This window comes from Rhodococcus sp. MS16, assembly GCF_013277795.1.
In the GTDB taxonomy this organism is placed as follows: Bacteria; Actinomycetota; Actinomycetes; order Mycobacteriales; family Mycobacteriaceae; genus Rhodococcus_F; species Rhodococcus_F globerula.
Genome location: NZ_VBTM01000005.1, coordinates 918380 through 1033722, shown reverse-complemented (window position 1 = coordinate 1033722; position 115343 = coordinate 918380). Strand labels below are relative to the sequence as shown.

General features: G+C 62.8%; 85 protein-coding genes and 1 pseudogene (1 of these 86 cut by a window edge). 36 read left to right on the top strand and 50 right to left on the bottom strand.

The genetic code is table 11. The annotated features are described in order from the left end of the window. The 3 genes from FEZ60_RS17385 to FEZ60_RS17375 form a co-directional block, all read right to left on the bottom strand. Nucleotides 1-658, bottom strand: the 5' portion of a protein-coding gene (locus tag FEZ60_RS17385) for an alpha/beta hydrolase (RefSeq protein ID WP_172936591.1). 134 nt of this gene lie to the left of the window's left edge; the window shows 658 of its 792 coding nt (coding positions 1-658); its start codon is at nucleotides 656-658; its stop codon lies beyond the left edge, outside the window. Between the two features lie 30 nt (nucleotides 659-688). Next, nucleotides 689-2296: an ABC-F family ATP-binding cassette domain-containing protein gene (locus FEZ60_RS17380; RefSeq protein WP_172936590.1), complete on the bottom strand. Its 1608-nt coding sequence runs from the start codon at nucleotides 2294-2296 to the stop codon at nucleotides 689-691. A gap of 181 nt (nucleotides 2297-2477) precedes the next feature. After that, complete coding sequence (locus FEZ60_RS17375; RefSeq protein ID WP_033231734.1) at nucleotides 2478-3032, bottom strand: hypothetical protein; 555 nt, start codon at nucleotides 3030-3032, stop codon at nucleotides 2478-2480. Between the two features lie 86 nt (nucleotides 3033-3118). Between FEZ60_RS17375 and FEZ60_RS17370 the strand changes: the two genes are divergently transcribed. From FEZ60_RS17370 to FEZ60_RS17350, 5 genes are all read left to right on the top strand, one after another. Then, the gene (locus tag FEZ60_RS17370; RefSeq protein ID WP_172936589.1) at nucleotides 3119-4924 is read left to right on the top strand and encodes a penicillin-binding transpeptidase domain-containing protein; all 1806 of its coding nucleotides are present in this window, start codon (nucleotides 3119-3121) and stop codon (nucleotides 4922-4924) included. Between the two features lie 107 nt (nucleotides 4925-5031). Then, nucleotides 5032-6711, top strand: a complete 1680-nt coding sequence (locus FEZ60_RS17365; protein WP_095887022.1) for an NTF2-like N-terminal transpeptidase domain-containing protein — start codon at nucleotides 5032-5034, stop codon at nucleotides 6709-6711. Nucleotides 6712-6792: 81 nt separating this feature from the next. Next, nucleotides 6793-7695 (top strand): LLM class F420-dependent oxidoreductase, encoded by a 903-nt coding sequence (locus tag FEZ60_RS17360; protein ID WP_172936662.1) that lies wholly within the window; start codon nucleotides 6793-6795, stop codon nucleotides 7693-7695. Beyond that, nucleotides 7692-8552, top strand: a complete 861-nt coding sequence (locus FEZ60_RS17355) for an SDR family oxidoreductase (RefSeq protein ID WP_172936588.1) — start codon at nucleotides 7692-7694, stop codon at nucleotides 8550-8552. Before FEZ60_RS17360 ends, FEZ60_RS17355 begins: the two co-directional genes overlap by 4 nt. A 45-nt stretch (nucleotides 8553-8597) precedes the next feature. Next, on the top strand, nucleotides 8598-9335 hold the full coding sequence (locus FEZ60_RS17350; RefSeq protein WP_033231729.1) for a sulfite exporter TauE/SafE family protein: 738 nt from the start codon (nucleotides 8598-8600) through the stop codon (nucleotides 9333-9335). 20 nt (nucleotides 9336-9355) lie between these two features. Here the strand turns inward: FEZ60_RS17350 and FEZ60_RS17345 are convergent, their stop codons facing one another. The 4 genes from FEZ60_RS17345 to FEZ60_RS17330 form a co-directional block, all read right to left on the bottom strand. Then, nucleotides 9356-10828, bottom strand: coding sequence for a peptide MFS transporter (locus FEZ60_RS17345; RefSeq protein WP_033231728.1), 1473 nt, complete (start codon nucleotides 10826-10828; stop codon nucleotides 9356-9358). Between the two features lie 57 nt (nucleotides 10829-10885). Next, the gene (locus FEZ60_RS17340; RefSeq protein WP_033231727.1) at nucleotides 10886-11263 is read right to left on the bottom strand and encodes a DUF3054 domain-containing protein; all 378 of its coding nucleotides are present in this window, start codon (nucleotides 11261-11263) and stop codon (nucleotides 10886-10888) included. A gap of 71 nt (nucleotides 11264-11334) precedes the next feature. Then, nucleotides 11335-11889 (bottom strand): YceI family protein, encoded by a 555-nt coding sequence (locus tag FEZ60_RS17335; RefSeq protein WP_033231726.1) that lies wholly within the window; start codon nucleotides 11887-11889, stop codon nucleotides 11335-11337. 28 nt (nucleotides 11890-11917) lie between these two features. After that, nucleotides 11918-13714 carry a 2-isopropylmalate synthase gene (locus FEZ60_RS17330; RefSeq protein WP_242484622.1) on the bottom strand — a complete coding sequence of 599 codons (1797 nt, stop codon included), beginning with the start codon at nucleotides 13712-13714 and terminating at the stop codon, nucleotides 11918-11920. A gap of 165 nt (nucleotides 13715-13879) precedes the next feature. On the opposite strand from FEZ60_RS17330, the gene FEZ60_RS17325 reads away from it, so the two are divergent. Beyond that, complete coding sequence (locus FEZ60_RS17325) at nucleotides 13880-14560, top strand: FadR/GntR family transcriptional regulator (protein WP_172936586.1); 681 nt, start codon at nucleotides 13880-13882, stop codon at nucleotides 14558-14560. Here FEZ60_RS17325 and FEZ60_RS17320 read toward each other — a convergent pair. Beyond that, nucleotides 14557-15663 carry a YbhN family protein gene (locus tag FEZ60_RS17320; protein ID WP_172936585.1) on the bottom strand — a complete coding sequence of 369 codons (1107 nt, stop codon included), beginning with the start codon at nucleotides 15661-15663 and terminating at the stop codon, nucleotides 14557-14559. The two genes, FEZ60_RS17325 and FEZ60_RS17320, sit on opposite strands and share 4 nt — an antisense overlap. Nucleotides 15664-15672: 9 nt before the next feature. Further along, nucleotides 15673-17151: an adenylate/guanylate cyclase domain-containing protein gene (locus FEZ60_RS17315; protein WP_033231724.1), complete on the bottom strand. Its 1479-nt coding sequence runs from the start codon at nucleotides 17149-17151 to the stop codon at nucleotides 15673-15675. A gap of 224 nt (nucleotides 17152-17375) precedes the next feature. Here FEZ60_RS17315 and FEZ60_RS17310 point away from each other — a divergent pair, with 224 nt between their 5' ends. The 5 genes from FEZ60_RS17310 (at nucleotide 17376) to FEZ60_RS17290 (ending at nucleotide 23158) form a co-directional block, all read left to right on the top strand. After that, nucleotides 17376-18569 (top strand): AI-2E family transporter, encoded by a 1194-nt coding sequence (locus tag FEZ60_RS17310; RefSeq protein ID WP_033231723.1) that lies wholly within the window; start codon nucleotides 17376-17378, stop codon nucleotides 18567-18569. Beyond that, entirely contained in the window at nucleotides 18562-19767 is a 1206-nt protein-coding gene (locus FEZ60_RS17305) for a DUF5931 domain-containing protein (protein WP_172936584.1), read from the top strand. The genes FEZ60_RS17310 and FEZ60_RS17305 overlap by 8 nt, the downstream gene beginning before the upstream one ends. Before the next feature lie 28 nt (nucleotides 19768-19795). Continuing rightward, nucleotides 19796-20428 carry a response regulator transcription factor gene (locus FEZ60_RS17300; RefSeq protein ID WP_051730303.1) on the top strand — a complete coding sequence of 211 codons (633 nt, stop codon included), beginning with the start codon at nucleotides 19796-19798 and terminating at the stop codon, nucleotides 20426-20428. A 39-nt stretch (nucleotides 20429-20467) separates the two neighbouring features. Beyond that, nucleotides 20468-21193: a DUF1707 domain-containing protein gene (locus tag FEZ60_RS17295; RefSeq protein WP_045064658.1), complete on the top strand. Its 726-nt coding sequence runs from the start codon at nucleotides 20468-20470 to the stop codon at nucleotides 21191-21193. A gap of 87 nt (nucleotides 21194-21280) precedes the next feature. Next, the gene (locus FEZ60_RS17290; RefSeq protein ID WP_172936583.1) at nucleotides 21281-23158 is read left to right on the top strand and encodes a DUF2339 domain-containing protein; all 1878 of its coding nucleotides are present in this window, start codon (nucleotides 21281-21283) and stop codon (nucleotides 23156-23158) included. Here FEZ60_RS17290 and FEZ60_RS17285 read toward each other — a convergent pair. The 3 genes from FEZ60_RS17285 to trmB are packed head-to-tail and all read right to left on the bottom strand — an operon-like array spanning nucleotide 23133 to nucleotide 27515. After that, nucleotides 23133-26024: an MMPL family transporter gene (locus FEZ60_RS17285; protein ID WP_172936582.1), complete on the bottom strand. Its 2892-nt coding sequence runs from the start codon at nucleotides 26022-26024 to the stop codon at nucleotides 23133-23135. The genes FEZ60_RS17290 and FEZ60_RS17285 overlap by 26 nt on opposite strands. A gap of 10 nt (nucleotides 26025-26034) precedes the next feature. Beyond that, complete coding sequence (locus FEZ60_RS17280) at nucleotides 26035-26742, bottom strand: NYN domain-containing protein (protein ID WP_033231717.1); 708 nt, start codon at nucleotides 26740-26742, stop codon at nucleotides 26035-26037. After that, nucleotides 26739-27515: a tRNA (guanosine(46)-N7)-methyltransferase TrmB gene (gene trmB / locus FEZ60_RS17275; RefSeq protein WP_172936661.1), complete on the bottom strand. Its 777-nt coding sequence runs from the start codon at nucleotides 27513-27515 to the stop codon at nucleotides 26739-26741. Before trmB ends, FEZ60_RS17280 begins: the two co-directional genes overlap by 4 nt. Before the next feature lie 154 nt (nucleotides 27516-27669). On the opposite strand from trmB, the gene FEZ60_RS17270 reads away from it, so the two are divergent. The 6 genes from FEZ60_RS17270 to epsC all read left to right on the top strand — a co-directional run bounded on the left by FEZ60_RS17270 (nucleotide 27670) and on the right by epsC (nucleotide 34353). Continuing rightward, the gene (locus FEZ60_RS17270; protein WP_202026126.1) at nucleotides 27670-28614 is read left to right on the top strand and encodes a hypothetical protein; all 945 of its coding nucleotides are present in this window, start codon (nucleotides 27670-27672) and stop codon (nucleotides 28612-28614) included. A 176-nt stretch (nucleotides 28615-28790) separates the two neighbouring features. After that, a complete protein-coding gene (locus FEZ60_RS17265) occupies nucleotides 28791-29966 on the top strand; it encodes a hypothetical protein (RefSeq protein WP_172936581.1) in 1176 nt (391 codons plus the stop codon). Between the two features lie 122 nt (nucleotides 29967-30088). Continuing rightward, entirely contained in the window at nucleotides 30089-30454 is a 366-nt protein-coding gene (locus tag FEZ60_RS17260) for a DUF6802 family protein (protein WP_172936580.1), read from the top strand. A 352-nt stretch (nucleotides 30455-30806) separates the two neighbouring features. Then, a complete protein-coding gene (locus FEZ60_RS17255) occupies nucleotides 30807-32636 on the top strand; it encodes a phosphoenolpyruvate carboxykinase (GTP) (protein ID WP_033231714.1) in 1830 nt (609 codons plus the stop codon). A 197-nt stretch (nucleotides 32637-32833) separates the two neighbouring features. Beyond that, nucleotides 32834-33769, top strand: a complete 936-nt coding sequence (cysK, locus tag FEZ60_RS17250; RefSeq protein WP_033231713.1) for a cysteine synthase A — start codon at nucleotides 32834-32836, stop codon at nucleotides 33767-33769. A 5-nt stretch (nucleotides 33770-33774) separates the two neighbouring features. Further along, nucleotides 33775-34353: a serine O-acetyltransferase EpsC gene (epsC, locus tag FEZ60_RS17245; protein WP_095887015.1), complete on the top strand. Its 579-nt coding sequence runs from the start codon at nucleotides 33775-33777 to the stop codon at nucleotides 34351-34353. Between the two features lie 58 nt (nucleotides 34354-34411). Here the strand turns inward: epsC and FEZ60_RS17240 are convergent, their stop codons facing one another. From FEZ60_RS17240 to FEZ60_RS17210, 7 genes are all read right to left on the bottom strand, one after another. Continuing rightward, nucleotides 34412-34720: a hypothetical protein gene (locus FEZ60_RS17240; protein ID WP_172936579.1), complete on the bottom strand. Its 309-nt coding sequence runs from the start codon at nucleotides 34718-34720 to the stop codon at nucleotides 34412-34414. 16 nt (nucleotides 34721-34736) lie between these two features. After that, nucleotides 34737-35684, bottom strand: a complete 948-nt coding sequence (locus tag FEZ60_RS17235) for a cation diffusion facilitator family transporter (RefSeq protein ID WP_033231710.1) — start codon at nucleotides 35682-35684, stop codon at nucleotides 34737-34739. Between the two features lie 119 nt (nucleotides 35685-35803). Continuing rightward, a complete protein-coding gene (locus FEZ60_RS17230; RefSeq protein WP_033231709.1) occupies nucleotides 35804-37252 on the bottom strand; it encodes an aldehyde dehydrogenase in 1449 nt (482 codons plus the stop codon). Further along, entirely contained in the window at nucleotides 37252-38409 is a 1158-nt protein-coding gene (locus tag FEZ60_RS17225; protein WP_172936578.1) for a hypothetical protein, read from the bottom strand. The genes FEZ60_RS17230 and FEZ60_RS17225 overlap by 1 nt, the downstream gene beginning before the upstream one ends. 2 nt (nucleotides 38410-38411) lie before the next feature. Further along, a complete protein-coding gene (locus FEZ60_RS17220; RefSeq protein ID WP_045064638.1) occupies nucleotides 38412-39575 on the bottom strand; it encodes a phosphotransferase family protein in 1164 nt (387 codons plus the stop codon). Between the two features lie 133 nt (nucleotides 39576-39708). Next, on the bottom strand, nucleotides 39709-40599 hold the full coding sequence (locus FEZ60_RS17215) for an ROK family protein (RefSeq protein ID WP_172936577.1): 891 nt from the start codon (nucleotides 40597-40599) through the stop codon (nucleotides 39709-39711). Next, entirely contained in the window at nucleotides 40596-41426 is an 831-nt protein-coding gene (locus FEZ60_RS17210) for a class I SAM-dependent methyltransferase (protein WP_172936659.1), read from the bottom strand. The genes FEZ60_RS17215 and FEZ60_RS17210 overlap by 4 nt, the downstream gene beginning before the upstream one ends. A 153-nt stretch (nucleotides 41427-41579) precedes the next feature. On the opposite strand from FEZ60_RS17210, the gene FEZ60_RS17205 reads away from it, so the two are divergent. Then, a complete protein-coding gene (locus FEZ60_RS17205) occupies nucleotides 41580-42800 on the top strand; it encodes a glycosyltransferase family 4 protein (RefSeq protein WP_045064630.1) in 1221 nt (406 codons plus the stop codon). Here FEZ60_RS17205 and FEZ60_RS17200 read toward each other — a convergent pair. Next, nucleotides 42741-44474 carry a hypothetical protein gene (locus FEZ60_RS17200; RefSeq protein ID WP_172936576.1) on the bottom strand — a complete coding sequence of 578 codons (1734 nt, stop codon included), beginning with the start codon at nucleotides 44472-44474 and terminating at the stop codon, nucleotides 42741-42743. The two genes, FEZ60_RS17205 and FEZ60_RS17200, sit on opposite strands and share 60 nt — an antisense overlap. Before the next feature lie 33 nt (nucleotides 44475-44507). Here FEZ60_RS17200 and FEZ60_RS17195 point away from each other — a divergent pair, with 33 nt between their 5' ends. Next, nucleotides 44508-45704: a polysaccharide biosynthesis protein gene (locus FEZ60_RS17195; RefSeq protein ID WP_033231704.1), complete on the top strand. Its 1197-nt coding sequence runs from the start codon at nucleotides 44508-44510 to the stop codon at nucleotides 45702-45704. Nucleotides 45705-45783: 79 nt separating this feature from the next. Here FEZ60_RS17195 and FEZ60_RS17190 read toward each other — a convergent pair whose 3' ends face one another. Continuing rightward, nucleotides 45784-46908: a DUF3068 domain-containing protein gene (locus FEZ60_RS17190; RefSeq protein WP_172936575.1), complete on the bottom strand. Its 1125-nt coding sequence runs from the start codon at nucleotides 46906-46908 to the stop codon at nucleotides 45784-45786. Between the two features lie 219 nt (nucleotides 46909-47127). Here FEZ60_RS17190 and FEZ60_RS17185 point away from each other — a divergent pair. Further along, nucleotides 47128-48252: pseudogene (locus FEZ60_RS17185) on the top strand (acyltransferase); the annotation flags it as partial. On the opposite strand, the gene FEZ60_RS33135 reads toward FEZ60_RS17185, so the two are convergent. The 4 genes from FEZ60_RS33135 to FEZ60_RS17165 all read right to left on the bottom strand — a co-directional run bounded on the left by FEZ60_RS33135 (nucleotide 48198) and on the right by FEZ60_RS17165 (nucleotide 54425). Continuing rightward, entirely contained in the window at nucleotides 48198-52496 is a 4299-nt protein-coding gene (locus tag FEZ60_RS33135) for an alpha-(1->3)-arabinofuranosyltransferase family protein (RefSeq protein ID WP_346343374.1), read from the bottom strand. The pseudogene FEZ60_RS17185 and the gene FEZ60_RS33135 sit on opposite strands and share 55 nt — an antisense overlap. A gap of 46 nt (nucleotides 52497-52542) precedes the next feature. Next, nucleotides 52543-52716 (bottom strand): DUF2613 domain-containing protein, encoded by a 174-nt coding sequence (locus tag FEZ60_RS17175; RefSeq protein WP_072782243.1) that lies wholly within the window; start codon nucleotides 52714-52716, stop codon nucleotides 52543-52545. Between the two features lie 118 nt (nucleotides 52717-52834). Beyond that, nucleotides 52835-53923 (bottom strand): isochorismate synthase, encoded by a 1089-nt coding sequence (locus FEZ60_RS17170; protein WP_172936573.1) that lies wholly within the window; start codon nucleotides 53921-53923, stop codon nucleotides 52835-52837. A 34-nt stretch (nucleotides 53924-53957) separates the two neighbouring features. Continuing rightward, a complete protein-coding gene (locus tag FEZ60_RS17165) occupies nucleotides 53958-54425 on the bottom strand; it encodes a universal stress protein (protein WP_033231847.1) in 468 nt (155 codons plus the stop codon). 102 nt (nucleotides 54426-54527) lie between these two features. Here FEZ60_RS17165 and FEZ60_RS17160 point away from each other — a divergent pair, with 102 nt between their 5' ends. Continuing rightward, nucleotides 54528-55709, top strand: a complete 1182-nt coding sequence (locus FEZ60_RS17160) for a glycoside hydrolase family 3 N-terminal domain-containing protein (RefSeq protein WP_172936572.1) — start codon at nucleotides 54528-54530, stop codon at nucleotides 55707-55709. 71 nt (nucleotides 55710-55780) lie between these two features. Beyond that, nucleotides 55781-56380: a TetR/AcrR family transcriptional regulator gene (locus FEZ60_RS17155; RefSeq protein WP_033231699.1), complete on the top strand. Its 600-nt coding sequence runs from the start codon at nucleotides 55781-55783 to the stop codon at nucleotides 56378-56380. Between the two features lie 90 nt (nucleotides 56381-56470). Here the strand turns inward: FEZ60_RS17155 and FEZ60_RS17150 are convergent, their stop codons facing one another. After that, nucleotides 56471-57334 carry a MaoC/PaaZ C-terminal domain-containing protein gene (locus tag FEZ60_RS17150; protein ID WP_172936571.1) on the bottom strand — a complete coding sequence of 288 codons (864 nt, stop codon included), beginning with the start codon at nucleotides 57332-57334 and terminating at the stop codon, nucleotides 56471-56473. Beyond that, on the bottom strand, nucleotides 57334-58680 hold the full coding sequence (locus FEZ60_RS17145) for a 3-oxoacyl-ACP reductase (RefSeq protein WP_172936570.1): 1347 nt from the start codon (nucleotides 58678-58680) through the stop codon (nucleotides 57334-57336). Before FEZ60_RS17145 ends, FEZ60_RS17150 begins: the two co-directional genes overlap by 1 nt. Nucleotides 58681-58811: 131 nt before the next feature. Between FEZ60_RS17145 and FEZ60_RS17140 the strand changes: the two genes are divergently transcribed. Both FEZ60_RS17140 and FEZ60_RS17135 read left to right on the top strand, forming a co-directional pair. After that, the gene (locus FEZ60_RS17140) at nucleotides 58812-60155 is read left to right on the top strand and encodes an acetyl-CoA C-acetyltransferase (protein WP_095887004.1); all 1344 of its coding nucleotides are present in this window, start codon (nucleotides 58812-58814) and stop codon (nucleotides 60153-60155) included. Nucleotides 60156-60439: 284 nt separating this feature from the next. Further along, nucleotides 60440-62527 (top strand): VanW family protein, encoded by a 2088-nt coding sequence (locus FEZ60_RS17135; RefSeq protein ID WP_346343373.1) that lies wholly within the window; start codon nucleotides 60440-60442, stop codon nucleotides 62525-62527. 7 nt (nucleotides 62528-62534) lie between these two features. Here the strand turns inward: FEZ60_RS17135 and FEZ60_RS17130 are convergent, their stop codons facing one another. Next, on the bottom strand, nucleotides 62535-63518 hold the full coding sequence (locus tag FEZ60_RS17130; protein ID WP_033231695.1) for an LLM class F420-dependent oxidoreductase: 984 nt from the start codon (nucleotides 63516-63518) through the stop codon (nucleotides 62535-62537). A gap of 93 nt (nucleotides 63519-63611) precedes the next feature. Here FEZ60_RS17130 and FEZ60_RS17125 point away from each other — a divergent pair, with 93 nt between their 5' ends. Genes FEZ60_RS17125 through FEZ60_RS32535 form a run of 3 tightly spaced genes read left to right on the top strand, consistent with a single transcriptional unit; the run spans nucleotide 63612 to nucleotide 67989 of the window. After that, nucleotides 63612-66170: an alpha/beta fold hydrolase gene (locus FEZ60_RS17125; protein ID WP_106939708.1), complete on the top strand. Its 2559-nt coding sequence runs from the start codon at nucleotides 63612-63614 to the stop codon at nucleotides 66168-66170. Beyond that, nucleotides 66167-67099, top strand: a complete 933-nt coding sequence (locus FEZ60_RS32540) for a glycosyltransferase (protein ID WP_045064603.1) — start codon at nucleotides 66167-66169, stop codon at nucleotides 67097-67099. The genes FEZ60_RS17125 and FEZ60_RS32540 overlap by 4 nt, the downstream gene beginning before the upstream one ends. Continuing rightward, complete coding sequence (locus tag FEZ60_RS32535; protein WP_346343372.1) at nucleotides 67096-67989, top strand: glycosyltransferase; 894 nt, start codon at nucleotides 67096-67098, stop codon at nucleotides 67987-67989. Before FEZ60_RS32540 ends, FEZ60_RS32535 begins: the two co-directional genes overlap by 4 nt. Nucleotide 67990: 1 nt before the next feature. Here FEZ60_RS32535 and FEZ60_RS17115 read toward each other — a convergent pair whose 3' ends face one another. From FEZ60_RS17115 to FEZ60_RS17105, 3 genes are read right to left on the bottom strand one after another with little or no spacing between them, the layout of a single operon-like run. Next, on the bottom strand, nucleotides 67991-68866 hold the full coding sequence (locus tag FEZ60_RS17115) for an ABC transporter permease (RefSeq protein WP_045066674.1): 876 nt from the start codon (nucleotides 68864-68866) through the stop codon (nucleotides 67991-67993). Further along, nucleotides 68863-69660, bottom strand: coding sequence for an ABC transporter permease (locus FEZ60_RS17110; protein ID WP_233365137.1), 798 nt, complete (start codon nucleotides 69658-69660; stop codon nucleotides 68863-68865). The genes FEZ60_RS17115 and FEZ60_RS17110 overlap by 4 nt, the downstream gene beginning before the upstream one ends. A gap of 10 nt (nucleotides 69661-69670) precedes the next feature. Further along, nucleotides 69671-70636: a daunorubicin resistance protein DrrA family ABC transporter ATP-binding protein gene (locus tag FEZ60_RS17105; RefSeq protein ID WP_045064598.1), complete on the bottom strand. Its 966-nt coding sequence runs from the start codon at nucleotides 70634-70636 to the stop codon at nucleotides 69671-69673. A gap of 258 nt (nucleotides 70637-70894) precedes the next feature. On the opposite strand from FEZ60_RS17105, the gene FEZ60_RS17100 reads away from it, so the two are divergent. Both FEZ60_RS17100 and FEZ60_RS17095 read left to right on the top strand, forming a co-directional pair. Then, nucleotides 70895-88162 carry a non-ribosomal peptide synthetase gene (locus FEZ60_RS17100; protein WP_172936568.1) on the top strand — a complete coding sequence of 5756 codons (17268 nt, stop codon included), beginning with the start codon at nucleotides 70895-70897 and terminating at the stop codon, nucleotides 88160-88162. Further along, nucleotides 88159-89070 carry a glycosyltransferase gene (locus FEZ60_RS17095; protein WP_172936567.1) on the top strand — a complete coding sequence of 304 codons (912 nt, stop codon included), beginning with the start codon at nucleotides 88159-88161 and terminating at the stop codon, nucleotides 89068-89070. Before FEZ60_RS17100 ends, FEZ60_RS17095 begins: the two co-directional genes overlap by 4 nt. A gap of 3 nt (nucleotides 89071-89073) precedes the next feature. Here the strand turns inward: FEZ60_RS17095 and FEZ60_RS17090 are convergent, their stop codons facing one another. The 9 genes from FEZ60_RS17090 to FEZ60_RS17050 all read right to left on the bottom strand — a co-directional run bounded on the left by FEZ60_RS17090 (nucleotide 89074) and on the right by FEZ60_RS17050 (nucleotide 99609). Then, nucleotides 89074-89964 (bottom strand): glycosyltransferase, encoded by an 891-nt coding sequence (locus tag FEZ60_RS17090; RefSeq protein WP_172936566.1) that lies wholly within the window; start codon nucleotides 89962-89964, stop codon nucleotides 89074-89076. A gap of 116 nt (nucleotides 89965-90080) precedes the next feature. Next, nucleotides 90081-90569, bottom strand: a complete 489-nt coding sequence (locus tag FEZ60_RS17085) for a hypothetical protein (RefSeq protein ID WP_033231688.1) — start codon at nucleotides 90567-90569, stop codon at nucleotides 90081-90083. Beyond that, complete coding sequence (locus FEZ60_RS17080; protein ID WP_045064590.1) at nucleotides 90566-90793, bottom strand: helix-turn-helix transcriptional regulator; 228 nt, start codon at nucleotides 90791-90793, stop codon at nucleotides 90566-90568. The genes FEZ60_RS17085 and FEZ60_RS17080 overlap by 4 nt, the downstream gene beginning before the upstream one ends. 52 nt (nucleotides 90794-90845) lie before the next feature. After that, entirely contained in the window at nucleotides 90846-92858 is a 2013-nt protein-coding gene (locus tag FEZ60_RS17075; protein WP_172936565.1) for a YhgE/Pip domain-containing protein, read from the bottom strand. Nucleotides 92859-92863: 5 nt separating this feature from the next. After that, nucleotides 92864-93586 (bottom strand): ATP-binding cassette domain-containing protein, encoded by a 723-nt coding sequence (locus tag FEZ60_RS17070; protein WP_051730301.1) that lies wholly within the window; start codon nucleotides 93584-93586, stop codon nucleotides 92864-92866. 193 nt (nucleotides 93587-93779) lie between these two features. Beyond that, nucleotides 93780-95615: an acyl-CoA dehydrogenase gene (locus tag FEZ60_RS17065; protein WP_033231684.1), complete on the bottom strand. Its 1836-nt coding sequence runs from the start codon at nucleotides 95613-95615 to the stop codon at nucleotides 93780-93782. 98 nt (nucleotides 95616-95713) lie between these two features. Further along, nucleotides 95714-96322 (bottom strand): class I SAM-dependent methyltransferase, encoded by a 609-nt coding sequence (locus tag FEZ60_RS17060; RefSeq protein ID WP_033231683.1) that lies wholly within the window; start codon nucleotides 96320-96322, stop codon nucleotides 95714-95716. A 21-nt stretch (nucleotides 96323-96343) separates the two neighbouring features. Next, nucleotides 96344-98800 (bottom strand): ABC transporter permease, encoded by a 2457-nt coding sequence (locus FEZ60_RS17055; protein WP_230590006.1) that lies wholly within the window; start codon nucleotides 98798-98800, stop codon nucleotides 96344-96346. Nucleotides 98801-98802: 2 nt separating this feature from the next. Continuing rightward, a complete protein-coding gene (locus FEZ60_RS17050) occupies nucleotides 98803-99609 on the bottom strand; it encodes an ABC transporter ATP-binding protein (protein WP_172936564.1) in 807 nt (268 codons plus the stop codon). A gap of 109 nt (nucleotides 99610-99718) precedes the next feature. On the opposite strand from FEZ60_RS17050, the gene FEZ60_RS17045 reads away from it, so the two are divergent. The 3 genes from FEZ60_RS17045 to FEZ60_RS17035 all read left to right on the top strand — a co-directional run bounded on the left by FEZ60_RS17045 (nucleotide 99719) and on the right by FEZ60_RS17035 (nucleotide 102764). Then, the gene (locus FEZ60_RS17045) at nucleotides 99719-100945 is read left to right on the top strand and encodes a sensor histidine kinase (protein WP_080711609.1); all 1227 of its coding nucleotides are present in this window, start codon (nucleotides 99719-99721) and stop codon (nucleotides 100943-100945) included. Then, nucleotides 100933-101574: a response regulator transcription factor gene (locus FEZ60_RS17040; RefSeq protein WP_033231679.1), complete on the top strand. Its 642-nt coding sequence runs from the start codon at nucleotides 100933-100935 to the stop codon at nucleotides 101572-101574. Before FEZ60_RS17045 ends, FEZ60_RS17040 begins: the two co-directional genes overlap by 13 nt. 161 nt (nucleotides 101575-101735) lie before the next feature. Further along, nucleotides 101736-102764, top strand: coding sequence for a beta-ketoacyl-ACP synthase III (locus tag FEZ60_RS17035; RefSeq protein ID WP_033231678.1), 1029 nt, complete (start codon nucleotides 101736-101738; stop codon nucleotides 102762-102764). Between the two features lie 66 nt (nucleotides 102765-102830). On the opposite strand, the gene FEZ60_RS17030 is transcribed toward FEZ60_RS17035, so the two are convergent. The 3 genes from FEZ60_RS17030 to FEZ60_RS17020 all read right to left on the bottom strand — a co-directional run bounded on the left by FEZ60_RS17030 (nucleotide 102831) and on the right by FEZ60_RS17020 (nucleotide 106075). Beyond that, nucleotides 102831-103985 (bottom strand): nucleotide pyrophosphatase/phosphodiesterase family protein, encoded by a 1155-nt coding sequence (locus FEZ60_RS17030; RefSeq protein WP_033231677.1) that lies wholly within the window; start codon nucleotides 103983-103985, stop codon nucleotides 102831-102833. A 129-nt stretch (nucleotides 103986-104114) separates the two neighbouring features. Further along, nucleotides 104115-104873, bottom strand: coding sequence for a VOC family protein (locus FEZ60_RS17025; protein WP_033231841.1), 759 nt, complete (start codon nucleotides 104871-104873; stop codon nucleotides 104115-104117). 47 nt (nucleotides 104874-104920) lie between these two features. After that, the gene (locus tag FEZ60_RS17020; protein WP_033231676.1) at nucleotides 104921-106075 is read right to left on the bottom strand and encodes a M20 family metallopeptidase; all 1155 of its coding nucleotides are present in this window, start codon (nucleotides 106073-106075) and stop codon (nucleotides 104921-104923) included. 70 nt (nucleotides 106076-106145) lie between these two features. Between FEZ60_RS17020 and FEZ60_RS17015 the strand changes: the two genes are divergently transcribed. Beyond that, a complete protein-coding gene (locus tag FEZ60_RS17015; RefSeq protein WP_045064579.1) occupies nucleotides 106146-107156 on the top strand; it encodes an Lrp/AsnC family transcriptional regulator in 1011 nt (336 codons plus the stop codon). On the opposite strand, the gene FEZ60_RS17010 is transcribed toward FEZ60_RS17015, so the two are convergent. Then, nucleotides 107146-108090 carry an alpha/beta hydrolase gene (locus FEZ60_RS17010; RefSeq protein ID WP_172936563.1) on the bottom strand — a complete coding sequence of 315 codons (945 nt, stop codon included), beginning with the start codon at nucleotides 108088-108090 and terminating at the stop codon, nucleotides 107146-107148. The two genes, FEZ60_RS17015 and FEZ60_RS17010, sit on opposite strands and share 11 nt — an antisense overlap. A gap of 365 nt (nucleotides 108091-108455) precedes the next feature. Next, nucleotides 108456-109217 (bottom strand): SDR family oxidoreductase, encoded by a 762-nt coding sequence (locus tag FEZ60_RS17005; RefSeq protein WP_045064572.1) that lies wholly within the window; start codon nucleotides 109215-109217, stop codon nucleotides 108456-108458. A 205-nt stretch (nucleotides 109218-109422) separates the two neighbouring features. Between FEZ60_RS17005 and FEZ60_RS17000 the strand changes: the two genes are divergently transcribed. Further along, nucleotides 109423-109569, top strand: a complete 147-nt coding sequence (locus FEZ60_RS17000; protein WP_155276676.1) for a hypothetical protein — start codon at nucleotides 109423-109425, stop codon at nucleotides 109567-109569. A 96-nt stretch (nucleotides 109570-109665) separates the two neighbouring features. Here the strand turns inward: FEZ60_RS17000 and FEZ60_RS16995 are convergent, their stop codons facing one another. Next, complete coding sequence (locus FEZ60_RS16995; protein WP_172936562.1) at nucleotides 109666-110487, bottom strand: glycosyltransferase family 92 protein; 822 nt, start codon at nucleotides 110485-110487, stop codon at nucleotides 109666-109668. Nucleotides 110488-110580: 93 nt separating this feature from the next. On the opposite strand from FEZ60_RS16995, the gene FEZ60_RS16990 reads away from it, so the two are divergent. Next, nucleotides 110581-111813, top strand: coding sequence for a cytochrome P450 (locus FEZ60_RS16990; protein WP_172936561.1), 1233 nt, complete (start codon nucleotides 110581-110583; stop codon nucleotides 111811-111813). After that, the gene (locus FEZ60_RS16985; RefSeq protein ID WP_172936560.1) at nucleotides 111810-112358 is read left to right on the top strand and encodes a TetR family transcriptional regulator; all 549 of its coding nucleotides are present in this window, start codon (nucleotides 111810-111812) and stop codon (nucleotides 112356-112358) included. The genes FEZ60_RS16990 and FEZ60_RS16985 overlap by 4 nt, the downstream gene beginning before the upstream one ends. Nucleotides 112359-112368: 10 nt before the next feature. Here FEZ60_RS16985 and FEZ60_RS16980 read toward each other — a convergent pair whose 3' ends face one another. The 4 genes from FEZ60_RS16980 to FEZ60_RS16965 are packed head-to-tail and all read right to left on the bottom strand — an operon-like array spanning nucleotide 112369 to nucleotide 115315. Further along, on the bottom strand, nucleotides 112369-112749 hold the full coding sequence (locus FEZ60_RS16980) for an SdpI family protein (protein ID WP_172936559.1): 381 nt from the start codon (nucleotides 112747-112749) through the stop codon (nucleotides 112369-112371). A 13-nt stretch (nucleotides 112750-112762) separates the two neighbouring features. Continuing rightward, a complete protein-coding gene (locus FEZ60_RS16975; protein ID WP_033231670.1) occupies nucleotides 112763-113383 on the bottom strand; it encodes an L-threonylcarbamoyladenylate synthase in 621 nt (206 codons plus the stop codon). A gap of 14 nt (nucleotides 113384-113397) precedes the next feature. Then, complete coding sequence (locus FEZ60_RS16970; protein ID WP_106939706.1) at nucleotides 113398-113811, bottom strand: MerR family transcriptional regulator; 414 nt, start codon at nucleotides 113809-113811, stop codon at nucleotides 113398-113400. A gap of 1 nt (nucleotide 113812) precedes the next feature. Then, complete coding sequence (locus FEZ60_RS16965; RefSeq protein WP_172936558.1) at nucleotides 113813-115315, bottom strand: SulP family inorganic anion transporter; 1503 nt, start codon at nucleotides 115313-115315, stop codon at nucleotides 113813-113815. Nucleotides 115316-115343: the final 28 nt, after the last annotated feature.

Below are 115343 nucleotides of genomic sequence, written 5' to 3'. Positions count from 1 at the left end.
GCCGCCGCTCCCGGTCTTTGGACCCGACGAACATCAATGTCGGAGTGATCATCTCGCGAAGCACGCTGTCGTCGATACCCGGTTCGACGTCGGACCGTCGCATGTACGCGGCCAAGGCGAGCGGATCGTTCCGACGAAATGCTGCCGCGGTCTGCGGATCAACCGGCTTGCCGCGCCTAGCGCCCCAGCCGTCGAGAAAGCCCTCGATCCCACCCTGCTCGAGGGCGTCGACGCAGCCTGGGAAGAACAGTGCGTCGAACGCGCCGGTCATGGGCCGGCTGCTCCCACCGCCGACGGTCAACGACCGCACTCGTTCGGAGTGCTCGATTGCCAACGACAGTGTCGCGCGCCCGCCGAACGAATACCCCAGGACGTGGGCGGGTTCGAACGGCGACTCGGTGTCGAGGATCTCGAGGAGATCGCCGACCACCAGATCCATCGCGTACGAATCGGGCGTGTGCGGCTTCTCGCTGCGACCGTGCCCGCGCATGTCGACCAGGATCATCCGGTACCGATCCTGCAGGGCTTTGACATAACCGAAGCCGCGCCAGATCGAATGTGACAGAGCACTGCCGTGAACCATCAGCAGGGGGATGCCCGTCCCCACAACCTGGTACGCGATCCGGGTTCCGTCAACGGGGTTTCTCGCGTCCTGCATCACCGATCCATTATGGACGTGTGAATGGCGTCATTGCCATTCGGGATCGATTTCCTGAATTCCGTTCTCGTCCATCCTGATCCACCGGGTGATGTTGATTTCCCGCAGAAACGGCAGATCGTGACTGACAACAACGAGTGCACCCCGGAAATCGTGAAGCGCTTGCGTGAGATGGGCAAGGCTGGGGAGATCCAGATTGTTGGTCGGCTCGTCCAGGATCAGGAGTTTGGGTGCGGGCTGCGCGAGGAGGATGGTCGCCAGCGCTGCCCGGAGACGTTCGCCGCCGGACAGTGCGGAGGCTGTCACGTCGGAATCCGTTCCACGAAAAAGGAATCGAGCCAGTTGGCCACGAATTTCCTCGCTGGTTGCGTGTGGCGCCGCCGCTGCAACGTTGTCCGCCACCGACAGATTTTCGTCGAACACGTCCAACCGCTGACGCAGTGCGCGGCAGGGGACGAATGGCTTTTTCTCCACCAGGGCGTCGAGAAGGGTTGTCTTCCCAATTCCGTTGGGCCCCACAATCGCGATCCGTTCGGGACCGGTGACATGCAGCGACACAATCTGGCCGCTGCGCAGCACGACATCCTCGAGCGTCACTACCTGCTGGCCCGGATGTACCTGTGTATCAGGAAGATCCAATCGTATTTCGCGATCGTCGCGAAGCAGCTTCTCCGCATCGGCAAGAGCGGACTTCGCGTCGTCGACCTTGCCGATATGGTTGACCGACAGTTTTCCCGCTGAAACTTCGGCTTTTCGCTTGCGGGTCTGCGCCAGGATCGGCGGTAGCCGCTTCTCGTCTTGAATCTTCTGGCCGTATCGCTTGCGCCGATCCAGTTTGGTTCGCGCCTCGATCAATTCGCGGTTCTGCTTTGCCAGATCGGTTTTGGCGTCGCGAACCGCGGCCAAGGCGTTTTCCTGTTCCGCCGTTGTCGCCTCCTGGTACAGCGAGTAGTTGCCGCCGAATGTCCGAAGATTGCCGCGACGCAGTTCCACGGTGGATTCCATGCTGTTCAACAACTCCCGGTCGTGGCTCACCACCACGACGGTGCCGGGGAATTGTTGGACAGCGGCATGAACCCGGGCGCGTGCCATCCGGTCCAGATTGTTGGTCGGCTCGTCCAGTAGCAGTACCTGCGGATTTTTCAACAGGGTCGCGGTGAGGCCGAGTAGCACCGTCTCGCCACCGGACAGCGTGCCGACGGTGCGTCCCAAGGCTTCGATGTCGGGTACAACGCGTTCGAGCCCAAGGCGGTGCAGCGTCGAAATCGCACGTTCCTCGATGTCCCAGTTGCCTTCGGCCACAGCGAAGTCTTTCTCTGCGCCCTCGCCGGATTCTATGCGGTGCAAGGCAATACGCAGATCACCGATATCCAGGATATCGTCGACTCGAACATTCGGGTCGAGGGTGATGTCCTGGCGCAGATAGCCGATCTCGCCGGAAGCGTGGACTGAACCGGCATCGGGTGTCAATCGACCGGCGATCAGGCGCAACAGCGTGGACTTCCCGGATCCGTTCAATCCCACCAGACCGATTCGGCCGCTGGGGAACACAAAGCTCAGACCGGAGAAGACAGGCTCGCCGTCGGGCCAGGTGAACGTGAGGTCGGACAGAGACAGAGAGGAATGAGAGTGGGTCATGTGAACTCCAGAGGGTGCGGGGACCACCCGGCTCAGCCGCAACTGATGGGTGTGGATGCCTTCGCGTAATGAACCTCTAGATGAGCAACGGCCCGTTTCCTGTTCGTCGGGGATGATTCGACGTCGACGCTACTCGATGACCGTTGACGTAGGCAATCGAATTAACGTGTGATGTGCATCGTCAGATCTTCGGTCCCTCCGTCCGCAGATCGTCGACCTTCTTCATCGCGTCCCGCAGTTCCGCGAGCCACTGTTCGCTGTGCTGACCGGCCAGGCGGACAGTCCACTTGAGTGCGTCGGCCCGCGACCTGGCAACACCCGCATCCACCAACGTGTCGAGTACCTTGCGCTCGGGTTGACGCAATCGCGTCATCACCGGCACCGCGAGATGTGTGAACAGGACCGTCTTTTCGTCCAGTTTCACACCCCATGCCACCTTCCGGCCGTATCTGGCCTCGGCCTCGTCGGCGATGCGCATGCGATCGGCGCGCGTGGTTTCACGAAAGCGTGAGATACGACCTTCCGCTGCCGCAGACCCGCCCTCGACGGGTGGTAGTTCCCCGATGACAACGATCTCCTCGCGGTCCACCTGGACGTCGGCCGGGCCGGTGAACCAGGTGTCGGGGAGCCTGCCGGCAAACCAGTCGCCTGCATCACCCGCGTCGGGAACCGATGCTTGTTGCCAACCTCCGGGGCGTCCGAATCCGCGCTCGCCGGGGCCGTGTGAGTTCTTCATGACGTTCTCCTGAAAGTCGTCGGGAGCATTTATTGCTCTGATTACATGATTACACCGATATTCCGGCGTTCGCCACAATTTCGGGCATGATCGAGAAGGTGCGCCCATCGAGAGTTGATATTCGCCACCCGTTGATCCGAAAAATCACCGTGTTCACGGTGATCGGAGTAGCCGCCGCGAGCAGTATCGTCGCGTGCAGTAGTGGACCTGACCAGCCGCGATCAGTGGCTGAGCAGTTCGCAACTGCCCTCACCGACGACGATGTGTCGGCGGCGGCAACCCTGACTACCGATCCCGCGGCGGCTTCCACCGCGATCACCGCCATGATTGACGGACTGGGGAAGGACGAGGGAACGTTCACGGTTTCCGAAGCCGAACAATCCGGCGATGACGCCGGCACCTTCACTCTCGATGCGGCCTGGAACTTCGGAGAAGGCCAGGACTGGACGTACTCGACGCACGGGAACGCATCGGCCAGTGGTGATCAGTGGTTGATCGAGTGGGATCCGGCATTGCTCGCACCGGATCTGAGGGCGTCGACCACCCTGCGGTACACACCCACTGCCGGTGCGCCGCCTGCGGTTCTCGATACGGCCGGGCAGCCCGTCATGGAGCAGCAGGTGGTGACACTGGTCAATCTCGAGCCCACAGCTGATGCCGCTGCCGTGGCGGCGCTCATCTCCCCGGTTGCCCCGACAATTACGGCAGATTCGTTGCGCAGTGATCTCGCCGCGGCTGCCGGAAAGCCGATCACTGCCATCACGCTTCGTGCGGAAGACCTTGCGCCCATTGAAGATCGGTTGGCTTCCCTGCCCGGAGTGACGCTTGCGCCACAGGCCCGGTTGCTGTCCGTCGACAAGGCTTTGACGTCGCCGACCTTCACCGGACTGAGCGACCTGTGGCAGGAAGGGCAGGACAAATCCGCCGGATGGGCGGTGCAGATGGTGAAGGAGAACGGGTCGGCGACCACTATCGCCGGACAGGACGGCCCGGTTGCGCCGAATATCGCGACAACAATCGACCGCAACCTTCAACTGGGCGCGGAGAACGCACTCGCCGGGGTGACACAGCCTGCGGTGATCGTGGCGCTGCAACCGTCGTCCGGCGCTGTTCTGGCCGTGGCCCAGAACTCGGCCGCCGATGCTCAGGGGCCGATCGCGCTCACAGGTCTGTATCCGCCCGGTTCGACATTCAAAACCGTGACAACGTCGGCGGCGCTGCAAGCCGGGGTGGCGACCCCCGACACAATTCTGCCGTGTCCTGGCACCGAGAACGTCGAGGGACGACAGATCCCCAACGACGACGAATTCGATCTCGGCTCGGTGCCCCTGCACACCGCATTCGCGCATTCGTGCAACACGACGATGGCGCGCCTAGCCGTCGGTCTGCCTGCGGGCGCACTGCACAATGCGGGACTGCAATTCGGATTGGGCGTCGACTACGTCACTCCCGGCCTGACGACGGTGACCGGAAACGTACCGGACGCGAACACTCCGGCCGAACGCGTCGAATCGGCGATCGGGCAGGGAACTGTCACTGCCACGCCGTTCGGGATGGCGTTGGTCGCGGCGTCGATCGCACACGGTGAAACGCCGACCCCGATGCTCGTGAAAGGGCAGCCAGGGGTTGCCGATCAGACCGCGGCGCCCACTCCCGCGGTGGTGACCGAACAGTTGCGGACCATGATGCGTGAGACCGTCACCGGTGGTACTGCGACGACTCTCGCAGATATCGACGGACTGCTGGGCAAGACCGGAACAGCCGAAGTTGACGGCGGTCCAGCGCATGGATGGTTTGTCGGAATCAAGGGAGATCTGGCGTTTGCGGTTTTTATCGCCGGGGCAGACAGCTCCGCTCCTGCAGTGCAGGTCGCGGGCACTTTTCTGCGGTGAAACCTGTTTTCGATTGCAGTTCGATGACACCGCCGTGGCTCAACCGTGACACGTTCGTAGGCATCCCGTGCTTGTTACGGCTGTGACAGAAGTGAAGAGTTGCACCAATGGGGCCCGGAGCACAGAAAAGCAGCCGTGGAAAATACGTCATTGCTTCGATAGCTGCTGTTGTCATGACAGTGGCACTCGCGTCGTGCGTCGTCGGGGGAGAAGAGGAAACTGACGCCGCGACGGTCGTCGAAGACTTTGTCACCGCACTCAACAATCACGACGTGGACGCGGCCGCAAACCTCACGTCGTACCCCAATGCCGCACGCGCATCCATCTCGCAGATGTTCGACGGATTGGAAGCACGTTCCACCGACTTCGACGTCGCCCAGGTCATCGACCTCGGTAGTGACTCCGGATTCTTCACTCTCGACGCGGCCTGGAACTTCGGCGAAGGCAAGGACTGGACATACCAGTCACAAGGTGAGGTCCGAGACCTCTCCGTCGGTTGGCGAGTGTCCTGGGATCCGTCGGTCATCGTCCCCGGCCTCGGCAGCGGACGCACCGTCGACTACACCCGGACCGACGCCGCTCCGCCCAAGGTGGTCGATGCAGGCGGGACTCTGCTCATGAACGAGCAGACCATCAATGCCATCACTCTCGACCCGGCATCCATGCCCGATCCAGTCGACTCGACGCGCCGGCTCGCGAAAGTCATCGAACCCGTCGCTCCGCTGGTGACCAGCGAATCGATGCTCGCTGATCTCGCGGCGCACCCGGGGCAGTCGATTACAGCAGTTCTCCTGCGCGACCCCGACTATCTGTACCTCGAAAGCGACTTCGCCATCCCCGGAGTTGTTGTCGTGAAGACGCCCAAGCTCATTGCGTCGGATCGCCGGATCAATTCGCCGCTCCTGGACCCGTTGCGTACCGCGTGGCAGGCAAACCGCGACGCCACCGCAGGTTGGGCGGTCAATCTTGTCGACCAAAACGGAGCAGCAGTCAAACAAGCCGGTTTCCAGGGACCTTCAGGACCCGACGTTGCCGCGACCATGGACTCGCACACACAACTCGCGGCAATCGAAGCTGTGGTGAGCGCTGGAACGCCGGCGGCGATAGTCGCGATCCGACCCTCGGACGGCGCGATTCTTGCTGCTGCACAGAACAATCAGGCCATCGAGCAGGGGCCGATCGCCTTCACCGGGCTTCGTCCGGCAGGCGGCGCGCTGGACCTCGTGCGGTTGGCGTCGTCGATGCAGAACGGCGTCGAGCCGCGTGCCGTGTCCGGCGAACAGCTGGCCGACACGGCGCGGCAACTCGGTCTGGGCAACGGATTCCACATCCCCAGCCTCGAGCAGCAGACGGCCACGTTTGCGTCGGATGGTTCCGGCGGAAACGAGTCGGTGAACAATATCGTGGCTAATCGGACGTCCTCCGGTGCCGGTGAACCTCAGGTCACGCCATTCGGTATGGCTATGCTCGCGGCGTCCATTGCCCGCGGCAGTGCGCCGACGCCGATGATGGTGTTCGGTCAGCCCGCGACCGCCGATACCGCGGCGTCAGCGCTGCCGGAGGACGTGACCAACCGACTCCGTGATTCCATGCGCGGCGCGGGCGGCCTTGTCGGATACCCGGATCTGATCGCTGCCGGTGCGGCAAGTGGTGACGATCGCTGGTTCTTCGGATCACGTGGTGACCTGGCCTTTGCGGTCTTCGTCGCTGATGCCGACGGCAATGATCGGGCGCAGCAGATGACGGAGAAGTTGTTCCAGGAGCTGGCAAAGCCTGCCGACAAATAAATGAGAGCATGACTTTCAAATACGTAATCGCTATTCTCATCTCTGGAAGAGTATCTGCCAGAGAGGGCGCACTCGGTGACAATGCGATTCATCTACCACTACCCGGAAATAAGCGGTCTGGACGGAGACGTCCTCGATCCAGGGCCGTTGCGGGACGTGGCCGTTGCCGCTGAGCGGGCAGGATTCGACACGCTGTCTCTCAGCGAACACCCGATACCCGGCGCAAAATGGCTGGCCTCCGGCGGGCACCAGACGCTCGATCCATTTGTTGCCCTCGGCTACGTCGCAGCCGCAACCGAACGGTTGCGGTTGCTCACGTATCTGGCGGTGGCGCCGTACCGAAACCCCTTCCTGCTGGCAAAATCCGCGTCGACCCTCGACAAACTGTCGGGTGGCCGCCTCACGCTCGGGCTCGGAACGGGATATCAGAAGAGCGAGTTCCATGCTCTCGGAATCGATTTCGACGAGCGCAACGAACTCTTCGACGAGGCGCTCGATGTGCTTCCGCTGCATTGGAGCGGTGAACCGTTCACGTATCGCGGCAAGCACTTCAGTGCCCTCGACGTCATCGCCCGGCCGAGGCCGATCCAGAATCCGATCCCCATCTGGATTGGCGGCAACTCCAAGCTGACTCGTCGCCGAGTAGCCGAGCGCGCACAGGGATGGATGCCGATGTCCGGTGGGGCAGAGTTGAGCGCTACCGCGCGAACACCCACGCTCGGATCGGTTGATCAGATCGGCGGCCACATCACCGAACTGCGAAATGCGGCGCTCGCCGCCGGACGCGCCGAGCCCATCGACGTTGTGTACTCCTATCACGGCGACGGGATACACACCCCGACAGTCGAATCTGACCGGCACCGCGAAGTATTCTCCGACCTCGAAAAATCAGGCGTCACCGCAGTGGTGGTTTCCGGTCCCATCGACGGTTTGGCCGCCACCGTCGAATTCCTCGAAGCGTTCGGGTCCACGTACCTGTCATGAGCACAGGATGGTTCGAAGATCGGGCCGGGTTGGACGGATGCGTAGCCGTCATCACCGGCGGCGCCGGTGGGCTCGGCAGTGCGATTGCCGCTGATCTTGCCGCGAACGGAGTGCAGCTTGCCGTCGTCGACATCGATGCAGAGGCCGTCGAGCGTCTGCGTAGTGAGTTGGCGGAGGGCGGATGCGACGCCGTCGTACATCACGGTGACGCGCGTGATCCGGACGAGTTGAACTTGTTGTTCGAGGCTGCTCACGAGCGGTGGGGCAGGCTCGACATCCTGGTCAACGTTGTCGGTGGCACCTTCCGAACACCATTTGCGGAATCGACACCGAAAGGGTGGGACGCGCTTTTGCGCACGAACTTCCATCACGTCCTACACGCGTGCTCCCTCGCGGTGCCGATGATGAAAAGCGGTGGGCGAGGCGGCAGCATCATCAACGTGACAACCATCGAAGCGCACCGCGCGGCGCCCGGTTTTGCCGTCTACTCTGCGGCAAAGGCTGCCGTCGAGCAGTTTTCGCGGACACTGGCCGTCGAACTGGCCCCGGACCGGATTCGCGTGAACAACGTTGCACCGGACTTCGTCCCGACGCCAAATCTTGCCCGATTCGGCAGTGGGGACCATTCGATGGCAACCCCGGTGGGGGCTCGGGTGGCCATACCGATGGGACGAGTCGGGCATGTCTCCGATGTCTCGAACAGCGTCGTCTTTCTTGCTTCCGGACTATCCACCTTCATCACCGGGACAACACTTCATCCCGACGGTGGAACATTGGCGTCGTCCGGGTGGTTCAACTGGCCGGACACGGGTTGGGCGAACTACGCACCGACGCGGTTCTTGGAGGGGCACGCGTAGACGCGTGGCGCGGGTGAGAATCCGCGCCCGGTAGGTTCATGAGCTGTGAACCTGCTCGATTTCCTCTTTCTTGTCGTAGCGGGATTCTTCAGCGGTCTAGTCGGCTTTGTCACCGGACTGGCGTCCATCGTGTCGTACCCGGCGCTGCTCAGTGTCGGGTTGTCGCCAGTCAGCGCCAATATGACCAACACCGTGGCACTGGTGGCCGTCGGAGTCGGTGCATTGGCGAACTCATCGCGCGAAGTTGCCGATACGGGACCCAAACTTGTTCGCTGGTCTCTGTATTCGGCTGCGGGCGGCATCATCGGTGCGTTGATTCTGTGGCTCGCACCGGAGGGTTCGTTCGAATCGGTTGTGCCGGCGATGGTTGCGTTTGCGGCGCTGGCACTGCTGCTTCAACCGAAGATTCGTGAACTCTCCGGGGGCGGCGACCGTCCGGGAATCTACTCGGCCGCCCTGTTTGCCGTGGCCGTGTACGGCGGGTATTTCGGCGCGGGTGCCGGCGTCATCTTTCTGGCGGCAACCCTCATCCTCACATCCGAAACGGTGTGGCGGGCCACAATTCTGAAGAGCTTCTTCCTCGGCATTGCGAATCTGGTTGCCGCCCTCATCTTCGCTTTTTCCGGGCAAGTGCACTGGGTGGCCGCGCTGGCCATGGCTCTCGGCGCATTGGTGGGTGGCTGGTGCGGGCCACCCGTCGTGAAGAAAATCCCGCCATCGGTACTGCGGGTGGCAGTAGCGATAGCGGGATTCGCTTTGGCGCTGTGGCTGTGGGTCAAATAGCGGGCAGGGTCAAATAGCGTTTACTGCACGCCTTGCATCAGCTTCTTGATCCACGGCGACGCGGCAGCAAGCACTACGCCGATTCCGATCGACGAGAATCCGATGATCAGGAAGAACGGCTTGCTGTCGTCTATGTCGAAATGACCGGCAAGGGTTCCGGCCATCGAGGATCCCAACGCGACGGACAGGAAGAACAACGCGACCATCTGCGTGTGGAAACGCTCCGGCGCCAGTTTGGTTGCGAGCGACAATCCGACGGGGGAGAGGAACAGCTCCGCAAACGTGAACAGCAGAAGGACTCCGGCCAGCCCGAGGAGCGGTGCACTGTTCGGACCGCCGCCGGTGATCGGAATGAAGGCGAGGAAAGCCAAGCCCATGATCCCGGTGCCGATCGCGAACTTGATGGGCGACGACGGCTGCCGTGGGCCGAGTTTGGTCCACATCGCCGCGAACACGCCTGCGAAGACGATGATGAACACGGGGTTGATGGACTGAACCCAGCTCGGCGGGAAGTCCCAGCCGAAGAGGTTGCGGTCCAGAAGCTTGTCCGAGATCAGCGGAACCGTCGTGAATTGCTGCTGGAACAGCGACCAGAAGGCAGCGCTGGCAATGAACATCGGGATGAACGCAAACACACGGCTGCGTTCGACCTTTGTGATCTGCTTGCTGGTCAACATCAGAAGGAAATAGCCGACCGATGCAATGACAGTCAGACCGACCACAACGTCGGACATGTTGTCCGCGGTGATCAAACCGGTAATCGATGCGATGGCGACCACAACGATCGCAGCAACACCGATTCCGATGTAGAGGGTGCGCTTATCCGCGGGAAGCGGGTTGCCCGGTGCGGCGCCGATTCCGTGAAGGTGCTTGCGGCCCAACGTGTACTGGATAAGGCCGAGCGCCATGCCGACGGCCGCCAGAGCAAATCCGGCATGGAATCCCCAGGCATCCTGCACTGCGCCGGTCAGCAGCGGACCGACCAAACCGCCGATGTTGATGCCCATGTAGAAGATCGAGAAACCGGCGTCGCGGCGCTCGTCCGTCGGCGAATACAGATCGCCGACCAACGAGGTGGCGTTGGCCTTGAGGCCACCACTGCCGAAGGCCACCATGACAAGACCGATGCCAACGCCCCACAGACCGGGGAACACCGCCAACGCGATGTGGCCGGCCATGACCAGCGAAGCACTGTAGAAGAGCGTCCGCTCCGACCCGAGAAGGCGGTCGGCCACCCACGCACCGAGGATCGTGGACAGGTACACGGTGCCGCCGTACGCACCGACAATGCTTGTCGCGGCGGCCTGGCTGATACCGAGACCACCGTCGGCGACGGTGTAATACAGGTAATAGATCAGGATGCCTTGCATCCCGTAGAAGGAGAACCTCTCCCACATCTCCACGCCGAACAGATTGGCCAATGCAAACGGTTGGCCGAAGAAGCCCTTGTCTTCCTTCTCGGTCCGTTCGGCAGGCTCCGTAGTGTTACTCATCCGAAAAGTGTCCTACTTCGTAGCGCAATTCGGGTAGTTCCGGACCGCTCGACACGGTTACGACCTGGCACGGATTTTTGCGATGACCGGAACCAGTGCGCGCCACCCGAGTAGGAAAGCGCCGAGGACAAGCGTGGCGACCACGATGAAACTGAACTGCGTACCTTGACCGCTGAGCACTCGCAGGACCATGCCGATGACGACGGTGGAGAGCCATACGACTATGCCGGTGGGGAGTAGGAGAACGGCGTTGAACTTGTCGCGGTACAGCGCGAACGTGGCAGACCATCCGATTACCAGGCCGGTCAGGAACGGCCAGGATGTCTTCGCCAGTCCGGCGAGCGCATTGGCTTCTTCGTGTGTACGGCGCCCTATCGCGCAAAAGATAATGACAAGAACGGCGTCGATCAGCAGGAATGGTGCGTACTTCTTCACCTGGTCACCATACGACTGTGCGCCTTTCCGGTAGTTGGCACTACCGGAAAGGCGCACGTGGCCGAAGGCCCTTATGCCTGCAGACCAGCCTCGATCTCGAGGGTGATGGTGATCTTGTCGCCGACAACTGCTCCGCCGCCTTCGAGGGGCATCTCGATGGAGATGTCGAAGTCCTTGCGGTTGATGACGGTGGTGGCTTCGAATCCGGCAACCGGGCCGTTGCCCATACCGGGGTTGACGCCGTTGAACTCGAGGTTCAGCTCGACCTCGCGGGTGACACCGTGGAGGGTGAAGTCGCCTGCGAGTACGAAGTCGCTGCCCTTGGCGCGCACTGCGGTGGACTTGAAGGTAGCCGTCGGGTACTTCTCGACGTCGAAGAAGTCAGCGGACTTGATGTGGCCGTCACGCTGCTCGTTCTTGGTGTTGATGGAGGCGACCGAGATTTCGGCTTCGACGGCCGGGGTGCCGTCCTCGGCAACCGTGATGGCGCCCGAGAACTCGTCGAACGTGCCGCGAACCTTGGACACCATGAGGTGACGAACCGAGAAGCCGACGGTCGAGTGGACCGTGTCGATAACCCAGGTTCCGGCGGTCAATGCGGGCAATGTGGTGGTAGCGGCGGTCATCGAAGCTCCTTGATAAGTAGTTGAATGTTCAATTGCTTGTAGGTTCAACTATGAACCCTCGGGAATTCTTCCGCAAGTTCATGTGACTGTCATCACATGTGTGGGAGGAAGCCGCGTAGACGGCATGAAGCGCCGACGCCGTGACGGACTGATGAACAGCCACTCCCCAGTGTTGGACTCCGTTGACCAGGGCTTCTGTGATGGTGACTGCCGAAGTTGCACTGGCCGGAGAATCCGAGTGGCCGGGAAGTGAATGCTGAGTGAGTGACAGAACTTCGACGCCGGTGCCGTTCTCGGTCAGGATCCTGGCCAGCGCCTCGACAGGCCCGGACGCACTGGCCTCGGCGGTAATTTCCTTGCCGTCGCGATCCAGGACGACAAACAGACGATCACCATCTGAGCTGTGTTCCACCGAATATCGGCGCATTCCTCCGTTGTACCCGTACTCGCGCAGCAGGAGGTTCCACAGCTGGTCGGCGGTTATCTCGAGTCCGGAGCCATCGGTTTCACGTTGAACTCGTGCCGCAAAATCGATTTGCAGGCGTCGGGGGAGTTCGACGCCGTATTCCGATGCCAGCAAGTAGGCGATGCCTCCCTTGCCGGACTGGCTGTTTACCCGGATCACTGCCTGGTAGTCACGACCGACGTCAGCGGGATCGATCGGCAGGTACGGCACCTCCCACGGCGCCTGCGACGGATCGATGCCAAGGATTTCGGCGCGCTCGTAATGATGGGCAAAGCCCTTTTTGATTGCGTCCTGGTGGGTTCCCGAGAACGCGGTGTACACCAGATCGCCGCCGTACGGGTGGCGCTCGTGCACCGGAATTCTGTTGCAGTGCTCCACTGTTCGACGAATTTCGTCGATGTCGGTGAAGTCGATTCTCGGGTCGACGCCCTGCGCGTGGAGGTTGAGCCCGAGCGTCACCAGATCGACATTGCCGGTGCGCTCACCGTTACCGAACAGGCAGCCTTCGACCCGCTGAGCGCCGGCGAGTACTGCCAGTTCGGCGCACGCCACTCCGGTGCCACGATCGTTGTGCGGATGTACGGACAGGATTACCGAATCGCGTCGAGCGAGATTGTGGTGCATGTATTCGATCTGGTCCGCGTAGATGTTAGGAGTGGCGATTTCCACTGTGGCAGGCAGATTGTGGATGACCGGGCGATCGGGGCTCGCATCCCAGAGTTCGCTGAGGCTGTTGCAGATCTGCAGCACGTAGTCCAGTTCCGTCAGGTTGAAGACCTCGGGTGAGAACTCGAACCGCCACCCGTCGTGAGCGTCACCGCCGCGAGCGACATCCTCGGCGGCGCGAAAGATCATGCCGTGCAGTTCGTCTCGTTCCTTCCCCAGGACCACATCGCGCCATGTCGGTGCGGTAGCGGTGTACATGTGAACTACCGCGTTCGGCAGTCCGGCGATGGATTGGTAGGTTCGCTCGATCAAATCTGTTCGGGCTGCGGTGAATACAACGATCGTGACATCGTCGGGAACAAGGTCGAGGTGCACCAGGTCGCGAACGAAGTCGAAATCCGTCGCACTGGCGGACGGGTAGCCGACCTCGATTTCCTTGTAGCCGATCGCCACCATCAGTTCGAACATCCGGCGTTTGCGGGCCGGGTCCATCGGTTCGGCGAGGGCCTGGTTGCCGTCGCGCAGATCCACGGGAACCCACAGGGGCGCTTCGGTGGTGCGATTGGCCGGCCAGGTTCGATCGAATGCCGGAATGTCGACTCGATCCCACGCGGCGCGATAACGCGCGGACGGCATAGGGGAAGGTTTCTGGTTGTTCCAGGTGGTGCTCTGGGTGTTCCAGGTGATGCTCATCGGGGGTTCTCCTGCGGGTCTTGGTGAGAGACCGGCCATGGCGGAACCCCGCGGAGGGGTGCCGGTCTTTTCAGGCCCCGCCGCGGCAGTCGAGAAGGAGTCCTCGGAAAGCCATGAGGGCTACACTAGAACGAAATCACTTATCAGACAACCTGAGGAGTTTCCGTGCCGCCGATGGTCGAACGCCGTCTACTCACCGATCAAGCCGCTGAGCTTCTTCGTGCTCGTATCATCGGTGGCGAATGGGCAGTCGGTGACAAACTTCCAGGTGAAACCACTCTGGCGGCGGAATTGGGTATCGGTCGTTCCACGATCCGCGAAGCCGTTCGCACCCTCGCCGGACTCGGCATGCTGGAATCGCGTCAGGGCGCCGGAGTGTTCTTGCGCAGTACAACTCCACCCGACCAGTGGCCTCGGGTCCTCGAATCAGAAGCCATCCTGCATGTAGTCGAAGTGCGCAACGCCGTCGAGGTGGAGGCAGCTGGATTGGCAGCCAAACGACGCGACGACACCGATATCGCAGAACTCAGGCGTGCGCTCGACGGTAGGGCCGCGGCCGCGAATTCCGGTGATGCCGCCTTTGTCGACGCCGACATCGCGGTGCACCGCGCGGTGGTCGAGGCGGCGCACAATCCGGTTCTGTCTGAGTTGTTCGAAACGTTTGTCCCACGACTTCGGACTGCGTTGATCGAGCTGATCGGCGTCCTCGATCTCAATCCGCACAGCCAACCCGACGCCGACGAGCATCGAATGTTGGTGGACGCCATCGAAGCCGGTGACTCGGAGGCTGCCGTGCGAATCAGCCGTGCCCATCTGGATGACATGGCAGCAGCGTTGCGACGCTAAACGCCGGGTTGTTCGCCGCGTTCGAAGTCGATGGTCATGTCGGCGTCGTCGCGATGCGTCGCTCGGAACGAGATGAGGAAGACGACCCACCCCACGAGCGCCACGAGTACAAGACTCACCATTCGGTAGACGAAGACCGCCGCGAGAGCTTGTGCGCCGGTCGCTCCGGCGATGGTGAGCGCAGTGATCAGTGCTGTGTCCACGTATCCCAAACCACCGGGCATCAGAGGAATACTCCCGACGGCCTTGGCTGCGGTGAATGCGATCAGCAAACCGGCAAACGAGGGGTGCGCACCCACAGCCCAACAGGCAAACCCGAGACAGGCGACGTCGGCAACACGATGGATCGCCGACCAGCCGAAAGCGATGACGGTATCGGTGCGCCCGAGTTCCACGGAATCGAGTTGAGTGAGAATCTCGGACCAGCGTGACACTCCACGGTCTGGATGATTACCGCGAAAGCTGTTGTACCGAGCAAGGACCCAGTGTCCTAGGCGTTCGAGGCTACCGGGGTTCTGGGCGATATATCGCAGGCCGACGAATAGAAGCGCCACGCAGATAATCGAGATGGTCAGCGTAACTGGACTGACCTTGGTGCCGAAAGCCAAAGCGCCGGTTGCGCCGAGAAGTGCCAGCGTTGCTGCGGCGATCACACCGCACATAGCCAATTGCCACGACGCGACAATGGGCGTCGCACCCCACTTGCGGGTCTGCTTGTATGTGAACGCGGTGGAGAACACCTGCCCCGCAGGCAATGTGAGCGCCATCGCGGTACTTGCGTAGATCACGGAGAGATTTTTCAGGTGGCCGGCCACCACACCGGCAGCATTGAGAAGCCGCTGCTGAACCGACGCGTATCCGCTGAGTGAGACGGCCTGGGCGGCGATGCAGGCCGCAACCCAACCCCAGTGGATTTCCGTCAGTGCCTGCCATGACTCATTGAGCTTTGGCCAAAGCAGTGTCCCCTCGACAACCAGCAGAGTGATCAGCGCGAGCCCGAGAACATACTTCAGCCACCAGAATCGCCCACGAACCCGACCGGACTCGGCGACGGACGGCGGGGGCCGTCTGAGTCGCCACGGGGTCTTTCCAGGCAGTGCCATCGATTCAGACTAACCAATCTGTTCTGGATCTACCTCGGGATATTTCTGTGGCCAGGCTAGATGAGTGAGCCGTCTGCGCCCACGAAGTTGAACCTGCTCGCCCAGTTCCCACTCGGCCTGCTCCTCCTCGTCCGCAAAATACAGCGCACTCGTCGACGCCAGGACTCTGCTGGGACGGAACTTCGCGAGCTCCGTCAAACGCGAGGCCTCGTTGACCGGGTCGCCGATCACGGTGTACTCGAAACGTTCCGCCGCACCGATATTTCCCGCGACCGCCAAACCTGCGCTCACACCGATACCGATGTCGAGGCCGGTGATCGCGTCGAGCTTGAACCGCAACTCGCGCGCAGCAGCCAGCGCAGCCGTCGGTGCGTCGGGTCGATCGAGGGGAGCGCCAAAGATCGCGAGCGCCGCATCGCCCATGAACTTGTTGACAAAGCCGTGGTGACGGTCGATCACGTCCACGACGATGCGGAAGAATTCGTTGAGCAATTCGACGACCTCGCCAGGCGGACGTTCAGCCGCAGCGCCCGTCGACCCGACCATGTCCACGAACAGAACCGCGACAAAGCGTGTTTCACCGCCCAGTTCCGTACCGAACTGCAAAGCGCGTCGAGCGACGTCCTCGCCGACATGTTGGCCGAACAACTGGCGCAGCAGACGACGTTCGTCCGACTCCTTCATCATGCGGTTGAACCCGACCTGCAGACGCCCGATCTCACTGCCGTCGAACACCTCGACACGAACGTCCGTCGCACCGCGCTGGACCCGCTCGATGGCGCGTCGAAGTTGGCGGATGGGGTCGGAGATCTGGCTGGCCGTCAGCATCGACAGCGCAAATGCCTGCACGATCGCCATAATCGAGATCAACAAGATCGCCCACGCCAACGAGTTGGGTGAGAACTCGAGATCAGTGGTGAGTTGGGTGGCGCACAGCAAGATGATGCCGGCGACGGGCATGAGCGTGCCCAATCCCCACGTCATCGCCAAACGCGTGCCGACGCCTGGGGCCATGGTCCGATCGAACTCGCCCTCGCTCAATGCGAGTGCAGCGACGGGACGCAGGATTCGCTCGCCGAGCATGTACGTGAACCCGAACGTCGTGGTCGCGGCCATGCAGACGGTGACAATCACCGCGATAGCCAACCCGGGCATCTCGTTGATCGTCAGAATGACGAAGATGATGCCGCCGAGGAACCAGAGAACAAGGTGGACGATCGCTTGGCGCAGCGGCGCATGCAGCGCTGCCATCTGCTCACTGCGCGTCGGGGGACCGCCGCGCAATCTCCACCGGATGACCTTGCGGAGCATCATGGCTGCCGCCGTCAGACTGACAACACCGGCAAACGCGAGGTAGATGCCGAACACCGCGAAGTTCCGGACATGATCGGCAACGATCGCGTCGGATTCCTCGATGGGGACGCCGTACCGCACAAAGGCAAAGACCAGCACCGCGCCGATCAGGTTGGCTGCGAGCATCGAAACCATATAGATGGGCCATCGACTGCGGATCGTCACCGCTATCGCTCTGTATGAAGCCCGCACAGCGTTCAATTTAGCTGGCCAGGGTCGAAGTACTGGTATGCGCGTCCCATTTGCGTCTGCCCACGGTTGTCGGCTCCGGCGGTTAGGCTCCCGAAGGGAACGCAGGATAAGGGGAATGCGGAGGGGATTCGGCCCATGAATGAGTTCGAGAATGAGTTCGAGCGGGAATGAACAAGCCCATCACGTCCGACGCGAAGTCGGTTCATCCCGGCGTGCGGATCGCAGCCGAGTGGTCGTGGCGCCTGATCGTGATCTTTGCCGGCTTGGCGGTCCTCGGATACGTCGTGCTGCGGCTCGAGACGGTGCTGATTCCCGTCGGCTTGGCGCTCCTGGCGTCGGCGCTGCTCATTCCGTTCGTAGACCGGATGCAAACGTGGGGCGTGCCGCGATCAGCTGCCGTTGTAGTGGTGTTGCTCGGTGCCCTCGGCATCGTTGCCGGAATCATGACGTTTGTGGTCGAGCAGTTCATCGACGGTCTTCCAGAGCTCACCGATCAATTTGCTGCCAGCGTCACACAAATCCAGAACTGGTTGACCAGCGGTCCGTTCCATTTCAGTGAGGACCAGATTCGCCAAGCGGGCGATTCCGTCGTCAAATCGGTGCAGTCCAATCGCGAAGAACTGACCAGTGGCGCGCTGACCACCGCGGCGGTTGTCACCGAGATCTTCACCGGCGCGCTGTTGACCTTCTTCACCCTGATCTTCTTCCTGTACGGCGGAGACCAGATCTGGGAGTTCGTCACCCGGATCGTTCCGCGCGATTCGAGGCGTCGGATCCGGATCGCGGGCGCCGCCGGCTTCGGTTCACTCATCGGATACGTACGTGCAACGGTTGCCGTCGCCGCAGCGGACGCCATCGGTATCGGCGCTGGCCTCGCGATTCTGGGAGTCCCGCTGGCGTTGCCCCTGGCATCGCTGGTGTTCATCGGCGCGTTCATCCCGATCGTCGGTGCTTTTCTCACGGGTTTTCTTGCAGTCCTCGTCGCCCTGGTCACCAAGGGATTCCTGACCGCCCTGATCGTGCTCGGCATCATCATCGGCGTCATGCAGCTCGAAGCGCACGTCATGCAGCCCCTGCTGCTCGGCCGCGCAGTCAGGCTCCACCCGCTGGCCGTGGTTCTCGCGATCACCGCGGGCATCGTCCTGGCCGGAATAGTCGGCGGGCTCCTCGCCGTACCGATCGTCGCGGTCCTCAACACGGCTATCCGCTCACTGCTCGCCGACGATCCCGACGCCGTGTACGCCCAATTGCACGTCGAAGATCCGGAGACACCGCTCTATCCGGCGGAACCCGACGAACCACGAACCGAACCGCGCATCGAAAATCCGATCCCACCCGACCAGGCCACCCACGATGACTGACCCGACCCGCCGACGCCGATTGCACTACCGACCCACCGTCCGCGAAGCATGCGGAATAGACACCGACCCTGACGCACCGCTGTGGCGGGCCGCGCAGGCCTTTCGCTTGGTCACTCTGGTCTACGCGATCAGCTACCAGTTCGCTTCGGCGTCGGACTACACCAACGCACGTCTGAGTTGGTTCTTCGTCGCGCTCATGGCGGTGTGGTCCGGTGCCTCCGCAGTCATGTTGGCCGCTGAAACGGTCCCACGAAAATATGTCGTACTGGCAGATCAGCTGATCGTCATCGCGCTCATGGCGTCGACGAGGCTTGTGTCAGATCACGAGTGGTACCAAAATCACCAGACCCTACCGACGACGCTGTGGGCCACCAACGCCGTGATCTCGGCGGCGATCCTCGGCGGGCCGTGGCTCGGAATCGCATCAGGCGTTGTCATCTCCTCGGCCAGCGCGATCATTCGGGACCAGATCAATCTTGATCTCTGGCGCGACGCCACAGCCCCCGTCCTCGTATCAGTCGGCTTGGCGCTGGGCCTCGCCACCACCACCGCACGGCGCGCACATCGCCAACTCGAACAAGCCGTGCGCCTCGCCGCAGCCACCGAAGAACGCGAAAGACTCGCCCGTGAAGTCCACGACGGAGTACTCCAAGTTCTTGCGATGGTCCGAAGACGAGGCGCAGCGCTCGGCGGTGAAGCCGCAGAACTCGCAGAACTGGCCGGAGAGCAGGAAGTGGCACTGCGCATGCTCATCTCCGAACAGGGCTCAGGCGCAACCGCCGACACGGGAGGTCAGAGCGTCGACCTGTGCCCACTGCTCACCACTGGGGCGAGTGCGACGGTATCCGTCTCGACACCAGCCGACCCTGTCATCCTCGACCGAGACCGCGCCATCGAACTGGCCGCCATCGTCGACAACGCCCTGTCCAACGCAGCCCTCCACGCCGGCTCAGGCGCCAAGGTGTTCGTACTGCTCGAAGATCTACCGGGCGAGGTCATTGTCAGTATCCGCGACGACGGAGTCGGTATCCCCGACGGCCGGTTGGCCGAGGCCGAAGCCGAAGGCCGCATGGGAGTATCGAAGTCCATTCTCGGACGCGTCGCGGTGCTCGGCGGTACCGCGAGCCTGCACACCGGACCCGGAGAGGGCACAGAATGGGAAATCACGGTGCCGAAGGAAAGTAGTGGAAGTGACTGAGCAACAAGGTGTAACCGGGGTGTCCGTCATGGTGGTCGACGATCATCCGATGTGGCGAGACGGAGTGTCCCGCGACCTCGAAGCAGCCGGATTCATCGTCGCAGCCACCGCAGACGGCGTCGAGCGTGCCCGAAACCGCGCCGCTGCAGTGACACCGGACGTTGTTCTCATGGACATGCACCTCCCCGACGGAAACGGAGCCGACGCAACTACTGCGGTGCTCGAAGTTTCGCCCCACAGCAAGATCCTTGTGCTGTCGGCGTCGTCGGAACGCGACGACGTACTGGACGCGATCAAGGCGGGAGCGTCCGGTTACCTGGTCAAGAGTGCTTCCGTCGACGAACTCCTGGGAGCCGTACGCGCAACCTACGACGGGCAAGCTGTCTTCACCCCTGGCCTTGCCGGACTGGTACTCGGTGAATACCGACGCATGTCCACCGCCCCTGCCGACGACCGTGCACCCGAGGTCCCGAAACTCACCGAACGGGAGACCGAAGTGCTGCGACTGGTCGCGAAAGGGCTCAGCGCCAAGCAGATTGCGACCAGGCTCTCGCTGAGCCACCGAACCGTCGAAAACCACGTACAAGCCACGCTACGCAAACTTCAATTGGCCAACCGCGTCGAGTTGACGCGTTACGCAATCGAGCAGGGTCTTGATTGATATCGGGGAAAGTCTCGATTAACGCTTATCCTGGAAACCATGGAGGCCAGGAATCTACGCGTATCGGATGCAGAACGAGAGCACGTCGGCGAATTGCTGCAGAAAGCCGTCGGTCAGGGGATGCTCTCACTCGGTGAGTTCACCGAACGTATGGACACCGCGCTGGCTGCAAAGACCAGGGGCGAACTCAACGTCGTACTTGCCGATCTCCCGGGCATCACCTTGATCTCGGATTACGAGCCTCCCGCGTATCCCGCGTCGGCCGGCCAGTCCGGTTATCAGTATCCGGCCCCGGGTTACCAGCAGCCGCCGGTTCATCAGCAGGTTCAGTATCCGCAGCCGCAGCCCTATGCCGGACAGAGTGGGCCTCCGGCGGCCGGTGCCTACGGCGCAGCCAATGCCGCGATCATCCGCGGACGGATGTCGACAGTGACGCGTAACGGCGCGTGGATCGTCCCGCCGGCCGTTGTGATCGACACTCGAATGTCCAGTGTCACGGTAGATTTCACGCGTGCGGTCATGCAAACACAGATCGTGCATGTCTCGATCAACGACTATGCAAGCTCGATCTCGCTGATCGTCCCCGAAGAAGCCACGGTGGACATGAACGATGTCGAAGCCATCGGTGGCAGCGCTTCCAACAAGGTGCGGTCCGGGCCTCAGATGGGCCCGCTTCACGTAGTGGTGCACGGCAAGGTGCGCTTCGGTAGCGTCACTGCAAAGCATCCCTTCGGAACCACCTTTCGCAAGTTCCTTGGGTCCTAGATCGAAAGGTGTGCTCACCGAAAGCCCCTATGTCGGTCGAGTAGTACTACTCATTCAATCGAGGATTGACTGAAGCAAGCTCGGTGTATGACCACACCAAGTTCTCCTGCCGTCGATCCGCGACTGGTGACCGCTCTGTCGGACGAGTGCGAAAGCATCGGACGGCAGTTGCGCCACATGGGGCAGAACCTGTCGATTCTGCAGACGCAGCTGACCACGATGCGGCCTGCAGCGCCGGCTGCGGCGCCCGTTCAGATTCCCGCGTACGTTCCACAGCCGGCCCCGCAGCACGTGGCCTCGCAGCACGTTGCCCCACAATCGCAGTACCTGCGCCCGCCAAGTCCGCCAATGCAACCGAGTCCACCGAAGCAGCCCAGTGTGCCGTGGTGGCAACGTGACGGCGTGATCAGCCGACTCCTCGCGATTGCCGGGGTGGCAGTCACCTTGATCGGTGTTGTCATGCTGTTGGTTCTGGCAGCCCAGGCCGGTTTCTTCGGACCGCCTCTTCGAGTGATCGGCGGAGCAGCCCTGTCCGGTGCCCTGATCTTCGCAGGGTTCCGGGTGTACGGACGCCCGGGCGGCCGGGTGGGAGCAATCGCGCTGGCGGCCACCGGATTTGCCGGTCTCTACCTCGATGTGATGGCAGCGTCGGTCCTGTACGGCTGGATCGTCTCGCCGCTGTCGATGGTGATTGCCTTCGGTATCGCTGCTGCCGGAGTCTCGGTGGCGGTCAGGTGGAACTCCGAACCTCTTGCGCTGCTGATCGTGCTCGGCGCGGCATTGGCAGCCCCCGCCTTGGCCGGCGCACTGACGTTGTCGCTCATCGGTTTTCTTGTTGCTCTCCAAGTGGCAGGGTTCTCCGCTCAACTCGGTCGCGACTGGAAATATCTTGGCATGGCCCGGACGGTGCCGGTTGCGATCGTATTGATCGCAGCAATCGTCGGAGTGTCCCTCTTCGATGGAATGCAGGTTGATTCATCGGCATTGACGATCAGTGCGGTTGTTGTCTCCCTGATCGGACTGAGCGCCGCAGTTGCCTTGCAGTGGAAGGGATCCCCGTCGCGTGACGGTGTTGCCGGCGCCTGGTCGAGTGCGACGTTCATTGTCGCAACGCTCCCACTGCTGGGAGTCGACGTACTCCTCGGTGATCAGATGGCCTCCCTGCTCTACGGCGTCATGGCACTGGTGCTCCTGGTCGGTGCTGCAGCAGGCGCGGCATTGTCGACTCACCTGCGCATGGGTATCGCCGGTACCGGTGCAGTGGCTCTGCTGCTGTGCTGTGTTGCCGGGTCGCCGCAGTCGTTGACTGCTGCAGTTCTGCTTGCCGTCGCCACCGTCTTCATCGTGATCGCAGGTTCGACCGGATCACGTTTCGTCTGTGCGCTCGGATCCGTTTTTGCCGCAATCGGATTGATCGGATTCCTGGAATCCGCGTCGCCGTCCATGTTGATGACGTCCCGTGCCGCGTCTGCCCATCTCGATGCGCTGACGGCACTCACGAGCCTGACTGCGATCGGAGTGCTCGTGGCATTCGTGTGGGTCATGAGTCGATTGGCATTGGTCTCGGAGAACAACATTGCCGTCGCCTGGGCCATCAGCGGAATGGGTATCCTCTACGCCGCTACCTGCGCACTGGTTGCTTCGGGCATCGAGATATGGGGCGGCACAACAGGGTTTGTGTTCGGCCACAGTGCAGCAACGGTCGTATGGATGCTGGCCGCCACATCCGCACTCGTATTCGGACTGAACAATCGCGAGCACGCACACACGATGCTGGGAACCGGCCTGACGCTGACCTGCGCAGCGCTGGCAAAACTCTTCCTGTTCGATCTCGCCACCTTGAGCGGACTGGTTCGCGGTGTCGCGTTCCTGGTGGTCGGGCTACTGCTCCTGCTTGTCGGGACGCGCTATGCACGCGCCTTCGGCAAGGCGGACCAGATCAACTCCGCTTCTGCCGCGCGATGAGCTCGCTGACGCTCACGGCATTACCGTCGTCGGGGCGGTGGCGTCCGCTGACTGCGTTGCCGGACGACGGACCGTTGGGCGTGGATTCAGACGCCGCGCCGGTGGTGGCCGCTCCGTTACTGCCCGCTCCGTTACTGCCTGCGCCGTTGGTTCCAGCCCCGTTGGTTGAAGCACCATTGGTGCCGGCACCGTTTGTTGCTGCACCGTTTGTGGCTGCACCGTTGGTCGGTGCCGAAGTGCGGACGGCCGGCAATGGCCTCGATGCAGGTTGCGCCTCACCCGGGGTGCGCAGGTCCGACAACCAGCTTTCGATCGGTCGTTCAGTGGAAGCCGGTGTAGCGGGGGAGGTGCGGCGAGCGGTCGGAGCCGGTGTCGGTGTTGCCGTTTGTTCCGGCTTGGCCGCCTTGTACGTCGGGTTGGGGACCGGTGCTTCGATCAGGTCCTGCGGCGCACCGGCCGGTCGGTCGGTACTGCGGCGGCGGGGTGTCTCGCCGGGCGCGTATGTCCTGGGCGTTGGCGCCTTGACCGACATCTCGCTGAGGGGGATGGGCTCGGTGAGGGGATCGGGTTCGCGCTTGCCCCCGACCGTTGCTGGGGGCGGGAGTACCCGCGACGGCGTCGCAGCTTTTGCCTGCGCTGACTCGGTGATTTTTGCCTGGCCGGGACCGGCGATCGCGCCGACGGGCGTGAGTTGGGGGACATCGACGAGCGCAAGTTCGTTGTCGAGGATCGGCTCGCCCAGTCCGATCTTCTCCTGGATTCGTTTCATCCAGGCCGGGGCCCACCAGCAGTCGTCGCCGAGCAGTTTCATCGTGGCGGGCACGAGGAACATGCGGATGAGCGTGGCGTCGATGACCAGGGCCGCGATCATGCCGTACGAGATGTACTTCATCATCACCAGTTCGGACAGGCCGAACGCGCCGGTCACCACGATGAGGATCAACGCCGCCGCGGTGATGATGCGGCCGGTGTGCGCTGTTCCGATGCGGATGGATTCGGTGGTGCTCGCACCCTGCGCGCGCGCTTCCACCATTCGTGAGAGTAGGAAGACTTCGTAGTCGGTGGAAAGTCCGTAGACGATTGCGATGATCAACACCAGAACTGGCGACATGATCGGGCCGGGTGTGAAGTTGAGCAGTTCGCTGCCGTGGCCGTCGATGAAGATCCACGTCAAGATGCCCAGCGTCGAACCCAGTCCGAGAGCGCTCATCAGAGCTGCCTTGATCGGCAGGACCAACGATCCGAAGGTCAGGAACATGAGCAGTGTGGTCAGCAAAATGACCGTGACGACCATCAGCGGTAGACGGTCGAGTAGAGCGTCGACGCTGTCCTGCTCGATGGCGGGGGTGCCGCCGACAAGGACCGTCGTGCCTTCCGGCCAGTCCGCGGCGCGGAGGTAGTCGATGGTGGGGCGAGCTTCGTTGCGCTCGGTCAGGCCGGCTTTGAGGACGTTGACGCCGTCCTTGGTGGCCACTTCGGGGGTGAACTTCTCGACCAGGCCCGGTGCGTTGTTGGCGGTCTTCGCTATCTGGCCGAGCGCGGTGTTGTCTGCGCCCTGGATGACCAGACGGACAGGTTCGGTGCGGTTACCCGGGAAGAGCTCGTCGAACTCGGCTTGAGCTACGCGCGTGGGGCTGTCGGGCGGCAGGTACGTCTCGTTGATGCCACCGAACTTGATGCCGGTGAGCGGAATGATCATCAGGAGCAGTGCGGCCACGATCGGAACGGCAACCTTGAGCGGATGCCGCATCACGAACCTGGTGAGGTTGCCCCAGAAGCCGTTTTCGATTTCCTCGTTGGTCTTGGTCTGGCGAAGCCTCTTGAACGTCAACGCATCGATCCGCTTGCCGAGGATTCCGAGGATGGCAGGCAGGATCGTGACGGACGAAATGGCCGCAAGCATGACGGCCGCGATTGCGCCGTACGCAACGGATTTCAGGAAGCCCTGGGGGAACAGCAGAAGGCCGCCGAGGCTGACGGCAACCATGGTCGCCGAGAACATGACAGTGCGGCCGGCGGTCATGACCGTTCTGCGGACCGCCGTCGGCGTCTCGTGCCCTTCGGCGATTTCTTCACGGAAACGACTGACGATGAACAGCCCGTAGTCGATGGCCAGACCCAGCCCGACCAAGGACACCACGGGCGCGACAAACGCGTTGACCTCGGTGAAATTGGTGATCAGACGGATGATGCCGTTGGCACCGATGACGGTCAGGCCGCCCACGATCAGGGGCAGGGCAGCAGCGACGACGCCACCGAACACGAAGAAGAGCAGCACACCGACAGCAGGAATTGCGAGCATTTCCATGCGCTTGATGTCGTTGGCCATCGTGTCGTTCAACGAGTTCGCGACCGGTTGCAGACCGGCCAACTGCACGTTGACACCGTCGATGTAGAACTCGCTCTCGACATCGCGGAAGTTGTTGGACACCGCGGTGTCGTTGTCGCCGGCAATGGCCACGCTGGCAACGGCATGTTGCTTCGTCGGGTCTGCCAAGGCGGCGACGGAAAGTCCGTCACCGACCTTGAAGTACGAACCGTTGATCTTCATGATCTGATCCGGATGGTCCGAGACCAGTCGTTGCAGGCTGTCGATGACCTTCGCTTGGAACTCCGGGTCGTCGACGGTTTTTCCTTCGGGCGCTGTGTACAGCGCCAGAACGTCGCCGGCGGTGCTACGTCCGAACGTGCCGTCGGCGAGCTTTGCAGCCTCGACCGATTGTGACCCCGGATCGTCCCAGCCGCTCTGGCTGAGATGGTCCTGCAGGCTCATGCCGTACGCGGCAAGCCCGAGGAGTCCCGCCACCATGACAGCGATGACGGTGAAGCGGGCACGATAGACGATGCTTCCCCAGCTGGCGAACACTGATCAACTCCTACTCGGCAACACTTTTTCGCCCGATGAGCAGGGCGGAAAGCGGTCGGAACGGCTGCAACCAGGCGCCCTCGTCGGGCAAAGTATCCAGGCTTACCCGCGGCAGAGGCTCGCGGAAGACACCGGGAATGTCCTCGAGATCGACGAAGTCCAGGATGTCGGACGACACAGCCCAGCTGGCGTGCTCGCGGAATCCGAGTACCTGAACCGGAATGCCGGTCGCTGCGATGTCTTCCAACGGTTCGCGGAATGCTTGACCGTCGGCGGACGCGACCATGATTCCGGCCAGTCCCTCGCCGTACCGCAGAGCGATGTGCTCGAGCATGTCTGAATCGACATCGCTGTCCTCATCGACCTTCGGCTTGGCGAACACCGCAAAACCCACGTTACGCAACGCTTCGACCCATGGGCGCACAACGTCGGCGCTGCCCGTGGCGATGTTGGTGAAGACCGTTGCTTCGGGTTCGAGGTTGCCGGACTCACGCGCGGACAGTTCAGCGGTCCGTGACAGCAACCAACGTCCGAGTGCGTCGAATCGTGGCCGGTAGGCAGCGGTAGGTCGGCCGCCGAGGATGGCGCCGAGGCCCATGTCCAGGTTGGGGGCGTCCCACACCAGGAGAACCCGTTTGGGGTGGCGGGAGTCACGACCGAGGTCGAGGGGAGATCCTGACGACTCGAGGTCGTCGGATAACTGTTCGCTGACGCTCATGCTCTGATCTTCCCCCATATAAGCTCGGTAATTGCGCTTCCGACCTTATGGGCCTTGTCTTCGAACTTCGTGACTGGGCGCTCGTGGGTCATCGGTGATTCCCAGTCGAGAGCGCTCAAGAGCGGTTCGGCGTTTCCGGTTTCCTCGATCCACTCCGCGTATTCGGCGTGGTCGGTGGCAACGTGGAGGACTCCGCCTGGCTTGAGGCGATTGGCGATCAACGAGAACGTCGGGGCCTGCAACAGACGACGCTTGTGATGGCGAGCCTTGGGCCACGGATCCGGGAAGAACACCCGAACACCCGTCAGCGACTCCGGGGCAATCATGTTTTCCAGTACGTCCATCGCGTCACCGCGCAGGACGCGGATGTTCGGGATCTCTTCGCGTTCGACCTGCTGAAGGAGTTGCGCGAGCCCGGGGCGGTAGACCTCGATGGCAATGAGATTGACGTGCGGTTCGGCTTTGGCCATCGCAGCGGTCGCGGTTCCGGTGCCCGATCCGATCTCGATGATCAGTGGGGCATCGCGTCCGAACCAGGCGGTCGCGTCGAGGGGAGTGTCGGACACATCGGCGCCGATAAGGGGCCACTGGCGGTCCCAGGACTTCTGCTGTGCGTCGGTCAGCGCACCCCTGCGCGAACGGAAACTTGTCACGCGCGGATGGAGACGGGAACCCTTGGAGTCTTCCGTCTCGCCCGCGTTCGGGGTTGGCAGTGCGTGCTGATCGGCTTCGTTCACGCGTCCATTGTCACGCATGACTGCCGTATAGCGCAGACGGGTCTGAAGTTCGAGTTGAGACTTTCTGGGAAAATTCCGGAGAACTGCCCGCGAAATCGGACAGCTGAACGTGAGATGACCTGCCGGGAACAGCCGTGTCGTCGTAAACCTGACAGAATCTGCCCATCACGAAGGGGAACGTGGGGTGGGGATGAACACAGGGGAAAATGTGAAGGTGTGGGCTCGAATTGTGCCCGCAGTCTCACTCGACGACGCTTGTGCGCCGCCGATGGACGAGTTGCGACGGCTTGCCTACCGGTTGATGTCGATCGATCAGCACGCCGCGGAGGCGGTGCATTCGATAGTCGGGTCGTTGACAGCACCGCTGCAGGTACTGGTTGCCGGTCGTAGCGGAGTCGGCCGGTCCGCGGTGACCACGTTGCTCCAGAGTGATGTCTTCGCGAGCCATCGAGTGGGAGGCGCGCCGATCATTCCCACGGAGACGAGGGCGTTCGACGTGCCCGGTGCGATAGATCCGGATCTGAGTAGTCACTGCGTTGTGGTCGTCGTGGTCGACGCACTCCGAGACGCAGATCGACGCGCGGTCGGTCGCGCGTCCGATCACTGCCTTGCCGTTCTGAACAAAGCCGACCACATCGGTGACGGGTGGGAGGATGCGCTCACGCGTGCGGCCGAGATTTCCGGTGACCTCTCCGTTGCCACCGTTCCTCTGGTTGCGTTGACCGGACAAGGTCGAGAGGCGTTCTTCGGTGAGTTGTCGCTGCTACTCGAGACGTGGTGGTGGCGCAGAGTCGACGGAATTCGATCGGTACTGGATCGCGTTGCTGCCGGCGCCGAGGCGGCGGAGGTCGCCGGTGCCCGAGATGAGATCGAACAGTATCTACGGACCGATTCCGGTCTGATCTTTGCCGCGACGGGTGCGCTGGTGCGTCCGGAACTGCGTGGGTTTGTGGCAAGCGCACCGCCTGCGCCGACAACGGTCGAGGAAGCGCGCAGATGCGCTCAGTGGTGGGGCGGGCCGACGCAACGTGAACATCGCGCATGGGCCGACGCGATATCGCTGGTCCACCGGGCGTACGTCAGGCGGTGGGTGCTTCTCGGCGGCGAGCGAGAGCGGTCGGAGATGAGCGCGTGAGCGATGTAGCTTCCGTGCTGCCGGCGGCGGTCCATCCTGTGGTTCGGAGATGGAACCCAGCTGGGCTCTTTGGTGATGTCGATGTCGCTTGGGCTGATGAATCATCAAGTAATGCAAGTGTTTTCGTTCTCGGCTTGCCGCGATGTGGTCGCGAAGAGGTCGAAAGGCTCCTGAGCGTGGCGGGTCGATACACGAGCGTCGATCATGCAAGCGATGCCATCATCGTGCTGCTGGTGGTCGACGCGGCAAGTGTGATCGGGCGGGAAGAGTTGGAACTGCTCGACGAGTCCGGAGTGGGAGGCTTGCCGTTTGTGGTTGTGATGACCAAGACGGATGTGAACCCGGACTGGGAAGCGGTTCGTGACCGCGATCAGCGCATTCTTGCAGATCACAGTGATGTTTACGGTGGGGCGGCAATCATCGTCCTGTCCGAGCATGGCGGTGTCGCACCGTTGTTCCACGCCGTCGACGCAGTTCGTCGACGCGCCGTATCTCAGCCTGGCGGCGGTGTGATCGCGGAAACCCGACGGATGATCGACCTCGAGGTTCGAAACCTGCGCGAGAGCGATCCCGGCGGCGAACTGCGTGCGGAGCGCAGCGAATTACTCACCGACCGTGACGGTCGACGTAGTGAACGACTAGCTCAGATGAGGACCAGGCTCCAGCGCGCGCGAGCCGAACTTTCGCAGCAGATCGCGGACACCACTCGAACGACAGTGGCGTCGGCGCGCCTGTGGATCGACGAGTCCACCCGAAGCGAACTCGACAGTTTGCCGGCACGTCTGCAACACGAAGTCGAGAGCAACACAGTGGCTTTCGACGCTGCGATCGCCACAGCAGTCGGAATCGGCGAAACGGGTGTAAGCGTCGCACTCCCACATTTTCCCGACGACCCCGCGACACGGCCGCGTGGTAACGAAGAGCGCATCACCGTGTTGGTCGGTGCCTCGGCGGGGCTCGGTTTGGGGCGGATCGCGGTCATTCCGCTGGAGATGGTGCCGGCCCTGGACATCGCGAGCATTCCGGTAACTCTGGTGCTTGGCGCAACTGCGGCGTGGTGGTTGAGCCGCACGAGAGGCGTTGCGGCAGATCGGGCGCACGCTCGTGCGTGGCTGGCGGAAACGATGGCCACCGTCAGAGCGCAATGGGAGCAGCGCGTGCTGAACCGGCTCCTTGACGCGGAAGTGGATCTCGGCAGCGCGATCCTGGCCGAGAGCCGAGAGCTGGTTGCGTCGGCGCAAGCGCGAATTGCGGAGATCGATGTCGAGCTCCGAGCACTGGGACAGGCACGTTCCGGACAATTGGCCGCCTGTGAACGTGACCTGGCAATTCTGAACGGTGCCGGGGCCTGAACGAGTTGTCCACAGGCCCGGATTTTTGTCGGTGACTGTCGACGGAAATCTGGTAGTACTGATGCATCTCGGTAGGGGTTGCCGGGAGAAGACACCAGCAAGATCAAGCACAGGGGGAAGTAATGGACGGATTTCTGATCACCGCCGACGTCGTCGACATGGGACGGTTCGACGTGCCGGCAGATCATCTACCGGCGGAGGGCATCGACCCGGCAACGTTCGGACCGGGTACGGGGACTGTCGACGTCGGTGATCTGACGACGACATTCGACGCATTCGATCTCGATGGCGACGGGATCGTCGACAGTCGCGTCGTGTCGCCGGACAACGATGCAGCTGCCATCGTCGTGGTGTCGGATTTCGATCGTGACGGCGCTGCCGACCGCGTGACGATGGTGGAGCCGGACGGAGACTTCGCGGCGTGGGAATGCCACCGAGACACGCACGGTGCGTTGGTGTGGGATCGCATCGATTCTGGCACTGTGTGACACCGAAAATAGGCACTGCGTGACACGCAAAATAGGCACTGAGTGACGTACCTAGAGGACTGTTCGCCTTGCGATCCGGGACCGTTTGCCTCTATTCGAAGCCGGGTACGCGTTGTGGATACACCATCTGAATCGTTTCTGTGACATTTCTGACCGCACCCGATTACCTGCAGGTGAACAGCCAGCGTTAACCTCAGTACATAGGACACCCGGCGTCCGTGAAATCCACGTGAGTGGATGACGCGGCTGGACCCCGTCGAGAGGGGGACACCGGGATCAACTGGTATCGGGGAGCTGCAGTTTGCATCCGGTGTCACGAGAACCCGGTTCCGGCTCACCCCAGGAGAGTTTGATGACCTCAGCGACCATTCCCGGTCTCAACGGAACTGACGGCACGCCCCCCACGCAGCACAAGGAACTGCTTGCATGGGTGCAAGAGGTTGCCGAACTCACCCAGCCCGCTCGCGTCGTCTTTGCGGACGGCTCGGACGAAGAGTGGGACCGGCTGACCGACAAGCTGGTCGAGGCAGGCACGTTCACGCGCCTCAACGACGAGAAGAAGCCGAACTCGTTCCTCGGTAATTCCGATCCTTCCGATGTGGCTCGCGTCGAATCGCGCACCTACATCTGCTCGAAGGAAGAAATCGACGCAGGCCCCACCAACAACTGGATGGACCCGTCGGAGATGCGCACCCTCATGGGTGACCTGTACCGCGGTTCCATGCGTGGACGCACCATGTACGTAGTGCCGTTCTGCATGGGTCCCCTCGACGCCGAGGATCCGAAGCTGGGTGTCGAGCTCACGGACTCCGAGTACGTCGTCGTCTCCATGCGCGTCATGACCCGCATGGGCAGCAAGGTTCTCGACAAGCTCGGCACCGACGGATTCTTCGTCAAGGCGCTGCACTCGTTGGGCGCTCCGCTCGCCGATGGCGAAGCCGATGTCGCGTGGCCGTGCAACGACACCAAGTACATCACTCACTTCCCCGAGGATCGTGAGATCTGGAGCTTCGGTTCCGGCTACGGCGGAAACGCTCTCCTCGGCAAGAAGTGCTACTCGCTGCGTATCGCTTCGGCAATGGCGCACGACGAGGGCTGGCTGGCCGAGCACATGCTCATCCTCAAGCTGATCTCCCCCGAGGACAAGGCCTACTACATCGCGGCGGCATTCCCGTCCGCCTGTGGCAAGACCAACCTCGCGATGATCCAGCCGACCATCCCCGGATGGCGTGCCGAGACTCTCGGTGACGACATCGCGTGGATGCGTTTCGGTGACGACGGACAGCTGTACGCCGTCAACCCCGAATTCGGTTTCTTCGGCGTGGCACCGGGCACCAACTGGTCCTCGAACCCCAACGCGATGCGCACCATCGACCAGGGCAACACGGTGTTCACCAACGTTGCACTGACCGACGACGGCGACGTCTGGTGGGAAGGCCTCGAAGGCGACCCGCAGCACCTGATCGACTGGAAGGGCAACGAGTGGACGCCTGAATCCGGTACGCAGGCCGCTCACCCCAACTCGCGTTACTGCACCCCGATGTCGCAGTGCCCGATCATGGCTCCCGAGTGGGACGACCCGAAGGGCGTGCCGATCTCGGCAATCCTGTTCGGTGGACGTCGTAAGACGACGGTTCCGCTGGTCACCGAGGCCCGCGACTGGCAGCACGGCGTCTTCATGGGTGCCACGGTCGGCTCCGAGCAGACCGCAGCAGCCGAAGGCCAGGTCGGTACGGTTCGCCGCGACCCGATGGCAATGCTTCCGTTCCTCGGCTACAACGTGGGCGACTACTTCCAGCACTGGATCGACCTCGGCAAGTCTGCCGACGAGTCCAAGCTGCCCAAGGTCTTCTACGTGAACTGGTTCCGCCGCGGCGACGACGGACGCTTCCTGTGGCCAGGCTTCGGCGAGAACTCTCGCGTCCTGAAGTGGATCGTCGAGCGTATCGAGCACAAGGCTGCCGGTATCGACACCCCGATCGGCGTCGTTCCCACGGGATCGGCACTCGACATCGACGGCTTGGACGTGTCGGACGCCGACATCACCGAGGCCCTCGCCGTGAACATCGACGAGTGGAAGGCCGAGATCCCGCTGATCGAGGAGTGGTTCGACTTCGTCGGCGAGAAGCTGCCCACCGGTATCCGTGACGAGTTCGAAGCTCTGAAGCAGCGCCTGGGCTGAGTCCCTCGCGATTCTGTTCTGCGTAACCCGAATGCCGCATCTGATCGAACAGATGCGGCATTCGGCATTCGAGGAGATTATTTTGGTAGTTCTCGGGTTTTTACCGGCCCGGTTGAGCTATAGGACACACCGAATGATGCAATAACGTCATTAACGAAACGACCCGGTCGACACTGCGGCCACATGGAGGTACGGAAATGACCGGTATTTACAACAACGTCACCGAATTGGTCGGGCGCACCCCGCTGGTGCGACTCAACCGCCTGACCGAGGGTCTGGACGCACAGGTTGTAGTGAAGCTCGAGTTCTACAATCCGGCCAACAGCGTCAAGGACCGGATCGGTGTTGCGATCATCGACGCTGCCGAGAAGTCCGGAGCACTCAAGCCCGGCGGAACCATCGTCGAGGGCACCAGTGGTAACACCGGTATCGCACTTGCCATGGTCGGTGCTGCTCGTGGCTACAAGGTCATCCTGACCATGCCGGAGACGATGTCCACCGAGCGTCGCGTCATGCTGCGTGCGTACGGCGCCGAGATCGTGCTGACCCCGGGCTCCGAGGGCATGGCCGGCGCAGTCGCCAAGGCCAAGGAAATTGTCGAGCAGACTGAAAACGCTGTCTCGGCCAGCCAGTTCGCAAACCCCGCCAACCCGGCCATCCACGAGGTGACGACCGGTGAAGAGGTCTGGGCCGACACTGACGGCGCCGTCGACATCTTCGTTTCCGGTATCGGCACCGGCGGCACCATCACCGGCGTCGGACGCACTCTCAAGAAGTACAAGCCCGAGGTCAAGATCGTCGGCGTCGAGCCCATCGATTCGCCGATCCTCAACGGTGGCCAGCCCGGCCCCCACAAAATCCAGGGAATCGGTGCGAACTTCGTACCCGAGATCCTCGATCGTGAAATCTACGACGAGATCATCGACGTCTCGTTCCCCGATTCCATCGAGGTCGCTCGCGCTCTCGGAACTCAGGAAGGCATCCTGGGTGGCATCTCGTCCGGCGCCATCGTGTGGGCCGCCCTCGAGTTGGCAAAGCGCCCCGAGAATGCGGGCAAGCTGATCGTGGCTGTTGTTTGCGACTTCGGTGAGCGTTACATCTCCACCCCACTGTTCGAACACATCCGGGACTGAGATACGTGAGTATCCTCGGCGTCATTCGCGAGGACCTACAGGCTGCGCGCGGTCAGGATCCTGCCGCGCGCAGCAATGTGGAGAATGCCCTCGTTTACTCAGGGCTGCATGCCATCTGGTCGCATCGGATCGCACACAAGCTGTGGGCTGTGCCCGCTCTGCGCGGTCCGGCCCGGGTGTTGTCGCAGCTGACACGTTTTGCCACGGGCATCGAGATTCATCCCGGCGCGACCATCGGTCGACGGTTTTTCATCGACCACGGCATGGGCGTCGTAATCGGTGAGACGGCTGAAATCGGCAACGACGTCATGCTTTATCACGGTGTCACGCTCGGCGGCCGTTCACTCGAGCAGGTCAAGCGCCATCCGACGCTCGGCGATCGGGTCACCGTGGGTGCGGGTGCCAAGATCCTGGGACCTGTTCTCATCGGCGAAGGTAGTGCTATCGGCGCCAATGCTGTTGTGACGCGTGATGTTCCGGCCGATTCCATTGCAACGGGTATTCCGGCAGTGGCTCGGCCGCGGACCGCCAAGGAGAAGTTGGTGGATCCGAACAGCTACATCGATCCTGCGATGTACATCTGACTCTGTTCTGACGGTGGCCGCCCCTCGTTTCGACGGTGGGCGGCCATCGGCGTCTGTTTCAGGCTCGCGTCAGGCGCCATCCGCGGCGCCCCATCAGTGCCGCCGTCAGAGCGCCCAAACCTGCTCCGAGGAACGGGAAGCTGGCGAGGATGAACCAATTCCTCGACGCATTCGATTGAGAATCGAAGTATAGGTTCAGCGACGATTCGTAATCCCGGCTCATCTGCACATTTGTTAGCGGTGCGTACCCTCCCTGGTACACGATCTCCTTGTCCGAACTGGTCATCACGTCGATCAGGACGCCCAACAAGGGAATTCCCCCGACGACAAATCCGAGGACCATCAGGACAATGACCAGAGCGCGCATCAAATGAGCGTATCGCTCAGGCGGTGATCGACGGTTCTTCCGGTGTCGAGAGCGTCAGGATCGCCCGTACGACGCGTGGGCTCTGCTCGAGTGTGCGCTCGAGGTCGCGCAATGTGTGGGCTACTCGAGATTCGGCGTAGTCCCCGACGACATCGATGCTGGCAACCAGGTACACCTGCCGTGGTCCCAGGTATTCCATGCGCAGGAACGTGATTCGGTTGACGTCGGGTAGCTGTGTCAGTGCTTCGATGCCGGCGGCGCGCAGGGTCGGGGACGCTTCCTCGCCGACCAGGAAACGTCGGTTGCGGTCGATCAGAATCACCGCGATGACACCGAGCAGGATGCCCACGCAGATGGATCCGAGGGCGTCGGGGATCGGTGAACCAGTGATCTGGTGAAGCAGGACGCCTGCGAACGCGATGATCAAACCGATAAGTGCCGCAGCATCTTCGGCGAACACAGCCCGCGTGGTGGGGTCGGAAGTATTGAGAGCTTGCGTGAGAACATCGCTGTTGACGGCTGAAGCTTCTGCCCGCAATTGTTTGTAGGCCTGGCGGAACGAGATGCCTTCGAGGATGAAGGAGACTCCGAGGACTGCGTAGGCAACTCCGAAATCGGTGGCCGGTTCCGAATGGAACAGTTCCTGGATTCCGTGGGTGATCGACACTCCGGCACCAAGCGCAAAGAGTCCGAGGGCCGCGAACATCGACCAGATGTAGGCTTCGCGGCCGTAGCCGAGGGGTTGATCGCGATCGGGCACGCGTTTGGATCGTCGGTTTGCGATGAGGAGCAGGATCTCGTTGCCGGTGTCGGCCCACGAGTGGGTGGCTTCGGCAACCATCGACGCCGATCCGGTGACGATCGCGGCCGCTGTTTTTGCTCCGGCGATCAGCGCGTTTGCGGCAAAGGCCAGGACAACGGTGGTGGTGCTCTCGTCAGCCGATGCTTCCGTTTCGGTGGTCACGGAGCTAAGGCTAAGCCCGCTCGGACGGTTATGTCTGGGGAGTGAGCACAGCTTCTGTGAAGTGAGCACCCCTTCCGTCGTGCTGGAAGGGGTGCTCACTGTGCACAACGGGTGCTAACTCAGCTCGTGTAGCCGGGTGGCATGAGCACGGACTTGGTTTCGCAGAAGGCTTCGAGGCCCTCAGGTCCGTTCTCGCGACCGATTCCGGAGTTCTTGTAACCGCCGAACGGTGAACCGGCGTCGAAGGCGTACCAGTTGATCGCGTAGGTGCCGGTACGGATCTGCGCCGCGATTTCGAGGCCGTGATCGATGTCGGTGGTCCAGACGGATCCGGCGAGGCCGTAGTCGGAATCGTTGGCGATCTTGACGGCCTCGTCCTCGGAGTCGTACGGAATCACCGACAGCACGGGTCCGAAGATCTCTTCGCGGGCAATGGTCATGGAGTTGTCGACGTCGGCGAAGATGGTCGGCTCGACGTACCAGCCCTTGTCGAGTCCGGCGGGACGACCGCCGCCGAGGACCAGTCGAGCGCCCTCTTCCTTGCCCTTGGCGATGTAGCCCTCGACGCGCTCGCGCTGCTTCTCGGAGATCAGCGGGCCGAGCTGCGCGGCCGGATCGGACGGATCGCCGACGGTCATGTAACCAGCCGCGGTCTTGAGGCCCTCGATGACCTCGTCGTAACGTGAACGGGGAGCGAGGATTCGGGTCTGCGCGACGCACGCCTGACCGGTGTTCATCAGGCCCGACATGACAAGCATCGGCATTCCGGCAGCGAGATCGGCGTCCTCGAGGATGATGGCGGCGGACTTGCCACCGAGTTCGAGGGAGCAGCGCTTGAGGTTCTGGGCGGCGATGGCGCCGATCTTGCGCCCGACCGCACTCGAGCCGGTGAAGGTGATCTTGTCGATGTCAGGATGCGAGACCAGGTATTCGCCGGTCTCGGCGCCGCCGGGGAGCACGGAGATGACGCCGGCGGGAACGCCTGCCTCAGCGAAGATCTCCGCGATCACATGGACCGAGAGCGGTGACTCGGGGGCCGGCTTGAGCAGGACGGTGCAGCCGGCGAGCAGCGCGGGGGCCAGCTTGTTGATCGCGAGGAACAGCGGAACATTCCACGCGAGAACGGCAGCGACAACGCCGACGGGCTCGCGGGTGACCTTGGTCTGCCCGAAGACGCCGGTGCGCTTCTCTTCCCACGCGAACTTGTCGGCCAGTTCGGAGTAGAAACCGAGCGTCGCCATCGACGGGGTCTGCTGCATCATGCCGACCATGGCGGGCGGCTGGCCCATCTCGTTGGAGATGAGCTGGTTGAGATCTGCGCTGCGCTCTTCGAGGAGCTTGGCTGCCTTCGCGAGGATCGCACCGCGCTCGGAAGGGGTCGTCTTGGCCCACGGTCCGTTGTCGAAAGCGTTGCGCGCAGCGGAGACTGCGGCGTCGATGTCTGCCGGAGCGGCGACGGGACAGCTTCCGACGCGCTCCTCCGTTGCCGGTGAGAACACCTCGAGTACCTGGTCGGTGGCGGGGGCTACCCACTCGCCGCCGATGTAGAGCTTGTCGTAGTTCGTCATCACAATCTTTCCTCGGTGTTGTCGGTCTCGCGCTCTGGTGCCATATCGATGAAACTGGTGAAGCCGTAACGCTCGTGGGGTCCGATGGCAGCGACTTCGAAAAGGCCGGTGCCGTCGAAGGTCTGGTCACCCTCGGTGAGATGGAATTTGCTGAGATTGTCCACGGGGGAGAACATGCGCTGCATGGGTTCGAATTCGTGGACCTTGTGCCGTAGGCCTTGGACAACCAGTTCGCCTTGCCACATGCCGTGGCGCCAGTCCTGTTCGAGGCCGTACCCGGTGCCGATGCCGATGTGGTTGGCCAGCAACAGTTCACAGTCGACGGTCAGAACCTCACCGCTGGGCCGGTGGAAGGTGAGGGTAGCTCCGGTGACGTCGCGGGTGGCGGGGCAGAAGATCAGGTCGTGCTCGGGTCGGCCGAGCCATTCCGGATCGCGTCCTTCTTCCGGCCAGATTCGCATCGCTTCCTCGACGATGCGACGGCCTTGCTCGTCTTCCTGCATGATGACCGAGACGGTGAACTCGTCGAACTGCATGACGGAGTAGATCCAGAAGAAGTTCTGGATACCGTCGACGGCGCGTCGGCCGGGTGGCTCGGCTTCACCGACCGGCCGTACGCCCCAGGAGCGGTCACGATTTCCGCGCCAGGTATCGGGGTCGATCGAGATTTTTTCCCCGTCGACGGTGAGGTTGCCGGTCCACGTTCCGGTCTGCAGGAAGCGGGACGTGTCGAAGGTGACACGCTCGAGTTGGCGTCGAAAGTGCTTGGGCTCGAGCGCTGCCGGGATGGTGGCGTCGAAGGTGATGTCGAAGGAGAGATCGTATTCGCTGCTGGGTTCGAGCACGACACGAAGTTTCTGCAGGCCTTCCACAACCTCGATGCGTAGTGGTCCGACCGTGGTGTCGGTGCGATCGGCGCCCAGGGCTTTCGACATGCGGGCCACGATGTGGTGATCCCCGTGGCGTAGGACCGCAAAACCGTCCATGACACCGAGATTGGGGTACTGGCCCAGACCGACGATCAGGAAGGTGTCGTTGTTGTCGGTGGGATAGCAGTTGAAGTAGTAGCGGTCGTAGAAGTTTCGGTCCGAGGTGGCGACGTGGCGGACCGGTTCCGCGATCTGGTGAATGGGGTAATCGTCCATCGGCGACAACATGGTCAGTTCAACCTCTCCCAGTAAGTGCCGTCGAGCATCGCGGTGAGCGATGCGCGGTGCATGATCATGTCGTCGGGGTCTGCGGGTTGCTCGGCTTGACCGAAAGCTATGGCACGGGCCTGAATTCGCCACATGATGACGGCCTGGCGCAGCGCTGCGTATGTAACGTAGAACTCCAGATCGTGTGGTGTGTGACCGGTGATGTCGGCGTAAGTTGCCGCGATGTCCGGCAGTCGCAGGAAGTCGGGAAGACCGGGCAGGTTTGCCAACCCGGCAATGTCCTCGAAGAACCTGTGCAGGAAGGCCATCCAGCCCAGGTCCATCTCACGCGGGCCGAGAGTTGCCATTTCCCAGTCGAGTACGGCAACTGGTGCAAAGTCCTGGTACATGACGTTGCCGATGCGTGAGTCGCCCCAACAGAGCACGGCCGGTGAATCGTCGGCGGGATTGTGTGCTTCGACCCAGTCGAGTGCCCGCTCGATGAGTGGCGATCGGACGCCATCCTTGACGACCCACTCGTAGTATGCGCGCTGCTCGGCGATGTGCGCCGAGAATGCCTCTCGCGCAGTCGGTCCCGAACCAGGCAGTTGGAGGAAATCGAAGCGCTCGATCGGATTGTCGATGGCGTGCAATTGCGCCAGGACGTCGACCGAGTTCTGCTGGAGGGTCTTTCGCTGCGCCGGGGACGCTTCGGTGACCCACGATCCGAAGTTGTACGGCATGACGTCGGGAGGCACGTCACCGGAGATGCGCTCCATGACGAAGAACGGCGCACCCAACGCATCCGGGTCGGATTCGGACCAGTACACCGTCGGTACGGGCACCGCGGAGTGCTCGTGCACCTGCGCCATGGTGCGGAACTGGGATTCGAGGTCGTAGGTCGGAAACACCGGCATGGTGGTCTCTGCCGGGGCGACACGGGCGACCAGCGGATGATGATCGCCGTCCCAGGTCGCGTCGAAGAGGATGGTTTCGCTGGACATGCCGTTGGCTGCGGGCAGGGTGACATCGGCGACGGTCACGGTGGATCCGGCCGGCACCTTCCCGGCCATCCAGCGTTCCAGGCGTTCGCGGAGGTCTTCGGTGTCGCGGAGGGAATCACTTGGTCGGGCGACCTGTGCGTGATGCTCGGCTTCTGTCGAGGAAACATCGGGGCTCACGGTCACCTCCTTCCCGCTTGTGTCACGCGCAATGCCCGTAACGGTGTGAGTCAGAACACTAAAACACGTTACAGAAATTGGGAACAGGTGGCACCCGTTTAGTGGGACTCCCTGCGGATTTCTCGGAGAAGAACGCGTGTCAGATGGCGGCGACGAGCGACAGGAGTCCCGCGCCGGTCAGAGTTCCACGCTCACCCAACTCGGCGGAGACGATTCGTAGGTCCTTGATGAACGACAAACGGGCATGTCGGGCAGCCGATTCGCGGAGAGGTTCCCACAAGGCTGAGCCGGACTGGGAAAATCCGCCGCCCACCACCGCAAGATTTACATCCAGGAGTGCCGCAGCCGACGCGATGGCAACACCCAGCGCGGTTCCGGCACGGTGAAGCGCTGCCCGGGCGAGGGCGTCGCCGCGGTGGGCGTCGTCGGCAAGCTCGAGGCCCGTGGTGCCGGTCCACCCCTGACTGCGAGCCCAACGAACTGCTGCCGGACCACTCGCGACCGTCTCGAGGCAGCCGACGCCACCGCAGGAGCAGGGTTCGTCGGCTCCAGGGACAACAAGGTGCCCGATGTGGCCGGCATTTCCCGTACGGCCAGGTGCGATGCGACCGCCAAGGACAACTCCGCCGCCCACGCCGGTGGAGACGACCAGACTCAACAGGTCCAGGGTTCCGCGTCCGGCGCCGTGGTGATGTTCGGCCAGTGCGGCGGCAGCCCCGTCCATGGCCAGAGCGGCCGCTGCGCCCGGGAAAACACTGCGTACCGCGTCCTGCAGGGGGAAGCCGCCAGCCCACTCGGAGATGTTGATGGGTGCCACAACACCGCCGACGGTATCGACCGGGCCGGCGCAGGCGATTCCGACGGCGTCAACCGCGCGTCTGTCGGCAACGCTCTGAAGTAATGCCGCGCAGGCTGCCCACGTATCCGTTTTCGGTGTGGGAACCGTGCGGAATTCGGGAACGCGCCCGTCCTCGGAAGCCAAACCGGCAGCCATCTTGGTGCCGCCGATGTCGAGGGCGAGGCGAATCACGTCAACGCTTCTCGAGGACCACAACGCTTCTCCAGAACCACTACGAGGTTGCTCACGAGGAATTCGCGAAGGCCGGGAACACGAACCATCCACCACGCCCAAGACGGGTGATATCGGGGGATCGCGGCGAGTAGTTCACCTTGGTCTGTTCCGCGGGCCCAGCGCAAACCATCGGTGGCACCCACTTTGAACAGGGACTCTCCGTACCTGTTCTTCGGTTCGCGGCCGGTTGTGCGGCGGTACCGCTTGGCTGCGTATTCACCACCGAAAGCGTGCCACGGACCGGTCTCGTGCCCTCCGAACGGACCCCACCACAGGGTGTACGAGAGGACCATCAGTCCGCCGGGTTTGGTGACGCGCAGCATTTCCTCCGCCATGAGCCACGGCTCGCTGACGTGTTCCGCCACGTTCGAGGAGAAGCAGATATCGACCGACGAATCCCGAAAGGGCAACGCCAGGCCTGATCCGCGCACCGCGCCGCCGACGGTCAGGCCCGCGGCATGCATTTCCGACGGATCGGGTTCGACCGGGATGTAGCGGGCACCGGCAGCTTGGAACACTTCCGCGAAGTAGCCCGGTCCGCCGCCGACGTCGAGGACGGTGAGGCCGTCGAGCGTGTGACCGGTGTGACCTTCATGCAGGTCGGAGATCAATTCGACGGAATCGCGAGCGAGCGCGCCGTAGAAGATGTCAGGCGCGGTCTGCTCGTGGCGGAAGTCGCTGAGCAAGCCGACGGATCGTTTGAGGGTTGCCCGTCGGCCGAAAATGCGGGTCACTGCGGGCTTGGTCACGAGAATCAACTTTAGCGACTGCGACTTCTGCTCCATGAACACCGTCAATTTCACTGTGAGGAGCGCGGCAATACGGACGCGGAAACAGTTAGGGTGTTCCGCAGGGTTACCGACCGGTCAGGGTGGGCATCCCCCGCAGGACCACTCGCATCCGCGCCGGTCACCGACGAGCTCTAGGGAGTAACGCACGTGCACGAGGTTCTGTTGCTCTGTTGGCGTGACACCGGGCATCCGCAGGGCGGCGGAAGTGAGCGGTACCTCGAACAGGTCGGAACCCAGTTGGCGGCGCGCGGAATCAAGGTGACTCTGCGGACGGCGTCGTACCCGGGTGCGCCCGCCACCGAGTATCGAGACGGCATCACCATCAGTCGTTCCGGCGGACGTTTCAGCGTTTACCCGCGGGCACTGGCCGCGATTGCGGCCGGACGCCTCGGGTTCGGTTCCCTGAAAGGCCTTCACCCCGACGCCGTGGTCGACACGCAGAACGGGATTCCCTTCTTCTCGAAGATGGTGGCCGGTGCGCCGGTCACGCTGCTCGTGCACCATTGCCACCGCGAACAGTGGCCGGTGGCAGGCACACTCGTCGGACGGATCGGGTGGTGGGTGGAATCGCGCCTGTCGCCGAAGCGTCACAGCGACAACCAGTATTTGACGGTGTCACTACCCTCGGCAGAGGAACTGGTGGATCTGGGCGTCGACCGCGATCGAATTGCCGTGGTGCGCAACGGAGCTGATCGTCTTCCGATGGGCGTCGACGCGGGTGGTTCGATCACCCGGGCGATCCGGCCTACCATGTCGGTGCTCTCGCGGTTGGTGCCGCACAAGCAGATCGAAGACGCGCTCGAAGCGGTTGCGACACTTCGCCCGACGCAGCCCGAACTTCACCTCGACGTCATCGGCGGCGGTTGGTGGGAGCAGAACCTGCGTGATCGCGCTGCCGAACTCGGGATCGGCGACGCGGTGACATTCCACGGGCACGTCGACGAGTCCCGCAAACATGAACTGTTGGCGCAGTCCTGGATTCACCTCATGCCGTCCCGCAAGGAAGGGTGGGGCCTCGCCGTCATCGAGGCCGCGCAACACGGAGTTCCGACTGTTGGTTACCGCAGTTCCAAGGGGTTGACCGATTCCATCGTCGACGGCGTGACGGGTCTTCTGGTAGGCGGCGAAAGTGTCGGCGACGGCGATGTGGCGGAATTGACGCAGGCTGCAGGCACCCTGTTGCAGGATCACGAACTGCGGACGGTGCTCGGTGAGAAAGCTCGGGTGTGGTCGAGCGAATTCTCTTGGGAACAAACGGGAACCGGTGTTTTCGAGGTTTTGTCGGCGACGACGGTCGGACAGCGCGTTTCAGGTCTTGTCACGTCGCGCGAGTCGAATCCGGTTCTGGTTCAGTCCGAGCACGAGTAGAGCCGCAACGCCCGTCATCACCCAGGCGATGTGGGCGAGCGCGACGATGATCCGGGCAGATGCCGAAGCCTGGTGCAGTGCAACATCTCCGGGCACCCGGTACACCTCGAGATAGTTGTCTGCGAACACTCTCTCGAGGTTGCGCAGCGCCGCGTCGTCGGATCGGCCAGGAGTGTCGAGTTCCACCAGCACCCAGCCGACGCCAAGGGCCGCGAGTTCGGTGCTGCTTCCGCCCGTGAGGAGGAGTTCCTCGACCTGGGCGGCGCGTGTTCCCTCGCCGCCGACAGAGCCACCGGCCACGATCAGTTCGCCGGTCTGCAGTACATCGAGCGGGAGAAATCGCGGAGCCGGATCGAGAACCGGAGCGTCACCGGTGTAGGAGAAGGCTCGAAACATTCCGGTGGGAAGCACTGCCACATCACCGGTTTCGCCTCGCAACTGCTCGGCGACAACGGTCCAGGACTGCGGATACTGCACCGGTTTCAGAGCCCCGCCGACGCCCCACGCGAGGTCGGGCAGAGCCATGATCGTCACGACAACAGCGGCGATCGACCACGTAGGGCGCGGAAGAGTGAAGCGTCGCTGTGCCCACATCACGCCCGCTGCCGCGGACAGTGCGTAGAACGGCGCCGCCAGCGCCACCCATTTCTGGGAATCGCGGAGCAGGCCTGCGCCGGAGAAGTATTCGACCGACCAGCGACCAACACCCAGGCCCCACGGTGTCGCGCCGAGTGCCGGGGCCAGGACCGCGACGAGTGCCAGCACTCCCAGTGCGGTGATCACAGGATTGCGACGCCGTCGCCACAGCGCGGGGATACCGCTGAGCACCACGATCAGGAGTAGTAGCGTCCCTACCGCCGCGAAGAGTGTTGTGCGAGAGTCCGGGACGGCAGCGGAGTTCCAGACGCCGCCCAGCCCGGCGAGGCTGCCGAGCGTTCCGAGGCCCGGTTCCGCGCGGGCGGCAAAGGCTGCCACACCGGCGGGATCGGAACCGTCGGCGGCGCCGCTCGACAGAAGTGTTGCCGCGAGCCACGGCGAGGCAGTGATCAGGAAGAGTGCGAAGACGCCGCTGACACGTCGTAGAACCGACGTTCGCCCGCCTGGGGAGGCTACGGCCACCAACGCGATGGTCAATCCCAGGAGCGCGCCGGTAGGTGTCAGGCCCGCGAATGCCAGCGATGCGGCCAATGCCCACCAGGCGCCGGGCTGAGCGCGTCGAACCCCGATGCCCGCGATCACGATCCACGGCAAAGCGCCGTACCCGGCCAACAGGCTCCAATGTCCTTGCAGCAGACGCTCGGCCACGTACGGGTTCCACAGCATGACCGTTGACGCCACCAACTGCGGCCCGAGCCCGGCTGTCGGCAGCAGGGCTCGGACCAAGCGGGCAGCGCCCCACCCCGCCAGCCACAGTGCGGCGAGGAGCAGCGCCTTCACCACCAACCCACCGTCGACAACCGTGCTCAATGCCGCGATCAGCGCATCCTGCGGCACGGCCCGGGCGGCGGCGTCGGTGAGCCCGAGGGCGGAGTCGGTGAGGTACGACCGGGGAGTGCTGACAGCGTCGCGCAGCAGTAGATAACCGGGACCGAGCAGTGGTCCGAGGATCAACAATGTCAACGCCAGGCTGTACACCGCGGCCACGACGCTGTGGTGTTTCGGCCGCACTGTCATGACGGGCACGATACGTGGTGCATCATTGGTCGCATGGCCCGCCAACCTCTTGATCGTTCCGCTGCGGCCGGGGTCAGTATGGTGTTGGCCGGTTCGATGACGGCAAATGTTGCGTCGTATCTGCTGGCCTGGTTGGCAAGTCGCTGGTTGGGTCCGGCGGGCTACGGAGAATTCGCCAGTCTTCTCGCCGCGCAGTTGGTGCTGGCCGTGCCGGCGTTGGCGCTGCAAACAGTGGTCGCCCGAGAGGCTGTGCGCGGCAAGAGCGCTGACACATTGCGATCGCTCGGGTACAGATGCGCAGCGATCGTGGCTGTTCTGGCGGTGGTGCTGACCCCGGCGATGGCGTGGCTACTCGACACCGGAATAGTTGCAGCGTTCTCGGCTCTGGTGACGGCGCCGATGCTGGTGCTGCTGGCGACGGAGCAGGGATTGTTGCAGGGGCACGGCCGGTTTGGCGTGCTCAGCGCAGTCCTGGCCGGCGCGGGTGTGATGAAAGTTCTTCCCGCAGTGGCAGTCCTGGCGCTGGGCGGAGCTGCGGCCGCAGCGTTGGTGGCGAGCGCGGCCGGAACGGCGGTTCTGGTCGCGGTTGTCCGGGTGCTTGACCGCACGGCGCCGGTGAGCGAGAACAAAGCAGTGCGGATCGGTGTTGTATCCGTGCTCGCCGCCTCCCAGGTTCAGCTCGCCCTGATTGCGTTGTCGTCGCTGGACCTGCTTGTCGTGCGCGTGGTTCTGAGCGAATACGACGCGGGTGTGTACGCACTGGGCGCCGTCGCGACCAAAGCCGCGTTCTGGCTGCCACAAGCGGTTGGTGTTGTCCTGTACCCGAAGATGGCCAATCCAGCCCAATCGGCGCAGGCCGTTCGCACAGCTTTGGCTGTGTTGGTGGGAATCGGGGCTGTGCTGGTGCTCGGCGCGGCCCTCGCCGGTCCGTTGGTACCGATCCTGGTGGGCGACGCCTACGCTGCCGTGGCACCGATGCTGTGGGCCTTTGCATTGCACGGTGCCGTCCTTGCAGTGCTGCAGTGCGCCCTGCTGTCCGCAATCGCGTCGGAACGCACGAGAGTCGCCGTGCTGGCCTGGATCGGATTGGCCGTCGAGGCCGTCGTGATGCTCCTGTGGGCAACGACGCCGGGGCAGTTGATCGGGACAGCGGTTGTCGTGGCGTCGGTGACGGCTGTGGCGGTCTCTGTTGCTGCAGTGCGCAGTGCGGACCGGGCAAGCGCGAGCTAGCAACCCCTGTATGAAGCGAGCACCCCTTNNGAAGGGGTGCTCGCTTCATACAACCTGTGCCAGGTTCACTGGCGACGTGCTATTCCTTGCGCAGATCCGGGCGCGGGATCACCTGGGTGTCGTCGTTGGTCCAGTCGTGCTCGCCGGGAGCGGGGGTACCTGCTCCGCTCGGAGACTGGCCACCGCCGCCGTGTGCAGGCGCCGGGGTTCCGCCCTTACCGCCGCGCACACCGAGGAAGATGCCGGCGATCAGAGCGATCACGCCGAGGACGCCGGCGACGATCGGAACGGTGCGGCCGACAAGGTTGAGCGTGTCCATGCCGTCCTGCGCCTGTTGGATCTGGTACTCGATGGTCTCTTCGTCGAACGGCAGCGTGACGTTGAGGACGTCGACGTCGACGGAGTTCTTGTTGCGGCCGTAGTACTGGTGCAGCTGCTCCTGGCCCTTGATGACAACACCGGTCTTGGGCTCGACCCACAGGTCACGGACGTTGGTGTACCAGCGTGTCATCGTGACGGGGGTGGTGCCGCCGGGAACGCCCCAGGTGTCGGCAGGCAAGGTGAGCTTGTTCGTGGGGGAGTTGACGACCTTGGACAGGTCGACGGGCTCGATGGTCTGGTTGAAGTGGTAGACCTTCATGCCGTTGATCTCGGTCTCTTCGACGAAGTTGATGTCGTAGTTCGCGCGAGCGTTGAGATCGAAGTAGGGGTAGGTCTGCTGCTCCGTGTTGAACGGGAACTTGTACTGCAGACCCTCGCGGGAAACTTCTTCCGCCGGCTGATCAGCTGACGTCTGGATCGTTCCGACCGGATCGTTGGTCGGCATCGAGCTGACGCGGTCCAGGGTGACGGTGTCGACGGTTGCCGTCAGCAGGCCGCTCTCGCCCTGCTTGTCGGTGCGGATGACAGTCTGGCCGGCCTGGACGGTGATGTCGTCGGCGTTGGACGGTTCCTGCGTCGTGACGTAGCGCTGAGCAACGATCGGGACGTTCTTGTCGACCTGAGCTTTGCCGGCAAGTAGCGCGGCAGAGTTGAGGACGCTGCCGTTGCCCGTGGCGATCGTGGTGACCTCGAGGTCGAGCGGCGTCTTCTCCAACTTGCCGACCATGTAGGTGGGAATGAGAACAGCGATGGCCAAGAGGAAGGCGCCGAGACCTACCAGAATGCAAGGAAGTATCCGGCTCGACCCTGAGCGTTCCGCCATGCTGGGACTCCTACCCGTTAGTAGTTTAGACGTGGTGCAACCTGCACAATATGAGTTGTGCTGGCCGTATGGGGTCACAGTAGAACCCATGTGTGGCAGAACACTAACAGTCCAGCGGCCCGGTTTGTCGCATGAGGTGGCGATTTGGCCTCGCATTTTTTTACAGGGCGTCCGGATGGTTTAAGGCGAACGTGCCCCGGTGCACACTTATCCGTGATGATGAGTCCCGTGAATTCTTCCGCAGCCGTCCCGCCGCAGGCCCGTGGCTTCGTTCCGGCCTTGGACGGTATGCGAGGTTTGGCAGCGCTCGGGGTTCTGGTGACCCACGTCGCGTTCCAGACGGGCGAGGCTCAGTCGGGCGCGATCGGTCGGGCTTTCGGCCGGCTCGACCTGGCCGTTGCAGTGTTCTTTGCGCTGTCCGGGTTTCTGTTGTGGCGTCCGCATGCGGCCGCTGCCCGCGGAATCGGTCGGCCACAGGCCACCGTGCGGTACTGGATATCCCGAGCGACGCGCATTCTTCCCGCGTACTGGGTGGCAGTGACGCTGATTCTCCTGTTCCTGCCAGGTGCAGGCGGTGGTTATCAGGTGTGGCTGGCGAACCTCGGCCTGGTGCAGGTCTTTGTTCCGCTCACCCTCACCGAGGGGCTCACTCAGATGTGGAGCCTGTCGGTCGAGGTGATGTTCTATCTGTTGCTGCCGTTGTTCGCGGTTCTCCTGGTACGCCTGCGCGGGAGCAGTGCCCGGTTCCGGATCCCACTTCTCACCGTTGTCTCGCTGATTGCTCTCAGTTGGGCGTTCCTGCCGATTCCCGCGCCGGATTTCATCCACCACGACAATTGGTTGCCGGGATACCTGCCGTGGTTCGGGGTCGGCATGGTGTTGGCCGAACTCGCCGTCGGAGATTCGACGTGGGTTCACCGTCTGGCGCATCGCCGGCTTCTGCTGACCGGTGTGGCGTTGGTGGCGTTTGTTCTCTCGTGCACCGACCTCGCCGGCCCGGAAGGTCTGGTACGCCCAGAGCCTTGGCAGTTCGCCGTCAAGATCGCGCTCGGAGCAATCATCAGCTTTTCGCTGATCGCACCGTTGGTTCTGCGGGACGAGGCGCAGCACCGATTCCTGGCAAGTCCGTTTGCCTTGGCGATCGGTCGCTGGTCGTACGGAATCTTCATCTGGCATCTGGCGGTGCTCAATGCGGTGTTCCCGGTGTTCGGCATCGCGCCGTTCTCCGGCAGCTTCTTCTACGTGCTTGCCCTGACGCTTGTTCTGAGTGTGGCTGTCGCGTCGGCCAGCTACGCCTTGGTGGAGGAACCTGCTCGTTTGGCAGTCAAGCGCTGGGAGAACCGTCGCCACATCGGTGAACCCGCAAATGGCAATGCCGCCAACCCCGTGACCACCAACGCCAGCAACATCACGAACTGAATCAGGAACGAATCGCCCACGTATCCGCCGGGTGCTCGCCATGGTCCTGTGGAAAGAAGCGTGATTCCGGCAATTGCTGCCACGCCGGCGGTGCCGACCAGAATTCGGGCTGTGCGATCCGGGCCGACTGCTCGCACGAGCGCAAGCGCGACGAGTGAGCACGCCACGAAGATCCCGGTTCCCACGACGCCGCCGATCACGGTGGCAGCCACAGCCACACCCAGCCACCCCGCTACGACGCTGTGCCACGGGCGCGGCGGCTCGGTGGGCTTCGGTACACGCCGCACCGGAATCAGGGCAGCGAGGAACAGAGGGATCAGCAGCACCAGGCCGCCGAAGATGCCCAGGCGGTACCAGCGGTCGCTGGGGAAATCGAGGGTGATCGTTCCGGACGTGCCTGCGGGCACTATCCAGCCTTGCTGCCAACCGTTCACCACTACCGGAGTCAGCTCGGAACCGTCGGGCGCGGTAGCGATCCAGCCGATGCTGGTGCTTTCGGGATTCACGATCAACTGATCGGACGTCGATGCGGTGACGGCAAGTTCGCGATGGTTTTCTGTCCATGCTGTCGAGGCGAGAGCGCTCTGGCTCTGTAGTGGGAGCGGATCGGAGCCAACTGTCGTGAGATCCAGGTTGTCGACGGAGAACGCCGCTCCCGGCTCGACCGAGACCTTCGGCTGACCCGCTGGTAATAGTGCCGTTCCGGTGGGGCCGCACACGCTCACCACGATGGGAGCGCCGGTACGGAGCTCATGCGCCGTGGTCTCGATCGACGTCGGGAACTGTTGCCCGGCAATGGTGATCGTGGGACCGATACCGCACGGGACGGTGATCTGACGGTTGTCGATCCTGTTGTCGGTCTGCACACCGGAATCGGCGACGGCTGTGCCGTCCGCGCCGATCACGCCGACTTCCGCAAACCCGGTGGGCTGTACCTGAGCGAAGCCGAGCGCATTCTGATCGAGAACGGGATCCCAATCGGCGATGCTCAGGACGATCGTGTCGGTGACAAAGGGGGACAGGGGCACTCGCGTGTCGCCCTCCGGCAACTCGCGAACCTGAGGCCCGTTCCCGAGGTTGACGGCAACACTGGTGGGCGGTGACGGCAGGATTCCGACGCTGGGGGTGATATCCAGTGCTGTCACCAGTGTCGGTTCCGGAAGAGTCAGCGTGAGAGTCGGTTTCGGGCCACCCGGCTCGGTGGTGCTCTGCGGCGCCGACCACGTTGTCCGAGCGTCGCCGTCGGTGGCGGCAAAGGCTGAACCACGGGTGTCGCCGATGTCGCTCGAGCCTGATGCGGTGATGCGGCCGGTGACGGTGAGAAGTGAGTCCAGCTCGCTGCCCTGTCGGGCCCGAACCGTCAGTTCGGCTGTGACAGAAGTATTTTCCGGGACACTCAGAGTGCGCTGGAATCGACTCGGCTCCTCGGCAATCGCCATGAAGGCGTTGCTGCAGCGCACTCGATCGGCGCTGTCGGCGCAGGAATCTCGGCCCGGGAACTCCTGCGTCAGATTCCAGGACGTCACCGACGCGTCGTTGGGAACCGCTGGCAGCACGGTGTCGAACGTGATGGGCACGAATGTGGGCGCACTGCGGTCGGAGAAGTCCTCCACCGACAGTTCGCTGATGCCGAACTGTGTTCCCGCCGAGCCATTTTCGGTGTGCGTCGCTGTTACTCGCACCCAAGGTGTGATGCCGCCCGGAATCGATACCGCGACGGGTTCACCCGGCCGGTCGACCTTGACAGCCTTGGTTCCGTTGGGAGTGGATATCTCGAGCCACTTGACCGGAGCGCCGATCGCAGCTGCACTGGTGGTCAGATGCAGTAGACCGCTCGAGATGGGAGTGTCGAAGTCGATCTGCAGCCACTGCCCCAATGCGCGCTCGATTCCGTTGCTGAACCATCCGGTGCCCGGATCGCCGTCAACCGTTGCGGCAGGGCTACTCGACGGCGAGGTCCCGCCAAGCTGGGTGGCGTCGGAGGCGCTACTGGAGACTGTGATCTCGGCGCCGTTCCAACGGCCTTGCACCAGCGGCGTATCGGTGACGGGGTAGTCGGGAACCAGGTTGTACGTGCGTCGCTCGCTGTCCGGTGTCCGCAGAGCAGAACTGTGATTGTCGACCTGTCCGAAATCGGTTTCACGGTCACGCGGTGTGTCGGTGACGGTGAGCGCATCGACCGGTAGTCCGGCCGCCGCAGCGTCGGCGGCAAAAACGACGGGACCGGTGCCGGGAAGTGTTCCACTTTCATGAAGGCGGAGAACGGCTTCCGGTCCGCCCTGAACCACGGGAACCTGATCGAGATCCACCGAGTACGGGCCGCTGAGCGCAGTGCTTCCGTCAGGCGGCGTGACCGCGAAGATCTCGATCGGTGAGTAGTCGGGTCGCAGGTCGCTGTCGGCAACCAGCCCGTCGATAGGCTCGGGGTGGACGTTCTCACCGAACTCGGCGACCTTCGTGATGCCGGGGGAACCGTCGACGGCTTGGTGAACGAGGAGCGGGCGGGCTGAGCGTGAGGTGTCGCCGTCGAGGTCGTTGCGCATCACGAGGAAGTGGATGCCCTGGCCGAGCAGAGTCTGCGCGAGACCGTCGGAGGGGCGACCGTCGGCGATCAGGCGCTGTACCGAATCGAGGGCGCGGATGGCGCCGGGCGGTGTCAGCGGGACGGAGTCTCGCACGGCCCACGGTGTGGTGGCCAGTGCTTGCAGCGGCTCGTCTCGAGTCAGTCCCCACACCTGGCTGCCGAACGGTGCTCCCGGGATGACAAGGGCGCGCTCGGCTTCGGAGCCGGGTGCGGTGTTGTCCTCGAGCCACTGCGCGGCTTCGGTCCAGTACGACGGCACCTCGGGGTACGCGCCGCGCGGTGCGAGTTTGCCGGTCCACGCCAAGGCGGTCGAGAGGGTGAGAGCAACCAGGATCAGGGACGTCAACGCCACCATCGGTTCGCGCTCGGGATGAGCGAAGGCGCGTCGCCACCGCGGCATCGGAACCGAACCGGGCAAGGGAACTTTTGCCAGGAGATGCGCGAGGCCGAGAACCAACGGCAGACGCACGAGTGGTTCGAGTTTGTGGACGTTGCGCAGCGGTGCGCCCGCGGAGTCCAGGAACAGGCGCACTTGATCGGAGATCGGGGAGCTGAGTTCGCCGACGTATCCCGCAGCCAAACCGGTGATGCCGACAAACAAGATGAGCGTCAGGCGTCCGCGGGCGGGCATCGACCGCATGCAGAGTCCGGCGAGTCCGGCGGCGGCAACCAGTCCGGTGGCGACAACGGCCGCCGGTTGGGTCACGAGGACCGCGCCTGCGATGCGTTCGGGTGAGACGAAGGGCGTCCAACTGTCCGTGCCGCGCAGGATCTCCGCGAGTGACGCCCATTGCGTCGTGACGCCGGCCGATTCGATGTAATCGAGGAACGGCGGGCTGACCTTGCCGAGCAGCAGGAGCGGGACGATCCACCACAGGGTGCCCAGTGCAACAAACAGGGCCCACCACGCGGTGAAGGTCAGCCACGCCCGGTTCGGCTTGTGCGAGAGCCACCAGATGACGGCGACGAGGCAGGCCGCTGCGGTAGCGATGGCATTGATCGAACCCATCAGGGCAACCGCGAGGCCGGACTGGGCGGCCAATTTCCACTGTGCGCCTTTTTGGTAGTCCGGGCTACCGGAAAGGCGCACAGGGTGGAACGCCCAAATCGCCGGCAACAGCACCCACGGCGCCAACATCATCGGCAGGGTTTCCGAGGAAATCGAGCCGAGAGTTGTCAGAACGCGCGGAGAGAGCGCAAACGCAACTGCGGCGATGACACGAGAACTGCGGCTACCGACACCCAGCGCCTCGGCGACGCGGACGATGCCCCAGAACCCGGCAATCAGCAGCAGCGCCCACCAGATGCGCTGCGTGATCCACGGCGGGATGTGGGCGAGTTCGCCCAACGCAAAAAACGGCCCGTGCGGGAAAAAGTAACCGTAGGCCTGATTTTGCACCTGGCCAAGCGGGGCCTGACTACTCCACTGATGCGAAGCACGTTCGAGGAAGCCGAACGGATTCTGCGTCAGGTCGTACTTGGTGTCGGCGGTGATCAGCCCTGGCGACTGGAAAAAGGTGAGAAGAAACGCTACAACGGAGGCGCCGAACAGCCACCGCTTCGACAGAGGCTCTGCCGAAGGCACAATGGTGCCTTCGGCGGAAGAACGGGAACTCGCGAGGCCTGCGCTCTCAGCGGCTGCCGTACTCAACCTGGTTCAGGACGGAAGAATCGGCATTTCCGCTGCGGTCGATGTCGGGACGAGTGTTGTCCGCAGCTACAGCCGTGGCACCGAAGATTGCAGCAGCGCCCAGAACGACGCCGACGACAGCGCTGGCCACACCGGGGACAAGGAACTTCGTCATCGTGGATCTCCCAATAGGTCGTGTCGGTCGGCCGGGACTTACCGGTCCGTACGAACTGTTCGCGTCAAGGTATCACTCGCTGCCGAGAATTCGGACGATTGGCCCCGCAGCGGACTGATTAGTTTGTGTCCGAGACGCCCAGCGCCGTGAGCAATGTCCGCAATTTGGTGGTTGTCTCGTCCAATTCGTCCTGTGGGTCCGAATCTGCAACGATCCCGCCCCCTGCGCTTGCCCAGGCAGTTCGACCGTCGGCGCTGATTTCGGCGCATCGGATCGCGACCACCCAGTCGCCGTCGCCGGCGTTGTCGCACCACCCCACTGCGCCGCCGTAAAAGCGTCGCGGCTCCTCGGTCTCGCGGATGACGTTCAATGCCGCGCTGGTGGGTGTTCCGCACAGTGCGGGTGTCGGATGGAGCGCGATTGCCAACTCGAGGGCAGTGGTGGGGTCACGCAGAATGCCGCGGATCGGGCTGGCCAGGTGCCAGACCTCATGGGTACTGGTCAATTCTGGCGTCGACGGGATCGACAACTCACTGCACAGCGGGCCGAGGACGTCCCGAATCCAGTCGGTGACAAAGGCATGCTCGGCAAGATTCTTCGTCGAACTCAGAAGGCTGTCGCCGGCAACCCGATCCGCCTCGGTTTCAGCTGTCCGACGCGCGGATCCCGCGAGCGGACGGCAGGTCACGACATTTCCGCGTCGGCTCACAAGAACCTCGGGTGTCGCGCCGACCAGAGAGTGGCCGACGAAATCGGTTCCGGCAGCGCTGAGGTCGACGGCAAATGTATTTGCCGCGGGATTGAGCGTAGCCATCCGAGCCGCGAGTGCTGTTGGTGAGATGGGAGATTCGGCGCGAAGTTCGACGGTCCGAGCCGAGACCACCTTGCCCAGGTCGCCGTCACGCAGACGGGTGACCAGTTTCTCCACTCGTCGAAGGTGATCTGCCGGTGACGGAATTTCTCGCACTGCATGCGTGTGCGGCAAGTCCACTGAAGTGTCCGAACGCCACGCGCTGCCGGTAACGGTTACTTCGGCCGGTTCGTACAACGCCGTCGCTCCAGACGGGTCGAAGGGGAGAGCACCGACGATCAGAGTCGCCGAACCTTCCGACAATGCATGCGTCGCCGCGCTCGCGTCGTCGAAACTGCGTCGTACGCCGCGGGTGAGCACGCTGTGATCAGGCCGAGAGAGAACAAAACCGTCCATGGTGACTAGAACACTAGTCGCCTGGGACCGACGCTCACTTGCCAGGAGGGACGATCAACACCGGCCGATGACTGTGACGCAGAACATGATCCGCCACGCTGCTCTGCAACAACGAACGCAAACCGGTTGTGCCGCGAGTGCCGGTGACGATGATGTCGACGTCCAATTCGTCAGCAGTCTCCACGATTGCGGACCAGATGGCCGACCGGCATTCGGCACTACGGCCTTCGACGGTCAAACCGGCGGCCTCGGCCAATGCGACGCCTTCCGCGAGAGTTGCCTTGGCATCGGTGTACGCGATGTCCTCGACATCGTCGTCGGGAATCCACTCGGGCTGCATGACACCGGAGAGCCCGGACATCCGGGCGGCTTGGCGAACCATCGGCTCCCAGGCGGTGACAAGAATCGCGCGATTGGCGGACAGGAAACGTCCTGCGTACTCGACGGCACGTCGGGCGTTCTCGGAACCGTCGTACGCGATGAGCATCAGTCCTTGTGGCATCACGACCTCCTCGTCAGCGGGGAATCGGTTCACGTCCAGGTTACCTTCCTGCCGTGCCGGTGAGGGGAGTGTATGGGTACGGAGTCCGATACCGTCGTAGGAATGCGGATCAAGTTTGTGAAAACGGCAATCACTCTTGCCCTGTGTGGCGGATTGGTGGCGGGATGCTCGGGCGACGGAGGGGACGTGGCAGCGCCATCGACGTCTGCTGCGGCGAGTGTCACGTCCGACATCACGACAACATCGGAGACGTCCACTGCCCTCCCCGCACCTACCGTCTGCGGCAGTGACCTCCTGGCGTCGTTGTCCACCAGGCAGAAACTTGCCCAGCTCCTCAACGTCGGCGTGACCGGTACCGACGACGCGTTGGCGATTGTGGCGAGCGAGCAGATCGGTGGCATCTTCGTCGGCAGCTGGACCGATCAGTCGATGCTGACCAATCGTGAAGTACCGCAAGTGGCTTCGGCGTCGAAGATTCCGTTGATGGTGACAATCGACGAGGAGGGTGGCCGGGTGTCCCGTGTCGAGGACATTCTCGGACCCGATCCGTCGGCGCGTGAGACTGCCGAGACGATGACAGTGGAACAGACGTACCAGATGGCGCTCGAGCGGGGCCGGGGTCTGAAGGACCTCGGCATCACGGTCAATTACGCACCGGACGTCGATGTCAGCTCGCAGCCTGATAATTCGGTCATCGGTGACCGCTCGTACTCGGACGATCCCGCAACAGTGATCGCCTATGCCGGTGCGTACGCCCAGGGAATGCGCGACGCCGGAATCTTCCCGGTGATCAAACATTTTCCCGGACACGGTAGCGCGTCCGGAGATTCGCACACCGGCGCGGTGACGACGCCACCTCTGGAAGATCTGATGAACTCGGATCTTGTTCCGTTCCGGGAGTTGGTGAACACCGGTGTCGGCGTCATGATCGGTCACCTCGAGGTTCCTGGCCTGACAGAACCGGGTGTCCCGGCAAGTATCAGTCCGGCCGCGGTGTCGCTGCTTCGCGACGGAGTAGGTTACGGCGCAGCGCCGTTCACGGGGCCGATCTTCACCGACGACCTCAGCGGTATGCAGGCGATTACCGACCGCTACGATATTGCCGACGCGGTGCAGGCTGCACTGGTGGCAGGCGTTGACCAGGCTTTGTGGCTCACAACCGACGACGTACCGCGGGTGCTCGATCAGCTCGAAGGTGCCGTTGCGTCCGGTGCTTTGCCCCAGGCCCGCCTGGACCAGGCTGTAGTGACGGTCGCGCAGGCGAAGGGTGCTCTCACCTGCTGAGTCGAAGTGCGATTCGACGCCGGATCTTACCGTAGAGTAAGATAGATACTTACCCTGTGGTTGGAGGATACATGGCCGGTGGCACGAAGAGACTGCCACGCGCGGTACGCGAGCAGCAGATGCTCGACGCGGCCGTGGACGTGTTCTCCGACAGAGGTTTTCACGAAACCTCGATGGACGCCATTGCGGCAAAAGCAGAGATTTCCAAGCCGATGCTGTACCTGTACTACGGCTCCAAGGAAGAACTGTTTGCCGCGTGCATTCATCGTGAAGGTCTGCGTTTTGTCGAAGCCTTGGCTCCTGCAGGCGCACCTGATCTGTCGCCTCGTGAGCAACTGCGTGCTGCTCTGGAAGGTTTCCTCGGATTTGTGGGGGCCAACCGAAAGTCGTGGATGGTGCTCTACCGTCAGGCCGTCGGGCAGCAGGCTTTTGCGGGCACCGTGCAGACAAGTCGCGACAGGTTGATCGAACTGACAGCGCATCTGCTCGAGTCCAGCACCAAGGATCCGGATGCGTCTCACGACTTCGGGATCATCGCAATCGCCTTGGTCGGTGCGGGTGAGGCCGTGGCCGATCGCGTGGCCGGTGGAGAAATCGAAGTGGACGAGGCAGCCGATCTCCTTGAGTCCTTGGCGTGGCGCGGATTGTCGGGCAAGAAGAAGTCGGAATAGTCCCCCAGCCACATCGAGCGAACGTACCTTTCAGCGCCTCGGATGCGCCGAAAGGTACGTTCGCTCAAATGGGGTGGGTGAAAACCAGGCTCAGCGCAGCGTCGCTGTGACGTGCGGGTAGCCCTTCTTCGGGTGCAGTAGCGCCAGATCCCAACCGTCGCCGACGCGATCGGCGTACGCGTTCAGGGTTGCAGGCAGCAGAATCGGCTTACCGAATCGCACGCTGTACGTGACCGTGTCGGCCACATCGCCTTCGACGGTTCGCAGCAGTGCTGCGGCGCTCCACATTCCGTGAGCGATGGTCTTCGGGAACCCGAAAGCCTTGGCGCCCAGGGACGAGACGTGGATGGGGTTGCGGTCCCCGGAAATGGATGCGTACTTGCTGATCGTGGTCTGGTCGACGCGGATGGTGGTCATCGGCATCGGCGGAACCTCGTCGGCCTTCGGTTCCGGTCGGGCTTCGCCGGACAGTGAGGTCTTCTGCTGGTTGAGGAACGACGACGTCTGACGCCACACCAGTTCCCGCCCCATCCGGATTTCGGTGATCACGTCGATCAGCAGACCCTTGCGATGCTCGCGCAGGTTCTCGGCGTGCACCGAGAGATCAAGCGGTTCGCTCACGGAGATGGGGCGCAGTGATTCGATGACGTTCTCGGCGTGCACGGAACCGACTGCGGGGAAGGGGAATTCCTTCGACACCATCAGTTTCATCACCGTCGGGAATGCCAAGGTGAATGGGTAGGTGATCGGCAGTGAATCGCCGAATCTCAGACCCGTGACTCGGCAGTACGCGGCCAGATTGTCGGTGTCGACCTTCAACCCGGTGAGGGTGATTCTCTGCTGCGGCACCGAGCGCGAGTCCGACTTGTTCCACGGCATCAACCCGAGCACTGCGCGGGAGTAGATGTCGAGGGTTTTGGGTTGCTCGGTGAGTGCGACGGTCTTGGCTGCCATCATGCTCCCAGGAGGCTCTGGCCGCACACGCGAACAACCTGTCCCGTAACGGCATTGGATGCCGGGCTGGCGAAGTAGGCGACCGTCTCGGCGACGTCGACGGTTTCGCCGCCCTGCAGCAGGGAGCTCATGCGGCGGCCGGCTTCGCGGGTCGCGAAGGGGATGGCTGCGGTCATGGCAGTTTCGATGAAGCCGGGTGCTACCGCGTTGATGGTGATGTTCTTCTGGGCCAGGACCGGAGCTTCGGCGTGGACGAGGCCGATGACGCCGGCCTTGGAGGTTCCGTAGTTGGTCTGGCCGCGGTTGCCGGCGATACCGGCGATGGAGGACACGTCGACGACGCGTCCGCCTTCCTTGAGTGCGCCCTTCGCGACAAGGTGCTCGGTGATCTTCTGCGGTGCAAGAAGATTGACGCCGATGACCATGTTCCAGCGGCCTTCGTCCATGTTGGCGAGGGTTTTGTCGCGGGTGATTCCGGCGTTGTGGACGATGATGTCGGCGCCGCCGTGACGCTCCAGCAGATGCGCCGCGAGGACCTCGGCTGCGTCGTCTGCCGTGACGTCGAGTGCGAGGGAGGTTCCGCCGACCTTGTTGGCGGTGGCCGAAAGTGCTTCTCCCGCAGCGGGGATGTCGGCGCAGATCACGTGCGCGCCGTCGCGGGCGAGGACCTCGGCGATGGTGGCGCCGATGCCGCGGGCCGCGCCGGTGACAACGGCTACCTTGCCGTCGAGCGGCTTGTCCCAGTTGGCCGGCGCAACGGAATCTTCATCTCCGACGACGATGACCTGGCCGTCGACAAATGCGGACTTGGCCGAAAGCAGAAAGCGCAGAGTCGATTCGACGCCCGAAAGGCCGGTGGATGCCTTGGGGGAGACGTAGACGAGCTGCGCGGTGGAGCCGCGCTTGATCTCCTTGCCGACGCTGCGGGTGAAGCCTTCGAGAGCTCGCTGCGCGACATGCTCGTCGACGCTCGACGTCTCTTCGGGCGTCGTGCCCAGTACAACAACGCGAGCGCATGATGCGAGATTGCGGATCACGGGCTGGAAGAACTCGAACAGCTGCTCGAGTTCGGTGACCTGTGTGATGCCGGTGGCGTCGAATACCAGCGCGCCGAAGGTGGTGTCGTGGGCCTGCGCGGCGGGGTAATCGGAGAGCAAGGCGCGCAGAGGTTCTACGAGTCGGCCTTTACCGCCGATGAGGACCGGTCCGGCCAACGGCGGTTCCCCGGCTTTGTAGCGGCGCAGGTTCTCGGGCCTTGGCAGGCCTGCCTTCGACGCGATGAACGCGCCGGGGCCGGACGAGAGGAACTGTGAATAGAGGTCGGGAGCTCCCTTGCTGGCTGCCACGGTCCTACCTTCTGTCGTGTTTCGGTGTGCCTTGCGCCGTGTATCCGAATCGGATGTGGCGATAGACAAGTAACTTACTACTGAGTAAGAATAGTCTTCAACAGGTAATCGCACCATCCTTGGAGACGCAAGTGACCAGCAAAGCCCGTTCGAACGCACAATCCGCAGCCAAAACGACGCCGGCCGCAAAGCCTGCAGGTCAGCGCCGCCGCGTTGCCATCGTCGGTGGCAATCGCATTCCTTTCGCCCGTTCGGACAAGGCCTACGCGCAGGCGTCCAATCAGGACATGTTCACCGCCACGCTCGACGGACTGGTGAGCCGTTTCAACCTGCAGGGTGAGCAACTCGGCATGGTCGTCGGCGGCGCGGTCCTCAAGCACAGCCGTGATTTCAATCTCATCCGTGAGTCGGTTCTCGGGAGTGCGTTGAGCCCGTACACACCCGCGTACGACCTTCAGCAGGCCTGTGGCACCGGCCTGCAGTCGATCGTCGCAGTCGGCGACGCCATCTCGGCCGGGCGTATCGACTCAGGCATCGGCGGCGGTACCGACACCACGTCCGACGCTCCGATCGGCGTCAACGATCAGGCTCGTGAGTTCCTGCTGTCCCTCAACCGCGCGAAGTCGACGGGCGACCGCATCAAGCTTCTCGGCAACGTACGCGCCGGCATGCTCGGTCTCGAGATCCCGCGTAACGGCGAGCCGCGCACCGGAAAGTCGATGGGCGACCACGCTGCCATCACCGCCAAGGAATTCGGCGTAAAGCGCGAGGACCAGGACGAACTGGCCGCCGCCAGCCACAAGAACATGGCAGCCGCATACGACCGCGGATTCTTCGACGACCTTGTCACCCCGTTCCTTGGCCTGACCCGCGACGACAACCTCCGTCCCGGTTCGACCGTCGAGAAGCTGTCGACGCTCAAGCCCGTATTCGGCACCAAGCTCGGCGACGCCACCATGACGGCAGGCAACTCCACGCCGCTCACCGACGGCGCGTCGGCTGTGCTCCTCTCGACCGACGAGTGGGCAACCGAGCGCAACCTCCCCGTCCTCGCACATCTCGTCGACTCGGAGACAGCAGCCGTCGATTACGTCCACGGCAAGGACGGCCTGCTGATGGCGCCGACGTACGCGATCCCGCGACTGTTGGCCCGCAACGGACTCACCTTGCAGGACTTCGACTACTACGAAATCCACGAGGCATTTGCCTCTGTTGTTCTCGCGACCCTGCAGGCTTTCGAGTCCGACGAGTACTGCAAGGAACGCCTGGGCCTCGACGGCGCATTGGGCTCGATCGATCGCAGCAAACTCAACGTCAACGGTTCGTCTTTGGCCGCCGGACACCCGTTTGCTGCGACTGGCGGACGCATTGTGGCGACTCTCGCAAAAATGCTTGCGGAGAAGGGTTCAGGGCGCGGTCTGATCTCGATTTGTGCAGCGGGCGGACAGGGCGTCACCGCAATCATCGAGCGGTAGTCCCGTGACTGGCAATTGCTGCGCTCACCTGCGGTAACAGCCGGTCTGGGGTGGTGGAGAAGGAGATCCGGTCGCGAGGGGTGACCGGATCTCCTTTTCTTTTTCGGACAAATTTCTGTGGCCTTGTAACGCTGACGGATAGCTACCGATATTCAAGACAGCCCCGTGCTGCTGCCTGACCCCCGACCTGGCAGCAACGCGGGGCTCTTGTATGTCCAGATACCCTGTTGAGTAGTGCTGGGTACGCGCCGCAGCCCCGGTCGATGCAGCGAGGAGTCAAACGAGTGAGTGACGCAGACGGTTCACCCCCGGAGAAAAACAACGGTGTGGACGGCTCCGACACTCCCGAGCGCTCCGCGTCGGATTCGGAAGGATCAGCGCCCGACCAAACAGCGCCCGACCAAACAGCGCCCGACCAAACAGCGCCGGATCAACCAGCTTCGGATCAAGCACCTCAGGATCAATCGGTTCCAGAGGAGCAAGCCCTCGACGAGCCGGCTCCGGATGAATCGGCCAACGAGATCACGACCGTCATTCCGGTAGTTCCAGCTAACTCCGAGATTCCGACTGGCCCGGCTGTTCCGCCGACTGTTCCAACTAATGCAGGGGTTCCGGCCGGCGCAGCGGAGCCGACCCAACAGTTCGAACCGGTTCTTCCGGCAGTCGCGCCCGAGCCTGTGGCAGTTGATCAGTCGACCGCGTCGAAGAAGTGGGTCAAGCCCGCTCTGATTGTCGGCGGCATTTTTGCGGTCGCAGTTCTTGCCTACGGGGTGGACGTGTTCACGTCGTCCGGCAACACGCCTCGGGGAACTCAGGTTGCCGGGATCGACATCGGGAACCGCTCGCCGGCCGACGCGGAGACAGTCCTGCGTGCGGAGTTGGCTCCGAAGCTTGTCGAACCCGTCACGGTGAGGGCGGACGATGTGGAATCCACGATCATTCCCGCGTCAGCCGGTATCGATGTGGACTGGTCGGCGACGTTGGCGGGCGTGAATGAGCAACCGCTCAATCCGATCACCCGGATCACCTCGTTCTTCAGCTCGCGTGAGGTGCCGGTGGTGTCGACGGTAGATCAGGCGGCATTGGACGCGTCGATGACGGTTGTCGCGGCCACCAGTGATCGCGCGCCGGTCGAAGGTGCTGTTGTCATTTCCGGTGGTGAAGCGTCTGGTGTGTCGCCGGTGGTGGGCCGCGCGCTCGATCTGCCCGGTGCGGCAGCAACATTCAGTGACGAGTGGTCCTCGGGCGACGTTGTCGACCTGCCTGTGGAAGACACCCCCGTTACGGTGACGCAGGCCGGTGTCGATCGTGCGTTGCAGGACGTTGCTCAGCCCGCTGTGTCCGGTGAGGTTGTAGTCAACGGCCGCGACGGCAAGGAAGCGACCATCGGCGTCGACCAGATCGGTGAGATTCTGACGTTTGCTCCCGACGGTTCGGGCGGATTGGCGCCGCAGTACAACACAGAAGCTGCAGTGAAGATCTTGGCACCGCAATTGGTGTCGACGGAGGTTCAGCCCAAGGACGCGTCGATCACGTTGGCCGGCGGCGCACCGACTGTGGTTCCGGGTGTGGTCGGCGACCTGATCAACTGGCCGGAAACCGTGAAGGATCTGCCGGTTCTGCTCACCAGCACGGGTTCTCGGGCAACTCCGGCGGTGTATGCGCCGGTTCCACCGGCACTCACCACCGAGGGAGCCGAGGCTCTCGGCATCAAGGAAGTGATCGGTGAGTTCACCACCGGCGGCTTCGAGTACGCGTCCGGTGTGAACATCGCGTTGGCGGCGTCGGTGCTCGACGGTGCGATAGTCAAACCGGGAGAAACGTTCTCGTTCAACGAGTACACCGGACCTCGGGGCGCTGCCCAGGGGTATGTGGAATCGGGAATCATCAACAACGGTCGACCGGACAAAGCCGTCGGCGGCGGCATCAGCCAGCTGGCGACGACGCTCTACAACGCAACGTACTTCGCGGGGATGGAAGACGTCGCGCACACCGAGCACAGTTATTACATCTCGCGGTACCCGGAGGCCCGTGAGGCCACGATCTTCGACGGCGCGATCGACCTGCAGTTCCGCAACCCGTCGAAGACCGGTGTGATGATCCAGACGATCACGACGTCATCGAATGTGACAGTGAAGATCTGGGGAACGAAGACCGTCGACGTGGAGTCGATCACCGGTCCGCGTACGTCTCCTACATCGCCTAATACCGTGGTCCTCCCCAAGGGCGACGGATGTATCGCGTCCAGTGGCGCGCCCGGCTTCACGGCGAGTGATACCCGCGTGATCACCGATCACGCCACCGGCGCGCAGGTTTCCTCGAATACTCGCACCGTGAAATACGATCCGGTTCCGATCGTGAAGTGCGAGTAGGAAACTACTACTTACCGACCAGCGGGCCGAGTGTCCGCCCGGCCAGGTCGACGATTCCTGGCTCGTTGCCGTTGGTGATGAGGTTGATGACTACGCCGTCGATCCCGTGGTCGAGGATGCGCGTCTGAACCTGCTCGGCGACGTCGTCTGGGTTGCCGACGAAGTGACGCTCGGTGGCCTTGGCGACCACGTCGTCCGGCGCCGTGGTGATGTCGAGCCCGCGCTCGGCAAGGAATGTTCGCTGATGCGCGCGAGCCTTGTCGCCGTCCTCGTCGATCATCATGAACGTGAGGAAGCTGGTTTCGAGTGTGGTGCGGTCGCGTCCTTCTTCATCGCATCGGGCCGCAATGGCGTCCATCTTGCGCGGCAGTTCGGACGGGTCACAGATGATGTTGAGGTGGTCGGCGAAGCGCGCGGCGAGGGCAAACGTTTTTTTCTCGCCGCCGCCACCGAGCAGAATCGGCAGGTCGTCGCGGACGCGGGGTTCGTTGATGGCTTCCTTGACGTGGTACCAGGTGCCGTCGAAGGTGGGGCGTTTGCCGCGGAGCATCGGTTCGATGATCTGCAGAGCCTCGTCGAGTTTCTGGAACCGTTCGGTGAAGGTGCCGAACTCGTAGCCGAAAGAATCGTGTTCGAGTTCGAACCAACCCGCTCCGATACCGAGGATGGCGCGACCACCACTCACTACATCGAGTGTGGTGACGGTCTTGGCGAGCATCGGCGGGTTTCGGTACGTATTGCCGGTAACGAGGGCGGACAGCTGAATGGTGTCGGTGGCTGTCGCCAGCCCGGAGAGCGCTGAGTACGCCTCGAGCATGGGCGCATCGGGGTCTCCGATGCCGGGCAGTTGGTAGAAGTGATCCATCACGAACGCGGTGTCGAAGCCGGCGGCTTCGGCTTCACGAGCTTGCGCGATGACGGTGGGGAAGAGGTCCTTGACCGGGCCACCGTAGCTGAAATTGGGCATTTGGTATCCGAGGCGAGTACTCACTCCTGCGACGCTACTCGCTGGGCCGCCGACATGAACTGCGAAAATGCTGTGAAAATTTCAGTAGGTTAGCCTTGCCTGGTGCATGCCGAGACGATGACTGCCAGATGGAACGCCGTCTGTGGCGATACCCCCGAGGCGGTTGCTGTGCGTACTCGTGATCGTGAGTTCACGTTTGCGCAGGCGCACGCGCTCTCGACAGCATGGGCACGCGCGTTGGTCGATTGTGAACCGGACACATCGCGTGCGATAGCGCTCGAGCCCGGCGCCGGCGCGGAATCTGTTGTCGCTGCGCTAGCGGTCATCGCTTCCGGACACCCGCTGATCATGCTCGATCCTCTACTGCCCGAGCAACGACGCACACATATCCTCTCGCTGACCGGCGCACTGCGCGTTGACGTGCCGATGCTGACCGAACTCCCGCAGGCTTCGCACGTCACACTGCCCGAGCCGAATGCGCAGGACACAGCGATTATCGTGTTCACGTCCGGTTCGACGGGGCAGCCGAAGGGCGTTCTGCACAGTCACGAGAATTGGATAAACCAGGCCTTCGAAGCGAAGGAAGCACTCGAGATCGGACCGGGTGATCGCGTCGGAATGCTGTTGCCGATGAGTTTCGGTGCCGGACTGGACGTGATCGTGATGTCGCTACTCAACGGCGCCGGCCTGTACTACTGGGATCCACGCACCGAGTCGACAACCGGGCTGGCCGAGTGGTTGTCCGAGTGCGGCGTCAGCACCGCACATTGCACTCCGTCGTTCCTGAGATCCTGGCTACCGGAGCTCACCTCCGGAGACACTCCGGCGCTTTCCTCGCTACGCGTTCTGACAACGTGCGGCGAGTCGATTCACAGCTCTGACGTGTCAGCTCTGCGGCCACACTTACGACCGGATGCGTTGTACTGCAGCTGGTCCGGATCTTCCGAGACCGGGCACCTCGCGTTCAATCCGTACCCGAGTGATCGAGAGCTTCCAGGCGGTGTGGTCCCGGTCGGCCGTCCTGCGGCCAACAAGGACGTTCTGATTCTCGATGCGGATCAGAACCCCGTCGAGGTCGGGTGTATTGGCGAAATTTACGTTGTATCAAGGTATTTGGCTAACGGATACTACGGCGAAGACCAGTCTGGGGTGTCGAAATTTGCGGTGCAGGCCGACGGTTCGACGCGCTACCGGATGGGAGATCTCGGACGCTTCGACGAACACGGTGATCTGCATCTGTCCGGTCGCAGCGACGACGCGGTGAAGATCCGTGGCTACCTCGTCGAACCTGCCGAAGTGGAAGCGGCGTTGCGCTCCCTCGAATGGGTGTCCGACGCGGTCGTTGTCGCAGACAAGACTGTGCCACAACCGATTCTGATCGGCTACGTGGCAGTCGGTGGATCGGAGTGGACGCCGTCTGCCGCCGAGGTGCGCAGCGCGCTTGGGCAGCGAATCCCGACGTGGATGGTGCCACGCGATATCGTGATTCTTGCGGCGTTGCCTCGCAACGAACGGGGAAAGGTGGATCGCGCCGGCCTTCCTCCCGTTCCGGTGCGCGGCGAACCGGTCCCGTTGCGCGGCCCCACCGAGACGCTCCTCTCGTTCATCTGGCAACCGATTCTCGGCATCGAAGCGGTTGGACGAGACGAGGATTTCACGGCGCTCGGTGGTGATTCGCTTGCTGCGGCAAAGATGCTCGGGGAAGTGGCTGAACAGTTCTACATTCAGATCTCGTCGGCTGAGTTCTCGCAGGCGCCGACCATCGAGGGTTTGGCAAAACTGGTCGATTCCGCAGGCCGTCGCCGTTCGCCGGTTTCGGATTCCTCGTTGGTGCCGCTGCGAACCGACGGCAGCGAGCCGGCGCTCTTCCTTGTTGCCGGTGGTGGAGCACCCGCTGCGGTCTTTTCTCACCTTGTGCGGGAAATGCGCAGTGGCGTACAGGTATACGGAATCCAATCTCACGGACTCGAGCACCGTGGTCGCGCGGATCGGACGATTGCTGCCGCTGCCGCCCGAGCCCTGCGTTCGATTCGGACGGTTCAACCACACGGTCCGTATCGGCTGGGGGGATACTCATTCGGTGGATTTGTCGCTCTCGAAATTGCGTCGTTACTCGAGCGCGCGGGCGAGCACGTCGAAATAGTTGTGCTGCTGGATGCGGTGCTCGACGGCGACGTGGCAGCGAAGGTGGGAGCACTCGGTAGCGCGCGCCTGCCGATCAGCAAGAGAGCGAAGTCCCGCACTGCGGCCGAACTGCCGCAGCGTGAGACACCGCAGGAGTACGTGCCGCAGAACGTGTTTGCTCGACTGTGGAGCAAGGTGTTGATGAATTCGTTGGTCGCGACTGCAGGCTTGTTCCGACTGCGAGCGTCGGCGCAATGGATCGTCTACTACGAGCTGAGCCGGCGCATGCTGGCGAAATACGAGCCGAGTCGGCACGTGGGCCGCGTTCAGGTGATCACCGCATCCGAACCGGGTGACATCGGGGACAGAGACGTGGCCGCCGAGTCGAAGCTATGGGCAGTCCTCGCGCCGGACGACCTGCACATCGAGAGTGTTCCCGGTGATCATCAGTCAATTCTGCGGCAGCCGTTTGTCATTCGCACGGCGGCAGTGGTGGACGCAGCTGTGTCCGGCCGGCAAGGCGCGAGCAATCTGGGGAACGAGAGGTCATGACAACAGCGGCTGTGGTCAGCAGTTTCAATCCGGCGGAAGGTTTGCTCGATACGTGCAGGGCTGTGCGTGAGCAAGTCGATGTTGTTGTCGTCGTGGACGACGGGTCCACAAAGGACGTGTCCGGTGTTCTCGGGCAGTGCCGCGCAGCGGGCTACGAAGTGATCGAGTTGGGCACCAATCGTGGGATTGCGCACGCCCTCAATCGTGGCATCGAGCGGGCTTTGGCCGGTGGCGCCGACCACGTGTTGACGCTGGATCAGGACACCGTTCTTTCGGACGGATATCTGCGTCGCATGTCCGAGCATCTCGAGTTGGCTCGGTCTCTCGGTCTGGATCGAACGATACTGGCTACCAGCACGATCAACGGCGAGGTGGCTCCGTTCTGGCATGCGGAACGGGGACTGACGCTGGCCTTCGAGCCCATCCAGTCCGGCATGCTGTTGCCCCGGGAAGTGCTCGAGCACGTCGGACTGTTCGAAGAAGAACTGTTCATCGATTGTGTCGAGACCGAGTTCTATTTGCGGGCGCGCGCCAAGGGCGTCCATTCCTTGATCACGCCGGGCACCGACATCGAGCACGGCTTCGGGTCGCCGACCACGTGGGTTCCACCACGACCACTGCGCTTGGTGCTCGGTTCGGGACGTGGCGGGTTTACGTTCACGGAGGATGCGCCTTTCCGGCACTACTACATCGCCCGAAACCGCGCGATCATGTACGCGCGGTACTGGCGAACGGAACCGCTGTGGTGCATGGTTTCTGTGGCCAAGGACGTTCTCAGCCGTGGACGGGCGATGCTGTTCGGTACCGAGAGAATGGCCCGTACGTATCTGACTGTGCGCGGATTCTGGGGCGCCGCTCGCGGTGAACGAGGAAAGGTCCCCGGCGCTGTGTTGCGCCGTGCGGCAGTTCTGTCGAGATCTCGCTCGTGAGTGCACCGAAGAAACCCGAGTCGGTGGCCGTGATCATTCCGGTCCACAACGGACGCGCGATGATCGACGTTCAACTCGATGCGTTGGCGGCACAGGATTACTCGGGTTCCTTCGAGGTGATCGTTGCCGACAACGGTTCCACCGACGGGCTTGCCGAGTATCTCACCGGGCATCCGAGAACCGAGGAGTTGGCACTGCGGCGGGTTGACGCCTCGGATCGCCCTGGCGCCGCGCATGCCCGCAATGTCGGCGCGCGTAGCACCTCTGCACAGTTTCTGGCGTTCTGCGACGGCGACGACCGGGTGCATTCGAACTGGCTGTCGGAGTTGGTCAGGGTGGCGGCCGAACATGACGCGGTAACCGGCACTGCCGAGATCGAGTCCATCAACAGCGAATTGGTGCAGTCCTGGCGGCGGATGCCGGATCGTCACGAGGGTTATTCGTTGTACCGATTCCTGCCGGTTGGCCTCAGCGGAAGCTTCGGGATCTGGCGAGAAGCCTTCGAACAGGTCGGCGGCTGGGATGAGACCTTCACCAGAGGTGGCGAAGACAGCGACATGTGTCTGCGGATCCAGTTGGCGGGCATGTCCTTCGGTCATTCCCCCGCCGCGCAGATTGCCTATCGGCAGCGCGACACGTTGGCCGGGATCTGGCAGCAATCGGTGATGTGTGGTGAGGGCGATGTTCGGTTGTACGCCGAGTACCGCGGGTACGGGATGCCCAGGCGCAGTCAGCTCGCGCTGGCAGACACCGTTGCCTATCTGATCCTGCGTAACCCGCTACTGCCACAGTTTATCTCGCGGGTACCCACCGGCCGTTGGCTCTTCCATGCCGGGAATCTGTGGGGGCGGATTGTCGGAAGTGTGCGCCACCGCGTGTACTACCTCTGAACTACTTGCGGGACGCTTTGCGGTAACCGATGACGGCAGGACGCAGAAACACCGCGAGGATACCGACGGACCACGCACAGGTCAGGAACATCGGGCGGGCGATCTCGCCGTTCAGCGCGAGGCCACGGATGGCATCGACTGCGCAGCTGAGTGGTTGGTACTCCACGACGGGCTGGAGCCACGTCGGGTAGGCGTCCACCGGAACGAATCCCGAGTTGAAGAACATCAGCAGATTGGTCGTGATCGCGATCCATTCGGTGATGGTCGACTTGTTCGTCAGCAGCGTAATCGCGGTGACCATGATCGAGAACGAGATACCGAAGAGCACCGCGACGCCCAGCATTCCGAGCAGACCGAGTATCCCGGTCTCGATGCGGAAGCCGATGAACGTTCCGACGACGAAGATCAGCACCGTAGTGACGAGGATCCGCACGACCTCGGCGCACAGACGCCCGAGCAGTGCCGACGACCGATGCACCGGCATCGTCCAGAACTTGTGGAGCATTCCGCCTGCCAGCTCGCGGCGCAGGCCGATTCCGCTGACGGAGGCGCCGGCCATGGCTCCCACCAACGCAACCATCGGGACCATTCCGTACGAGCTGCTCACTCCGGTTCGTTCGGAGATCGATTCGCCCAGTACGAGTCGGAACATCAACACCATGAGCGCGGGATACAACAGCGACTGCGCCAAGGTGACCGGATCGCGTGACCACTTGATCAGGATCCGCTTGCACTGTTGTCCGCTCTGGACCGACAACGCGCGCAGTGAGGTCTCGTGATGGGCTTGATCACGCGGGCGAAAACCGAAGGGCGTCGCCGCGGTGTTCGACGGCGGTGCCGGTGGGATGGAAGCTTCCGTCGCTGTGGAATCGGTCATGATCGCCGTGCCCCTGCCCATAGTGCCAACGGAACGAATACGGCAGCCAACCCCGCTGCCCACAGCAACGCGGGCGCCAGAGTCGGCCAGGTGAGTGTTCCGGTTGCCATGTCACGCATGGCAGCAGAGAAGTGCGAGATCGGCTGGTTGCGAGCGAATGGTCGGGCCCATTCGGGAAAACCGGATTCGGGAACAAAGCCGGTGGACAGCATTCCGAGGATCATCTGTGGCAGAACCAACGCCTGCCCTGATGCCTCCGGACTTTTCGAGAGCAATCCGATGGCGTCGGCGCCGAGCGAGAGAACGAGGCTGAACACCAAGGCAAACGCGCAGAAGTACAGGATATTTGCGCTTGGACCGACAAATCGGAAGCCGAGTACGTAGCCGTAGACGATCGAGGCGAACAGCGAGACTGCCGAGCGCACCAGAGCGACGCTCATTCGTGCAGCCAGGGGGGTAAGAGGTCCGACCGGCATGGTCTGCAGTCGCTTACTCATACCTCGAACTGAGTCCATCGCCGAGCGTTGTGCCGCTGAGAGCGCGGTGAACGTCATTGCCTGCAGAACAATGATCGGCATGAGGAACTGTGCGTAGTCGAGACCGCGGTCCTCCATCACGATCCGCAGGGGCAGGTAGAAACCCAGTGCGAACACCAAAGGCGCGACGACAGCCGAGACGAATTCGCCTTCCGCCACCATCGATCGCAGTGATCGCTCGGTCAGGGTGAGCCATTGGGGGAGAAACGCCGGCCGGATGGGTGTGCGGGCGGCGAATTCGGTTTCGGGAACTCGCAGTTCGGATCGGTCAACCACGGCTGCTGTTTTCGTGATCGGTGAGCGTCATGAACACATCGTCGAGTGACGGCTTTCGCAATCCGATGTCGGCGAGTCGTATACCGGCGTGGCGAGTGCGAGCGATGACTTCGGCCATCAGGTCGACTCCGGACTCGGCAGGAATGGACAGCGTGCCGGCAGCCGTCGACGGATCGAACTCGTAAGACGGGGGAAGTAGATCGCCCAGCAGTTCGATGATGGCGGGTATCGCGCCCGGATCGACCGGCACGATTTCGCAATAGCGATCACCGATCTCGGCTTTGAGGCTGTCCGAGGTGCCTTCGGCGATGACGCGTCCCTTGTCGATCACGATGATGTTGTCGCTGAGAACGTCGGCTTCTTCGAGATATTGGGTGGTGAGGAGAGTGGTGATCCCAAGATCTTTGAGTGAGCCGATGAGCGACCACAAACCTTGTCGGCTGCGCGGATCGAGGCCTGTGGTGGGCTCGTCGAGAAAGACCACCAAGGGTTCTACGACAAGTCCGCAGGCGATGTCGAGTCGTCGGCGCATGCCACCCGAGTAGCCGTCGACCGTGCGCACGCCGGCTTCGGTCAGTTCGAATCGCTCGAGTAGATCGTCCGCACGTAGCTTTGCGGTGCGGCGACCGAGCCCCATCATCCTGCCGAAGAACATCAGGTTCTCGCGGCCGGTGAGAGTGGGGTCGATGGCTGCGTACTGGCCGGTCATCATGATCAGCCCGCGCACCTGAGCGGCATCTGCCACGACGTCGAAGCCGGCGACAGTGGCGCGTCCGGAATCCGGAGTGAGCAGTGTGGACAGGACGTCGACGGTTGTGGTCTTGCCTGCGCCGTTGGGGCCCAGTATCCCGAGGATGCTTCCTCGTTCGACTTCGAAGGAGATTCCACGGAGTGCTTCGACGTCGCCGAATGACTTGGTGATGCCCTCGACGACGACGGCTTTGGGCTCTTCGGGCATTTGCTCTCCATGCGCTGTCGGTGGATCGAACCGACCTAGCACTTTGTCGATATCGGGTAAGTCCGGTGGCGTGCCGGCTCGCCGTGAACGAGCGTACAGACCAGGTTTCGCGCGGGATCCATCGAGTTGAGAGGATGTCACCTGATCTGTGCCGATCGCCACCGGGTCGATTCGCGAACGAAGCTATAGGTTAGCCTAAGCTTTTCTGCTTGCGTGTACAGCGTGGTTCGTGGATGTGTGAATTGGGGATGACGAGCGATGTCGGTAGTTGTTGGTGGCGCTCGGGATTTCTCGAATCTGCCGGCCGGGGCGTTCGAGCTGTCCGCAGCGCAGAAGAGTATCTGGTTCGCACAACATGCGGCCGGCTCCGTTCCGATCACGATTGCTCAGTACGTCGCGATCGACGGGGATCTCGACGCTGATCTGCTCACCGAGGCAGCCAGACACACCGCCCGTGAACTCGGAACGGCGATGATTCGTTTTGTCGCGGCTGAGCCGGTGCCGTATCAAGTCGTCGACGACACTCAGCGTGACGAACTGATCAGACTCGACTTGCGTTCCGAATTCGATCCCGAGGCCGCCGCTCAGGAGTGGATGCAGGACGAGTACAGCACGCCCATCGACATCGTTCGGGATCGATCGATCGAGGTGGCGCTGATTCGTGTCGCCGATCGCAGGCACTTCCTGTACGCCCGCATCCATCACATCGCGCTCGACGGTTTCGGCGCGAAGACACTTGTCGACAGAGTTGCCGAGCGCTACACAGCGGCGGTGGCCGGTCGTGAACCCAGGCCGAGCAAGGCGGTGCCGTTGCCGGAAATCGTCTCCGATGAACAGAAGTACCGACAGTCGAGCAGATTCCAGCTGGACGCGAAGCACTGGGCAGAGCGGCTACGCGACCTACCCGATCCGATCAGTCTGGCCGATCGAAGCGGGACGCTCGACACCCACTCGAAGGTGGTCAGCGGAGCATTGCCCGCGCAGACGGCCACCGCGATCGACAGCGCAGTAGTGCGTCTGACGGCCACGTTTTCATCGATAGCCGTCGCATCCACAGCGCTCTACTTCGCAAAGATGACCGGCAGCTCCGATGTAGTACTGAGCTTGCCGGTCTCGTCGCGAGTGAATGCTCTGTTGCGCAACTCGGGCGGGATGGTCTCCAACGTCGTTCCGATCCGATTGTCAGTCACCGCAACAACAACGGTTGCCGATCTGGTGGCGGATGCGTCGTTGGAGCTGACAGGCGCACTCCGTCATCAGCGGTATCGATTCGAAGATATGAGGCGGGACGCAGCCGATCGCGGGGAGATTCAATCCTCCGGCCGGCGTGGGCTTTTCGGACCGGCCGTCAACATCATGATGTTCGGCAACGAACTCACTTTCGGATCGATGACCGGACGATTGCACATTCTGTCGACCGGGCCGGTCGAGGACCTGTCGATCAACGTTTATCCCAGCGTCGCTGACCAGGAATCGCGCGTGGACTTCGAGGCCAACCCATCGTTGTACAGCCGCGCTGAGCTCGCGAATCACCACAGTCGCTTCCTGCAGTTACTGGATCGATTTGTCAACGCGCCCAGTGATCGGCGCGTCGCCGAGATTTCGCTTGTCGGAGAAGACGATCGGCGTGACCTGGTACCTGCGTACGGTCGACCCGCCCCGGAACCCACTCTGATGCAGAACGTCCTCACGGGCGCCGTCAGCCGTCATCCGGACAGCCCCGCGATAGTTCACGGGGACGAGGTTCTGACCTACCGCGAAGTCGGCGCCCGCGCGAACAAGCTCACCCGGATGTTGCTGGCCCGCGGTGCCGGACCGGGAAGTTTTGTGCCAGTGGTGCTGCCGAGGGGGCCGCGACTGGTTGTCGCAGAACTGGCAGTGCTCCAGTCCGGAAGCGCATTCGTCCCCATCGATCCGGACCTTCCGACGGCCAGGATCGAAGCGACGATCGCCGATTGTGGCGCTGCCGTGGTGATCGCGGCCGGTCGGAACTGGCCGTATCACCCGATCACTGTGGATTTCGACGACGAGCTCGCGCGATCCGAATTCGCTTCCACCTCTGCGGCTCCGATCACCGACGCTGAGCGTCCTCGCATTCGGATCAGCGATGTGGCATACCTGATCTACACCTCCGGTTCGACCGGAAAGCCCAAAGGTGTGGCGATCACCCATTCCGGGATCGCGTCGTTCGCGGCCGAGCAACAGCATCGCTACGGTGTGAAACCGCACTCTCGCACATTGCAATTCGCGTCTCCCGGATTCGACGCATCCATCCTCGAGCTGATTCTCGCATTTGGAGCCGGGGCGGCAATGGTGATTGCACCCCCGTATCTCTACGGCGGTGAACAGCTCACCGATTTCCTGCGTGCCGAGCGAATCACGCACGCGTTCTTGACGCCTTCCGCGCTGGCCTCGGTGGAGCCCGAACAACTCCCGGACCTTGCTGTGGTCATTGTCGGTGGTGAAGCGTGTCCGCCGGAACTGGCAGCAAAATGGGCGCGCGGGCGCGCGATGTTCAACGCGTACGGACCGACCGAGTCGACAATCATGGCGACGGTTGCCGGACCGTTGGATCCTGGTGCACCCGTTGATATCGGTTATCCGATCACCGGTACGTCGGTGGTGGTGCTCGACAAGTTCCTGCAGCCGGTTCCTCGGGGCGTCACCGGCGAGCTGTATGTCAGTGGCAGGGGACTCGCCCGTGGTTACCATCGGAGACTATCCCTGACTGCCGCAACTTTTGTGGCAAACCCACTGGCGGCCAACGGTTCCCGGATCTATCGGACCGGAGACCTGGTGCAGTGGACACCCGAGGGTACGTTGCGTTATCTCGGGCGCGCCGACTTCCAGGTGAAAATCCGTGGTTTTCGCATCGAGTTGGGTGAGATCGACGCGGCGCTTACCAGCCACCGCGACGTGGAGTCGGCAATCACGATCACCTACGAAGGTGGGCCGTCCGGTGATTCCGCGTCGCTGGTCTCGTATCTGCTTCCCGTCTCCGGTCGGGCGATCGACACTGCCGGTGTCCTCGCACACGTGCAACCGCTCCTGGCGTCGCACATGATTCCCTCTGCGCTGATGGTGATCGATCGGATACCGCTCACCTCCGCCGGCAAGCTCGATCGGACGGCTCTGCCGGCGCCGGTGTGGAACCGGGCCCCGTATGTCGAACCCGCACCTGGTTTGGAATCACTGGTTGCTGCAACCTATTCCGAGTCGACCGGAGCAGACACCGTCGGAGCGCACGACGAATTTTTTGCGTTGGGTGGAAACTCACTGACAGCTACTCGGGTGGCGAGTGTGCTCGGGCGAGCGCTCGGCACCACAGTGGCTGTGCGATCGATTTTCGAAGCGCCGTCGGTGCGTGCGCTTGCCGGCAAGCTCGCCGGTCTCACGCCGGAGGCCGGCCGACCCGCATTACGGCCCATGCCTCGAACCAGCCCGATCGGTGTTTCGCCCGCACAACACCGCATGTGGTTTCTCAATCAATTCGACACCGGCTCAGCTGCATACAACATTCCGGTGGCAGTTCGACTGTCGGGTGAACTCGATCATGTGGCTCTTGCCGGTGCATTCGGCGACGTGGTCGATCGACACGAGGTGCTGCGCACGAGCTATCCGGATTCACCGGACGGACCGATTCAGCGCATCGCTCCGATCAGCGACCAGGCGACGGGGCTACCGTTGCGGGAGGTCTCACGGGAAGATCTGGCCGGCGAACTCGAACGCTTCGCGCGTCGAGGGTTTGACGTTTCTTCCGAGATTCCCTTTCGCGCCGCCTTGTTCAAGGTTGGGCCGAGCGAACATGTACTGATCCTCGTCATCCACCACATCAGTGCCGACGGGTCCTCGACGGCGCCCCTGGCTCGCGATATCGCTCAGGCGTACCTGGCTCGGCTCGAGAACCGAGATCCAGGCTTCGAGCCCTTGCCGGTTCAGTACGCGGATTACACTCTCTGGCATCGAGAATTGATGGGCAGCGAACTCGATCCGCATTCGTTGTCGAGGACGCAGACCGAGTACTGGTCACGGCAACTGGGCGGCCTTCCGGTTCGGTTGGATCTGCCAAGCGACCGTGCTCGCCCAGCGCTTGTGTCGACCAGCGGGCAGGCGTTCTCCGGCTCGATCGACGCCGATCTGTTCGCACGGGTCTCGGCGCTGGCAGTACGCTCCGGTGCAACGGCTTTCATGGTCATGCACGCGGCGTTGGCCGTGCTGCTGGCCAGACTCAGTGCCACGTCCGACATCTCGGTGGGCACTCCCGTTGCAGGACGCGGCGATCCAGCTCTCGACGATCTTGTCGGCATGTTCGTCGGCACGGTGGTCTTACGTACCAAGGTGCATGCGCACGAGACGTTCTCGGCACTCCTCGACCAGGTTCGAGACGTAGACCTCGGGGCGTTCGCGAATGCCGACATACCGTTCGAGCGTTTGGTGGAACTACTCAACCCGGAGCGTTCGGCCGCACATCATCCACTTTTCCAAGTTGGATTCTCCTATCAGAATCTCAATTCCGGATCGTTGGTGCTCGACGGTCTCGACGCCGAGATCATCGATCTGCAGCTGGGTATTTCGAAGTTCGACCTGCACTTGACGTTGTCCGAGAAGGCCAGCCCGACTGCGCCGACCGAGGTGCACATGCAGTGGGACTATGCCGACGCACTCTTCGACGAAGAAACTGTCGCCCGGTTCGCTCACAAGTTCGTGCACATCCTGGAAGCCGTAGTCGCGCAGTCGGATCGGGTGATCGGCGATATCGATCTGACCACCGATCGATCGACGACCGTGATCGGTGCGCTCAACAACACGCGCCATGCTCTGCCGCCCACGACCCTTGCCGACCTGCTGTCCGCTCAGGCAGGCGCCACCCCCGACGCGATTGCTCTTGTCACGGACACGATGTCGATGTCCTACGGCGAGTTCGCTTGCCAGGTCGAAGATCTGGCCAGGACGCTGATCTCGAAGGGGATCGGAACCGAGGATCGTGTTGCCGTCGCCATCGAGCGTTCGCCGGCCATGATGGTGGCACTGTGCGCGGTACTGCAAGCGGGTGCCGCGTACGTACCCGTCGACCCGAGTGCTCCCACCGAACGGATTGCGCGGATTCTGTCCTCCGCGTCGCCCGTCTTGATGCTGACCGTAGAAGCGGTCCGTACCCAGTGTGAGGCTGCGGCCCGAGTCAGCCCGGTCGACGTCTTGGTGGTGGATAGCCAAGGCGTGCCCGCCGAGAGGTCTGGTCCGATCACGGACCGAGTCAGGATTCGCCCCCTGCGACCGGACAACACGGCGTACGTGATCTACACGTCGGGATCGACGGGAATGCCGAAGGGCGTCGCGGTTTCGCATTCGGCGGTAGTGAATCAACTGCTCTGGAAGCAGGATCGGTACCCGCTCGGCGGCACAGACACCGTGCTTCAGAAGACGCCGATCACGTTCGACCTGTCGGTGTGGGAACTGTTCTGGCCGTTGATCAGCGGCGCGCGGTTGGCGCTCGCCCGGCCGGACGGACATCGTGATCCGGAGTATGTCGCCACGGCGATGCGTGACTTCGAGGTCACGACAGCACATTTTGTTCCCTCGCTCCTCGACGCGTTTCTCGAATCCGGTGGCGGAGTGGATCAGCCGTCGCTGCGCCGTGTTCTGTGCATCGGTGAAGCGTTGCGTCCGCACACTGTTGTAGAACTTCGACGCAATCTCGACGTCGAGATTCACAACCTCTACGGACCGACCGAGGCAGCGGTGAGCGTCACTGCGTTCGACTGCGACGACGTGCAGGACGCCACCGTCCCGATCGGCACACCGGTGTGGAATACACAGCTGCTGGTGCTGGATTCGCGTCTGAAGCAGGTCCCGCTCGGCGTTCCCGGCGAGTTGTATCTCGGCGGTGCGCAGTTGGCGTCGTGGTACGAGGGTCGGGCGGATCTGACCGCCGAACGATTTGTGGCGGGACCGTGGTCCGGAGAAGGACGACGGATGTACCGCACCGGTGACCTGGTTCGCCATCGTAAGAACGGTGTGCTGGAGTACCTGGGCCGTAATGATTCCCAGATCAAACTGCGGGGCCAGCGCATCGAACTGGGGGAGATCGAAGCGGCGCTCGGCCGAGATCGGCGTGTGCGTGCGTGCGCGGTCATCGTCCACGAGTGGCGGTCGGCTCCGGAATCGGCGTCCTTGGTGGCGTACATAGTTCCCGCAGAGGGCGCCACCTTCGACGGATCAGCCGTTCTTGCCGATCTCAAGGGTGTGCTGCCGGGCTACATGGTGCCCACTGTTCTCGAGGTTCTCGACTCGATCCCACTGAATGCGAACGGCAAAATCGATCGGCGGACTTTGCCGGAACCGACTCCCGTGCTTCGTGAATACCGCTCGCCGCAAGGGCACGTCGAACAGCAGGTTGCCGAAGTCATCGAGGAGATCCTCGGGATCGAGAACGTCGGACGAGCCGACAATTTCTTCGAGATCGGTGGAAACTCACTGGTCGCAACGAGGGTGACACACAAGCTGACGGGAGTGTTCTCAAGGGAGGTTCCGATCCGGGCGCTTTTCGAGGCTCCGACCGTTGCCGAGTTGGCCCATTGGATCGAGAGTGCGCCCCGCAGCTCGGCCGCCTTCGGTGTGCCGCCGCTGCCGCCACCGCCGCGTCCGGACATTGTGCCGCTGTCCGTAGCGCAGGAACGTATGTGGTTTCTCGGCCGGCTCGATCCGCAGTCGCCGGTGTACAACCTCCCGGTTGCCCTCGGTCTGGACGGCGATCTCGACCCGTCGGCCTTGGCGACGGCGATGTCGGACATCGTCGATCGTCACGAGGTGCTGCGGACCTACTACCCGGAGTTCGATGGTGTTGCCCGCCAGCATGTTCTCGACGCGCCGTCGTGGATTTTGCAGCCGGCAGTCGACGTCGAACCGGAGAACGTGGGCGAGCTGATCGCGAAACTCGCCGGTCGGGGCTTCGATCTGACCCGCGAGGTACCGCTCCGCGGGGTCCTGCTCCGGATCGGTGACCATGCGCACGTTCTCGTGCTTGTGGTGCATCATATTTCGGCGGACGGTCTGTCGATGGGCCCCTTGATCCGTGACCTGATGAGTGCGTACTCGGCACGGGCCAACGGCAACGCGCCGGCGTGGTCGCCACTTCCGTTGCAGTATGCAGATTTTGCACTATGGCAGCGGAGTCTTGTATCCGATACCGCGACCGCTACCGGGCGCTTCGACGGACAACTCGAATACTGGCAGTCGGCGTTGGCCGACCTACCAGCGGTGCTTGATCTGCCAACAGATCGGCCCCGCGGTCAGGTGCGCTCTGCCGAGGGCGACACTGTGCGGTTCCAGGTGAGCGGCGACGTGCACCAACTGTTGCGAGGGTTCGCTCGTTCGCGCCGCACAACTCTGTTTGCCGTAGTCCACTCTGTCGTCGCGGTTCTGTTGGCACGGTTGTCCGGTCAGGGCGACGTCGCGGTCGGTACGCCCGTTGCCGGACGTACCCATGAGTCGGTGGACAACCTCGTCGGAATGTTTGTCGGCACAGTGGTTCTGCGTACTGCCGTCGATCCGGACCTCTCGTTCGACGACCTCGTGGCGCAGGTGAGTCGCTCGGACATCGAGGCGATGAGTAACAGCGATGTTCCGTTCGAACAGGTTGTGGCCGCACTCGATCCACCGCGCTCGGGTTCATTTCACCCGCTTTTCCAGGTGATGCTGGCTTTTCAGGATGCGGTTCCCACAGAGATCGAATTGGCCGGGGTGAGAGCGCGTCCGATCCCCATCGATCTACCGGTGTCGCGTTTCGATCTGCATCTGACTGTTGCGACAGATCCGGATCCGGAGCAGGCGCTCGACGTCCTGCTGACCTACGCCGTTGATATCTTCGACCGGGCGACGGCAGTGTCCATTGCGCAGCGATTCACCGGGTTGCTTGCGACGTTGGTCGCTGATCCCGCCGCCGGGATCGGCTCGGCGGATATTCTCGGGCGCACCGAGCGAGAGCTGATCCTCGACAATTGGGGCAGTGGTCCCAAAACTGTTGTCGGAGTGCCCTGCACGTACTCCGAGTTGCTCGCCGAGCGAGCTGCACCGAGCAGCGACGCCGTGGCGTTGAGATCGGCGGATCAGGTACTGACCGAAGACGAATTCCGATCTCGGGTGAACAGCTTGGCCAGGCTGCTGATCGATCGCGGAATTGGTCCGGAAAAGATAGTGGCACTGGAACTTCCGCGCGGAATCGACCTTGTCGTGTCAGTGCACGCCGTGCTGGCCGCTGGTGGAGCCTATCTACCGGTGGATCCCGGCCTGCCTCGCCCGAGGATCGACGCGATGATGTCAGCTGCCGGTGCGACGCTGACGATCACCGAGGCGGTACTGGCTGAATTCGACACTGCGCATTACTCGTCCGATCCGATCGAGGATTGCGACCGCATACGCCCGCTGCTCGGTGGACATCCGGCATACGTGATCTTCACGTCTGGTTCCACCGGTGAGCCGAAGGGCGTTGTGGTGTCACATGAGAGTCTGGTCAACCGTCTGACGTGGATGAGAGATGATTACTCCCTCGAGCGAGAAGACGTGTTCCTGCTCAAGACACCGGCGACGTTCGACGTGTCGGTGTGGGAGCTGTTACTGCCTGCGGTGATCGGGGCAACGCTGGTGATCGCCTCGCCGGACGGCCACCGCGATCCGCGATATCTGGGGGAGTTGATCGACCGGTCACAGGTGACGGTGGTTCACTTCGTTCCTTCGATGCTGGATGCATTTGTCGGCTCTCATGTCGAGAGCGCACCCATGTTCCGGAGCCTGCGCATCGTATTCACCAGTGGCGAGGCACTGTCACTGACGAGTGCTGCCGCGCTTCACCGTTTGGCGCAGGTCGAGATGCACAACCTCTACGGCCCCACCGAGGCCGCTGTGGACGTCACCGCAGTCGAGGTGCCTCGCTCGGTGGCTCTGGACGGGCCGGAGATCTCGATAGGCTCCCCGGTAAGCGGCACCGCTGTTTACGTCTTGGATTCGCGATTGAATCCCGTCCCTGTCGGCGTTCGTGGAGAGTTGTATCTGGCGGGCGTTCAGTTGGCGCGGGGCTATGTCGGGCGGAGCGATCTGTCAGCCGGTCACTTCCTCGCGAACCCGTTCGCCCCGGGCACGCGGATGTACCGAACAGGTGACGTGGTCGCGTGGCGTGCTGACGGGACCCTCGAGTATCTGGGGCGCAGTGACTTCCAGGTGAAGCTGCGAGGTCAGCGACTGGAACTGGGGGACATCGAGGCAGCCTTCGTCGGACTGCCGGGTGTTGCCGGTGCGGTGGCAACGGTCTACGAAAATCCGGCGACCGGTGCCGAAATCGCTACCTACGTGGTGCTTACGGGTGACATCGTTCCCGACACGGCACAACTACTGGCGGATGTGCGGCAGACTTTGCCTGCGTACATGGTGCCCAGCTCGGTCACAGTGCTGAGCGAACTCCCGCTCGGATCTACCGGCAAGCTCGATCGCCGAGCCCTGCCGACTCCGGAACGGCCGATCGACCGAGTGGTTCTTGCACCGCGAAACGCGGCCGAAGCCGCGATCGCCGAGGTGTTCCGCGCGGTGCTGGGCCACGACGAGGTGAGCGTCGACCGGGACTTCTTCGATCTCGGCGGAAATTCGCTGGTGGCCAATCGCATAATCGGTGAGGTCAACGCGCGGATGGGCGCGGACCTCCGATTGCGCGATATTTTCGACAATCCGACAGTGGCCGGGCTGGCAGATGCACTCGCGCAGTTGCCTCGCCGCGTCGAGGAGTCCGCGCGTCTGGGGGAGCTGGCTCGGCCGGAGCGGCTGCCGCTCTCGCCGGCTCAACAGAGAATGTGGGTTCTGAACCGACTCGATCCCTCGTCGGCGGCCTACAACATCGCTGGGGCAGTAACGGTGAACAACGACCTGAACGTCGCGGCACTTGTTGCGGCGGTAGGTGATCTGGTGATCCGGCACGAGGTTCTGCGCACGGTGTATGTCGAGAGCGGCGACGGCGTCGCACAGGTCGTCCAGGAAGCGGACGCACCAGGTACCGACAGTGCGGCAGTCACTTTCGAGGACTTGAGCGATACCGGTTCCGAACAGCGCACCGCGCGGATTCGTGAGTTGATCTCGGGCAGCTTCGATATCACTGCTCGTGGGCCATTGCGGGTGCACTGCCTCCGTGTCGGTACAGACCGCCACACACTCGTTCTGGTACTGCATCATATTGCCGGAGACGGCGCATCGATACCGATCCTGTTGCGGGAACTGGTGCAGGCGTACGTTGCTCGAGTTTCGGGCGGCAGCCCGCAGTGGGCTCCGCTGGTGCATCAGTATGCCGATTACGTGTTGTGGAATCGTGCGGCGATCGGTGACCCACGCGATCCGCAGTCTGTTGCGGGGCAGCAGCTTGCATACTGGCGAGAAGCGCTTGCCGACGCTCCGGCCCTGCTCGAACTTCCGTGGGACAGGCCACGAACCGATCAGCCCACTCAGCGCGGAGCGCGGGTCAGTTGCCCTCTGACGCCGGCTGTCCGCGAAGGCTTGGCAGATCTCGCCCGAGCGCAGCAGGTTTCGATGTTCATGGTCGTGCACGCCGGTGTGGTGGCCTTGCTGTCCCAACTGGGCGCGGGGTCGGACATCGTTGTGGGGACACCGGTTTCGGGCCGAAACGACCCGCGTTTGGCCGATACGATCGGCATGTTCGTGGGAACGGTGGCGTTGCGTACGGCAGTTGATCCCGTTGCCTCGTTCGGCGAGCTTCTTGCCGTGGTGCGCGCACAAGATCTCGCGGCGCTGGCAAACGCAGACGTCGCGTTCGAGCACGTCGTGGAGGCCGTCGGAGTGTTGCCGATGCGAAGCCACCACCCGGTGTTCCAGAGCACGGTCACGGTCGACGAATCGGCTGCAGACCTGGTGCAGATTGCGGCCGGCGATCTCGGCGGCGTCGAGGTGGAACCAATCGACACCGGTTCGGTGCGCTTCGACCTCGAGTGGAGCGCAACGTCAACGCTGGGTGTCTCGGGCGAACCTTCCGGGCTGGATCTGGAATTGGCCTATGCCACAGACCTGTTCGACGAGTCGACGGCTCAGAGCCTGGTAGATCGGCTCGCACGCGTGTTGAACGTGGTTGCGGCCGATGCAACGATTGCCGTGCGTTCGATCGATCTGCGACTTGCCACGGATCAATTTCCGGAGGCTGTGCCGTTCGACGGAACGCGGCTGACGTTGCCCGAGATCCTGGAGGGTGGGGTTTCGCTCGGCACGACGGCACTGATCGATCCTGACCGTGGCGGACAGTTGTCCTACGTCGAGTTGGACCGAGCGTCGAATATTCTGGCGCGCACATTGATTCGACGCGGTTTCGGTCCGGAATCCGTTGTCGCGATTTGTGTACCCCGCTCGTTCGACTACGTGATTGCGGTGTGGGCAGTAGCAAAGTCCGGGGCCGCGTTCCTTCCCGTCGATCCGAATTACCCGGCCGATCGCATCGTGCACATGCTCGAGGATTCAGGTACGACGCTAGTTATAGGGTCTGACGTGGAACGGGTTCTGTCGGCGAATCTTTCTGCTCGGATCGAGGTGTTGGACCTCGGTGATCTGCGGAGCCGGAGTGAGCCGGATGGTGCCCCGATCGTGGACAGCGACCGACGCTCCCCGATCCGTTTGTCCAACGTCGCATATCTGATCTACACGTCAGGCTCGACCGGCACGCCGAAAGCAGTAGCGGTCACTCACGGCGGCCTGTCCGCATTTGTGGAGGCGCAGAAGCACTACGGAGTCGATGCCCGTTCGCGCACTATGCAATTCGCGTCGACGAGCTTCGATGCCTCGGTACTCGAGTTGCTCTTGGCGTTCGGTGTGGGTGCGGCGATGGTTGTCGTCCCCGACGACGTGTACGGCGGCACAGAGCTGACGCAGCTCCTTCGCGAACAGCACGTCACTCACGCTTTTGTAACCCCGTCTGCGTTGGAGTCGATGGATGCGCAACACCTACCGGAACTGTCGGTGGTCATCGTCGGCGGTGACCAATGCTCCGAGGCTCTGGTTCGGACGTGGGGCGCCGGGCGACGGATGTACAACGCGTACGGACCTACCGAATCCACGGTGATGGCAACACAATGCGGTCCGATGGATCCGTCAGTGGCGGTGTCGATCGGCGCTCCCGTAGTGGGTACAACGGCCGTGGTGCGTGGGGACGGGCTTGTGCCGGTTCCACCGGGTATCGAGGGTGAGCTGTATCTGTCCGGCGCTGCGTTGGCCAGGGGTTATCACGGAAAACCAGGCCTGACGGCGTCCCGCTTCGTCGCGGACCCGGACGGCGCTCCGGGTTCTCGCACCTATCGAACGGGCGACCGGGTACGTGTGACGGGTTCGAACGCCGCTACTCGAGAGCTCCGGTATTGCGGGCGCGGCGACGATCAGGTGAAGATCCGGGGTTACCGGATCGAATTGGGTGAGGTGGAGTCGGCCGTAGCGACTTATCCGAATGTCGCTGCTGCGGTGGCGATCGCCTACCGTGGTCCGCAAGCATCCGAACCGGTGCTGGTGGCGTATGTGCTCGCTCACCGAGGTGTCGAGATTGAACGTGCAGGATTGCGCGCACACCTCGCGGCACATCTGCCGACGTACATGCGTCCGGCATCGATTACGTTCATCGATTCGCTGCCTGTGACGCCGGCCGGAAAACTGGATCGAAAAGCCCTGCCTGAACCTGTTTTCGAGCAACGTGTGTACGTGGCGCCGCGAACCGATGACGAAATGACACTGGCCGGCATCTTCGAAACAGTGACCGGCTCGGCAACCGTGGGTATTCACGACGGATTCTTCGAGATCGGCGGCAATTCCTTGCTTGCCACTCGATTGGTAGCCCGTGCAAACGAGGCATTCGACGCAGGGTTGAGTGTGCGTGATCTTTTCGACGCACCCACAGTGGCGGAGTTGGCACCACGAATCACTCGAGGTGCTTCGTCGCGTCCACCGCTGCGCGCGCTTGCACGTCCCGAACGCGTCCCGTTGTCGCTTGCGCAGCAGAGGATGTGGTTCCTCAATCGTTTCGATCCGACGTCGGCTACGGAGAACATTCCGATTGTGCTGCGTGTGACGGGTGACCTTGACGTGGTAGCGCTCGGGTCGGCGATCACGGACGTCGTAACACGGCACGAGGTGCTGCGGACGGTGTACCCGGATGCAGTGGCCGGTCCGTATCAGGACGTGCTGCCGCCGTCATCGCTCGACGCGGAGTTGCAAGCCGAGTGGACTCCGGAAACTTCTCTGCACGAGCGTATTCTGACGTCGGCGAGAACACCCTTCGACGTCACCGCGAGGGTTCCGATCCATGTCGACCTGCTCCGGGTGGGTGGCCGAGATGCGGATGCAGTTCCCGTCCATGTACTGGTGCTGGTTGTTCACCACATCAGTGCCGACGGCTATTCGATGGCGCAGCTGGCGGCAGACACGATGACTGCGTACGCGGCTCGCATCAGCGGATTCGCACCTACGTGGGCGCCACTCGCGATCCAGTACGCCGACTTCGCGATCTGGCAGCGAACGGTGCTCGGTGACGAGAAGGAATCGGGTTCGGTTGCTGCGCAACAACTCGGCTACTGGCGCGGGCAACTGAGCGGTGCCCCGGAAGTGCTCGATCTTCCCTGTGATCGTCCTCGGCCTGCACGGCAGTCGTTTGTGGGTGCCAGATATCAGTTCGAGGTGAACGCAGAACTGCACACTTCGCTGCGCGATCTTGCCGCTGCTCGAGGCGTTACGGTATTCATGCTCATGCACACCGCTTTGGCGGTGCTCCTCGGGCGACTTGCCGGCACCGATGACGTCACGATCGGAACTCCCGTCGCCGGCCGCGGCGAGCAGGCTCTTGATCCGGTGGTCGGTATGTTCGTCAATACCCTTGCGCTGCGGACGGTTTTGCCGCCGTCAACGAGTTTTTCCGATGCGATCGACATGGTGCGAGAAGTGGATCTCGGTGCATTTGCCAACGCGGATATCCCCTTCGAACGGCTGGTGGAGGTACTGGAGCCGACAAGGACACAGGCTCATCATCCCCTGTTCCAGGTCGCACTCTCGTTCCAGAACCTTGGCGATATGACCTTTGCCTTGCCGGGACTGGAGGTGTCCGTCGTCGATCCGGATATCGAACTGGCGGAATTCGATCTCCATCTGACCCTGGTTCCCGGCGCAGACGGCAAATCGGGACCATTGGCGGCGCAAATTGTCTACGCCACCGACCTTTTCGATTCCGGTACCATCGCCGACTTTGCCGATCGCTACCTCCGGATCATCGATTCCGCAATCGATTCTGTGGACCTCCCTTGTGGAGATATCCCGCTGCTGTCGAGTGCGGATCATCGCCGCATCGACGGGATTGCCAGTGGTGGAACCGGGTTGGTGCACGGAGCTGTGACACTTGCTTCCGAGTTTCACGCACAGGTCGGGATCAGTCCGGACGCACCCGCGATCACCTCTGGCGATGAGACGCTGAGTTACGCGCAGATGCAGCAGCGGGTATGCGCGCTGGCGCGGTATCTCGTCGAGCTCGGAGTTGGGCCGGAAACTCAGGTGGCAGTTGCTGTTCGGCGTTCGATCGACCAGGTGATCGCGATGTACGCGGTGGTCGAGGCGGGCGGCGCCTACGTGCCGGTGGAACTCACGCAGCCCACAGAGCGAATTGCGCTCGTGTTGGACACGGCTGCACCCAGCGTGGTGGTGACCGCAGGTGGTGCGGACGGAGTGGGCAGTGGAAGTTGGGTGGAGGTCGACCTTCATACACTCGATCTGAGCGGTCATTCCACAGGTGCGATGACCGATGTCGAGCGCCGCGCGCCGCTGCGTGGTGATCACCCGGCATACGTGATTTTCACGTCAGGGTCGACGGGTGTACCCAAGGGCGTCGTGGTACCCCATGCCGCGGTGGTCAATCAGTTGCGCGGGATGCAGCAGGAATACCCGATGGACGCGTCGAGTGCCGTGCTCGTCAAGACGTCGGCAGGCTTCGATCTGTCGATCTGGGAGTACTGGTGGGCGCTGCACGTGGGTGCCAGACTCGTGCTGGCACCGCAGGACTCGCAATTCGAACCCGAGGTGTTGCTGTCGGTCATCGAGAAGGAGTCGATCACCGACGTACATCTTGTTCCTTCGATGTTGCTGATGCTCACGGCAGCGGCCGACACCGGATTTCCCGAATGCGTGCGGAATGTGCTGTGCATCGGTGAGGAATTGCCGGTATCACTTGCAGCGAGGTTCGGCGCTATATCCACTGCGAGCCTGCATAATCTCTACGGTCCCACCGAGGTAGCGGTCAGCGCCACTCGGCATCGTGTGTCCGGCGCCGACACCCGCGCGATACCTATCGGCCTGCCCGAACCGGGTGTGTCTGCGTACGTTCTGGACTCTCGTTTGCACCACGTTCCGGACGGAGTAGCGGGCGAGCTCTACTTGTCGGGAATTCAGTTGGCACGTGGATACCTGGGTCGTTCGGCGCTCACTGCCGAGCGCTTCGTGGCGAATCCGTTCGGTGCCCCGGGCGGTCGGCTCTACCGCACAGGCGACCTTGTCAGTCGTCGCCGCGACGGCTCGCTGACTTATCTGGGCCGCATCGACCTGCAGCTCAAGCTCCGTGGATTCCGCATCGAGTTGGGAGAGATCGAGTCCGCACTGGCCGGCTATCCCGGTGTGGGAGAAGCAGTGGTGAGCGTCTACTCGCCGAACGGTGCCGACGCGCGACTCGTCGCCTACGTGAGCGCACCGAGTTCGGATCTGTTCGATCTCGAGGAGCTGGACAAACACCTTCGGTCCCGGCTGCCGGGATACATGGTGCCTTCCGTCGTCGAGGTGCTCGAGCAGTTGCCGCACAATGCAAACGGCAAAATCGACCGCGGCCGTCTGCCCGAGCCTCGAATCCCGCAGCGGGAGTTTGTTGCGCCCACGAATGCAACGGAACGATTGGTTGCCGCCACGGTTGCCGACGTGCTCGAACTCGAGAGCGTCAGCATGAATGACAACTTCTTCCAGGTCGGCGGAAACTCTTTGCTGGCAACACGAGTGGTTGCACGGCTGCGAGAGTCCGGTTCGGCAGAGATCGCGGTCCGGTCTGTCTTCGACGCGCAGACCGTCGCCGAACTGGCGGTTCTCGTCGGCGCCGCGGCGAGCAGTGCCGACCGTGGACCCGATTTGGTGAGGCGTCCGGCGGGCGCGGTAGTACCCCTGGCGCCTGCGCAGGAGCGAATCTGGGCGGCAAATCGCGCCCAGCAGGGCAGTGATTGGAATGTGCCGATTGCGTTGCGTCTACGGGGCAAGATCGACCACACGGTGCTGGCTGCAGCCGCTACCGATCTCTTGACCCGCCACGAATCGCTCCGCACGATCTATCCGCCGACGCCGGACGGACCCGTTCAGGTTGTCGTGCCAGTGGCCGACGTCTCCCTGGATCTGCAGCCGAAGCAGGTGTCGGAGTCGGAGTTGGCTGCGGTGCTGCACGGGTTCCTCTGGTCCGACTTCGACGTGACCACCGACCTTCCGTTCCGAATGCAAGTGCTGCAGTTGGGAACCGAGGAGTTTGTTCTCGCCATCGTTGTGCACCACATTTCCGCGGACGGGTATTCAATGGGGCCGCTGACGCGTGATGTTCTGATCGCGTATGCCTCACGTAGCGCCGGCCTCGAACCCTCGTGGCAGGAATTGCCGGTTCAATTCGGTGACTACTCGGTCTGGAAGCACAAGATTCTGGGTTCGGCGCTCGATCCGGACAGTGAACTGAATCGACAAGTTCGTCACTGGCAGAACGTTATCGGCCGGGAACCGCGTCCGATGCTTCGATCCGATCATCCCAGGCCGGCGGTGTGGCAGACGGCAGGCGAGACCGTCGAGTTCGACGTCGATTCGCAGTTGCATGCTGATTTGACGGCGTATGCGCACGACCGGGGCGTCAGTCTGTTCATGATTCTCCAAGCCGCGTTTGCCGTTCAACTGAGCGCCCTCGCCGAGAATCCCGACGTTCGGGTAGCGACGGCAAACGCCGGTCGTGGCGATCGGCTTCTCGACGACATGGTGGGTAACTTCGCCGAAGACGTACTCATGCGGATACACGTCGACAAGGGGATCGCGTTCGATGATGTTGTCGAGCAGGTTCGTTCGTCGTTGCTCGACGGTTTGGCTCATCCCGACATCTCGGGCCCGCGGTTGATCGAGGCGCTGGGCTTGCCGGAGTCGGAGTCGATGAATGTGCTCTTCCCTGCGACGCTGATCCTCCAACGTGCCGAAGCCGGAATCGACATCGACGCCCATGGTCTGTCGGTTCGATCCGAGCCCTTCTCGAACTGTGTGGCGAAGCATGAATTGGAATACGCGATCACCGAACACTTCTCGGATAACGTGCCGAGTGGACTGACTGGAGCCCTGGTCTATCCGGTGGCGTTACTGCGTCGCAGTAGTGCCGAACAGATAGTGCGGGACTACATCCGGATAGTGGAGTCGGTACTCTCGGCCGAAGGTCGTACTGTCGAGGAATTGGGGAGACAACTCACATGAGTAGCCATGTGGGGAGAAATTCGGCAAGGTCGGCAGGCTCAGCAGAATCCATCTCGGTGGTGATTGCAGCCTTCCACGCGTTGCCTCTCCTCGACGAGCAGTTGCACGCACTGGCGGGTCAGGACTTCGACGGCCGTTTCGAAGTGGTGATCAGTGACAACGCGGGCGAGTCTGCGCTGCGTACGCATGTGGAGGAGCATCCGCTTCGCGATCAACTGGCACTTCGCTGGGTCGATTCCTCGTCGGTGCCGGGAACGTCGTCCGCGCGTAACGTCGGTACGCGGGCGAGCCGGTATCCGTTTGTGGCGTACTGCGATCAGGACGATCGCGTTCATCCCGGGTGGCTCACCGCTATGGCGTCGGCGTCGGCGTCCTTCGATCTTGTTGGTGGCCCACTGGAGAAACACACCCTGAACGACCCGGTTGTGGCACGTTGGCGTGCGTTACCGGAACCTGACGAACTTCAAGTGCTCGGTCGTTTCCTACCGATCACCTTCGGCTGCAACCTCGGCATCTGGCGCGAGGTATTCGACGATATCGGGGGCTGGGACGAGAGCTATCCGGCAGCCGGAAGCGATGTCGAGTTCTGTTGGCGCGCGCAGATAAAGGGCTACACCTTGGGTAACAGCCCCGAAGCGATTGTCGCCTACCGCTTTCGGACGGGTATGCGCGAGTCGTGGCGTCAGGTGGTGAGTTACGCCGAGGAAGAAGCCAGAGTGGCGCGGCAGTACGACGCTCCTGGCCGCGCCTGGTACTGGCCGCTCGTGCATGCCGGTGTCGTGGTGGCATTGCTGCCGGTGTGGCCTTGGGCATGGTCACGTAGTCGTCGGGGCGAATGGGTATGGACCACCGGTAATCTGGTGGGCCGGATCAAAGGCAGTATCAAGTACCGCATCGTCTATCTCTGACTTTCAGAGGTAGTAGACACGGTTTTCGATGCTGCCACGGATGCGTCCGTAGAGATTGGCGAGGTGGAAGAGCCACATTCCCGTGGTGTTTCTCCGGACCTTCCTCGGAATCAAGGGATTTCGGAAGACAATGTAGGCAATCGTGTCAGCCAGCGCAATGGGCGATCGGCGAGGCATTCCGTGGTCGCGGAAACTCGCGTAGAGCTTGGCATCGGCACGTCCGCCCGCCACGTTCTGTCGCCAGTGTTCGAGGTACGAGTCACGCAGGCGGTAAGCGGTCACGGCGTCGGTGGCCTGTCCGAGAGTGAAGCCCCGCAATTGAAGTCGAACGCAGAACTCGAAGTCTTCACCGGAACCGGTGAATTCCTCGTCCCATCCACCGAGCTCGTCGATGAGGGACCGTGGCGCGGCAAAACTGCAGCCTGCAGTGACAGGGAGAAATCCGGGGATGTTCGGCAATGTGCCGCTTGTCGGAAGTGGGCGCCAGGAGGCGACGGCAGCAGAGTTGATCGACGCCGTTTCGAGGGTGCCGCCCACTGCGTCGTAGCGCGTGCATGCTTCCACCATCGCGCTGAGCCACCCGGAGTGGACGCGGTCGTCGGCGTCCGCGAACGCGATCAGCTCGCCTTTGGACTGTGCCACACCGGCATTGCGGGCGTGCGCCGCACCGGGCTTGTCGCTGCTGTCGATCAGCCGTAGCGCGAGCGTGGTCGCGTGGGGATAGTTCTCCAGGTGCCGCCGAAGACCGTCGGTAGAACCGTTGTCGCTGACGATCACCTCGAAGCGGCCCGCGTAATCCTGTGCGGCCAGTGCGTCCAGCTGTTCGTCGATCAGTTCGGTGGCGTTGTACGCGGGTATGACAACCGACACCAAGTCCGGGAGTGGGCTGGGCATCTGACCTCCGAATAGTGGGGACCCGAGCAGGTAGAGCCCGAGCGCGCCTCCACTCTATTCGGTTGCCGCGAACTTCTGGGCCGTCAGAAAAGATGGGCTGTCAGAAAGATGGGCGTTCAGAGAAGCTCGTCCGCCTCGTCGCGTAGGGCGGCGCGCCTCTGGTGGCGTTTTACACCCAGGACGGCAGCCGTGAGTCCGATGAGCGCACCGACTCCACCGCCGGCCCAGGTCGCGATTCCCTCGCCCGGCCGAGCCATCAGTTGTGCGACGACGCCGATCAGTGCGATCACGTAGACGGACCCGGCCACGAGTACTCGGGGCTCGAGACCCCTCATGCTCGCGTAGACATCGACATCGTGAGCCTGTGCGTAGCGCAGCACCACCATCGAACAGACAAACCACCCGATGATGAGTCCGAATGAAATCCACGCGCCGGTTCGTCCGGCAACCCACGGCAGAATCGCGGCGGCGATCAAAGCGATCCAGTACGCCAGTTGGAACCCGACCGCTGAGGCTTCGTTCCACACGTCGCGTTGGCGCTCGTCCTTGTAGAAGTCGTCGTCCAGATCGCCGACGAACCGCAGTGCCTTCATCATCGTGCTCATACTGTCTCCTCGGCATGTTCCGGTAGCGGGAAGAGTGTTTCGACGGTGGTTCCCAGCGCTCCTGCCAGCCGTATTGCCAGGTAGACACTGGGTGCGTAGTCACCGCGTTCGATGGAGACGATGCTCTGCCGACTCACCTGGCCAGCTGAGGCCAGCTGCGCCTGGGTGAGCCCAACGAGGCGTCGGTGCTCACGCACTCGGTTGTCTCCGGCTCTTTCGACCATGGAAAAAGTAAAGGACACTTGTCATTCAATGTCAAGTAGACTTGTCACAGCGCTACACCTCGATCGGCGGATGCAATCTATCCATCGTCCACTGCCGATTGCGCCGGGCGGCAAGCGAACTGGCGGTCAGTGATGCGATCAGAACCCCGCTGAGCACCGCGATGGACACCCAGAGCCTAGAGTCGATTCCGCCTACCGTGAGCTGGCGCAGACCGTTGACGGCGTACGTCATCGGATCGAACGGATGAATGATCTGGAAGGGTTTGGCTGTGGTTTCGACGGGATAGATTCCGCCGGCCGAAACCAGCTGCAACATCAGGAACGCCAGGGTGACAACGCGTCCGACGGACACACCGAATATCGCGTTGAAGGCTTGGATGAGTGCCATGTAGGTGGCGGTGATGAGAATGAGGAATCCGACGGTGCCCGCGACATGCGTGGCATGCAGTCCCACTCCGAAGTGCACCACCACGTACATGACGATCACCTGGCAGATGCCGATCAGCAGTGCCGGCCAGTACGACGCCAACACAACGCGCAGCGCTCCCAGTCCGTTGGCGATCGGGCGGTTCTGTAGTGGCTTGAGCAACATCCACGTGATGATGCCGCCCACGAACAATGCGAGAGGCAGGAAGAACGGAGCGAAACCGGTGCCGAAGGTGGCGGCTCGGTTCTTGTAGGTTTCCTGCAGTTCGACCGGACTGGAGAGCGTTTGCGCTGCCGCGGTGCGCTGCTCGTCAGTCCAACTCGGCACCTGTCCGGAGCCTTCGGTGAGCTTGGTGGCAAGTTCGGACGCGCCGGCCTGCAATTTCGGGGTTCCCTCGGCGAGCTGAGCAGCGCCGTCGGAGAGTTCGATACTGCCGTCGGTGAGCTGAACGAGACCACTGCTCAGCGTTTGGGCGCCGGCATTGACCTGTTGGCCTCCGTCGCGTAGCTGGACGAGTCCGCTGCGCAGTTCGCCGCCGCCGCCGACTGCCGCGCTCAGGCCGGCACGGAAGGTGCTCGACGGATCTCCGAGTTGATACGCGAGTTGCTGTGCGCCGCTTTTGAGCTCGGCCAGTTGCCCCATGGTGGATTCGCCGAACCCTTGGGTGCGCAGGATGTCCTGGGCGGGTGCCAACGCGTTGGCGATCTGCTGCGAAACGGGATCGGGATTCAGGCGCAGTGCTGCCACGGCTTGGCCCACCAACTGTGTTGCCTGAGCTTGCGTGTCGCCCAGAACATTCAGGGCGTCGACAACTTGGGTGACGCCGCCGCTGAGTTCTGTTGCGCCGTTGCCCAGTTGACCGGCACCCACATCGAGTTGTCCCAATCCGTCGGTGAGCGCCAGGATTCCACCGGTTGCGGTGTCGATTCCCGCAGATAGTTGCGCGGTACCGCCGGCAAGGGTGGCGGCGCCGTCGCGGGCGGTCACCATGTTGTCCGCCAAAGTCTTCGAGCCACTGGCAAGTTGGGCTGCGCCGTCGTTTGCGGTTGTCATGCCGGCGGAGAGTTGTTGTGCTCCGTCAGCGGCCTGTTTCAGCCCGGCGCCCGCGTCGGTGAGTCCCAGCAGCACGGTCTCGACGGATTGTGCGCCGATCGTGGCGCCCACCTGGTTGAGAATCTGCTGGGCGGCATTTTGGCCGATGATCGTGGCCAGGTAGTTGTTCACGTCGTTGAAGGCGAACTGCAACTGGGCTTTACGTGGGTTGTCGGACGTGGGCGAGGCGACCGCTTCACTGAAATTCTCGGGCAGTGTCAACGAGAAGTAGTACGTGCCGTCCGAAACGCCCTGCGCTGCTTCGGCGGGGGAGACGAGGTGCAGGTCCAGTTCGCCGGAGTCAAGGAGAGCTTGGCTCACCTGGTCGCCCGCGTTGAGTTCTTTCCCTTGAACCATGGCGCCGCGATCGATGTTGACCAGCGCGACCGGAACCTTGTTGACCTCGCCGAACGGATTCCAGAACGCCCACAAGTACATTGCGCCGTACAACAGTGGCATGAGGATGATGGTGACGAGTGCGATTCGGGGCATGACTCCCCGGGAGAACCGCTTCAGCTCGGTTCCGAGTGACATTCCTGCAAGCATCGCGGCTACCTCGCGCCTTCTTGATCGGGATAGGTGACATCGTCGCGCAGAGTGAGCACGTCGACCGGTGACCCTTCGGGCAGCGGATTCACCGTGGAGCAGATGACGGTCTGATATCGCCCCAGGTCGGCGAGTCGCTCCACCAGGTAGGCGCGCTCGTAATCGCGTCGTACCTGCTCGAGGTCGTCGATGACAAGCACCGCGGTCTTCTTGGTGTTTGCGACGGCGATCCGCAGCAAGGTGGCTTCGAGTTCACCGAGATCGCTGACGTATTGACCCAGACGCGGTAGTGGGTGATCGCCGAACACCGGCCCGCAGACGGCGGCGAGTTGCTCGTCACCGGCGCGGCCGATCAATTTGTACCATGGTGCATCCCAACGGATCTGCTCCGTGACGAGGTCGCGAACGGTGACCGACTGTGCCAGTTCGTCGATGTCCTCGAAACCGGCGATGGAGCAGATGTCGAAGATGTCGCGCGGGCGGGTACGTCCGAATACGCTCAGTGACCCGGAACTGGGCTTCAATCGCCCGCTCAGTGCCAGGAGCAGTGAGGTGCGTCCGGATCCGGCCGAGCCTTCGATGACGGTGACGCCGCCGGCTCCGATGTCGAGGTCTACCGGGCCGAATACCGGGCCCCACGGTCCGTCGAGGCGTAATCCCCGCGCTGTTACTGCTGTCTCGCGCGTGTACTCGGGCTGAGATTCGTACGCCTCGTGCGGAGCGGCCACGGCGATCACCTTTTCGGGTTGGAGTCGGCAGTGCTGGTTCAGCCAACCACAGACAACCCGAACTGGTGCCCCGAGTGGGCGGCCGATCGTGAAGGTTTTTGCTCGCTGCGCGAGTAAAAACCTTCACGATCAGCGAACTGAAACGGGTCCGGCCGCCGAGGGAAAACCCTCAGCGGCCGGACCCGTCAGTAAATCAGAATGCAGCTTCGTCGATCTCCATGATGTCGTTCTCCGTGTTGGCGATGATCTCGCGTGACGCGGTGAGCTCCGGCAGTACGTTCTTGGCGAAGAAGGACGCGATGGCGACCTTGCCCTCGTAGAACGCCTTGTCCTTGTCGGAAGCGCCGTTGTCCAGCGCTGCGATAGCGATCTCCGACTGGCGCAGCAGCTGCCAGCCGATGATCAGGTCGCCGACAGCCATCAGGAAGCGCACCGAGCCGAGTCCGACCTTGTACAGCTCGGAAGGCTGCTCCTGAGCGCCCATGAGGAACCCGGTGAGGGTTGCCGCCATGGTCTGGACGTCTTCGAGGGCGGTAGCAAGCAGTGCGCGTTCCGCCTTGAGGCGACCGTTGCCTGCTTCACTGTCGATGAACGTCTTGATCTGTCCGGCAATGTGAGCGAGGGCGACACCGCGGTCACGAGCGATCTTGCGGAAGAAGAAGTCCTGCGCCTGGATGGCGGTGGTTCCTTCGTACAGCGAGTCGATCTTGGAGTCGCGGATGTACTGCTCGATCGGGTAGTCCTGCAGGAATCCCGAGCCGCCGAGGGTCTGGAGGCTGTCGGTCAGGTACTGGTACGCGCGCTCGGAGCCGACGCCCTTGACGATGGGGAGCATGAGGTCGTTGACACGGAACGCGGTGTCCTTGTCGGCGCCCGAGACATGCTTGGCGACGATCTCGTCCTGGTGCGCCGCGGTGTAGAGGTACACCGCACGCAGGCCTTCGGCGTATGCCTTCTGCATCGCGAGGCTACGACGCACGTCGGGGTGGTGCGTGATGGTGACGCGCGGTGCGGCCTTGTTGGTCATCTGGGTGAGATCGGCACCCTGGACGCGCTGCTTTGCGTAGTCGAGAGCGTTGAGGTAGCCGGTGGAAAGGGTGGAGATAGCCTTGGTGCCCACCATCATTCGAGCGTGCTCGATGACGTCGAACATCTGCGCGATGCCGTTGTGAACCTCGCCGACCAGCCAGCCCTGGGCGGGGACGCCGTGGCCACCGAAGGTGAGCTCACACGTGGTGGATGCCTTGAGGCCCATCTTGTGCTCGACGTTGGTGACGAAGACGCCGTTGCGCTCGCCGAGTTCGTTGGTCTCGAAGTTGAAGTGCGTCTTCGGGACGAAGAACAGGCTCAGACCCTTGGTGCCGGGGCCGGCGCCTTCGGGGCGAGCGAGGACGAGGTGGAAGATGTTCTCGAACAGATCATCCGAGGTTGCGGACGTGATGAAGCGCTTGACACCTTCGATGTGCCAGGAGCCGTCGTCCTGCTTGATCGCCTTGGTGCGGCCGGCGCCGACGTCGGAGCCTGCGTCGGGCTCGGTGAGGACCATAGTGGCGCCCCAGCCGCGTTCGACAGCAGTGGCTGCCCAGCTCTTCTGCTCTTCGGTGCCGTTGTTGAACAGCACGTCGGCGAAGGAGGGGCCGGCCTGGTACATGAATGCGGCCGGCTGCGCGCCGAGGAGCATTTCGGCGATCGCCCACACGACCGTGCGGGGGACGGGAACGCCGCCGACCTCTTCACTCAGCCCCATGCGGAACCACTCGGCGTCCCACATGGTGCGGAAGGACTTCTTGAAGGATTCGGGAAGCTTCGCCTCGTGGGTCTCCGGGTCGAAGACAGGCGGGTTACGGTCGGCGTCGGCGAAGGACTCGGCGAGCGGTCCCTCAGCCAGTCGTGCGACCTCGGCCAGCATGCTGCGGACGGTGTCGGCATCGAGATCGCCCCAAGCGCCTTCGCTCAGTGGCTTTTCCAGTCCGAGTACCTCGAAGAGGTTGAACTCGAGGTCCCTGACGTTGCTCTTGTAATGGCCCATGTCTGCTTCTCCCAGTGAGGTGGTGCGGTCCAGCACTCCTAGTACCGCCCGAAGTTTATTACTCGTCGGTAACTTAATACATGTTACTAGTCGTTCTTTCAACTGCCAACATCGAATTTCCGTCCGATGACAAGTGCGTCGATCGCGATTCCCGTTTCGGTGTGTCTGTGCGGATTTCCGGCGATCTCGAAACTGAGCCGGTTTCCGAATTCTTCCATCAAATCCTCTGGCGTGTAGAGGATTTCGGGATCCTGTGGTCCGCCGACGCCGTAATCGACGTTGCTTCGGTCGTGACCCAAAATCATGAGGATTCCGTCAGGTTTCAGAGAATTTATGGCACGGTTCACAACCAACGTGCGCTGTGGTGCCGGCAGATGGAGGTACAGAACGAGCGCAAGATCGTAATTGTGGCCGTACTCGACCGTGGTGACGTCACCGCAGCGGTAGTCCAGTCGATCGACCACGGAGCGTGGGGATCGGGAGGCGATCGTGCGGGCCTTGTCGATCGCGACGGCCGAGTAGTCGATGCCGGTCACTTCCCAGCCTCGTGTTGCCAGCCACAACGCGTTGCGGCCCTCTCCGCAGGCCAGGTCCAATGCCTTGCCGTGGGGGAGGGCCGTCGCGTATTCCACCAGAAGCTCGTTCGGGGGAGCGCCCCAGACGAGTTCCGATCGTTCGTACTTCTTGTCCCAGTCGGCCGCGTCCATAAGTGACGACGGTAGTGGCACTCAGTTCTTGCGCAGTGCCGCCCGCGTCGGGACGGCGATCGACAGGAATCCCAAGGCGGCAGTGACGGCAACGATCGATCCGTAGACCGCCGGCGAGACGGTGGGTACCGGCGCGCCGGAGACGGCTATCGCGATCCCCACCAGCGGAGGTATGGCGATCAGCGTCCCGACCACAATGGCGATACCGACCACCATGACGGATTCGATCCGCATCATTGCGCGAACCTGACTGGTTCTGGCGCCCACGAGTTGCAGCAGGGCAAACTCTCGCGCGCGTTCCGCCGTGGCCGCGACCAAGGTGTTCACAACAGCGACAGCCAGATAACCGAGCAGAACCAGGACCGCGAGGATGCTCACCCAGGACTGCATCCGACGCTCGTCGGCGCCGGCGGCCCCGAACTGGTCCTGGTTCATTGCCGAGATAGAGGAGAAGGACTGCAGTGACTGCTGCACCTCATTGATGCGTCCAGGTTCGGCGCGCACCAGAACCGCGTCGATCAGCGCGTCGGTGGAGTGTGTCCGCAGCGTATCGACTGGCAGAGTGACGTCGCCGAAACCGAGTCCACGACCGTACTTCGCGACAACCAACGGATGTATCACCGTGCCGTCGCCGAGATGGAGATCGATGCGACCACCGACGCGGGCACCGAGGGCGAAGGCACCGTCGCTGCTCACGGCAACGGTGTCGTCGGTCAGATCGACCAAATCTCCCTCGATGACATCGAGGTCGAGAGTGGACGCGGCGTGAGCGGCGTCGATTCCTTGCGCGGAGATCGGGGTGACCGCTGCGCCGGCCTCGTCACCACTCGTCACCGGCAGGACCTGACTGCGGACGACGGGGTTGGCGGCGCTCACTCCCGGAATTGCCCTGACGGAATCGACGAGCGCGGGTGCGATGCCGGCCGGAGCGCCCACGATCAGATCTGCGGTCACTCCCTTGATCGACTGATCGGTTGCCTCCGCGGCGACGGTTGACTGGCTGAAGAACTGCACGGAGCCCAGGGCGATGGCCAGAGCGAGCGGCACGATGGCGGAGGAGAGCCGACGCGAGTGAGATTCGGCATTTGCGGCAGCCAGAACTCGCGGCGCTCGGGTGCTACGACGCAGTGGTCCGCCGACGGCCCGGATGATGGCGCGCACGAGCAGTGGGCCAAGCAAGGCGACGGAGAAGATCAGCAACAGCGCGCTGCTGCCCGCTCCGGCAGCTGCAGCCTCGCCGGGCAGGAACGCCGGGAGTGCGGACATACTCAGACCGAGGACGCCGAGCACGGCTCCGGTGACAATCCTGGGCCTACTCAATTCGGCTGGGCCGCGCTCGGATTCGCGCAGCGCCTCGGTAGGTTCGAGTTTTGCCGGGCGGCGGGCAGCCACCGCCGCTGCGCCCCGCGCGGTCAGAACGCAGATGACAAACGCGCTCAAAGCGGGAATCGGGCTGTATACCAAGGCAAAATCGGGAGGGATGACGCCGGCGCTCGCGAACTGTGCGCCCAGAACTTTCGCGAGCAGGAAGCCGGGGATCAGCCCGAGGGCGGCTGCGGCGGTAGCGACGAAGAGCACCTCGCGTCCGATCATCGTGTGAATCTGGCACGTGGTTGCGCCGATTGCGCGCAGCAGAGCAAATTCTCGACGGCGTGCGTTGATCGAGAGAGACAGCGTGCTGGACACGACAAACATGGCGACCATCAAAGCGAGACCCGCAAACGACGCGCAGAGCGCGATCAACTGGGTCCGCGCAGCACCGGCGTCGAGGAATTCGATGCCGCCACGCGCGGTGCCGGCCGAGATCTCAGCGTCGGTGCCGGACAGGGCCTCGCGGGCGAGAGCGGCCGCGTTCACGCCTTCGGGTGCGATCACACCGACGGCGGTGACCGAGCCGTGATGCGGCCACAACCGTTCGGCCTCCTGGTCTTCGAGGAAGACGAGTGCCGGACGGTCCGGTGATGCTTCCGAATCCGAATCGGCTGTGCCGACAACGGTGTACTCGTCCACTATCCCGCCGTGCGCCAGCGTGATTCGCTCACCGACGGCAGCGCCGGTGGTGGAGACAACTTCATTGCTGTTCTGCGGTGCGCGTCCTCCGGTCAGCGAATATGGTGCCAATTGCGCTGTACGCCAAGGATGTGCATCGAGTACGACGCCGTCGGCGGTGCTGACGGGGATGGAGATATCGGGAACGACGGTGGCATCGAGTGCATCGAGCTTGTGAACCACATCGCTATCGAGCAGAACCCGCTCGGCAAAGGGCTGATCGGCGTCTTCCTTGACCGCCAATGCCTGCGGCGCACTGACGACGGCATCGGCTCCGGCATACAGGTGCGGCGAGACTCCACCTCGCACTCCCGATTCCAGCAGAATGCCCAACGCGCAGGTGAGGAGGGCGGCGCAGAACACGGATACGAATACGGCGATGAAGCCGGAGCGATGTGCCTTCAGATGGGCAACGGTATGAGCTTTCACGGTCACCAGTCCCCGAGGTGCGTCATGCGCTCGGCGACCTGCGCCGGAGTGGGCCGGTCGATGTGCCCGACCAGTTTTCCGTCGGCCAGAAACAGCACTCGGTCGGCATACGACGCGGCAACGGGATCGTGGGTGACCATGACAACGGTCTGATCGAACTCGGCAGCGGTGTGGCGCAGAAGTTCCAAAACCTGCTTCGCGCTGCGTGAGTCGAGCGCGCCGGTGGGTTCGTCGGCAAAAAGCGCGTCGGGTCGAGTGGCGAGTGCTCGGGCGATGGCAACTCGTTGTTGTTGTCCGCCGGACAGTTCGGCGGGTGCGCGATTGCGCAACGCACCGAGTCCGACGGCCTCCAGAACGAAGGTCAGATAGTTTTTGTCGGCGGTGCGTCCGGCGAGGAGTAGGGGGAGTGTGACGTTCTGTTGCACGGTCAGCGCGCCGAGCAGGTTGTACGCCTGGAAGACAAAACCGACATGATCGCGTCGGAAGATGCTGCGGGCCTTCGGCTTCAGTCGTGACATGTCGGTGCCGCCCAGCCAGGTCGATCCGCTGGTCGGGCTGTCGAGACCGGCAGCGCAGTGCAGGAAGGTGCTCTTGCCGGAACCGGACGGGCCCATGACCGCGGTGAACGTGCTGCGGGGCAGGGTGAGGCTGACATTGTCGAGAGCAGTGACGCCGCCGCCCTTGCCGTAGACCTTGCCGTAGACCTTGCCGTAGACCTTGCCGTAGACCTTGCTGACTCCCTCGAGACGAACAGCCGCAGTGGTCGCCGTCGGTGCCGGGGGATTGAGGGCCGCGTGTCGATTCTTCATGAAATAGACGCTAGGGAGATTCGGCGCGTCCCGACATCCTGCAGAGTCCCGAATCAATGGTGTAGCCAGCTGTAGTGGATCTGCGCGGTGAGTGCGGCATGCTGGGACGGTGAAGCAGAGGTTTCGGGCAGTGCGCTACGTGCTTGTCGAGGGTTGCGCCGGCGTGGTGTCCCTGGCTTTGGTGATAGCGGGCATGGTCCTGCTCTCGCTGTCGGTGCTGATCGTGGGGTGGGCGCTGGTTCCGTCGTACGTGCGTGTGTTGCGGTGGTGGGCGGATCTTGCCCGTGCTCGTTCGGCTCGCTACTCGGGTTCTGCTGTTCCCCATCGCTATCCGCCCATGCCGACCAATCCGGGGATCGGGGATCTGCGTCGACTGCTCACCGAACGGTCGACGCGACGCGACGGTGGCTGGTTGGTGCTCCATGCGATGGGAGCACCCGTTGCCGGACTTCTCACCGTCGCGTTGCCACTGGGCGCGCTCAATACCTTTGCGGTTCCGTTCTATTGGCAGGCGATGCCCGCCGACGAGCCGGTGTCCAATCCTTATCCCGTGACGTCGTGGTGGGGCGCGGCCGGCATGCCCGTCATCGGTGCCCTGTATTTGTTGTTGGCGTGGTGGCTGATTCCGGCGATGGCGCGGTGGCTCGCTCTGTTGGCGTCGTCTCTCCTTGCGGATGATGCCCGGGCGGATTTGTCGCGGCGGGTGAGCGAATTGACCGCAAGTCGTGCGGCGGCGTTGGACGCACACTCGGCAGAACTCAAACGTATCGAGCGGGATCTGCATGACGGTGCCCAGAATCGTCTGGTGGCGGTGGTGATGATGCTGGGAATGGCCGAGCGGGCCCTGGCGAACAATCCGGATCAGGCGCTTCCGCAGGTGCATCGGGCACAGGCAGCGGCCACGGAAGCGCTGAGCGAGCTACGGGCGCTTGTTCACGACATCTACCCGCCGATTCTCGACGAACTCGGTCTGGACGGTGCGGTGTCCGCTCTTGCAGGACGTTCAACCGTGCCCTGTGTGCTCGAGATCGAGAACCTACGACGCGCTCCGGCCGCGGTGGAGGCCGCTGCCTACTTCGTGGTGGCCGAGGCGCTGACCAACGTCGCCAAACACAGTGGAGCACACGCCGTCACTGTGCGAGCGGCCACGAAATCCGATCCTGAGACCATGACAATCGATGTTCTCGACAACGGACACGGCGGCGCGAGCGAGCGCCTCGGGGGCGGTCTCGCCGGCATCAGGCGTCGGGTCGAAGCATTCGAGGGAACTGTGGTCCTGGACAGTCCGGCCGGTGGGCCGACAACGATGAGGGTGGAACTGCCGTGCGGATACTGATTGCCGAGGACGATGCTTTGCTGCGTGAGGGACTGGCGCTGCTGTTGCGCGGGGAGGGCTACGAGGTCGTCGCGGTGCCGGACGCGGACCAGTTCCTGTCGGTGTTCGAGGAAACGGCCCCAGACGCCGGTGTCCTGGACGTGCGGATGCCGCCCACGTTCACCAACGAGGGTCTGCGGGCAGCGATAGAGGTTCGCAAGGCACGGCCAGGCTTCCCCGTTCTGGTCCTCTCGGCGTACGTGGAGGACCGCTACGCCGGTGAGCTGCTCGCGGGTGGCGCCGGCGGTGTGGGATACCTCCTGAAGGAACGCGTCGGCAAGGTCGCCGAATTTGTCGACGCTCTCGAGCGGGTGATCGGCGGCGGAACCGTCATGGATCCCGAGGTGGTATCCCAACTGATGAGCCGTCGTCGCGCCGACGATCCCATTCGCGCACTCACCCCGCGGGAATCGGAAGTGCTCGGTTTAATGGCAGAAGGGTTGGGAAATCAGGAAATCGCGCAGAAACTGGTTGTCAGCGACACTGCTGTGAGCAAGCACATAGGAAATATCTTCGCGAAGCTCGGCCTGTCGACTTCCCAAAGCGGACATCGTCGGGTTCTAGCTGTTCTAGCCCATTTGCGGGCTTGACCGAACATCTGGACGGCGGACGCGCCGCAAGCGTAATGTGAGCCAGCCTCATGTTGTTGTCGTAACCTAACGGTGACCTGAGAGGCGTGGGCGTATGTCCGCTACGTAACGTGTGATCTCGGAAACGAGTCAAGCACCTGAAGCAACGAGGAGATCGATCAATGGGTAAGCCGATTGCCAGTGTGGCCGGAGGTCGGCAGTCCGTCCTTCTCGGGCTCGGCGTTCACCGCCCTGAGCGGGTTGTGACCAACGACGAGATCTGCGAGACGATCGATTCCACGGACGAGTGGATTCAGACCCGCACAGGCATCAAGTCGCGCCGCTTTGCCGGCGACGGCGAAGGCGTCGTCGCGATGTCTCTCGGTGCCGCACGTGGCGCCCTGGCTGCCAGTGGCATCGCTCCCGAGCAGATCGGCGCTGTCATCATCGCCACCTCCACCTACGACCTGCAGACGCCGCAGGCCGCATCGGTGATCGCTCACGAACTCGGTATGAACGGTCCGGCCGCATTCGACCTGGCTGCCGGCTGTGCCGGATTCAGCACCGCACTCGGTGTCGCCAACGACCTGATCCGCGGCGGAACTGCCGACTACGCACTTGTCGTCGGCGTCGACCGTATGAGTGACACCACCGAGCCGACCGACCGCAGTGTGCGCTTCATCTTCGGCGACGGCGCCGGCGCCGTCATCGTCGGTGTCAGTGACACCGTGGGAATCGGCCCCGTCGAGTGGGGTTCGGACGGAAGTCAGTCCGACGCCATCAAGCAGGAGCCGAGCTGGCTCGAGTTCATCGAGAAGCCCGAAGGCGCTCGGCCGTGGATCAAGATGGCCGGCACGGCCGTATTCCGTTGGGCTGCTTTCGAAATGGGCAAGGTTGCCACGCGCACGCTCGAGAAGTCGGGTCTGACCATCGATGACATCGACGCGTTTGTGCCGCACCAGGCCAACCAGCGCATCAACGAGGTCATCGCGCGCAGCATGAAGCTGCCCGAGGGATTCCCGGTCTCCAACGACATTGCCGAGACGGGCAACACGTCCGCAGCTTCGGTGCCGCTGGCCATGGAGCAGATGCTCCGCGACGGCCAGGTCAAGCCGGGCGACAAGGCCCTGTTGGTCGGCTTCGGTGCCGGACTGTCCTACGCCGGCCAGGTTGTCATCCTGCCGCCGCTCGGAACTGATCCGAACGCCTGATCTTCCTCACGGACGAGAGCCCGCGAACCGAACAGGTTCGCGGGCTCTCGTTATGTTTGGTTCGGCTCAGCGGGTCGGCGACGACAGTAGTGGGATCAGTAGTTCGTCCGGTGTGAGGGCGCCGTGCTGACCGGGCAGCCCGGCCAAGCCTGATTCCACCGAGCGGCGCACCACAGCAACATCGTCGGTGGCGATGGCGATGACGTCGCCGATTCGCCCGTGAAACGCGGAATGTACTGAGGGGCCGAATAATCCGGCGACAATGCCCTCGGCCCGTGTGCCGATCCACATCCGGTCGCCGAGTTCGGCTCGCCACCGCGCAGCCACGTCGGCTGCCGCACCTTCGCGGGTGTGGATGTGCCGGCAGCGTGGTTCGCCGGCGAGCGCGAGGACGTCTTTGGACAGGACCGGCGAGTTGTCGTAGTCGATCTTGTTCGCGTCGGTGATCTCGACCATTCCGTGGTCGGCGGTCACGATCAGAGTCACGTCCGGACCGAGAGCAGCGGCGAGTTGTTCGACAACACGATCGACCAGTGACAGTTGCTGGAGCCACGGCTCCGATTCAGGTCCGTACACATGCCCGAGGGCGTCGATCTCGCTGATATAGCAATACGTGAACGTGCGCTCCGCGGATTTTGCGACGGCAACCGTGCGAGCCACCAGATCGCCGTACGCCTGAATGCCGGCAAAAGCTGCCCCGCGCATGCCCGCGCGAGTAAGTCCGCTGCCGTCGAACTTGGACGGGACAACCGTCGTCACAGTGATGCCCGCGGCCTGCGCCCGGTCGAACGTCGTGGCTTCCGGTTGAAGAACCTCGGGGACGATCGAATCGGCGTACGACTCTTTTTTCCCGGTGGGATGCCATCCGAGCCAGTTGAACACCGCATCGGCTTCCTCGACGTACGACTGGTAGCCGGTAATGCCGTGCGCGCCCGACGGGAGGCCGGTTCCCAGGGACACGATGCTCGTGGCCGTCGTCGTGGGAAATCCGGCGCGGATGGGGGAGCCCACCCAAGAGTTCAAGTACGGAGCATGCTCGGCATTGCGCGCCAGGAGATTGGCTCCCATACCGTCGACCAGCAAGATCACCGTTCTCTTGCTGGGTGGCAGATTCAGTCGATTGGCCTCGCCGGCAACTCCCAGCGAGGCGAGAATTGACGGCGCAAGGGTCGACAGTGTCGGTTGTGAGTACACATCGAGGAGAGGTGCGGGGGCGGGCATCCCATGAGATTAGGCGGTGAACGCCGAAAACTGCATACCTTCTGGGCATGCGTTCAAATTGGGGGCGAAGCCCCCGTGCGCCTTTTTGGTAGTCGGCGCTACCGGAAAGGCGCACAGGGCCGCAGGCCCTCAGCCCACGATGGTCGAAATACGGAACGCCGCCCCTAGTGGATCTGCGACACCCGCCAGGCGTCCGAACGGGGTGTCCTCAGGGGCCGCGATGACGCTGCCACCGAACTCGACGACCTTTGCGACCGCGGCATCGGTGTCGTCGGCGCCGAAGTACACCTGCCAGAACGACGGCACCTCCGTCGGCAGGAACGAACTGGCATCCATGACGCCGGCAATCGCGGGGCCGCCCAGCTTGGCCTGTGAATAGCGGAACTCGTCCGTGTCACCCATCGACTCGAACTGCCAGCCGAACACATCCGCGTAGAACGGCAGAGCCGCCGTGTAATTCTTCGACATCGTCTCGTGCCATACCGGAGCGCCGGGAACTCCGACCACACCGAATCCCTCATGCTGATCGGGCTGCCAGATTCCGATCACCGCACCGGCCGGATCGCCGACAATCGCCATGCTCCCCTGATCGCCGACCTGCATGGACGGCATCATGATCGTGCCGCCGGCAGCCTCCGCTTTGGCGGCCGAGGCAGCCGCGTCGGAGGACGAGATATAGGTGGTCCAGATGTTGCCGTACGGATTGCCCTCCTGCTGGGGGCCGAGACCGGCAATGGGCTGCCCGTCCTTGCTGAAGATGGCGTATCCGCCGTACTGCGGATCGTCGTTGCCGTCGACCTGCCAGCCGAACACGTTGGTGTAGAAGTTCTTCGCGACCTCGGTGTCCGAACTGGTGAGGTCGATCCAACAGGGAGTTCCGTCGAGCATGAGTTCCTCCTGGGCGTCGTTGTGGTGGTTGACGCTACCGAAAAGACTCACGGGGCGGCAGGTCCTTCAAGGAGCCGGGCACGCACCTCCGCATCCGTTGCACAGTCGATCGCCGTCCACGCCAGTCCCAGCGCGCCGTCCAGGACGGCTTTGTCGCCGGTCTCGGAGCGGCAGTACGCAGTGAACTCGGGCTGGTGATTGCCGGCGCCGTTGCATTCGATTCCGATGATGGGATGGATGGTGGGGATGCGGTGCGAGACATTGCCCATGTCCGTCGATCCGGCTGCCGGACCGTTGTAATCGAAGAACGTGCGACCGAGAGCCTCGAGGTTCTCCTGGTAGAGAACGCTCAACTGCTGATCCCACCGTGACTCCGCGTACGCGGGCGACGGTGACGTCATCGCGATGTCGCAACCCGTCGCGATGGCACCGGCGGTGAAGCACTGCTCCACCTTGGGCTGGGCTGCCTCGACGCCGCCCAGCGTTTCGGCTCGGACGGCGTACGTCCCGTGTGAACTACCGGGAATGACATTGGGTGCGACACCGGCGTCGCTGACGTAGCCGTGAACTTGAACGTCCTTCGGAAGATGCTGTCGCAGTAAACCGATGCTCACCTGGGCGACGGTGAACGCGTCGGCCGCGTTGACGGCGCCGACGGCAAACGACGCGTGCGAGGACACTCCGGTGTACTCGACGTCGAGGTGCGAGATGGCAAGCATGTTGGGGGCGCGCAGGTCTCCCGCGCCGGGGTGCACCATCATGGCGCAGTGCAGTGAATCGAAGATGCCCTCCTCGAGCATGACGACCTTTCCGCCGCCACCCTCTTCGGCGGGAGTTCCGAAGACGGCCACGGTGATTCCCAATTCGTCGGCCAACGGTGCGAGGAGCAATCCCGCGGTCACAGCGGCAGAGGCGATGATGTTGTGCCCGCAGGCATGTCCGATGTCCGGGAGCGCGTCGTACTCGGCAAACAGTCCGATCACGAGTTCGCCGTTGCCGTACGTAGCGGCGAGTGCGGTCGGGAGTCCGGCAACACCGCGCTCGACCGCAAAACCGGCACCCTCGAGCATGTCCGCGACGGCGGCCGACGCGTTGTATTCGGCAAACGCGAGTTCGGGATCTTCATGGATCTGGTGACTCAGTGCCAGTGCGGCATCGGAGATGGTGTCGAGGTGCTTGGCCGCGCGATCTTTTGTCGTCATCGTCTGAGACTGCGTTCGCGCTGGGATCTGCGGACCAAAATGCAGTATTTGTGTACTAATTTATCTCTTCATGCAGGATTCGATAGTTTTGGACGAGATCGATCTGCGAATCGTCCACGCGATGCAGGTACAGCCGCGCGCACCGTGGGCGTTGATCGGCAGCGTTGTCGGGGTTGATCCGGTGACCGCTGCGCGTCGGTGGAGATCTCTCACCGACTCGGGCACTGCCTGGATAGCGGCGTACCCGGCTGCCGACGCGGGATCGGTGTTGGCATTCCTCGACATCCGGTGCGAACCTCGATCACGCAAACGGATCGTCGACGAACTCGTGGCGCACGCGCATGTGATGAGCGTGAACGTTCACTCGGGTGGTTGCGCAGTCATGGCGGAAGCGTTGTTTGTCGGCACAGATGCGCTGGCTCGATACGTACTCGACGATCTGCAACTTCAGGACGGGGTGACCGACGTCGTGGTGCATCCTGTCACCAGGGTATTCACCGAGGGAAGCCGTTGGCGGCTGGGCACTCTCGAACCGTCCGGTGTTCGGACGCTGCGTGAATCAGGGGTGGCACCACCGCCACTCGGCCGCCGACATCCGTTGGACCGGGCAACGGTCGCCGTGATCGACGTTCTCGGACGCAGACCGCGCGTGTCGGTGACCGAACTGGCTCATGAACTCGAGATCAGCACCTCGACGGCTCGTCGACGGCTGGGTCGCGCCCTGTCGCAGCACACTCTGTTGCGTTGTGAATTGGCGAGATTCGCGACGGGGCGGCCGATCCGGGTACTGTTCACGGCTCGGATTCCAGTGCTCGATGCGGAGCGTGCGGCGCGAATCCTACGGGCCCGGACGGAGATTCGTCTTGTTGCCGCCGTTGCCGGATCGAACAACCTCTTCTTTGCCGGGTGGTTTCGCGCACTGCCTGACCTCGCGGCACTCGAAGCGGACTTGGCTGCCCGGGCGCCGACGCTCGAAGTGGTGGACCGGCGAGTTGTTCTGGACACGCCAAAACTGATGGGGCACTTGCTCGATCGGGACGGCCGATCCATGGGTGTGGTTCCGGTGAGTGTCAGGTCGTGATCAGGCTCGTGTGCGAGAGCCAGGCCAGGACATGACGGTTGAACTCGTCGGGTAATTCCAGCTGGGGAGTGTGCCCGGTGTCGCCGAGGATGATCGTGGTCCAGTGCGGATGTGCTGCGGCGGCAGATCGTGCCGCCGCTACCGAGACGAGGCGATCGCGCTCGCCGTGCAGCAGGAGGGTGGGAGCACTGATGTCGCGCAATGCTTTTCGATACTTCTGTGGACGGGCCAACACGGTGAGCAGTGATCGTGCGGCTTGTAGGAACTCTGCGTCCTGAGTGGCAAAGCCACGCCGGATCTTCGACAGGGCCGCGCCTGCTGCAACCACCTCGGAGTCGGCGCGGGTGGGGTCCACGAAGCAGAGGTTGGTCATCTGCGTGGCCAACTGCTCGTCCGTCATCGTCCGTCGGCCAAGGCTCATTGCCTGTTCCCCCACATAGGGCAGCGCGTACACGAGGAATTGGGCAGCGATAACGGGGTCGGGGATCCGAATCGGTAGCGGCAGTGCCGGGTCGACCAATACCAGGCCGGCCACCGAATCAGGGCGGGCGGCGGTAGCGAGGGCAGATACCATTCCGCCCATCGAGTTGCCGAACAGAATTACCGGTTTTCCGACAACCGTGTCGATAAACCGGTTCAGGAGTGCGGCATTTGCCTGAATGTGTGTAGTGCGACCGTGAGCCTGGGTGAGGCCGAAGCCAGGCAGATCCACCGCGTAGACACGGGCGTGATTCGCCAGGGTCGGCGCCACCCGGACCCAGTTCAAATGCGAGCCGCCAAGTCCGTGGACCAGGACGATCGGTGTCGAGTCTTCCGGTCCACCGAAGTCTACCCAGTGCATGTCCCCGTCGAGATCGGCGATGTTGCTGATTCCGCCCCACGGGGCACTGAGCGCAGTGTCGACGGCTTCCACGGCGGAACGGGGCGAAGTCATCCCTCCAGAATGCCCTGTATTTGTTGATCGTGTGAGTACCCTGTGCCGTCGATCACGCAGTGTGTTGTAGCGGCGCCGAACGCCACTGGTCTATTGGACTGTGGCAGAAACGGTTTCGCAGTTGTCCGGTTTGCCCGATCTCATTCGGGTGCTTGTCACCGCAGACACACCGTCCGGCATACTGGCAGCCATGTGGTGGATGGTCGGGTTAATCATTCTGACTGTTCTGAGCCTGTCGTCCGCTTTGGTGGCATTTGTATTTCACCGATCAACGGCTGAGGACAGGACATTGCTGGGTGATCGTAGTAAAAGCACAGTCGAACGGCCCTGAATCGGTAATCGATCCAGGGCCGTCCACAGTTCTGTCACCCCCAGCGGGACTGTCCACCGTCGAGCGGGATTGTGGCACCGGTCAGGTAGCCGGCGTCGGGTCCGACGAGGAACGCGACGGCAGTGCCGATGTCGTTTTCGCAGTCACCGATGCGGCGCATCGGAATGCTGGCAACGAAGGCCGCTGCTTCCTCGGGGCGAGCGTCGGCCCACCGCTGCAAGCCGGGCGACGACGCGTGTGGGGCGACAGCAAGGACACGAATCCCGTCCACACCCCACTCGCAGGCTGCTGCTCGCGTGAGTGCACGCACGGACTCCTTGACGGCCGCGTACCCGCCGTAGCCGCTGGCGTCCCACCGAACGGCCACCGAGCTGACCATGTTGATGATCGCGCCGCCGCCACGGGCCTTCATCGACGGGTAGCACGCCTGCATCGTGCGCAGAGTTGCCACGGGCCCGGACTCGAGTCCGGCAGCCAGCTTCTCGGGCGTCAGATCCAGAATGTTGCCCAAGGGGTTCAGGCTCGCGTTGTTGACGAGGATGTCGACGCCGCCGAACAGTTCGACGGTTCGGTCAACAGCAGCGGTGATTGAGTCTCCGTCGCTGACATCGGCCAGCACCGGCTCGGCGCGGCCACCACGGTCGGCGATTTCCTTGCACGTGTCCACGAGCTTCGATTCGGTGCGACCGACAACTGCAATGGACGCACCTTCCTTGGCCAGGGCAAATGCGACTCCCTGCCCAACGCCTTGGCCGGCGCCTGTGATGAGCGCCACTTTTCCGTCCAATTTGCCCACTGTTGTTCTCCTGCTCGTCATTTAGCGGTCCCCGAATGGTTGCCTCCTCCGCGCAGTATTTCTCCTGGCTTCTTACTGGTCGGGATGTGATTTGCATCCCACTCAGTGGAACCGCTTTTAAATTCGGTCGTCTTACAGCTAGTGTGAGCGCCGTTACATACCCGGCGTGGGGCACACGCACACATTCCATGATGAGGAGATTGAAATGCCAACCACAGGTAGCATTGACGCCGATACCGCTAAGTTGCTCGGCGACCTGGCTAAGTACGCTTCGCCCATCGCAGGCCTCATTGGCGGCGTCGGCGCGATCCTCGGCCTCGCCGGACTGATCAACGCCGGCACCGGCTCCTGATCTGTTTCTGATCTGAATCTCCGGCCCGCGAACTGGCAACAGGTCGCGGGCCGGAGGTCTATCTACCGTTCCAATATCTGTGTCTTGCAGACACATTCATTGGAAGCGAGCCTGCGGAACTTCCAGACTTTCGGCAGTGTCCGGCCGGGTGTAATTCTTCTTCGGTATGAGATCGAGGACTGCCTCGCTGCCGCGGTAGTGACGGAACCAGAAGAGCGAGCGGTCCGGTGTGATGAGGGTGTCGTCCCCCGTGGTCTTCCAGTACCAGTGAATGTCGGCGTCGAGAACTTCCGACAGGCGAACGATGTTCTTGCAGCCGTACTCTTGCAGCCCTTGGCATGTGAGGCTTCGCAGTTCGCGTGGTTCGCCGCGTCTGGTCCAGCGTGATTCGTAGACCAGTGCGTCGAGTTGGATGCGGTGGCAGTCCTGTTCCGATGCAGCGTGCAGTAGGTCGTCCCAGTTCAATCCCGGTGCGTGCTGGAGGTATTCGTCGGCGTCGATGAAGGCGCTCCAGGCGACCGTTGTGCGAAATCTCGTGATGTAGTCGACGTATGCCTCGACCTGGCCGTGCACTATCCGGCCTTCCGCATTCCGGGGTTGCCAGTCGATGACCGTGACCGCGAGGCCCTGCAGTTCGCGGCGAAATGCTGCTTGAACGTCACTGTCGGACAGTGTTTCGGTGTACGCGCCGTAGGAGTTTCCGCGCTTGTCGACGCTTCCTCCGTGCCACCGGTTCAGGCTGAATGCGCTGCTTCGCCGCGACGATCCAACGGAGCCGGTGTTGTCGTACAACACGATGTCCCATCCCTGTTCGATGTGGTGCACGCACCAGTCGCGGATGAAGGGCAGGTGTTCGCGGGGGAGGAGGACTGCGACAACGGTGCGGGTCTTGCTGCTGGAACTGTGCTCCGTGCTCATGGCAACACGATAATGCGGCGGGCGCATCCCATGAGCACCAACCATTGAACACCAAGCATTGACATAATCATGATTCTGTCTCATAGTCGAGGCATGACGTCATCTGTGTCACACTTGCCACGGTTTGTTCCGTCGACCGGGGAATCCTGGCGATCGCCCTGGGCGATGTACGACGCCTTGCGTGAGTACGACCCCGTTCATCATGTGGTCCCCGAGGCGCCCGGCGATGACTATTGGGTTCTCACGCGCCACGAGGATGTCTACAACGCAGCGCGGGATTACCAGACGTACTCGTCCGCCAAGGGTCTGACCACCGTCTACGGCGAGCTGGAACAGATAGGTATGCAGGACAATCCGCCTTTTGTGATGCAGGATCCGCCGGCTCAGTCGGAGTTCCGCCGCATGGTCTCCAAGGGATTCACGCCCCGCCAGGTGTCTGCCGTCGAGCCGATGGTTCGGGAGTTTGTCGTCGAGCGCATCGAGGCACTGAAAGCTCGCGGCGGCGGTGACATCGTCGTCGAACTTTTCAAGCCACTGCCGTCGATGGTTGTTGCGCACTACCTGGGGGTTCCGGAATCCGATCGCGACCAGTTCGACGGGTGGACGGAGGCGATCGTTGCGGCCAATTCTGCCGGGGGTGCGCTCGCCGCAGCAACAACGGCGCAGGCCGCGACCGGTGAGTTGATGATGTACTTCGCGTCGTTGGTCGAGCGACGCAAGGTGGAACCGGGCGACGATACGATTTCACACCTTCTGGCGGCAGGACTCGGCGAGGAGGGGGACGTCAGTGGTTTGCTGTCGATCCTGGGATTTGCTTTCACCATGGTGGCAGGCGGAAATGACACCACAACAGGGATGTTGGGCGGTTCGGTGGCGATGCTGACCGAGCGAGTCGACCAGCGTCAGCTTCTGATCGACGATCCGGAACTGATCACCGATGCGGTCGAGGAACTGTTGCGACTCACGTCGCCGGTGCAGGGTCTTGCTCGAACCGTCACCCGCGATGTGAGCTTGGGTGGCAAGACTATTCCCGCCGGGCGCAAGGTCCTGTTGATGTACGGAGCAGCTAATCGTGACCCGTCGAAGTACGGCCCCGATGCCGGTGAACTCGATGTGCTGCGCAAACCGCAGAAGATCTTGACGTTCAGTCACGGAGCACATCACTGTCTGGGTGCGTCGGCTGCTCGTATGCAAGCACGAGTTGCGTTGGAAGAGTTGCTGGCTCGCATTCCCGACTTCCACGTCGACATCGACGCGATGACTTACGCACCGGGAAACTACGTCCGCCGTCCGCTGACGGCTCCGCTGTCGGTGAACGCGTCGTGAGCAGCGACTGGCTGGGGGACGGCCGGGCCATTGCTGCTGCCGAGAAGATCCTCGACAGCGCGGCATTAGTGTTTGTCGAGAAGGGCGTAGGCGCGGTGGGAATGGCTGAGATAGCCTCTGCTGCAGGTTGTTCCCGTGCCACTCTGTACCGCTATTTCGAGAATCGGCAGGCACTGCACGTTGCGTTTGTTCACCGTGAGGCTCGCACACTGGGTGCTGCCATTGCCGCGACTGTTGCGCCGATCGCCGATCCGCAGGAGCGACTCGAAACGGCGATCCTCGCGGCGGTGTCCGCGGTGCGCAGTACCCCGACCCTGGCGGTGTGGTTTTTGCCGGGCGACGCGAGTCTGGCCGGTGAGCTTGCGAATTCGTCCGAGGTCATCAACGGATTGGGTGCCGCGTTCCTCGGCAGCAGTGCCGGCGCGGCTCAGGCGAAGTGGACGGTACGAGTCATTCTCTCGCTCCTCATGGTGCCTGGCGTCGACGCGCGTGACGAGCGGGCTCTGGTGAAGGCGTTTGTTGCCGGTGTCCTGATTCACACCTAGGAGAGCGGATTCAGTTGCGGCACTGAACTTCTCGCGCGACCCTGTTGCCGGTCAGTGCGGCAGCCAGGATCGCGACCGTCACCGCGGCAAACACGACTGCGGCCGCCGTCGCAGAAGCAGCAGTCCCGACGCCGATCGTGATGGCGATGCCAAGCTGAACAGCAAAGCCGGCCAGCGCAATCCATGTTGCCCGCCGCAGCCCTGGGCGGGCGGCTTGATGGGCCTGCTGCCAAGCTTCGGGGCTCGACATGGTTGCTTTGGTGCGTATTCCCATCACGGAGTTCGGCTCGTCGCCGGGAAACTTCGCGATCAGCGATGCAACGGCCACCAGGGTGATGGTGCCGATCGACAATCCGAGTACAGCGCCGACCAGATCCTGAGATTGCGACATGAAATCGAAGCGCTTACTCGAAACGTGACGGGTCGCCGCCGCCGACGCGGACAACCTCCGGTGCACCGGACGAGAAGTCGACGACAGTTGTCGGTTCGGTGCCACAATCGCCCGAGTCGATAACGGCGTCGAGCTGGTTGTCGAGTTCTTCCTTGATCAGCCAACCATCCGTCATGGGTTCTTCTGCACCGGGCAATATCAGGGTGCTCGAGAGCAGCGGTTCGCCGAGTTCGTGCAAAAGGGCACGCACTACCGGATGGTTCGGGATTCGCACGCCGACGGTTTTCTTCTTCGGATGTGCAAGGCGCCGCGGCACTTCCTTGGTTGCGGGCAGGATGAACGTGTATTGCCCTGGCGTGGCAGCTTTTACAGCGCGAAACGCGGCGTTGTTCACATGCACGAAGTGGCCGAGCTGTGAGAAGTCCGCGCACACCAAGGTGAAATGGTGATCGGAGCGCAGCGCCCTGATGTCGCGAATCCGATCAACGCCACCGTGGTTGTCCATCCGGCTGCCCAAGGCGTAGCAGGAATCTGTCGGGTACGCGATGAGGGCATCGTCCCGAAGCATTGCGACGATCTGGCTGATCGCACGCGGCTGCGGGTCGTGCGGGTGGACATCGAAGTATCTGGCCATGTGTCCAGCCTAGTTCAGGGACGCAGTTGTGCCGGGAACTCTGCCGAAATCGGTGCTGCGAGCACTGCCGTCAACTCCTCGGCGTAGGCAAGCTGTTTGCGCAGGTGGTTGCAGCTGTCCTCGGCGCGCGTATGGCAGGCCGAGATGAATTCGGTTGCCGTGGTCCGCGATAGGGGATCAGCGGCGTCGTCGGCCAGGATCGACAAGGATTCGAGCAGCTGTTTCATCTCGTCCAGGGTGAATCCGAGTGGCTTCATCCGCCGAATCACGAGCAGGCGTTCGACGTCGGATTCGGTGTAGAGCCGGAAACCCCCGCCGCTGCGCTCGGATGGCGTCACCAGCCCGACATCGTCGTAGTGGCGAATGGTTTTGATCGACAATTCGGTGCGCTCGGCAACCTGGCCGATCCTCATGGGCTTGTTTTCCATGTCAGTGACCTGCTCCCATCCGGCCGGACAAGTGGACGTGACGTTCCGCGGATGCGGCGTCCAGGCCGACGATCTCGACGTTCTTGCCACGAGCTGCATATTTTGTGGTGATCGCGTCCAGCGTAGCGACGGTGGACGCATCCCAGATATGGGCGCCGGAGAGATCGATGATCACGTTCTGCGGGTCGCCGGCGTAGTCGAACTGGTAGATCAGGTCATTGCTCGACGCGAAGAACAGTTCGCCGCGCACCGCGTAGACCCGCGTGTTCTCGTCGGGATGCGCAATGTCGACCACCTCGGTCAGATGAGCGACGCGACGGGCAAATATCACCATGGCTGTGATGACTCCGACGATGACTCCGTACGCGAGGTTTTCCGTCGCTACCGTGACGGCGACGGTCACGAGCATGACGACGGTCTCGCCAAGGGGCATGCGCCGCAGAGTTTTAGGATTGATGCTGTGCCAATCGAGGGTGCCGACGGACACCATGATCATCACTGCGACCAGAACAGCCATGGGGATCAAGGCCACCACGTCGCCGAGGCCGACCACCAGGATCAGCAGGAACACTCCGGCCAGAAAGGTGGAAATCCGGGTTCGCGCTCCCGAGACCTTGACGTTGATCATCGTCTGTCCGATCATTGCGCAACCGCCCATGCCGCCGAAGATTCCGGTGACGATGTTGGCAACTCCCTGCCCCCAGCCCTCGCGAGTCTTGTTCGAGTGAGTGTCGGTGATGTCGTCGACAAGCTTTGCAGTCATCAATGATTCGAGAAGTCCGACCAATGCCATGGCCAGAGCAAACGGCGCGATGATCGAGAGCGTGTGCATCGTCAGTGGGACGTCGGGGAACATCAAAGTCGGCAAGCTCGACGGAAGTTCGCCCTCGTCACCGACATTGGGCACGTCGAACGAGAAGACGGCTGTTACCGCGGTCAGCACGACGATGGCCACCAGCGGCGCCGGGACAGCGGTGGTCAGCTTGGGGAGGAATATCAGAATCAGCATGGCGCACACAAGAAGTGGATAGACCAGCCACGGCACACCGATTAAGTGAGGGATTTGGGTGATGAAGATCAGGATCGCGAGTGCGTTGACAAATCCCACCATCACACTGCGCGGAATGAACCGCATCAGTTTTGCCACCCCGAGCAGACTCAGCACGATTTGCAGGACTCCGGCCAGCAGAACAGTGGCAATGAGGTAGTCGATGCCGTAGTCCCGCGTCAGGGGCGCTACAACCAGTGCAACTGCGCCTGTGGCTGCCGAGATCATCGCCGGTCGGCCACCGACAATCGCGATGGTGACGGCCATGGTGAACGACGCGAACAGACCCACCCGCGGATCCACACCGGCGATGATCGAGAACGAAATCGCCTCGGGGATAAGTGCCAGGGCAACAACGAGGCCGCCGAGCACTTCGGTTTTGAGGCGCCGGGGCGAGCGCAGCGCAGACCGTACGGTGCCGTCGTCGGTGGTGGTGTCGAGTGTGGTTGCAGCCATCAGGGTTCCGTCCTTACGAGATCGTCAG

Bases quoted from the DNA above. Each gene is read 5' to 3' on its own strand.
- FEZ60_RS17380 (WP_172936590.1), bottom strand. From the start codon at position 2,296: ATGACCCACTCTCATTCCTCTCTGTCTCTGTCCGACCTCACGTTCACC.
- FEZ60_RS17375 (WP_033231734.1), bottom strand. From the start codon at position 3,032: ATGAAGAACTCACACGGCCCCGGCGAGCGCGGATTCGGACGCCCCGGA.
- FEZ60_RS17370 (WP_172936589.1), top strand. From the start codon at position 3,119: ATGATCGAGAAGGTGCGCCCATCGAGAGTTGATATTCGCCACCCGTTG.
- FEZ60_RS17365 (WP_095887022.1), top strand. From the start codon at position 5,032: ATGGGGCCCGGAGCACAGAAAAGCAGCCGTGGAAAATACGTCATTGCT.
- FEZ60_RS17360 (WP_172936662.1), top strand. From the start codon at position 6,793: ATGCGATTCATCTACCACTACCCGGAAATAAGCGGTCTGGACGGAGAC.
- FEZ60_RS17355 (WP_172936588.1), top strand. From the start codon at position 7,692: ATGAGCACAGGATGGTTCGAAGATCGGGCCGGGTTGGACGGATGCGTA.
- FEZ60_RS17345 (WP_033231728.1), bottom strand. From the start codon at position 10,828: ATGAGTAACACTACGGAGCCTGCCGAACGGACCGAGAAGGAAGACAAG.
- FEZ60_RS17335 (WP_033231726.1), bottom strand. From the start codon at position 11,889: ATGACCGCCGCTACCACCACATTGCCCGCATTGACCGCCGGAACCTGG.
- FEZ60_RS17330 (WP_242484622.1), bottom strand. From the start codon at position 13,714: ATGAGCATCACCTGGAACACCCAGAGCACCACCTGGAACAACCAGAAA.
- FEZ60_RS17320 (WP_172936585.1), bottom strand. From the start codon at position 15,663: ATGGCACTGCCTGGAAAGACCCCGTGGCGACTCAGACGGCCCCCGCCG.
- FEZ60_RS17315 (WP_033231724.1), bottom strand. From the start codon at position 17,151: ATGGTTTCGATGCTCGCAGCCAACCTGATCGGCGCGGTGCTGGTCTTT.
- FEZ60_RS17310 (WP_033231723.1), top strand. From the start codon at position 17,376: ATGAACAAGCCCATCACGTCCGACGCGAAGTCGGTTCATCCCGGCGTG.
- FEZ60_RS17305 (WP_172936584.1), top strand. From the start codon at position 18,562: ATGACTGACCCGACCCGCCGACGCCGATTGCACTACCGACCCACCGTC.
- FEZ60_RS17300 (WP_051730303.1), top strand. From the start codon at position 19,796: ATGGTGGTCGACGATCATCCGATGTGGCGAGACGGAGTGTCCCGCGAC.
- FEZ60_RS17295 (WP_045064658.1), top strand. From the start codon at position 20,468: ATGGAGGCCAGGAATCTACGCGTATCGGATGCAGAACGAGAGCACGTC.
- FEZ60_RS17290 (WP_172936583.1), top strand. From the start codon at position 21,281: ATGACCACACCAAGTTCTCCTGCCGTCGATCCGCGACTGGTGACCGCT.
- FEZ60_RS17280 (WP_033231717.1), bottom strand. From the start codon at position 26,742: ATGAGCGTCAGCGAACAGTTATCCGACGACCTCGAGTCGTCAGGATCT.
- FEZ60_RS17270 (WP_202026126.1), top strand. From the start codon at position 27,670: ATGAACACAGGGGAAAATGTGAAGGTGTGGGCTCGAATTGTGCCCGCA.
- FEZ60_RS17260 (WP_172936580.1), top strand. From the start codon at position 30,089: ATGGACGGATTTCTGATCACCGCCGACGTCGTCGACATGGGACGGTTC.
- FEZ60_RS17255 (WP_033231714.1), top strand. From the start codon at position 30,807: ATGACCTCAGCGACCATTCCCGGTCTCAACGGAACTGACGGCACGCCC.
- cysK (WP_033231713.1), top strand. From the start codon at position 32,834: ATGACCGGTATTTACAACAACGTCACCGAATTGGTCGGGCGCACCCCG.
- FEZ60_RS17240 (WP_172936579.1), bottom strand. From the start codon at position 34,720: ATGCGCGCTCTGGTCATTGTCCTGATGGTCCTCGGATTTGTCGTCGGG.
- FEZ60_RS17230 (WP_033231709.1), bottom strand. From the start codon at position 37,252: ATGACGAACTACGACAAGCTCTACATCGGCGGCGAGTGGGTAGCCCCC.
- FEZ60_RS17225 (WP_172936578.1), bottom strand. From the start codon at position 38,409: ATGTTGTCGCCGATGGACGATTACCCCATTCACCAGATCGCGGAACCG.
- FEZ60_RS17210 (WP_172936659.1), bottom strand. From the start codon at position 41,426: ATGGAGCAGAAGTCGCAGTCGCTAAAGTTGATTCTCGTGACCAAGCCC.
- FEZ60_RS17200 (WP_172936576.1), bottom strand. From the start codon at position 44,474: ATGACAGTGCGGCCGAAACACCACAGCGTCGTGGCCGCGGTGTACAGC.
- FEZ60_RS17195 (WP_033231704.1), top strand. From the start codon at position 44,508: ATGGCCCGCCAACCTCTTGATCGTTCCGCTGCGGCCGGGGTCAGTATG.
- FEZ60_RS17190 (WP_172936575.1), bottom strand. From the start codon at position 46,908: ATGGCGGAACGCTCAGGGTCGAGCCGGATACTTCCTTGCATTCTGGTA.
- FEZ60_RS17175 (WP_072782243.1), bottom strand. From the start codon at position 52,716: ATGACGAAGTTCCTTGTCCCCGGTGTGGCCAGCGCTGTCGTCGGCGTC.
- FEZ60_RS17170 (WP_172936573.1), bottom strand. From the start codon at position 53,923: ATGGACGGTTTTGTTCTCTCTCGGCCTGATCACAGCGTGCTCACCCGC.
- FEZ60_RS17165 (WP_033231847.1), bottom strand. From the start codon at position 54,425: ATGCCACAAGGACTGATGCTCATCGCGTACGACGGTTCCGAGAACGCC.
- FEZ60_RS17160 (WP_172936572.1), top strand. From the start codon at position 54,528: ATGCGGATCAAGTTTGTGAAAACGGCAATCACTCTTGCCCTGTGTGGC.
- FEZ60_RS17155 (WP_033231699.1), top strand. From the start codon at position 55,781: ATGGCCGGTGGCACGAAGAGACTGCCACGCGCGGTACGCGAGCAGCAG.
- FEZ60_RS17150 (WP_172936571.1), bottom strand. From the start codon at position 57,334: ATGGCAGCCAAGACCGTCGCACTCACCGAGCAACCCAAAACCCTCGAC.
- FEZ60_RS17125 (WP_106939708.1), top strand. From the start codon at position 63,612: ATGACTGCCAGATGGAACGCCGTCTGTGGCGATACCCCCGAGGCGGTT.
- FEZ60_RS32540 (WP_045064603.1), top strand. From the start codon at position 66,167: ATGACAACAGCGGCTGTGGTCAGCAGTTTCAATCCGGCGGAAGGTTTG.
- FEZ60_RS17115 (WP_045066674.1), bottom strand. From the start codon at position 68,866: ATGACCGATTCCACAGCGACGGAAGCTTCCATCCCACCGGCACCGCCG.
- FEZ60_RS17105 (WP_045064598.1), bottom strand. From the start codon at position 70,636: ATGCCCGAAGAGCCCAAAGCCGTCGTCGTCGAGGGCATCACCAAGTCA.
- FEZ60_RS17100 (WP_172936568.1), top strand. From the start codon at position 70,895: ATGTCGGTAGTTGTTGGTGGCGCTCGGGATTTCTCGAATCTGCCGGCC.
- FEZ60_RS17095 (WP_172936567.1), top strand. From the start codon at position 88,159: ATGAGTAGCCATGTGGGGAGAAATTCGGCAAGGTCGGCAGGCTCAGCA.
- FEZ60_RS17090 (WP_172936566.1), bottom strand. From the start codon at position 89,964: ATGCCCAGCCCACTCCCGGACTTGGTGTCGGTTGTCATACCCGCGTAC.
- FEZ60_RS17085 (WP_033231688.1), bottom strand. From the start codon at position 90,569: ATGAGCACGATGATGAAGGCACTGCGGTTCGTCGGCGATCTGGACGAC.
- FEZ60_RS17080 (WP_045064590.1), bottom strand. From the start codon at position 90,793: ATGGTCGAAAGAGCCGGAGACAACCGAGTGCGTGAGCACCGACGCCTC.
- FEZ60_RS17075 (WP_172936565.1), bottom strand. From the start codon at position 92,858: ATGCTTGCAGGAATGTCACTCGGAACCGAGCTGAAGCGGTTCTCCCGG.
- FEZ60_RS17065 (WP_033231684.1), bottom strand. From the start codon at position 95,615: ATGGGCCATTACAAGAGCAACGTCAGGGACCTCGAGTTCAACCTCTTC.
- FEZ60_RS17060 (WP_033231683.1), bottom strand. From the start codon at position 96,322: ATGGACGCGGCCGACTGGGACAAGAAGTACGAACGATCGGAACTCGTC.
- FEZ60_RS17050 (WP_172936564.1), bottom strand. From the start codon at position 99,609: ATGAAGAATCGACACGCGGCCCTCAATCCCCCGGCACCGACGGCGACC.
- FEZ60_RS17035 (WP_033231678.1), top strand. From the start codon at position 101,736: ATGGGTAAGCCGATTGCCAGTGTGGCCGGAGGTCGGCAGTCCGTCCTT.
- FEZ60_RS17030 (WP_033231677.1), bottom strand. From the start codon at position 103,985: ATGCCCGCCCCCGCACCTCTCCTCGATGTGTACTCACAACCGACACTG.
- FEZ60_RS17025 (WP_033231841.1), bottom strand. From the start codon at position 104,873: ATGCTCGACGGAACTCCCTGTTGGATCGACCTCACCAGTTCGGACACC.
- FEZ60_RS17020 (WP_033231676.1), bottom strand. From the start codon at position 106,075: ATGACGACAAAAGATCGCGCGGCCAAGCACCTCGACACCATCTCCGAT.
- FEZ60_RS17015 (WP_045064579.1), top strand. From the start codon at position 106,146: ATGCAGGATTCGATAGTTTTGGACGAGATCGATCTGCGAATCGTCCAC.
- FEZ60_RS17010 (WP_172936563.1), bottom strand. From the start codon at position 108,090: ATGACTTCGCCCCGTTCCGCCGTGGAAGCCGTCGACACTGCGCTCAGT.
- FEZ60_RS17000 (WP_155276676.1), top strand. From the start codon at position 109,423: ATGCCAACCACAGGTAGCATTGACGCCGATACCGCTAAGTTGCTCGGC.
- FEZ60_RS16995 (WP_172936562.1), bottom strand. From the start codon at position 110,487: ATGAGCACGGAGCACAGTTCCAGCAGCAAGACCCGCACCGTTGTCGCA.
- FEZ60_RS16990 (WP_172936561.1), top strand. From the start codon at position 110,581: ATGACGTCATCTGTGTCACACTTGCCACGGTTTGTTCCGTCGACCGGG.
- FEZ60_RS16980 (WP_172936559.1), bottom strand. From the start codon at position 112,749: ATGTCGCAATCTCAGGATCTGGTCGGCGCTGTACTCGGATTGTCGATC.
- FEZ60_RS16975 (WP_033231670.1), bottom strand. From the start codon at position 113,383: ATGGCCAGATACTTCGATGTCCACCCGCACGACCCGCAGCCGCGTGCG.
- FEZ60_RS16970 (WP_106939706.1), bottom strand. From the start codon at position 113,811: ATGGAAAACAAGCCCATGAGGATCGGCCAGGTTGCCGAGCGCACCGAA.
- FEZ60_RS16965 (WP_172936558.1), bottom strand. From the start codon at position 115,315: ATGGCTGCAACCACACTCGACACCACCACCGACGACGGCACCGTACGG.